Raw genomic sequence first — 110,654 nt, 5'->3', positions numbered from 1 at the left:
GCGAGGAAGCCGATACGGGTCGCCGTGGCGGAGGACATGCCGGAAGACATGGAGCGATCAGGGGCCGAGGAGGTCGATGAGCGCGGGAATCAGCGGCTCGTCGGCCGGCGGCATGGGAATGTCGCGCAGGCGGCCGGCCCGCAGCCATTGCAGCGCCTGATGCTCCTTCTTCTGGATCACGCCCTCCCAGCGGCGGCAGATCCAGAGCGGCATCAGGAGGTGGAAGGTCTCGTAGGGGTAGCTCGCGAAGGTGAGGGGGGCGAGGCAGGCCTCCTTCACCGTGATGCCGAGTTCCTCGTGAAGCTCACGGATCAGCGTCTCCTCCGGCCGCTCCCCCGCCTCCATCTTGCCGCCGGGAAACTCCCAGAGGCCCGCCAGCGCCTTGCCCTCCGGCCGCTGCGCCACCAGCACGCGGCCGTCACCATCCACGAGGGCGCAGGCGACGACGAGGGTGATCTTGAGGGGGGTGGTCATTCGGCATTCCACGAGACATCGAGAGAAGCGCGGACATCCACGGGCTTGATGCCCGCGGGCATTTCGGTCCGGATGCGAACAACGTCGTCGGACTGGGGGCCGCTGGCGATGGCGCTGCTTGAGCCCGCGAGCAGCGCAAACAGGTCGCGGCTGGGAATGGAAATGCGAACCATGCGACCAAGCTTCAGGCCCGCCATGGCCGCCAGCCCCTCGGCCTTCCGCCGGGCCGCGTCGAGGGCGGCGCGGCGTGCCAGTTCGGCGCCGGCGGCGGGATCGAGCACGCGATACTGTATGGGATTGACCGCACTCGCGCCGTTGGCGCGGGCCTGTTCCGCGAACTGGCCCGCCTTGGCGAGATCGGTGAAACGGACCTCCATTCTGGTCGTCGCAAAAAAGCCGGTCACAGTGGTGGGGGACGACGTGCCCTGCTCGGTCCGAACGTCGCCGGGAAGCGGATAAGTGGTCGGCCCCCTCCTCGGCGTGACGCGGACAGGCTCGGACTGAATATCCTTGTCCGCCACCCCGAGGCCCTTAAGGAGCGCACCGACCTGCGCAACGTCATGGGCGTTGCGCTCCGTCGCCACCGCTGACGTCTCTTCCGTGCCGGAGACCGTAATCACAACCGTCGCCTCATCCGGCGCGACGGAAACGATGGCAGCCCCGTTCACTTCGATCAGCACCGGCTCCCGCGCGGGCGGCTCGGCCATCGCCTTCCCGGCGCCGAGAGCGGCCAGAACCATCGCGAGGGCAACCGCCCTCACGAACGGTAATCCCCGTTGATCGCCACATATTCCTTGGTCAGGTCGCAGGTCAGCACCCGATCGGTGCCGCGCCCCAGGCCGAGGTCGACGGAGAGGTCGATCACCGCGTTCTTCATGTATTCGGAGACCGCCGCCTCGTCATAATCGGGATCGCGGGCGCCCTCGTTCGCGACGCGGATGTCGCCGAAGGAGATGGAGAGGAGGTCGCGGTCGGCGGGCTCGCCGGCCTTGCCCACCGCCATCACCACGCGGCCCCAGTTGGCATCCTCGCCGGCCACCGCCGTCTTCACCAGCGGCGAGTTGGCGATGGACATGGCGATGCGCCGCGCCGACTTGTTGGAGACGGCGCCCGTCACGGTGATGCGCACCAGCTTGCGGGCGCCCTCGCCGTCGCGGGCCACCTGCTCGGCGAGGTCGGCGAGCAGCTCGGTGAGCGCGCGCTTGAACGCCTTCAGCGCGGGATCGTCGATGTCCTTCACCGTCTTCGCGCCACGCTCCTTGGCGGCGCCGGTGGCGAACAGGAGGAGCGTGTCGGAGGTGGAGGTGTCGCCGTCGATGGTGACGGCGTTGAAGGTGGTCTTCACGCCCTTGGAGAGCAGCTTCTGCAGCACGTCGGCGGCAATCGGCGCGTCGGTGAAGACGAAGGACAGCATGGTCGCCATGTCCGGTGCGATCATGCCCGCGCCCTTGGCGATGCCGTTGATGGTCACCGGCACGTCGCCCAGCAGCACGGTGGCGGTGGCGAGCTTGGGGAAGGTGTCGGTGGTCATGATGGCACGCGCGGCATCAAGCCACGGCCAGTCCACCAACTGACCCGCCGCCTCGGTGAGAGCCGCCTCGAACTTGGTGGCGTCCAGCGGCTCGCCGATCACGCCGGTGGAGGCGAGCAACACTTCGGTGGGCTTGCAGCCGAAGGCCTTGGCGGCGAGGTCGGCGGTGAGGCTCGTCGCCTCCCGCCCCTTCATGCCGGTGAAGGCGTTGGCATTGCCGGAATTGACCACCAGCGCCCGCGCCTTGCCCTTCTTCAGTAGCTCGCGGCACCATTCCACCGGGGCGGAGGGGCAGAGCGAACGGGTGGTGACGCCGGCCACCGTGGTGCCGGGCTCGAACGCCATGGCGAGGACATCGGTGCGACCCTTGTAGCGGATGCCCGCCGCCACCGTGGTGAAGGTGACGCCCGGCACGGGCTTGAGCTCGGGCACGAACGTCGGTGCGAGGGGAGACACGGTGGTCGACATGGGCAGTCCCCGTTGATGGCGCGTCACCTGTGCCGCAGCTTAGGGCGATAGGCAAGGGAGACGAGAGCGGGGGAGATGCCGGAGAGCACCGCCACCGCGCGTCCTCCGGGTCCTTTAGCCGCCGATCTTCTTGCCCGCCGTCCAGCAGTCCTGCACGGCACCGATGGCCTGGCCGGCATCGGTCATGTCCCAGTCGAAGGTCTTGCCGGCGATCTTGAGCGAGACCTTGCCGCCCTGCCGCAGCGCATTGAGCACCTCGTCCGTGATGAAGACCCGCTCGCGGACCCCCGGCTGGCTGGCGACGAGCTCGACCGGCTGCGACGCCTTTCCGATGTCCAGCGATCCGGAGACCTTGCTGCCCGGCTTCAGGCTGAGGTCCGGAAAGGCGATGGCCCACTTGCCGTTGGGATAATAAAGCAGCCCGACAATGCCGCTGTTGGTCTTGGTGATGCCCCGGCACAGGAAGAACTTGCCGTCGTCCAGCACGGTCTCGACCTTCCACTGGCCGAACGCACGGAACTGGGTGTTCGTCTGCTTGCCGGCCTCGGCTGCCCCCGCGGCCACGACTGCCGCCGCAACGATGGCCATTCCCCAGAAACGCATGTCATTCCCCTGAGCATCTGCCCGCCGCACCGGACCGGCGCGCCGGAGCCTGGTCGATGGCCAGGCGCGTTGCAATTCATCCTCCAAATTTGCCCGTATCGTGTCGGGGCCGGACGTCGTCCACCGTCCTTCTGGCATCGAGCCCATCCAACCCTCAGGAGAGCGACATGCGCGTGATGGTCATCGTGAAGGCGACAGCCGACAGCGAAGCCGGGCTGATGCCCGCGCCCGAGCTGCTGGAGGCCATGGGCCATTTCAACGAGGAACTCGCCAAGGCCGGCATCATGCGGGACGGCGCCGGCCTCAAGCCGTCCGCGCAGGGCAAACGCATCGGTTTCGATGGCGCGTCCCGCATCGTCATGGACGGCCCCTTCGCCGAGACCAAGGAGCTGATCGCCGGCTACTGGCTGTGGGAGGTCAAGGACATGGAGGAGGCCGTCGCCTGGGTGAAGCGCTGCCCCAATCCCATGCCCGGCCCCAGCGAGATCGAGATCCGCCCGCTCTACGAGATGGAGGATTTCGGCGACGCCGTGACCGAGCAGTCCCTGGCGCCGCACGAGCGGGCGCGCGAAATCCTCGCCGGACGCGACGGGGCTCAATAGCCCCGCGTCGGGTCCACCCGGTTCAGCACTTCCTCGCCCGCCTCCACCCGCCGGATGTTTTCCGCGATCTGGGCGGCGGCGCTGGCGGGGATGGCGATGGAGGCGAGGTGCGGCGTCACCAGCACGTTGGCCATGCCCCAGAGCGGGCTTTCGGCCGGCAGCGGCTCCACCTCGAACACGTCCAGCGTCGCCTCGGAAATCTGGCCGGAGCGCAGCGCCGCGACCAGGGCGGCCTCATCCACGACCGGGCCGCGGGCGACGTTGATGAACTTTGCTCCCTTCGGCAGATGGGCCAGGCGCTCCGCATTCATGAGGTGGCGCGTCTCGCCGGTGAGCGGCAGCATGACCACGAGGATATCCGCCTGCGCGAGGAAGCCGGGCAGCGCATCGACCCCGTGGCAGGTCTTCACGCCCTCAAGCGGCTTGGGCGAACGGGACCAACCCCGCACGTCGAACCCGTGGCGGACCAGCTCCAGCGCGGCCGTGGAGCCGAGTTCGCCGAGCCCGAGCACGCCGACGCGGGTTTCTTCCGCGGTGCGCGGATGCACATAATGCCATCGCCCCTCGCGCTGCGCGCGCTCGAAGGTCGGGATGTCCCGGGCATGGCGCAGCACGCAGAACAGCACGAAGGAGGCCATCATCCGCGACATGTTGGGGTCGGACAGGCGGGTGATGGGAAGGTGCGGCAGGTCATCGCGGGCGACCAGCGCATCGACGCCGGCACCGAGATTGATCACCAGCTGGAGATTGGGAAAGCGCGCGAAGAAGCCCTGCGGCGGCTTCCAGACGAGGGCATAGCGGATGTCCGCCGCATCGCCGTCCACGGCGCCGCTCGCCACGTCGGCGATCCGCACATCAAGGGCAGGCATCGCCGCCTGCAGGGCGGCTTTCCACTCCACGGGATCATCGAACGCGCTGTAGAACACCATCGCCCCGCGCGAATCCCGTGCCGTCACGTGCCGCCTCCCCTTGCGCTCGGTCCCAGCCGTGTCGCGCCGATCACGCGTTCGTAACCCAGCGCGCCGATCCCTGCCACAACGCCGATGACGGTCTTCTGCGCAAGCGAAGGACGGCGGCGCGGGACCGCAGAGGCACCTAGGGTCGGCGCCGAGGGCCGACGACGAGGGGCGACGATGAGGATTGGATGACAGTCTAAAGATATTGAGCGGGACTGACGATTTGACCCGCTGTATCGGGGAACCGAAGCGCGGCCCGGGGCGTTTTCAAGCTGCACCTTGGAGTGGGGGGCCGCGGCGTTCTCAAGCTGCATCCTGGAATGGGCCAATGAAATGATACTTGGGGAAGCCCAGCCGATGGCGGAGCCGGTTTCTCTCACCGTGCTGTTGATCGAAGACGACGCGCTGGTCCGTATGGTCACGGCTTCCGAGCTTCGTTCCGCGGGATTGCTGGTCATCGAGGCCGCGTCGGCGGAGGAGGCGCATCAGGCTATTCTCGCCGGTCTGCACGTGGATGTGGTCTTTTCCGACGTGCATACCGAGGGCGCGCTGGACGGCTACCAGTTCGCGCTGCTGCTGAAGGCCGAGCGGCCGAACCTCCCGGTGATCCTGACCTCCGGCCAGTTCGACCGCACAGTTGCGGCCGTGGTCGCGCCGTTTCTGGCCAAGCCCTACCAGGTGGAAACCGTGCTGCAGATCATCCAGGCACAGCTCCAGGGGAAGGCAGGCTCATAAAATTCGGGATCGAGGAAAGGCGAGTGATGAACGATAACCGTCCGAACGAGCTTCCGCCCGTCGTTCTCGTGGTCGAAACCGAGATTCTCGTCCGCCACGTCATCGCGGAATATCTGCGCAATTGCGGCTACGAGGTGCTCGAAGCCGCGACCGGCGCCGAGGCCGAGATCATCCTCGAGGTCGAGGCGGAGCGGGTCGAGGTGGTGCTGGCGGATGCGTCCGCCACCGGCGACCGCGAGGGCTTCGCCCTCTCCCAGTGGCTGCGCGAGGCGCATCCTGAGATCGACGTGATACTGGCCGGCTCCACCGCCATGGCGGCCACCCACGCCACCAACCTCTGCGAGGACGGTCCGGGCGTCGACAAGCCCTACCAGCCCCAGCAGATCGTCAACCGCATCAAGTGGCTGAAGTCGCGCCGCGACTCGCGACGCTGACATCTCGGTGATGAAACGAAACGGGCGGCCGAAGGGCCGCCCGTTTGCGTTTGGGTCAGGTCGTCCTCACTCCGCCGGAGCGGGATGGGACGGGGGCGGCGCTTCGGCCGCACGGCGCTTGCCGAGGGACGCGATCCAGCGCGCGAAGACGTAGAACACCGGGGTGAAGACAAGGCCGAACAGCGTCACGCCGATCATGCCCGAGAACACCGCCGTGCCCAACGCCTGCCGCAGCTCGGCGCCGGCGCCGGTGGCCCACACCAGCGGCACCACGCCCAGAATGAAGGCCAGCGAGGTCATGATGATGGGACGCAGGCGCAGCCGCGCCGCCTCCACCGCCGCCTCGCGCCGGCCGTGTCCCTGGTCCTCGAGCTGCTTGGCGAATTCCACGATGAGGATCGCGTTCTTCGCCGCGAGGCCGATGAGCACGATGAAGCCCACCTGGGTCAGGATGTTGTTGTCCTGCCCCCTCAGGATCACGCCGATCAGCGCCGCGACAAGGCACATGGGCACGATGAGGATGACCGCCAGCGGCAATGTCAGGCTCTCGTACTGCGCCGCCAGCACCAGGAACACGAACACCACGCCGAGCGCGAAGGCGAAGATGGCGGTGTTGCCGGCGCGCTGCTGCTGGTAGGCCAGCGCCGTCCATTCATAGGAGAAGCCCTGCGGCAGCACCTTGGCGGCCAGATCCTGCATGATCTGGATGGCCTGGCCCTGCGAATAGCCAGGGGCCGGGGAGCCGTCGAGCTCGGCGGTGGGATAGAGGTTGTAGCGCGGCACACGGTAGGGGCCGGAAATGTCGCGCACGGTGGTGAAGGAGCCGAGCGGCACCGTCTGGCCGTTGGCCGAGCGCACCCGGATCGAGAGCACGTCCTTGGGGTCGAGGCGGAACGGCGCGTCGGCCTGCGCCTGCACCCGGAAGGTGCGGCCGAACAGGTTGAAATCGTTGACGTAGGACGAGCCGATATAGGTCTGCAGTGCCGAGAACACGTCGGCGACGTTGACCTGGAGCAGCTGCGCCTTCTGCCGGTCGATGTCGAGGAAGAGCTGGGGCGTCGAGGTCTCGAACAAGGAGTAGACCTGCATCAGCCCCGGCGTCTGCGCCGCCGCGCCCATCATGGCGTAGGTGGCGTTGCGCAGAGCGAGGAGGCCCGCGCCGGAGCGGTCCTCCAGCATCATGCGGAAGCCGCCGGCATTGCCGATGCCCTGCACGGGCGGCGGCTGCACCACGATCATCTGGGCTTCCTGGATGGACGCCACCTTGCCGAACAGCACCTTCTGGATGGCGGCCGCCGTCTGGTCGGGATGCCCCGCGCGCGAAGTGAACGGATCGAGGATCACGAACATGGCGCCGGCGTTCGGCGCATTGGTGAAGGTGGCGCCCGAGAAGCCGGCGATGTTGACGATGTGGCCGACGCCGGGCGTGCCCAGCACGAGGTTGCCGGCCCGCTTCATCACGTCTTCGGTGCGCTGCATGGAGGCGCCCGGCGGCAGCTGCGCGACGACGATGAGGTAGCCGCGATCCTGCTGCGGGATGAAGCCCTGCGGCGTGGTGGCGAACAGCCAGCCACCGAAGCCGACGATGCCGGCGTAGACGATGAGCACGAGGGCGACGAACCGCACGAGGCGGGCCGACATCCAGGCATAGCCGTTGCCGACCTTCTCGAAGCCCCGGTTGAACAGGCCGAAGAAGCCGACGATGGGCCGGGCGTACCACGCCGGCTTCTCGTGCTTCGACCGGTGCGGCTTCAAGAGCAGCGCGCACATGGCCGGCGAGAGGGTCAGCGAGACGAGGAGCGAGATCAGCGTCGAGCCCGCGATGGTGAGCGCGAACTGGCGGTAGAACTCGCCCGAGATGCCGGTGATGAAGGCGGTAGGAATGAACACCGACGACAGCACGAGGGAGATGGCGACCAGAGCCCCGCCCACCTCGTCCATGGTCTTGTACGCCGCATCACGCGGGGAGAGCCCCGCCTCGATGTTGCGCTCCACGTTCTCCACCACCACGATGGCGTCGTCCACCACGATGCCGATGGCCAGCACCAGTCCGAACAGCGACAGGTTGTTCAGCGAGAAGCCGAACAGCGCCATGACGAAGAAGGTGCCGATGAGCGAGATCGGGATGGCGAGGATGGGGATGATCGCCGCCCGCCACGTCTGCAGGAACAGGATCACCACCAGCACCACCAGCACGATGGCCTCGCCGATGGTGTGCACCACCGCATCGACCGACTGCTGGATGAACTCGGTCGGGTTGTAATAGATCGCGTACTTCAGGCCCGCCGGGAAGGTCTTGCCGATGCGGGCCATCTCCGCCACCACCGCGTTGCCAGTGGCAAGCGCGTTCGACCCCGGCCGCTGGAAGATGCCGAGGTTGATGGAGATGTCCTTGTCGAGGAACGAGGTGGACGCATAGTCCTGCGCCGCGATCTCGACCCGGCCCACATCCTTCAGCCGCACCAGCGCCTGGTCGGTCTGCTTGATGACGATGTCGGCGAAGGCCTGGGGATCGGACAGGCGGCCGAGAGTGCGCACCGCGATCTGGAACGCCCGCTGGTTGGGCACCGGCGGCTGGTTGAGGATGCCGGAGGCCACCTGCACGTTCTGCGCCTTCAACGCCGCCACGACATCCGTGGTGGTGAGGTTCAGCGCGGAGAGCCGGTCCGGATCGAGCCAGATCTGCATCGCATATTCGCGCGAGCCGAACACGGTGATGGAGCCGACGCCGTCGATGCGCGACAGCACGTCCTTCACCTCGATATTGGCGAAGTTCGAGATGAACAGCGGATCGCGCGAGCCGTCCGGCGAATAGAGGCTGACCACCAGCAGAAGGTCGGGCGAGGCCTTGGCCGTGACGACGCCCACCTGCTGCACCTCGGCCGGCAGGCGTGGGGCGGCGATGGCGACGCGGTTCTGCACCTGCACCTGAGCGATGTCGAGGTTGGTGCCGATGTCGAAGGTGACGGAGATGGAGAAGCGACCGTCCGCCGTCGAGTTCGACGACAGATAGATCATCTTCTCGACGCCGTTGATCTGCTGCTCGATGGGCGCGACCACCGTCTCGGCGACGATTTCCGCCGAGGCGCCGGGATACTGGCCCGTGACCGTGATCACGGGCGGAGCGATATCCGGATACTGGGCCACCGGCAGGCGCAGGTAGGAGACCGCGCCGAGGATGATGACCACCACCGACACCACCGAGGCGAAGATGGGACGGTCGATGAAGAAGTGGGAGAAGCGCATGAGGGCTTCTCCTTACTTGGCGGCGGCGTTGGCGGAACCGGCCGGCGCACCGGCAGCGGGCTGGGCCCCGGCGGCCTGCGGCGTCACCGTCACCCCGGGACGCACCCGCATGAGGCCGTTCACCACCACCTTGTCGTCCGGCGCTAGCCCCTCGCGGATCACCCGCATGTCGCCCTGCAGCGGACCCAGGGTGACAAACTTCTGGCTGACCTTGTTCTCCGGCCCGACCACATAGACGAACTTCTTCACCTGCTCGGTGCCGATGGCGACATCCGGCACCACCAGCGCCTGATAGGGGTCGGACGACTGGAGCCTGAGGCGCGCGAACATGCCGGGGCGGAACAGGCCGTCCTTGTTGTCGAACACCGCGCGGCCGCGGATGGTCCCGGTCTCGCGGTCGACGACGTTGTTGAGGAAGTCGAGCTTGCCCTTGTGGACGAAGTCCTTGTCGTCGATCAGCCGCAGCGTCACCGGCTCGCCCTTGAAGTCGGTGCCGCCCTGGCGGCGGGTCAGGCGCAGCAGCGAGGCCTCGTCGATGGTGAACTCGAAGCGGATCGGGTCGGTGGAGACGATCACGGCCAGAAGCGTGGGCGTGCCGCCCGTGCCGCCCGTGACGTAGTTGCCGACGGACACCCGGCGGTCGCCGATCTTGCCCGACACCGGCGCCTTCACCTCGGTGAAGCCGAGGTCGAGCTGGGCGGAGCGCACCTGCGCCTCCTGCGACTGCACGATGGCGGCGGCGGTGCGCTCGGCCTGGGTGCGCTGGTCGAAGGCCTGCTTGGAGATGGCGTTGGAGGTCTTGTCCTCCAACAGCGTGCGGGCGCGCTCGAGGTCCGCTTTGGTGAAGTCGAGATTGGCCTTGGCCTGGGCGAGATTGGCCTGGGCCTGATCCACCGCGATCTTGAACGGGCGCTGGTCGATGGTGAAGAGCACGTCGCCCTCCTTCACCATCTGGCCGTCGGTGAAGCCGATCTTGTCCAGATAGCCGGAGACGCGGGCGCGCACGTTCACTTCATCGATGGCGACGAAGCGGCCGACATATTCGTCGGTGTCGGTGACGTTCGCGGACATGGGGTTAGCCACCGTCACCTGGGGCGGCGGGGGGGCACCCTGCTGCTGGGCGGTGGGCTGGCCGCAGCCGGCGAGCGCCAGCGCGAGTGCGAGCACCGGAACGGCCGCAGCGACGGACACGGCGGGACGGGGCAGGGAAAGACGCGGGGCAGGCGACATGGGCATCCGGCTCCTGGACGGACGGGTGTCCGCGCTTGTTCATTTCGGAGAAGGTTCGGCACCTCCCGCAACCGATGAGCCGAGACCGGAAAATCGGCGGATCGATAGCACAGCGCGGGTGCGTTGCAAAAGAGACGATTTGTTGACCGTCCATTTGGAACGGCTCCAGCGGATCAGGCCTTTGGCGGCGCGGGCCTCCTGCGGCCGATGACGCCCGCGATGAATCCGCGCCCGAGCAGCAGCCACAGGCCGGCCAGATAGGCGGCGCCGCCGCCCGTCACCACCAGCGCCAGCATGATCTCCTCGCGCGCCCACAGGCCGGCCGGCAGCGCCGCCGCGGCCGCCGCCTGCGCCCCCACCAGCGCCGCGCCCACCACCACCAGCAGCGCTCCGAGCCGCACCAGATGGCCCCCGAGCGCCGCATCGCCCACCGGATAGCCCCGGCGGATGGCGAACAGCACCAGCAGTCCGACATTCAGCCAGCCGCCCACGGCGGTGGCGAAGGCGAGCCCCACCTGCGCGAGGCTGCCCATGAGCGCGAACTTGAGCGCCACGTTGAGCGCGACGGCGCTGAGGGACGCGATCATGGGCGTCTTGGTGTCGCCCCGTGCATGGAAGGGCGCGATGAAGGCGCGGACCACCACGAAGGCGAGAAGGCCGAAGCCGTAGGCCCGAAGCGTCGCGGCCGCATCCGCCGCATCGGCCACCGTGAAGGCGCCACGGGCGAACAGCGCCCGCATGGTCAGGTCCGGCACGAGAAGCGCGGCGGCCACGAAGGGAATGGCGAGTAGCGCCGCCAGTTCGATGGAGCGCGCCTGCGCGTGCGCGGCGCCCGCATCGTCCTTGGCGGCAAGGCGCCGGGACATTTCCGGCAGCAGCACGGTGCCGACCGCGATGCCGACCACGCCGATGGGCAGTTGGTTGATCCGGTCCGCGTAATAGAGCGCGGAGAGCGCGCCCACCGGCAGGAAGGTGGCGATGATGGTGTCGGCGAACAGCGCGATCTGCACCCCGGCGGAGCCGATGATGGCCGGCCCAAGCGCCTTGAGGAACTGCCGGGTGCCCGGATCGAGCTTCGGCCGGGCGAAGCGCAGCCCGATGCCGTGCCGCTCCGCATCCACCCCCACGACCAACAGCTGCGCCACGCCCGAGATGAGCACGCCCCAGGCCGCCGCATGGCCGGCCGTCGGGAACAGCGCCGCACCTAGCAGGGTGCTCACCATGCACACGTTCAGCAGGATGGGCGCGGCGGCCGCGACCGCGAAGCGGTCGGAGGCATTGAGCGCGCCCGTCACCAGCGTCGCGATGGAGATGAGCGCCAGATAGGGGAAGGTGATGCGGGTGAGCGTCACCGCGAGGTCGAAGCGTTGGCCATCCTCGGCGAGGCCCGGCGCCAGCAGCGAGACGAACTGCGGCGTGAAGCCCAGCGCCAGCGCCAGCAGCACCACATGCACCAGCGTCATGGCGGTGAGGATCTCGTCGGCGAACCCACGCGCCACCGGCACCCCGTCCTGCTCCCTGAGCCGGGCATAGGTCGGCACGAAGGCGGCGTTGAAGGCCCCTTCGGCGAAGATGGCGCGGAAATGGTTCGGCAGACGGAAGGCGATGAGGAAGGCGTCGGCCACCGGCCCGGCGCCGAGCACCGCCGCCATCACCACGTCGCGGATGAAGCCGGCGAGGCGCGAGAGCAGCGTCAGGCCGCCGACGGAGAGAATGTTGCGGAACATGGGGTGCGGGCGGCCGGCGGTCTGGCGAAGGGGTGGCCGGACCCTAATGGCCCGCGCGCGGCAAGGAAAGCCTCAGCCCGCCACGTTGCATCGCCCCCGGTCGGAAAGGTGAGCGGGTCGGAAAGCTCGGCCATGGTGAGGCTTGCCGCGATCTCCCGCAGGCCGGAGCCGGCCAAGCAGCAGCCCCCTACCCGCCGAGGCGGGCCTTCAGCTTGAACGGGGCCATGCCCTCGCGGGCGAGTTCATCGGCGCGTTCGTTCTCGGGGTGGCCGGCGTGGCCCTTCACCCAGTGCCAGCGGATCTCGTGCCGCTTGAGCGCCTCGTCCAGCCGCTCCCAGAGGTCCTGGTTTTTCACCGGCTTCTTGTCGGCGGTGCGCCAGCCATTGCGCTTCCAGCCGTGCATCCACTTGGTGACGCCGTTCCTCAGGTACTCGCTGTCGGTGTGGAGATCGACCGCGCACGGCTCCTTGAGTGCCTCAAGGGCGGAGATGGCGCCCATCAGCTCCATGCGGTTGTTGGTGGTCAGCCCTTCGCCGCCGCAGAGCGGCTTCTCGTGGGCGCCGAAGCGCAGCAGCGCGCCCCAGCCGCCGGGGCCGGGATTGCCGGAGCAGGCCCCATCGGTGAAGATCTCCACGGACTTCATGCGGCGAGACCGTAGTCCTGCGCCCGCTCCACCGCCTGGTGGAAGCGCAGCTTCTTCAGATATTCCAGCGGGTCCTTGGGCCGCACCAGCGCCCCTTCCGGCACATTCAGCCAGTCCACGAGGCGGGTCAAAAGGAAGCGCAGGGCGGCACCGCGGGCGAGGCGCGGCAGCGCCGCCTTCTCGGGCTCGGACAGAGGCCGCACGGCTTCATAGCCGGCAAGCAGCGCCCGCCCCTTGGTGACGTTGTAGGCCCCATCCGCCTCGAAGCACCAGGCATTCAGGCAGATGGCCACGTCATAGGCGAGGAAGTCCGTGCAGGCGAAATAGAAGTCGATGATCCCCGAGAGTGCGTCGTCGAGGAAGAAGGCGTTGTCCGGGAAGAGATCGGCATGGATCACGCCCGAAGGCAGGTCCTGCGGCCAGCCCGTCTCCAGCACGGCAAGCTCGGCCGCGACCGTGGCGGACAGTCCCGGCGCCACCGTGTCCGCCGCCGCGCCGGCCGCCTCGAACAGCGGCCGCCAGCCCGCTACGGACAGGGCATTCGCCCGCCTCAGCGGAAAATCAGCACCGGCCAGATGCAACTGGGCAAGGCCCCGTCCAAGCTCTGCGCAATGGTGGGCGGTGGGACGGCGCACCGAGACGCCCGGCAGGAACGTGACCATCGCCGCCGGCCGCCCCGCGACTTCCGCAAGGATCGCGCCGGAGCGCGCCGCCACCGGCTCCGGGCAGGAGAGCCCGCGCGCGGCGAGGTGCTGCATGAGGCCGACGAAAAACGGCAGATCCTCGCGCTTCACCCGCTTCTCGTAGAGGGTGAGGATGAAGCTTCCGGTGGTGGTCTGGACCAGGAAGTTGGAATTCTCCACCCCCTCGGCGATGCCGTGGAAGGAGGTCAGCGTGCCAATGTCGTAGCCGGAGAGGAAAGCCTCAAGCTCGGCCGGCGCCACATCCGTATAGACCGCCACGCTCTACTCCGCCGCCGCGTCGGGCCGCAGCACGCGCGGCAGGGGAAAAAAGACGTCTTCTTCCGAGGAGGTCACAGTCTCCACGTGCACGTCGTAGCGCGCCGCGAAAGCGTCGATGATCTCCTCCACCAGCACTTCCGGGGCCGACGCACCGGCGGTGACGCCGAGGCTGGAGAGGCCGGAGAATACGGACCAGTCGATGTCGGCCGCCCGCTGCACCAAAGCCGAGCGGGGGCATCCGGCCCGTTCCGCTGCCTCGCGCAGGCGCTGGGAATTGGAGGAATTGGGTGCGCCCACCACGATCAGCGCATCCACCTTCGGCGCGATGACCTTCACGGCCTCCTGCCGGTTGGTGGTGGCGTAGCAGATGTCTTCCTTGTGCGGCTCGGAAAGCTTCGGAAAGCGCCGGCGCAGGATGGCGACCATTTCCGCCGTGTCGTCCAGCGACAGGGTGGTCTGCGTCACATAAGCGAGATTTTCAGCGTCCGGCGGCGTCACCCGCTCGGCCTCCTCGGCCGTCTCGATCAGCGTAAACGCGCCGTCCGGCAGTTGGCCGATGGTGCCCACAACCTCCGGATGGCCCTTGTGGCCGATGAGCAGGATGTGACGGCCCCGCTTGAAGTGGACCTGCGCCTCGCGATGCACCTTGGTGACCAGCGGGCAGGTGGCGTCGATGGCGAAGAGGTTGCGGCCTGCGGCCTCCTCCGGCACCGACTTCGGCACGCCGTGTGCGGAGAAGATGACCGGCGCTGTGGTGTCCGGAACCTCGTCGAGCTCCTCCACGAAGATGGCGCCCTTTCGCTTCAGGTCTTCCACCACGTATTTGTTGTGCACGATCTCGTGCCGCACATAGACCGGCGCACCATAGAGCTTGAGCGCCTGCTCCACGGCATCGATGGCGCGGACCACGCCGGCGCAGAAGCCGCGCGGCGCCGCGAGAAGGACTTTCAGCGGCGGCCTTTCGGCGGGCGCGGCATCATGGTCGGGCACGATGGGAGTGTCGGACATGGCGCGAATTGGCGACCTCCTTTGGCCGGTGTCAAGCTTCGGCGGCGAATTCCTGGCCCGGCACGCCACGGCAATTGCAACTTCTGCCCCGTCGCCTTATGTTGGCGCTATCCCGGACACATGCGATGCATTCCGCGGTCCGCCCCGAAGCCGGGGTGGCCAGGCGAAGACGCATATGCCCGGCCCATTCTTTCCATGACCGGCGCGTCCCAGTCCGACGGGCCCGATAGACCAACAAGCCGAAGAGGCCGTCATGTCGAACGTACCTTTGATGCCCAAGGCCACCGCCGTCTGGCTCGTGGACAATACGGCGCTCTCCTTCGAGCAGATCGGCGACTTCTGCAAGCTCCACCCGCTTGAGGTGAAGGGCATCGCCGACGGCGAGGTGGCGCAGGGGATCAAGGGGCTCGATCCCATCTCCACCGGCCAGCTCTCCCGCGACGAGATCACCCTCGCGGAGAAGGACCACAACCGGCGGCTCCGCCTGCTCGACCCCAAGGTGCGCCTGCCCGAGCAGAAGAAGCGTCGCGGCCCGCGCTATACCCCGGTGTCGCGTCGCCACGACCGGCCCAACGCCATCCTCTGGCTGCTGCGCAACCATGCCGAGCTGAAGGACGCGCAGATCATCCGCCTGGTCGGCACGACCAAGGCGACCATCCAGTCCATCCGTGACCGGACCCACTGGAATTCGCCCCAGCTCTCCCCCATGGACCCGGTGACGCTCGGCCTGTGCAGCCAGATCGACCTCGACCTGGAAGTCCAGCGCGCCGCCAAGGACCGTCCGGCCACCGCCGGCCATGAGGATCGCGGCGCCACCCTGCTGCCCGCCGATGTGACCACCGGCCATGACGAGCATGAGGAAGAGCCGCGCAAGGGGCGCGAGAGCCTCGACCTCGAGACCGTGTTCGCCAAGCTCGGCGGCTCCAAGAAGAACGAGGCCGAGGACGACGAGGACTGATCCTCGCCCGAACACCTCTGTGCATACGAAAATGCCCCGGCCAAGGCCGGGGCATTTTTGTTTCAGTCCGGTCTGAGCGGCCTCAGTGGGCCATCAGCACCGGGACCGTCATGGTGTTGAGGATTTCCCGCGTGACGCCGCCGATGATCATCTCGCGCAGGCGGGAATGGTTGTAGCCGCCCATCACGACGAGGTCGGCGCCCTGGTCGGAGACCTCGTTCAGAATGGCCGAGGCCACGGATTCACCCGAGCCAACGGGCAACTTCCGCACGGTGGCGGTCAGGCCATGGCGCGACAGATGGCGGGCCACGTCCGCACCGGCGACGTCCTCGTCGTCGGGATGGGTGACCACACGGAAAATCTCCACCACCTTGGTGCGGTGCAGCAGGGGCAGGGCCTCGGCAAGGGCGCGCGCGGCCGGGCGGCTGCCGTCCCAGGCCACCACCGCCCGCTCGGCGGTGAAGGGCTTGGTCTGCACGTAGGGCACGACGAGCACGGCGCGGCCGGACTCCATCAGCACCGTCTCGGAGATCACCTCTTCCGGGCCGGGCCGGTCGGGATCGGGCTGGGCAACGACCGTGAGGTCATAAAGCCGCGCCAGTTCCGCGAAGCTGTTGGCGGCGACCCCAAGCGAGGCGGACAGGCTGCGCACCTCGTGCGACAGGCCCGCGGCCGCGGCGGCGGCGGAGAAGCGCGCAGCCGCCTTTTCGGCGGCGGCCTGGTTCTCCAGCACCTGGGCATCGATGAAGTCTGTCGGCAGAGCGCCCATGTAAAAGGGCGGCACGTCGATCTCATAGGCCACCGACAGGCCGGTGAGGTGCGCACCGAAGCTGGCGGCAAGGCTCGCCGCGTAGTCGCAGGCGACGTCCGTCTCGACCCCTTGGGCGAGATTGACCAGAATGTCGCGAATCATATGGGAAGGCCCCCGTTCGGCCGTTTGAACGACGCGACCTTACCCTAAACTCGCCCAAAGTCTCAGGTCTTGATGTGGCGCAATCGGCTCCGGTCTTCGGGGCCGCGTGAGCGCGGCAGGAAATGACCGGATCAGGCCCATGCACCCCAGAAATGACGACGCGGCCGCTTTGGGGGAAAGCGGCCGCGCCAATGGCACGATCACTTGGGGGGATGATCGCGCTGATGAGGAAACGCCGGCTTCGACCTGCGGTTCCCGCCCATCCGAAAAATTTTTGCGCAAATTCGCGCAGGCCCGGCTACATGCGGTTTCAATCCCCGGCGCGGGATCGATGGCAGTATCATGACACCAGATTTGAGCATCGTAATACCGCTCTACAATGAGGCGGCCGGCCTGCCGGAGTTCCACGATCGCGTCACGTCGATCGCAGCGGCAGAGGCCGAGCGGCGCGGGATGCGGATCGAGATCGTCTATGTGGACGACGGCAGCCGCGACGGCTCCGCCGCGATCGCCGCGTCCCTCCCGCATGAACGGGTGGACGTGCAGGTGGTGGCGCTGAGCCGCAACTATGGCAAGGAAGCCGCCCTCATGGCCGGTCACGACCATGCCCGGGGCGACGCGGTGATGTTCATGGACGGCGACGGCCAGCATCCGCCGGAGATGATCCCGACCTTCATCGGCCTGTGGCGGGATGAGGGCTGGGACGTAGCCTATGCGGTGAAGGCGGACCGCTCCGACGAGGCCGCGAGCCGGCGCACCTTCGTGCGCATCTTCTACAGGCTGCTGAATTTCGGCGCCGCCACGCCCATTCCCGAAGACGCGGCCGATTTCCGCATCCTGTCTCCGCGTGCCGCGGCGGCCTTGCGGCGGATGCCCGAGCGCAACCGCTTCTTCAAGGGACTGACCAGCTGGATCGGCTTCCGGCAGGTGGCCGTGCCCTATCGCCCGGCCGCCCGGGCGCATGGCTCGACCTCGTTCAATTTCCTGCGGCTGCTCGGCCTGTCCATGGAGGCTTTGACCTCCTTCTCCCCTGCCCCCCTCCGGCTCGCCGCCCTGTTCGGCGCGGCGCTGGCGGGCCTCGCCCTGTTTTACGGCGGCTGGATCGTGGTGGAGCGCCTGGTGTGGGGCATTCCCTTGCCCGGCTATCCGTCCATCGTCGTGGGCCTGATGGTGATCGGCGGCACGCAATTGCTGGTGATGGGGCTGATGGGCGAGTACATCGCCCGCATCCTGTCCGAGATCAAGGCGCGGCCGGTCTATTATGTGGCCGACCACGTCTTCAACCGCGCGCCCGAGGCGGGGCTGGAGCTGCCCGGGCATGGACAGGCGCAGGTGATTTCCCATCCGGCGGTGCTTGCCTCGCGGGGGGAGCCATGAAGCGCGTCATCCTCTGTGCCGACGACTACGCCATTTCCCCCGGAGTCTCCGAGGCCATCGCGGCGTTGATCGCCGACCGTCGGATCAACGCCACCTCGGTGATGACCGTGTTCGACGGCCTCGCCCCCGCCGCGCGGGCGCTCGACGATGCGGCGGCGGACACGGGCGCCAGCATCGGCCTGCATGTCACCCTCACCGGGGCCTTCGCGCCGTTGACCGCCGGCATGGCCGAGCCATCCGGCACCTTCGCCTCCCTGCCAAAGCTGCTGCTCTCGGCACTCTCGCGCCGGCTCGATGCCAAGGCGGTCGCGGCCGAGGTGGAGGCGCAGTTCGCCGCCTTCCACGACGCCTTTGGCCGCCCGCCGGACCATGTGGACGGCCACCAGCACGTCCATGTGCTGCCGGTGATCCGGACGGCGGTGATTGCCGCCACCGCCCGCCACGCCCCCCACGCCTTCCTGCGGGACGTGACGCCCGCGCGCGGCGCGCTCAACGGCCTCGACATCAAGGGCCGGCTGATTGGCGCCTTCTCCGCCGGCTTCGCCCGCGATGCGGCCCGCGCGGGGCTCGCCACCAACCGGGGCTTCGGCGGCGCCTACGATTTCTCCGGCGACCATGATTTCGCGACGCTGCTCGGCCATTTCCTCGCCGGCGTCCCGGACGGCGGGCTGGTGATGGTCCATCCCGGCCGGGTGGACGACCCGCTCGTCGCCCGCGATCCTCTCACCCACCAGCGGGAGGTGGAATACGGCGTGCTGCGCGGGCCGCAGTGGCGCGCCATCCTCGATGCCGCCGACGTGAGCCTCGCTCTGCCGGCTCTCGGCAACGCTGGAAAAGCCGCCGCCTGAAGCTCCCCCAAACGAAAAAGGCGCCCCCGAGGGCGCCTTTCCGAACCGTTCTCGTGGCGCGCGATCAGGCGAGCCCGACCTCGAACTTCGCCTCGGTCTTGGCCTTGATCTCGTCGAGGGTGACGCCCGGCGCCAGTTCCTTCAGCACCAGCGTGCCGCCACGCTTGGTGAACTCGAACACGGCGAGGTCGGTAATCACGAAGTCGGTCACATGCGTCCCGGTGAGGGGCAGCGTGCAGCGCGTGACCAGCTTGGGCGCGCCGGACTTCTCCACATGCTCCATGAGCACGATGACTTCCTTGGCGCCGGCCACGAGGTCCATGGCGCCGCCCATGCCCTTCACCATCTTGCCGGGCACCATCCAATTGGCGATGTCGCCCTGCTCGGACACCTGCATGGAGCCGAGGATGGAGAGGTCCATGTGTCCGCCGCGGATCATGGCGAACGAATCGGACGAGGAGAAATAAGAGGTGTCCGGCACCTCGGTCACGGTCTGCTTGCCGGCATTGATGAGATCGGGGTCCTCCTCGCCCTCATAGGGGAAGGGGCCGATGCCGAGCATGCCGTTCTCGCTCTGGAAGCTCACGGTCATGCCGGGCGGCAGCGCGTTGGCGACGAGGGTGGGGATGCCGATGCCGAGGTTCACGTAGAAGCCGTCGCGGATCTGCTGGGCGGCGCGGGCCGCCATCTGCTCACGGGTCCAGGCCATCACTTCACCTCTTCGCGCTTGCGGGTGGTCACCTTCTCGATGCGCTTCTCGGCGCCGACCTCGACCACGATGCGGTCCACATAGATGCCGGGGGTGTGGATGTTCTCGGGATCGAGCTCGCCGATCTCCACCAGTTCCTCCACCTCGACGACGGTGATCTTGCCGGCGGTGGCCATCATCGGATTGAAGTTCCGCGCGGTCTTCCGATAGATCAGGTTGCCTTCCTTGTCGGCCTTCCACGCCTTGATGATGGAGAGGTCGGCGACGAGGCCGGTCTCCAGCACGTAATGCTGGCCGTTGAACTCGCGGGTCGGCTTGCCCTCGGCGATGATCGTGCCGTAGCCGGTCTTGGTGTAGAAGCCGGCGATGCCGGCGCCGCCGGCGCGGATGCGCTCGGCCAGCGTGCCCTGCGGATTGAATTCCAGCTCCAGCTCGCCGCCGAGATAAAGCTTCTCGAACAGCTTGTTCTCACCCACGTAGGACGAGATCATCTTCTTGATCTGGCCGTTGGCGAGCAGGATGCCGAGGCCGAAATCGTCCACGCCGCAATTGTTGGACACCACGGTGAGGTGCTTGGGGCCGAGGTCGCGGATCGCCGCGATCAGGTTCTCGGCGATGCCGCACAGGCCGAAGCCGCCCGCCATGACCGTCATGCCGTCCGAAACGATGCCCTCCAGGGCACTCTTTGCGTCCGGATACACCTTGTGTCGCATCACTTCCTCCTGGGCGCTCCCTGGGGCGCTGGCATCGAGATGAACTTATTGGGACATGAGGCGAAGCGGAAGCGGGTCCGCAGCGCAATCAAAGCGAGGAGACGAGGTGGCCGCCATCGACCACCAGCGTCGTGCCCGTCACGTAGGCAGAGGCATCGGAACTGAGGAACAGGAGCGGGCCCTCCAGATCAGCCAGAGCGCCGAGCCGCCGGGTGGGGATGCGCCGCACCAGCGCCTGCCCCGCCTCGGTGGCGAAGAAGTCGCGGTTGAGGTCGGTCTCCACATAGCCCGGGCACAAGGCATTGGCGCGGATGGAATGGCGCGCCCAATCCAGCGCCATGGACTTGGTGAGCTGCACCAGCGCCGCCTTGGATGCCGCATAGGCCGCCACCTGCCCGGCGACACGCAGACCGAGGATGGAGGCGACATTGATGATGGAGCCGCCGCTCTTCGCCTCGGCCATGGCCCGCGCCGCCGCCTGGGCGACGAGGAAGGAGCCCTTGAGGTTGGTGTCGATGATGCGGCCGAAATCCTCGGCCGTCTCGTCCATGAGCGGCGTGGTGCCGGTGACGCCGGCATTGTTCACGAGGATGTCGAGGCCTCCGAAAGCCTTGACCGTGGCGGCGACGGCGGCGGGCGCCGAGGCGGGGTCGGTCACGTCCAGGGCGACGGCGATCGCCGTGCCGCCGGCGGCGTTGATTTCGTCGGCGAGGGCGGCGCAGGCCTCGGCACGGCGCGCGGCGAGCGCGACCTTCGCGCCCGAGGCCGCCAGCCGACCGGCGAAATACGCACCAAGACCGCCGGACGCTCCCGTCACCAACGCGGAGCGCCCGTCCAGCGAGACGCGGAAATCCATGAAGTTATTCCCGGTAACGTTTCTCTCACCTGCGCGGGGACCGTTTGCCGGTTCTTGAAAAGCGAGCGTCCGTTTTCATAGACGCGGCCGATGCCGCGGCGCAAGGGGGCCGGGGCGGAAGGGGGCCGGAGCGGAAGCGCTCAAGGCCGGACGGTGTGGCTGCCGGATCACGAACGCGACATATGCTTAAGATTGATCTTACCATTATCTACACTTAATGATTGCATAGCCGTTGGGACGCAACAGGGGGCACCCATGGCTTTCACCATCGACCAACGTCACCGGCTGATCGAGAACGGCCGGCTCGTCACGCGGATCATGTCGCCCGCGCAGAACACCGGCGGCGCCTTCGCACGCCAGCCGTCGATCCTCATCATGCACTTCACCTACGGGGCTTCGGCGAAATCCAGCGCCGAGTGGTTTCGCGACGGCCCGAAAAAGGTCTCGGCGCACGTCGTGGTTGATCGCGACGGCACAGTCATCCAGTGCGTGGATTTCGACACGGCCGCCAATCACGCCGGGGAATCCTCCTGGGGCGGGCTCACGTCCTTCAACAACAAGTCGTTCGGGATCGAGCTCGCCAACTGGGGCTATCTCAAGCGCAGCGGGGCGGGCTGGTCGTCCTATACGGGCGTGCCCATCCCCGAGCCGTTCATCGCCCCGCACAAGAATGGGAACCCCTACCTGCCCACGGACGCGCCAATCGGCTGGGAGCCCTATCCGCAGGCGCAGATCGCCACCGCCATGGGCATCGCGCGGGAGTTGGTGAAGACCTACAGGGTCGACACCATCCTCGGTCACGACGACATCGCCCGGGGTCGCAAATGGGATCCCGGCCCGGCGTTCGACATGGCGCGCTTCCGCAATCAGCTGCTGGGCGACCGTGCCGTGGATGGGCCGAACACCCTGACCGTGCGCTCGCCTTCCGGCCTCAATCTGCGCAACGGACCTGGCGTCGGCTCCGGTGTGCTGGAGTTGCTCGCCGACGGCACCGTCGTGGAGCCCGTGGAGCGAAGCGGCAATTGGGTGATGGTGAATGTGCTCGACGAAGCCGGCATCGCGCAGAAGACCGGCTGGGTCCACGGCGCCTTCCTCATGTGACCCCTACCCCCGCCAGCGGTCCGCGGCCGCGTCGTCGCTGGCCTTGGCCTCGACCCAGCCGGCGGGGCGGGCGGCGTCGGCCGGCTCCTCCTTCTTCCAGAAGGGGGCGCTGGTCTTCAGCCAGTCCATCAGGAATTCGGCCGCGGCGAAGGCGGCGGCGCGGTGGGACGAGGCGGTGGCGACGAACACGATGGGATCGCCCGGCTCCAGCCGCCCGTGGCGATGCACGACGATGGCCCCGGTGAGCGGCCAACGGCGGCGCGCCTCTTCCAGGTGGCGCTCGATCTCTTCCTCCGCCATGCCGGGATAATGCTCCAGCGTCAGGGCGGCGAGGCCCGTCCCGTCCGGGCCGGTATCGGCGCGGCAGAGGCCGGTGAAGGTGACGATGGCGCCAACATCCGTCCGGCCGGCCGCCAGCGCGGCGCTTTCCGCAACGGCGTCGAAGGGCTCACGCTGGATGCGGACGGCGAACATGGGCCTCAGCCCCCGGTCATGGGCGGGAAGAAGGCCACCTCCCGCGCGCCGGCGATGGCGGCGTCGGGCTTCACATGGCGGCGGTCGATGGCGGCGCGCACGATGGCGGGATTGTCGAAGGCGTGGGCATGGGCCTCGTCCCGCCCCGCTAGCCATCGGGCGAGGTCGGAAACGGTGGCAACCTCGGCCGGAGGCGCAACGTCTTCCTCGGCAAGCCCCACGCGTTCGCGCAGCCAGGCGAAGTAGAGCACCTTCACCGCTCGTCCTCCACCAGATGGCGGGCGCCGGCGCGGAAATAATCGTAGCCGGTGTAGAGCGTGAGCACGGCCGAGATCCACAGGAGTGTCAGACCCACCAGCGTCACCCCTGGCAGCACCGCCTCGCCCGCCGTGCCGGTGATGAGGACGCCCACCGCGACGAGCTGGAGCGTCGTCTTCCACTTGGCGAGGCGCGAGACCGGGACGGACACCCGAAGCTCGGCCAGGAACTCACGCAGGCCGGAGACCAGGATCTCCCGGCACAGGATCACGATGGCCGCCCAGAGCGACCAGCCCCGGATGGTGCCGTCGGACGCCAGCATCAACAGGCAGGTGGAGACGAGCAGCTTGTCGGCGATGGGATCGAGCATCCGCCCGATGGCGGATTGCTGCGACCAGGCGCGCGCCAGATAGCCGTCGAAGAAATCGGTGATGGCTGCCGCCACATAGATGAACAACGCGACCCAGCGCAGCCACACCCCGCCGGCGAGGATATCCGACCAGAACAAGCTGGCGGCCACCAGCGGCACCGCCACGCAGCGCGAATAGGTGAGGATGTTCGGCAGCGACAGGGCATGCCCGCGTGAACGCCGCTGGGTCGCGGGCGGGGCATCGGATCGTGTCGCTGCGTCGGACATGAGCACCACTTGAGAAAGCACGACGGCGATGGAGCGCATCGCGCCGGCCATCGTCCCTATTTAGGCCGGGCGGGCGGCCGGCGAAAGCCTCGATGGGATTTCATGATGAAGGTCGCTCGTGGAAATAATCGTACACCGCCTTGGCCGTACCGGCATTGATGCCCGCCACCTGTTCCAGATCGGCGAGCGAGGCGCGCTCGATGGCCTTGAGTGTGCCGAAGTGGCGCAGCAGCGCGCGCTTGCGGGTCGGACCCACCCCCGGAATGGCCTGAAGCCCGGCTTCCGTGATGTCCTTCTTGCGCCGCGCCCGGTGGGAGCCGATGGCGAAGCGGTGGGCCTCGTCGCGCAGCCGCTGGATATAATAAAGCACCGGATCGCGCGGCTCCATGCGGAACGGCGTGCGCCCGGGCAGGAAGAACTGCTCGCGCCCCGCCTCGCGGTCGAGCCCCTTGGCGATGCCCACCAATGGCACGTCGGTGATGCCCAGTTCCTCCAGAACCTTCCGCGCCGCATTGAGCTGGCCCAGGCCGCCGTCGATCAGCACGAGGTCCGGCCAGGGCGAGGCGCCGGTGGCGTCGGGCAGGGCGTCGGGCTCGTCTTCGCCCTCAGGCTCGACGGGCACCTCGGCAACGGCTGGGTCTTCACCCCTCACCCCGACCCTCTCCCGCAAGGGGAGAGGGGGCTCGAGCGGCTCTTCGACCACTGCGGTGGCCTCAATCGTTGCCGTATGGTCTTCGGTGTTCCCGCCCGTCACACCCGGAACGCCCTCTCCCCTCGCGGGAGAGGGCGGGGGTGAGGGGGATGCGGCTTCGGTGGCCGCAGCCATACCCTCCCGCGGCGCCTCCTTCAGCAGGCGGGCGAAGCGGCGGGTCAGCACCTCGCGCATCATGCCGAAATCGTCGCCCGGCACGAGATCGGCCGACTTGATGTTGAACTTGCGGTATTGCGCCTTCCGGAACCCTTCCGGCCCGGCCACGATCATGCCGCCCACCGCATTGGTGCCCATGATGTGGGAATTGTCGTAGACCTCGATGCGCTGCGGCGGCGCCTTGAGGCCGAAGGTGGCGGCGACGCCCTCCAGCAGCTTCGCCTGCGTGGCGCTCTCCGCCAGCGTGCGGGCCAGCGCCTCGCGGGCATTCTGCATCGCATGGTCCACCAGATCGCGCTTTTCCCCGCGCTGGGGGACGGCGATCTCGACCCGGTAGCCGGCCTTCTCGGACAAGGCCTCGGCCAGAAGCTCCTGCTCCTCCACCTTGTGCGACAGCAGGAGAAGGCGCGGACACGGCTTGTCCTCGTAGAATTGGGCGAGGAAGGCGCCCAGCACCTCGGCCTCGCTCAGGGAGCGGTCGGCGCGGGGATAATAGGCGCGGTTGCCCCAGTTCTGGCCGGTGCGGAAAAAGAACACCTCCACGCAGGTGGCGCCGCCCTGCTGGTGGCAGGCGAACACGTCGGCCTCCTCCACCCCGCGCGGATTGATGCCCTGCGAGCCCTGCACGGCCGAGAGCGCGGCGAGACGGTCGCGCAACCGGGCCGCGCGCTCGAACTCCAGTTCCTCGGCGGCCTGCTCCATCTCCTTCGCCAGCTCTTCCTTGATGGCGCGGGAGCGGCCGGAGAGGAAGGCGCGGGCCTCGCGCACCAGCTCGGCATAGTCCTGGTGGCTCACCTCGCCGGTGCAGGGACCGGAGCACCGCTTGATCTGGAAGAGAAGGCAGGGGCGCGTGCGGTTCTCGTAATAGCTGTCGGAGCAGGAGCGCAGCAGGAAGGCGCGTTCCAGCGCGTTGATGGTGCGGTCCACCGCCCAGACGCTGGCGAACGGCCCGTAATAGTCGCCGGGCCGGTTGCGCGCGCCGCGATGCTTGGCGATCTGCGGCGAGACGTGATCGGCCGTGATGAGGATGTAGGGGAAGGATTTGTCGTCCCGCAGCAGCACGTTGAAGCGCGGCTTCAACTGCTTGATGAGGTTGGCCTCCAGCAGCAGCGCCTCGGGTTCGGTGCGGGTGGAGACGAACTCCATTTGCGCCGTCGCGGCGATCATGCGGGCGATGCGGTTGGTGTGGCCCACCGGGCGCGTGTAGCTGAGCACGCGCTTCCTGATGCTCTTGGCCTTGCCCACATAGAGCACGGTGCCGTCCGCCGCGATCATGCGGTAGACGCCCGGGCCGCCGGGCGCGTGCTTCACCGCGCGGACGATGGCGGCGCGCCCCGTGGCAAGGCTCTCCTCGCCGGGGACGGCCTCTTCCGCCGCGTCGATCTCAAGAAGGACGGCCTCTTCCGTCTCTTCGGACGTCCCCTCCCCTGCTCCGGGCGGCAAGGCTTCGCCTGGCGCATCGCCATCGGGACGGGCAAGGGCAATCTCGGGCGGGTCGGAGGGTCGGCGGCGGATCATGGAAGGGTATGTAATGCGCCGGGCGCCCGGAGGGAACGGCACGGCCTCGCCGCCTCTCTTCATTCGCCGTCAACCATAGGAAAATTCGAACGCGGGCCGGGACGCGCGACAGCTCCGCACAAGGCCAAAAATCCACATTCAGCGCAATGTCATAGATGGTTACCCCGGCATCAACCATGTGCGCGAAGGAGAGCAACCGCAGAGAAAGGGGCAAGTTTCCCCTGCGAGGGTGCGCGAAACGCCGGGCGCGACCGGCCGGACCCTCGGAGGGATGATCATGCGTATCCGTCTGCTTGCTTCCGCCGCTGCAGTGGCGGGCCTCGCTCTCGCCTCACCAGCCGGGGCGGCCGACCTCGGCTATCCGGCGCCCTATGCGCAGCCCGTCGCCGCCTTCACGTGGACCGGCTTCTATCTTGGCGCCAATGCCGGCTACGGCTGGGGCTCTTCCTCCTTCAGCAGCCCCGGCGGCTTCCTGGGCGGCTTTCAGGCCGGCTACAATTTCCAGTTCGGCAGCCCCTTCGTGCTGGGCGTCGAGACCGATTTCGACTTCGCCGGCATGTCGGCCGGCGCCTACAGCCTGAACAATCTCGGCACTGTCCGGGCCCGCCTCGGCTATTCGTTCGACCGCGTGCTGGTCTACGGCACCGGTGGCTTCGCCTATGGCCAGGGCAGCGCGGATTTCTTCAGCCTGACCTCCTCCTCCACCCAGACCGGATGGACTTTAGGCCTCGGAGCGGAGGTAGGATTTGACCGGAATTGGTCCGCGAAGCTCGAATATCTTTATGTAGACTTGGGCAGCGCTACGTTTCCCACTGCAGTCGGTCCCGTTACTACTGGCTTTGACGCCAATATTCTTCGGGCTGGTGTGAATTATCGTTTCTAGCAGGGAACGTAACGTAAGGAAAAGAAATGCGGCAAAACATGGGAACCATCCCAAATCTGCCGCGTTTACGCGCCATTGTGTCGCGGAGATTAAGAAAAGTTAGGAAAAGGCCACATCTCTGCCCGGTTTGATTTTCCCGGTGTGGCCCGAACGCTACAGACGGCACCCAGCGGGGGCTGTAAGAAAGAACCACCCGACGGCGACCTCCTCCGGGAGGGGGCCGGCGAAACCACAAAGGTAGATACTCATGTTGAAGCGTGCACTTCTGGGCGCCACCGCCCTGGTTCTCCTCGCCGGCACCGCCTCCGCGGCCGACCTGGCCACCCGCTATCCGGTGAAGGCCGCCCCGATCCCCGTGCAGGTCTTCTCCTGGACCGGCTTCTATATCGGCGGCAACGTCGGCTGGGGCTGGGCTGACAACACCTACGACTACACCCCCTTCGCCTCCCCCACCTACAGCTACAACCCCGGCACCTCCAACGGTTTCACCGGCGGTCTGCAGATGGGCTACAACTACCAGTTCGTTAACAACGTCGTGCTCGGCGTCGAGACGGACTTCAACTGGGCCGACATCAACACCAGCGGCGTGCTCCTCGGCGGCCCGCTCGGCGGTGGCGTGATCGACCAGAAGGTCGACTACTTCGGCACCATCCGCGCCCGCCTCGGCTATGCGATGGACCGCTTCCTCCCGTACATCACCGGCGGCGTGGCCTATGCCAACACCAAGTACACCGACCCCTTCGGCTTCTCCGACAGCAACCTGAAGTGGGGCTGGACCGCCGGTGCTGGCCTCGAGTACGCCATCACCAACAACTGGACGGTCAAGGCCGAGTACCTGTACCTCGGCTTCGACAACAGCAAGACCAACTACTCCAACGGCGATCAGCTGTCCGTCGGCAGCAACATCCAGACCGCCCGCGTCGGTGTGAACTACAAGTTCTGATCCGAAGCACCCCCCTTGCAAACTGGCCCCCGGCATCGCCCGGGGGCCTTTTTGTTTGGGGGTGACGCCTTGAAGCGCCCCTGCGTTGCGGCTTCGGCTTCCGATGCGGCAGAGCGCCCGTCGCAAGAGGCGGCGCTCCGCCCTTGCCGGGGCGGACCGGTAACACGGGGATGCAATTCTTGAACGGTGCCGGAGGCCGGATTTGACCCGCCTCCTCGCCTTCTTAACTACGATCGTGCTAGAGCGCGCAATGGTTGAACGGCAGAAGAGGGCTGAAATGGCTCATCCGGCAGCGCCCGCTCAGGAGCGCGCCTCGAACCGTCCGGTACGCATCGGCGTCACCGGCATCGGCATCATGGGATCGAATCACGCCCGCGTTCTGGCCGAGCTTCCCGGCGCGGAACTGGTTGCCGTGGCGGATCCCGACCAGGCTCAGGCCCAGCGGGTCGCCAATTTTCTCGGCTGCCAGGCGGTGGGCGACCATCGCGACCTCCTCGCCCTCGGCCTCGACGCGGTTGTGGTGGCGGCCCCCACCCACCTGCATCATCCCATCGCCCTCGACGTGATCGCCGCCGGCTGCTCGGTGCTGGTGGAAAAGCCTGTCGCCTCCACCACCGAGGAAGGCCGCGAGATCGTGGCCGCCGCCCGCGACAAGGGCGTCACCCTCATGATCGGTCATGTGGAGCGGTTCAACCCGGCCGTGCGTGCCATCAAGGATGCCATCCGGGACGAGAACCTTCTGTCCATCGCCATCACCCGCGTCGGCCCGTTCCCGCCCCGCATGTCCAATGTGGGCGTGGTGATCGACCTCGCGGTGCACGACATCGACCTGATTCGCTGGTTCACCGGCTCGGACATCCTGGAAGTGCAGCCGCAGACCCGCGCCGCCATTGCCGAGCGCGAGGACATCGCCCTGCTCCAGTTCCGCACCGCCACCGGCGCGCTGGCGCACATCAACACCAACTGGCTGACGCCCTTCAAGGCGCGCACGGTGCACGTCGCCACCTCCAAGAAATACGTGATCGGCGACCTGCTCACCCGCCAGGTGACCGAGCATTTCGACTATCGCCCCGACGGCTCCTACTCCACCCGGCACCTGCCGGTGGCCTATGCCGAGCCACTGCGCGCCGAGCTTGAGAACTTCCTTTCCGCCGTGCGCACCGGCCGGCCGCCGGAAGTGACAGGCGAGGAGGGCGTGGCGAGCCTCGAGATCGCCATGTCGTGCCTGCCCGGTGCCGCCGCCTCAGCGCGGGGCTCCGCCACCAAGCGACGCGCGGTGGGCTGAGCCTGCCCTTGAACGTGCGGCCGCGCCGGCCCCAGGCCGGCGGGCGGGCGCGCGCCTGCGAAACGCCCGGCGACCGGGCCTTCTGAAACGGACCAGAGATGACCTCTCCCGCGTCGGGCGCCAGCGCCCCCATCGCCTTCATCGACCTCGCCGCCCAGCGCGCCCGCATTGGCCGCCGCGTGGACGACGCGGTGCAGGCGGTGCTCGCCTCCTGCCGCTTCATCAACGGCCCGGAAGTCACCGAGTTCGAGCAGAAGCTCGCCGCCTTCGCTGGCGCGAAATACGCTGTCTCCTGCTCCAGCGGGACGGATGCGCTGGCCCTGCTGCTCATGGCCTGGGGTGTGAAGGCGGGTGACGCCGTGTTCTGCCCGGCCTTCACCTTCTGCGCCACTGCCGAGGTGGTGCCGTGGGTGGGCGCCACGCCGGTGTTCGTGGACGTGAAGGAAGACACCTTCAACATGGACCCGGAGAGCCTGGAGCAGGCCATCCAGGTCGCCATCGAGCAGGGGCTGGAGCCGCGCGTGGTGATCCCGGTGGACCTGTTCGGCCAGCCGGCGGACTATGACGCGATCCTGCCGATCGCCGAGACGTATGGCCTCAAGGTTCTGTGCGACACCGCGCAGGGCTTCGGCGGCACCTGGAACAACCGGCGCACCGGCTCCATCGGCGACGCCACCGCCACCTCCTTCTTCCCCGCCAAGCCGCTCGGGGCTTACGGGGACGGCGGCGCCATCCTCACCGATGACCCGGATCTGGTGACCATCCTCAAGAGCCTGCGCGAGCACGGCCAGGGCGTGGACAAGTACCAGAACGTGCGCATCGGCATGACCGCCCGCCTCGATACGGTCCAGGCCGCCGTCCTGCTCGAAAAGCTCGCCATCTTCGAGGAGGAGATCGCCGCCCGCGAGAAGGTGGCGCGGCGCTACAATGAACTGCTCAAGGATGTGGCCGGCGTTCCGGTGGTCGATCCGCGGGCGACGTCGGTGTGGGCGCAGTACACCATCAAGCTCGCCCCCGGCGTGCGCGACGGCCTCGCCGAGAAGCTGAAGGCCGAGGGCGTGCCCACCGCCGTCTACTACCGTCTGCCCATGCACCTGCAGCCGGCCTATCGCCACTATCCCTCCGCCGGCGCCATCCTGCCGGTGTGCGAGGCGCTGGCGGAAGAGGTCATCTCCCTGCCCATGCACGCCTATCTGGACGAGGCGACGCAGGACCGCATCGTCGACGCGGTGAAGCGGGGGCTCAAGGGCTGAGAGGGCTCAGGGCGGCGGCGGAGAGCCAACTGCCGGCCCTTGGAGAAGCCGGAACACGTGGTTCGGCTCCGAAATCTTGAGGAATTGGAGCCTCTCATTTGGAGCCACGTTCAAAATTTTGTCGACGATAGTCTTCTTTCTCTGCGCGCCAGCGCTGAAACAGATAGTGCCCCGCGGATCCGAGCCCGATTGGTCGACAGAAGTGATCTGAGATCGATCAATCGCAGTGAGGCGTGGCCGGTCACCAACACCTATACACAAGAATAGAATGCGGCGATCTGTTACCGCATAAAATGTTCTCCCTGTGAGCCAAGCTTCATATAACAATCTCCCCCCGAACAAAGAGACCCACAGTCCGAACGATATAGATGAAAATTAACATCGGCCGATCTCTGGGGTCTAAGCCCACAAAATAAAATAAAATAACTGCAGAAAATGAATAAGCTAAAATATCATATACATCCCGGCCGCTGAAATTAAATCGCTCACCTGGCCGAGCAGCCCAGAGGATGCGCTCGCCGGGCAGCAGGTGGCCAGCGAACCTGAACCGAATCTCGCGCTCCATCGCACAGCCGCCTAGCGGTTAAAGAAGAAGTCCGCAATAAGAACGGCGGGCCGTCCGGCCCGCCGCGCCAAGCTCGTTGCTACCCCTGCTATGGTGACGCTGGAGAATGCTTCTCTCAGCAACCAGCGCAGGCAGCGATCCTCACCGGATACAACTTACGGGTCCTACTTCCCGCGCTTGAAGGTGTTCCAGGTCTTGGTGATGACCCGCTGCACCGGCGGCTCGTTGGTGGTGACGATGAAGAGGCGGTCGAAGACCTCCTTCGTCGGATAGATGGACGGGTTGTCCATGATCTCCTTGTCGATGAACTTCTGCGAGGCGAGGTTGCCGTTCGCGTAGGAGATGAAGTTGGTGTTCTTGGCCGCCACTTCGGGCTTCATCATGTAATTGATGAAAGCGAGGGCGTTATCGATGTTCTTGGCATCCTTCGGGATGGCGAAATTGTCGAACCACATGAGCGCGCCTTCCTTGGGCAGCACGTAGTCCACGTTCACCGGCTTCTTCTTCGTCTTCTTGGCCGCTTCCTGGGCGCGCGCCTTGGCCTGGTAGACGTCGCCCGACCAGCCGAGGGCGATACAGATGTCGCCACGGGCGAGGGCGTTGATGTAGCCCGAGCTGTCGAACTTCTTGATGAAGGGCCGGATGGTCATCAGCAGCTCGCCGGCCTTGGCGATGTCGTCCGGATTCTTGGAATTGGGATCAAGCCCCAGATACTTCATCGCGGTGGGGATGACCTCTTCCGGACCGTCCAGCACGTAGACGCCGCAATCCTTCAGCTTGGAGAGGATTTCCGGCTTGAAAATGATGTCCCAGGTGTTGAGCGGGATGTCGCCAAGGCGCTCCTTCACCTTGTCCACGTTGTAGCCGATGCCGGTGGTGCCCCACATGTAGTTGACCGCATGGGCGTTGCCGGGGTCGTACACGGCGAGGCGCTGCGACACCTCGGGCCAGGCATATTGCAGGTTGGGGAGCTTGGCCTTGTCGAGGGGGATGAACACGCCCGCCTTGATCTGCCGCTGCAGGAAGGAGCCCGACGGCACCACCACGTCGTAGCCGGTCTTGCCCGCGAGCAGCTTCGTCTCCAGCACCTCGTTGCTGTCGAAGACGTCGTAGCGGACCTTGATGCCGGTTTCCTTGGTGAAATCTTCCAGCACGGTCGGATCGATATAGTCCGACCAGTTGAAGACGTTCAGGACCTTGTCCTGAGCCGTCGCCACGCCGGTAAGGCCGAGCGTGGCCACGACGACTGCAGCTAGCGTTTGGCGAAGCATCCGCCGTTCTCCTCTTGCGCGGGGCGGGCTTATCCTGCCGTCCCCGGTGGTGGAAGGCTATTGCGTCGCGGCACACCGCTCAACAGGAAACGGGTGCGCCGCGGTGCTCACAGGTAAGTGTCGTATTCGAGGGGCAGGATCTGCCGGGTGAAGGCGGCCAATTCCTCCCGCTTCATCACGCCGTAGATGCGGCGATAGTCCTCGCCGAAGGCGCGGGCGATGAAGTCGGAGGCAAAAAAGCGCCGCACCGCCTCCTCCATGGAGGGCGAGAGCCGCTCTGCCTCATGCTCGTAGGCATTGCCCGAGAGCGGCGCCGGCGGCTCGATCTCCCGCTCCAGCCCCTCCAGCATGCCCGCGAGGATGCCGGCGAGCACGAGATGGGGATGGGCCTCCGCTCCGGCGATGCGATGCTCCAGCCGGCGGGCGGCGGGCGGCCCGTTGGGCACGCGCACGGCCACGGAGCGGTTGTCATAGCCCCAGCTGATGGACACCGGCGCGTAGGAGCCCGGCACGAGGCGGCGGTAGCCGTTGTAGCTCGGCACGAACAGAAGGGTGGAGTCCGCCATGGTCGCAAGAAGCCCGCCGGCGGCGTGCCGCAGCGCCCGGTCGCCCACCCCGTCCGGCCGCGCGAAGAGGTTGCCGCCGCCCGTTTCCATCAGGCTGACGTGGACATGCATGCCGTTGCCGGCGAAATCCACGAGGGGCTTGGCCATGAAGCTGGCGCGCAGGCCGTGGCGGCGGGCCACGCCGTCGATGAGCCGGCGCAGCAATATGGCGTCGTCCGCTGCCGCAAGGGCATCCACGCGGTGGTAGAGATTGACCTCGAACTGGCCGGGCGCGGCCTCGGAAATCACCGTGTCCGCCGGCAGCCCCTGCTGCTCGCAGGCGGCCCGCATGTCGTGCAGCACCGGGGCGAAGGCGTCGAGGTCGGACATGGAATACATGTTCTGCCGCGCCTGCCCGGTGACGGGAAACACCGGCTCCGGCGGCGCGCCCGGCACGTCGGACGGCTTCAGCAGGTAGAATTCCAGCTCGAAGGCGACGCAGGGGGCGAGGCCACGGGCGGTAAAACGGTCCACGATGCCGGCAAGCTGCTGGCGCGGATCGAGCTTCCACGGCGCGCCTTTGGCCGAGCCGTCCGGCTCGTGCATGGTGATGAGCACCTGCGCGGTGGGCCGCGGCGCCCAGGGCACCGGCTTGAGCGTGCCCGCCACCGGCCAGCACAGGCCGTCCTTGTCGCCGGTCTCCAGGTGGATCTCGGTCGCCTCCACCTCGCAGCCCCAGATATCGAGGCCGAAGATGGAGAGGGGAATGGCGACCCCGTCCTTCCAGATCTTGGTGATGGACCGCCCGGGGATCCATTTGCCGCGCAGCACCGCTGATGTATCGGGCAAAAGAACTTCCACCACCTCCGGCTCGCCGTAGGTGGACAGATAGGCCGCAACCTCGTCGGCAGACTCTGCTGCGGCAGAGGCCTCCTCGGGTCGACGGCCGGGGATTGTGACCGGCATGATACTCCGTCTTCAAAAAAGCGACGTTCAAGCCGCATCCAAGCGCGAAGGCGTGGAACCTTCAAGCGAGTCCGCACTTATCACCCCTGGAGTTGGCGCGCATTGACCCAAAAGAGGTTTCAATTTACCGCGCGGCCGGAGAGGCGGGACGAAATGGGAAAATGGGCGGTTCGCCCCCTCGGCGAGGCGGCCTCCGCGAGCGGGACAAAACCTGCCCGCGCGGCCACGTGCGGCCGGCTGACGTCTTTGCGCGCGTGCCCGTGTCCCAAGCCGGATCTTTCCCTGTCATGACGGCAACGCTCACACAGCCCGCGCCACGCGCCTGGCGGCATCAGTTCGCCACGCCCGGCCCGACGCTTCTCCTTCTGCTCGGCTTTGCGATCCTCGTCGCCATCAGCGCGTCTTCGATAACCCTCATCCACCGCGCGCGGTCGGATGCGGAGAGCGTCGCGCACACGCTTCAGGTGATGAATGCCGTATCCCAATTGCAGGTTCTCATCCGTCGCAGCGAAAGTTCGGAGCGCGGCTTTCTCATCACCGGTCGCGAGGGGTTCGCCCGCTTCTTTGAGCAGTCCAAGGCGCAGACCGGACCCACTCTTGAGCAGATCGCCGCCCTCACCGCCGACAATCCGGAACAGCAGCAGCGGGTGGCGGAAGCCCGCGACCTGATCGCCGAACGCCTCGCCTCCTATGAGCGATCCATGGCGCTGCGGACGGCGGGCGACCTGGACGGCGCCTTCGCGGACCTTCGCGCCGACCGCACCGAGGGCGCCATGACGCGCCTCGGCACGCTTCTCGTCGAGATGAAGCAGGTGGAGAACAAGCTGCTGGAGGAGCGCACCGGCGCCTCCCGCGACAGCACGGTCTGGCTCACCGCGGTCAGCCTCTCGGGCCTCGCCGTGGTGCTGGCCCTCGGCGCGCTTGCGCTGACACTCAATCGCCGTCAGATCAACGCGCTGCAGGCGGCTCATGGTGAACTCGAGGCCGCCAACCAGGACCTCGAGAAGCGCGTCGCCGAGCGCACCGCCGATCTCAAGGAAGCCAACGACGAAATCCAGAGCTTCGCTTACATCGTCAGTCATGATCTGCGCTCGCCCCTGGTCAACATCATGGGTTTCACCAGCGAGATCGAGGCCATGCGCGGCGACCTGTTCGATCGTCTCGCACAATTGAGAGCCCAGGCGGGGGACGCACCGGAGAGCGATGCGCAGCTCGCCGCCGATTTCGAGGAGGCGCTCGGCTTCATCAAGACGTCCATCAACCGCATGGACCGGCTCATTCACGCCATTCTCGCCTTGTCGCGCGAAGGCCGGAAGGAGTTCATGCCCGTGGACGTGGACATGGGCCAGCTTTTCGCCAACCTGCGTGACAGCATGACCCACCAGCTTCACGAGGCGGGCGGAGAGATCGCCATCAAGCGCCTGCCGGTGATCCAATCCGACCGGCTGGCGCTGGAGCAGATCTTCACCAACCTCCTCGATAACGCCTTCAAATACCGCCGGGACGACGTGCCGCTGCGCGTGGACGTGAGCGCCGTGGACACCCCCGGCTTCGTGACCTTCGTGATCGCGGACAACGGCCGGGGCATCGATCCCAAGGATCGCGGCCGGGTGTTCGAGCTGTTCCGCCGCTCGGGCCGGCAGGACCGCCCCGGCGAAGGCATCGGCCTTGCCCATGTGCGTGCGCTGGTGCGCCGCATGGGCGGACTCATCTCTCTCGATTCCAAGCTGGGTGAAGGCTCCACCTTCAAGGTGACGGTACCGCGCCGCCTGCCCACGGAGACCGGAATGAAAGACCATGGTTGAACACGTCACCATCATCATGATCGAGGACGACGAGGGTCACGCCCGACTCATCGAGAAGAACATCCGGCGCGCGGGCGTGAGCAACGAGATCATGGCCTTCAGGGACGGCACCAGCGCCGTCAATTTCCTGTTCGGCGCCGACGGCAGCGGCCGGGAAAGCAGCGGGCGCGCGCTTCTCGTGCTGCTCGATCTCAACCTGCCCGACATGACCGGCGTCGATATCCTCGCCCGTATCAAGCAGAACGAGCATCTCAAGCGCTCGCCCGTGGTGGTGCTCACCACCACCGACGACAAAGTGGAGATCCAGCGCTGCTATGATCTCGGCGCCAACGTGTATGTGACCAAGCCGGTCAATTACGAGAATTTCGCCAACGCGATCCGGCAGCTGGGCCTGTTCTTTTCCGTCATCCAGGTGCCGGAGACCGACTGATGGACTGCGCCGTGTCCGACCCCCTGGCATCCCAACCGGACGCGGCATCCGCCCCGCCCCCGCCGCTGCGCGTGCTCTATGTGGACGACGACCCCGCCCTCGGGCGGCTGGTGCAGCGCCAGCTTGGCCGCCTCGGCTTCGAGGTGGTCCCCGCCTTCTCCGGCGAGGACGGGCTGGCCCGCCTCGGCACCGAGCGGTTCGACGTGGTGGCGCTCGACCACTACATGCCGGGACAGGACGGCATGGTCACGCTGCGCGCCATCCGGGCGCTCGAAAACGCCCCGCCGGTGGTCTACGTCACCGGCGCGCAGGATGGCCGCCTCGCGGTGGCCGCCCTCAAGGCGGGTGCGGCCGATTATGTGGTGAAGGAGGTCCAGGCCGACTTCATCGAATTGCTGCGCGCCGCCTTCGTGCTGGCGGTGGAGCAGGTGCGCATGCGCCGCGCCCACGAGGCGGCGGAAGCCGAGATCCGCGCCGCCCGGGACCGGTTCGAGGCGCTGGCCGCCGAGCGGGCGCTGCTGCTGCGCGAGATGAACCATCGCGTGGGCAATTCGCTGCAGATCATCGTGTCGCTGCTCAACGTGCAGGCCGGCGCCACTGATGAGCCGCGGGTCAAGGAAGCGCTGAACTCGGCCCGCAACCGGGTGTCCGCGGTGGCGCAGGTTCATCGCCGCCTCTACACCTCCGACCAGATCGCCACCGTTGCGCTCGACCAATATATCGGCTCGCTGCTGGACGACTTGCAGGTGTCTGCGCACCGCGAGCACGGCGGCATCACCCTCGCCTATGATGCCGATCCCATCCACATCGACCCCGATCGCGGCGTTGCGCTGGGCATCATCGCCACCGAACTCGTCATCAACGCCATGAAATACGCCTATCCCGATGGCGAAGGGCCGGTGCGGGTGAAGCTGCGGCGGGTGGGCGACAGGCTCGACTTCACCGTGGAGGATGACGGCGCCGGCATCTCTTCGGAAAAGCCTGCGAACTCGACCGGCCTCGGCAACCGCATCGTCAGGGCCATGTCGATGAAGCTCGGCTGCGAGCCGATCTTCGACCCGCGCGAGCGCGGCACCTGCGTGCGCCTCACCTTCCGCCTCGCCGATCCCGGCAAGGCGTGAGGCGCTGGTCCTGACACCACCTTCCACCTGATCGCGCGGCCTTCAAGCGCCGCGGGGTTTGGTGTTGACTCTGCCTCCCGCGTTAAGGCGCCGTCATCCCCCGGCTCGTCCGGGGGATCCACTTCTGCGCCTGCCCGGATCGCCGGAGAATTGTCCCAGCCCGACCGTGGATCGCCCGCACGTGGCGGGCGATGACAGACCGAAGGAATCGCCGCTCGGGCTCGGATCAGATGCGCGGAACGATGATCAGGCGCTCCACCGGCTTGCCGCCGAGCAGATGCGAGGACACGATCTCGTCGATGTCCTCGGGGGTCTTCGGCGTGTACCAGATGCCCTGCGGATAGACGACCATGATCGGCCCCGCCTGGCAGAAGCTCAGGCAGCCGGAGGAGGTCATCGCGATATCGCGGCGGCCGGAGGCCTCCAGCTTCTTGCCGAGACGCTCCCACAAAGGCTGCGCGCCGTTGGCGCCGCAGGAACCGCGCGGGTGCATGGGCGGCCGCTGGGTGAAGCAGCAGAAGACGTGATGGGTGTAGACCTGCGGAATGTCGAGGACTTCGGCTTCGGCGGCTTCGGACATGACGGCTCGCGGCTCGGTGGCGTTCCTTCGAGCCATTCAAAATGCATGCCGACCTATTCCAAGCTTTGGAAAATCTCTTTGAGCCAACAGCTTAGGACACACAAAAGCGCTGGCGCCCCCGAAGGGCGCCGGCGCTTATCGCTGTGCTGGCGGGAATGCGACACGCGCCCGGATGGCTCGCGCCCCTCTTACGCCTCCGGAGGGATCATTTGCCCGCGAACAGGCTGTCGAGCTTGCCGCCGGAGGCGAAGTGTGTGGCCTGCACCTTCTCCCAGCCGCCGAACACGTCCTCGACCTTCACGAGGCGGATGGGCGGGAACTGGTCCTTGAACTCGGCGACCACCTTCGGGTCCACCACGCGGTGGAAGGCTTTCGCTGCAAGCGTCTGCCCGGCGGGGGAATACAGGAACTCGAGATAGGCCGTGGCCGAGGCGCGAGAGCCGCGCTTGTCGACCACCTTGTCCACGACCGCCACCGGGAACTCGGCCAAAAGGCTTACGGGCGGCACGACGGTGAGCAGCTTCCTGTCGGGATAGAGCCCCTCGATGGTGCGCGTCTCGGCCTCGAAGGTCACGAGCACGTCGCCGGTGTCACGCTCGACGAAGGTGGTGGTGGCGGCGCGGCCGCCGGTATCGAACACGGGCACGTTGGAGAGCAGCTTCTTCACGAAGGCGTCGGCCTTGGCGGCGTCACCCTTGTTCTGCTCCAGCGCGAACGCATAGGCCGCGAGGTAGGTGTAGCGCGCGTTGCCCGAGGTCTTGGGGTTCGGGAAGATGACCTTCACATCATCGCGGACGAGATCTGACCAGTCCTTGATGTTCTTCGGGTTGCCCGCGCGCACGAGGAAGGCCGGGAAGGAATAATAAGGCGAGGCGGAATTGGGGAACTTCTTCGCCCAGTCCTTCGCCACATAGCCGGCCCTGGCCAGGGTATCCACGTCGATCACCTGGTTGAAGGTGACCACATCCGCCTCCAGCCCCTCGATGACCGCGCGGGCCTGACGGGACGAGCCGGCGTGGCTCTGGTTCACCGTCAGCTCCTGGCCGGTCTTCGACTTCCAGAAGGGGATGAACTCCGCGTTGATGGCCGTGAACAGCTCGCGGGAGATGTCGTAGGAGACGTTCAGGAGCGTGTTCGGCCCCTGCTGGGCCAGGGACGGCGCGGCGCCGAACGGAGCCACGGCCGCGCCGGCGAGCGCGGTGGCGAGGAGGGCGCGGCGGGTGATCATGGAACTGGCTCCCGAATTTACATTTCACATATGGTGAAATATGATTTTCACATGCACCGTGTCTAACATGTGAAATCGGGACTGTGAACCTCCGCAAAGGCGATACGCCTGAGAAAGTGACGTTCGGGAAGAGCGCGGCCCGCGACAGCGCCGCGGGCCGCAGGATCGACCGGCGATCAGAGGTTCAGCATCGCCATGGCCGCCGCCGGATAGCGCGTTCCCGCGATCGCATCCGGCGCGAACAGCGCGTCCAGTGCGGCGATCTCGTCCGGCGAGAGGCGGATGCGGGTCGCCGCCACATTCTCCTCCAGATACTTCTGCCGCCGGGTGCCCGGAATGGGGACGATGTTGTCGTCCTTGCCAAGGATCCAGGCGAGGGCGATCTGGGCGCTGGTCACGCCCTTGCCCGCCGCGAAGTCCTTGAGCGCTTCCACCAGCGCGAGGTTCGTCTTGAGCGCCTCGCCGCTGAAGCGGGGGTTGCTCCGCCGGAAGTCATCGTCCGCCAGCGCGTCAGGGCTGCTCACCGCGCCGGTGAGGAAGGAGCGGCCGAGCGGGGAATAGGCGACGAAGGCGACGCCCAGCTCCCGGCAGGCCGCCAGCATCTCCTCTTCCGGCTCACGGCTCCACAGGGAATATTCGATCTGCACGGCGGTGATGGGATGCACCGCATGGGCCTTGCGGAGCGTCGCCACCGAGCATTCGGACAGGCCGAGGAAGCGCACCTTGCCCGCCTCCACCAGCCCCTTCATGGCGCCCACCGTCTCCTCGATGGGCGTGTTGGGGTCGACGCGGTGCTGGTAATAAAGGTCGATGGTGTCGATGCCGAGCCGTTCGAGGCTGGCATCGCAGGCGGAGCGCACATAGTCCGGCGTGCCGGAAACACCGAGGCGCTCGCCGTTGGGGCCGCGCACATTTCCGAACTTGGTGGCGAGGACGACGCTGTCACGCCGCCCCTTCAGGAAGCGGCCGAGCAGGCGCTCGTTGTGGCCGACGCCGTACATGTCGGCGGTGTCGAAGAAATTTATGCCGAGGTCGAGAGCGGCTGCTAGGGTCGCGAGCGACTGTTCGTCGTCGCTCGGACCATAGAATTCGGACATGCCCATGCAGCCGAGACCGATGGCGGACACGGACAGGCCCGAACGACCGAGGGAGCGTTGGTCCATGGGGGACCTCATATGAAGGGGAGTGTAGGGATGCACAGCCAAGCGGATCCGCGCTGGCCATGAATGTAAACTACACCGTATAGTGTACTTATGTCAAGTGACATCCCCTCCCCGCCCCGCGCCGCCGGAACCGCTCCGGCCGACGGCCGCCCCCCACGCGACCGCCGCACCACCGTGCCGCGCATCCGCGGAGCCGCGCGCCGTTTGTTTCTGGAGCGGGGCTACGAGGGCACCTCCATGGATGCCGTGGCGGCGGCGGCGCCCGTCTCCAAGCGCACGCTCTACCAGCACTTTCCGGGCAAGGCGGACCTGTTCGCGGCGGTGATCGACGACGCCTGGTCCCATTTCACCCGCGCGCCCATCCTGCCCGGCGACACAGGCGGCGACCCCCGCGCCGTTCTGCGCGCCTATGTCGGGCGCCTGACCGAGCATTGGGAACGGCCGGACGTCGTGCCATTGCTGCGGCTGGTCATTGCCGAGGCTCCCCGCTTTCCGGAATTGTCCCAGGCCTATTTCGCCGTTGGGAAGGAGCCGGCGCTGAAGGGGCTCGGGGCCTATTTCGCCGCGCTCGCCGCCGAGGGCCGCCTCGCCACGCCGGACCCGCAGCTCGCGGCGGCGCAATTCCTTGGCGCCATCAAGGAGCCGCTGTTCTGGCCGCGGGTGCTTGGCGTGCCGGTGGCCTTCGATGCCTCCGCCGCCGTGGAGCGGGCCATCGACGGGGTGCTGAAGGACCGGTGAAGGCAGGGCATTTCGCCCCTTCCCTTGCCCCTTGGGCGCCCCCCTGCTAAGAGCCGCGCCATCCGCGGGATGCTCGCGGCATTCCTCTTCCATGAACAGACAGGACGGTCCCCCATGGCGATCGAGCGCACCTTCTCGATCATCAAGCCCGACGCCACGCGTCGGAACCTCACCGGCGCCATCAATGCCGTCATCGAGAACGCGGGCCTCAAGATCGTGGCCCAGAAGCGCATCCGCATGACGCGCGAGGAGGCCGAAACCTTCTACGCCGTGCACAAGGAGCGCCCCTTCTTCGGCGAGCTCGTGGCCTTCATGATCTCCGGCCCCGTTGTGGTGCAGGTGCTCGAAGGCGAGAACGCGGTTGCCAAGTACCGCGAAGTGATGGGCGCCACCAACCCGGCGAACGCCGCCGAGGGCACCATCCGCAAGCTGTTCGCCGAGTCCATCGAGGCCAATTCGGCCCACGGCTCCGACAGCACCGACAATGCCAAGGTGGAGATCGCCCAGTTCTTCTCCGGCAATGAAATCGTCGGCTGAGCTGGTATTGGATTAGGATTCCGCGGCGCGCGATCGAATTGGTGCGCCGCGGCATCCGGTTTTTGTTGAGCCCGCCCCACGGGCAGAATACCGTAGCGTCAAAATCCAAAATACGGCGCACCAGACGCAGAATACAATCTCGCGGTGACGCCGACGCTCTTTTGGCCCGGGGTAGGGAACATGGCGCTCGATTCACCAGTGCTCTGGCTGGCGCTGCTTCAGATCATTTGGATCAACGTCCTCTTGTCAGGCGACAATGCGGTGGTCATCGCGCTCGCCTGCCGCTCGCTGCCGCAGAAGGTGCGCCGCACGGGCATCGTCCTCGGTGCCGGCGTGGCGGTGGGACTGCGCATCATCTTCACCGGCATCGTCGCGACGCTGCTGGCGCTGCCCTGGCTGAAGCTCGTGGGCTCGCTCGCGCTCATGTGGATCGCGGTGGACCTCGCCGGCCCCGAAGAGGCGGGCGAAGAGGCCATCCAGTCCAGCGACAACCTCTGGAAGGCCGTGGGCACGGTGGCCGTGGCGGACATCGTCATGAGCCTCGACAATGTGGTGGCCGTGGCCGCCATCGCCGACGGCGACTGGTTCCTGCTGATATTCGGCCTGGCCATTTCCATTCCCCTCATCATCGCCGGCTCCTCGCTGGTGATGGCGCTCATCAATCGCTTCCCGCTGCTGGTCTGGGCCGGGGCGGCGCTGCTGGGCTGGGTGGCGGGCGACATGCTGCTGGGCGATGTCGCCATCATCGAGCGGCTGGGCGAGGCAACCACCCACCACCTTCACCGCATCGTCTCGGCCGCCGGCGCCGTCCTCGTGGTGGCTGTGGCCCTTGGCCTGCGCTGGTACAAGGGTCGGCGCGCGCCCCACAACGACCTGCCGGCCTGAATTGATTTTGAGGGAAAGGGGTCGCACGAGGCCCCTTTTTTCTGTCTCCGGTTTGCCGTAACGGAAGTTCTACCGCGTCATTTATGCGACGCGACATCATAGCATCCGTGCCCGCCGAACCGCCCCGAACGATAGCCTTACCGCCTGCACCCAATGGAGTGGACGATGGATTTCACCGCGCCGACCTTCTGGGTCGCCCTTCTGCAGATCATCTGGATCGACCTGCTGCTGTCCGGCGACAATGCGGTGGTCATCGCGCTCGCCTGCCGCTCGCTGCCGCAGAAGCAGCGCAAGTGGGGCATCCTGCTCGGCGCCGGCGCGGCGGTCGGCCTGCGCATCCTGTTCGCGCTGGCGGTCTCCTACCTTCTCGGCGTGCCGTTCCTGAAGGTGGTCGGCGGCCTGCTCCTGTTCTGGATCGCCATCAAGCTGGTCACCGACAACGGCGGGGATTCCCACGAGGTCGCCGCATCGGACAGCCTGTGGAAGGCCGTGCGCACCATCGCCATCGCCGATGCGGTCATGAGCCTCGACAATGTGGTGGCCATCGCCGCCGCGGCGCGCGGCCACTGGGAATTGTTCGTGTTCGGCCTGCTGCTCACCATCCCGCTCATCATCTTCGGCTCGCAGCTGCTGCTGTCGCTGCTCACCCGCTTCCCCATCCTGATCTGGTTCGGCGCGGCGCTGCTCGGCTGGATCGCCGGTGAGATGCTGGTGGGCGACGTGATGGCGCTCAGCTACCTGCAGCAGATCAATCCGGCGCTGGTGAAGGTGGCCGAGGACGGACTGCACCCGGCGGCCCTGCCCCACTATGTGGCAAGCACCATCGGCGCGCTCTTCGTGCTGGGGCTCGGCTACATCCTGCGCAACCGCAGTCGCGACCGCGCCACCGAGGCCGGGCACGGCGCCTGAGCCTTCCCTAGATAAGGTCTGAAAAGGGGGCGACGCCGCGCGTCGCCCCCTTTATTGTCTCTCGGCCATGAACGTCCATGCCCCGAACGCCTCGCACACCGCCCACAGCCCGGTTGCGACTCACCCCTCCGTCTGTCCTCATGACTGCCCGTCCGTCTGCGCCCTGAAGGTGGACGTGATGGCGGACGGCCGCATCGGCCGCGTGCATGGCTCGAAGGACCAGCCCTATACCGCCGGCGTCATCTGCGCGAAGGTCGCCCGCTATGCCGAGCGGGCGAACCACCCGGACCGTCTCACCCATCCCCTGCTGCGCACCGGCCCCAAGGGGTCCGGCCAGTTCACCCGCATTTCGTGGGATGAGGCGCTGGACCGCGTGGCCGAGGGCCTCCTGAAGGCCGAGCGGGCGCATGGGGCAGAGTCCGTCTGGCCCTATTATTATGCCGGCACCATGGGCCTCGTGATGCGCGACGGCATCAACCGGCTGACCCATGTGAAGCGCTATTCGCGCTTCTTCTCTTCCATCTGCGTCAATCCCGCCTGGAGCGGCTACATGGCGGGCGCCGGCCGCATCTCCGGCGTGGACCCGCGCGAGATGGCCTCGTCCGGCCTCATTACCCTGTGGGGCACCAATGCGGTGTCCACGCAGGTCAATGTGATGACCCACGCCATCCATGCGCGGAAGAAGCACGGCGCGAAGATCGCGGTGGTGGATGTCTATCGCACGCCCACCATGGAGCAGGCGGACATCCCCCTGCTCATCCGCCCCGGCACGGACGGGGCGCTGGCCTGCGCGGTCATGCATGTGCTGTTCCGCGACGGCCTCGCCGATCGCACCTATATGGACACCTACGCCCGCGACGCCGCCGCGCTGGAAGCCCACCTTGCCACCCGCACTCCGGAATGGGCTTCGGCCATTTGCGGCCTGCCGGTCGCCGAGATCGAGGCCTACGCCCGCCTGGTGGGCATGACCCCCGCCTCCTACTTCCGCATCGGTTACGGCTTCTCCCGCAGCCGCAACGGCGCCCTGAACATGCATGCGGTGGCCTCCATCCCGGTGGTGGCCGGCAGTTGGCAGCATGAGGGCGGCGGCGCGCTGCATTCCATGTCCGGCACCTATGGCTGGCGCAAGAAGATGATCGAGGGGCTGGACCGGCTCGATCCCACCGTGCGCGCCCTCGACCAGTCCCGCATCGGCCCGATCCTGATGGGCGAGGAGGACGCGCTGGCCGGCGGCGGCAAGGTGGCGGCGCTCCTCATCCAGAACACCAATCCGGTGGCGGTGGCCCCCGAGCAGGAGAAGGTGAAGCGCGGCTTCGCGCGGGAGGACCTGTTCGTCGCGGTCCACGAGCAGTTCATGACCGACACCGCGAAAATGGCGGACATCGTGCTGCCCGCCACCATGTTCACCGAGCATGACGACCTCTATGGCGCGGGCGGGCATCCCCACATCCAGATCGGCACCAAGATCGTCGAGCCGCCGGGCGAGTGCCGCACCAACCACGACGTGATCTGTGCTTTGGCATCCCGCCTCGGCGCCGAGCATCCCGGCTTCGGCATGACCGCGCGCGAACTCATCGACTGGACCCTGCGCGAAAGCGGCCGCGGCCCGGTGGAGGCGCTGGAGGAGGCCCGCTTCATGGACGTGGCGCAGGATTTCCGCGCCGCCCACTTCCTCGACGGCTTCGCCCACCGCGACAAGCGCTTCCACTTCGCGGTGGACTGGGCCAACCTCTCCTTCCCCGCGCCGGGCAAGTTCGGTCCCGTCGCCGAGATGCCGGCTTTGCCGGACCATTGGGCGGTGATCGAGGAGGCGGATGCGGAGCATCCCTTCCGCCTCGTCACCGCGCCGGCGCGCAACTTCCTCAATTCTTCCTTCACCGAGACGCCCACCTCGCAGGAGAAGGAGGGCGCGCCCTCCCTGCTGGTCCATCCCGATGACGCGGCGACGCTGGGCGTGGCCGAGGACGATCTCGTGGCGGTGGAAAATCCGCGCGGGCGGGTGGAACTGCGCGTCCGCCTGTTCGACGGGCTGCGGCGCGGCGTCGTGGTCTCCGAGCAGATCCAGCCGTCCGGCGCCCATCGCAGCGGGCGCGGGATCAATACGCTGACGGGGGCTGACCCGGTGGCGCCGGTGGGTGGCGCGGCGTTTCACGACAACAAGGTGCGGGTGGTGAAGATCGGGGCGTGAGGCTCTCACGCCCGACGACCACATAGTGTCAGCGCAAAGGAGAGCGGGCACCCCGCTCGTGAACTACACCCCCGGCGAAACCAGCGGCGGGAGGCCGCCCATGGCGCCGGTGATCTCCACCCGTTCGTCGGCGACCTTCAGGCGGCCGGCGGCCAGAAGCTCCAGCCCCTTGGGATAGATCACATGCTCCTGCGCCAGCACGCGGGCGGCGAGGACGTCCGGCGTGTCGTCGGCCTCCACGCCCACTGCGGCCTGGAGGATGATCGGGCCCTCGTCCATCTCGGCGCGCACGAAATGCACGGTGCAGCCGTGCAGGCGCACGCCGGCCTCCAGCGCCCGCTCGTGGGTGTGGAGGCCCTTGAAGCTCGGCAGCAGCGAGGGGTGGACGTTGATCATCCGGTTGCGCCAGCGCTCCACCAGCCAGGGGGTGAGGAGACGCATGAAGCCGGCGAGGCAGACGATCTCGATGCCCTCGGCCTTGAGATGTGCGTCGAGGGCCGCGTCGAAGGCGAGGCGGTCGGCATAGCCCTTGTGCGAGAGCACAAGGGTGGGCACGCCATGGTCCTTGGCGAAGTCGAGGCCGGCGGCGTCCTCCCGGTTGGAGAGGACCAGCGCGATCTCGGCCGGGAAGTCCGGCGCCTCGGCCGCCTTCACCAGCGCCGCCATGTTGGAGCCGCGGCCGGAGATGAGGATCGCGGTGCGTTTCGGCGCCGCCTCGCTCATGACGCGAACCCGAAATCGGCGGCCCCGTCATAAACCACATGGGCCGCGCCGGTGCCCGGCTCGATGACGCCGAGGCGGATGACCGTCTCGCCCGCGGCGGCGAAGGCGTCGGCCACCTCTTCCTCGCGCTCCACGGGAACCACCACGGCCATGCCGACGCCGCAGTTGAAGGCGCGCAGCATCTCTTCCGGCGCCACCGCGCCCACGGACGCGAGCCAACGGAAGACCGGGGGAACGATGAGGTTGGAAAGGTCAATGCGGGCGATGGTGCCGGCCGGCAGCACGCGTGGCAGGTTCTCGGTGATGCCGCCGCCGGTGACGTGGGCGAGCGCCTTCACCGCCCCGGTCGAGCGGATGACGGAGAGCACGCTCTTCACATAGAGCCGGGTGGGGGTGAGGAGCGCGGTGCCGAGGTTCTGTCCCCTGTGGAAGGGCGCCTCGTCGGTCCAGGCGAGGCCGGAGCGCTCGACGATGCGGCGCACCAGCGAATAGCCGTTGGAATGCACGCCGTCCGAGGCGAGGCCGAGGATCACGTCACCCGGCCCCACGTCCTTCTTCGGCAAAAGCTCGGTGCGCTCGACGGCCCCGAGGGAGAAACCGGCGAGGTCATAATCGCCGTCGCGGTACATGCCCGGCATCTCGGCCGTCTCGCCGCCGATGAGGGCGCAGCCGGCCGCCTTGCAGGCCCGCGCGATGCCCGCGACGATATGGGCGCCCACCTCCGGCGCGAGGCGGCCTGTGGCGAAATAATCGAGGAACAGCAGCGGCTCGGCGCCCTGCACCACGAGATCGTTCACGCACATGGCCACAAGATCGATGCCGATGGTGTCATGGACGCCGGTATCGATGGCGATCTTGAGCTTGGTGCCCACGCCGTCGGTGGTCGCGATGAGGAGGGGATCGGCAAATCCCGCCGCCTTCAGGTCGAACACGCCGCCGAAGCCGCCGATGTCCGCATCGGCGCCGGGCCGGGCGGTGGCCTTCACCAGCGGCTTGATGAGATCGACGAGCCGGTTGCCCGCATCGATGTCCACGCCCGCGTCGCGGTAGGAAAGTCCGTCCTGAGCCATAGGATCCCCGTCTTTGGGCGGGGCTTAGCCGCGAACGCGGGTCAAAGCAAGGCAGAGCGCCGGTCTTCGCCGTCTTGCACAGCCGGACGGCAGGCCCGAACCATGGCGGCGACCTGCGCCACGTCGTCCCGGAACGGTAAAGTCCGCCGCCAGACGAGGCCGATGGTGCGCGACGGCGCGGGATGGGGAAAGCGCAGCAGCCGCACGCGCGGGATGCTCCCGCCTTCGGAGGCGACGAACATCTGCGGCAGCAGCGTCACGCCCTGCCCGTTGGCGACCAGCTGGGCCAGCGTCGACAGGCTGGAGGCGCCGAAGCGCCGCAGCTGGCGGGCATCCACCTTGCGGCAGACGTTCAGCGCCTGGTCGCGGAAGCAGTGGCCGTCCTCCAGGAGCAGGAGATCGGCGGCGAGGATGTCCTCGGGCACCGCGGTCTCGCCCGGGAAGTCCGGCGAAGCCTCGGGAACGGCGAGAAGAAACGGGTCGTCGAACAGCGCCATCGTCTCCAGCGCCGGATGCTCCACCGGCAAGGAGAGGATGACGAGGTCGAGATCGCCATGGGCGAGATCGTTCACCAGTTGCTCGGTCTGGCTCTCCCGCAGCGCGATCTCCACGCCGGGCCAGCGCCCCGCCATTTCCGGCAGCAGGCGGGGCAGAAGATAGGGCGCGATGGAGGGGATGACGCCGAGACGCATCCGCCCTTCCAGCAGCCGCCCCCGGTCGCGGATGGTGCGCTCCATGTCGGCGAGGGCCGCGAGCACGCCCCGGGCGCGGGAGGCGGCCTCCTCCCCCACCGGCGTCAGGCGCACCCCGCTCCGCCCCCGCTCCACGAGGCGCACGCCGAGGGCCTCCTCCATCTCGCGGATCTGCATGGAGAGGGCCGGCTGGGTCACGGCGCACTCCTCCGCCGCACGGCCGAAATGGCGGTGGCGAGCAAGGGCATCGAAGTAGCGAAGCTGACGGGTGGAGAGCACGCGATAAGTTTATCTTATCAAAAATTCAATGCAATCTGATTTGTCCTTATTCCAACTGACGGCCATGCTGCGCCCCGGTTGATCCGCAGCCGTCACGGCGCAGGTCCAAGCAGGGAGCCCTTCATGACGCGACCCACCCTCACCACCACGGCCGGCAATCCCATCGCCGACAACCAGAATTCCCTCACCGCCGGCCCGCGCGGCCCGGTGCTGATGCAGGATTACCAGCTCATCGAGAAGCTGGCGCACCAGAACCGCGAGCGCATTCCCGAGCGCGTGGTCCACGCCAAGGGCTGGGGCGCCCACGGCACCCTCACCATCACCGGCGACATCTCGAAATACACCAAGGCCAAGGCGCTCCAGCCCGGCGCGCAGACGCCCATGATCGCCCGCTTCTCCACGGTGGCCGGCGAACTCGGCGCGGCGGACGCCGAGCGCGACGTGCGCGGCTTCGCGCTGAAGTTCTACACACCCGAGGGCAACTGGGACCTCGTGGGCAACAACACGCCGGTGTTCTTCGTCCGCGACCCCTACAAGTTCCCGGACTTCATCCACACCCAGAAGCGCCACCCCAAGACCAACCTGCGCTCGCCCACCGCCATGTGGGACTTCTGGTCCCTCTCGCCGGAGAGCCTGCATCAGGTGACGATCCTGTTCTCCGACCGCGGCCTGCCCGTGGGCGTGCGCAACATGAACGGCTACGGCTCGCACACCTATTCCTTCCTCAACGAGGCCGGCGAGCGCTTCTGGGTGAAGTTCCACTTCAAGACCCTGCAGGGCCACAAGCACTGGACCAATGGCGAGGCCACCGAGGTGGTCGGCCGCACCCGCGAATCCACGCAGGAGGATCTGTTCAGCGCCATCGAGCGCGGCGAATTCCCCAAGTGGAAGGTGCAGGTGCAGGTGATGCCGGAGCTGGATGCGGAGAAGACCTCCTACAATCCCTTCGACCTCACCAAGGTGTGGCCGCACGGCGAGTATCCGCCCATCGACATCGGCGTGATGGAGCTGAACCGCAATCCGGAGAATTATTTCAACGAGATCGAGCAGGCGGCCTTCTCGCCGTCCAACATCGTGCCCGGCATTTCCTTCTCGCCGGACAAGATGCTGCAGGCCCGCATCTTCTCCTACGCCGACGCCCACCGCTATCGCCTGGGCACGCATTACGAGCACCTGCCGGTGAACGCCGCCAAGTGCCCGGTGCACCACTATCACAAGGACGGCGCCATGCGGTTCTTCCCGCAGATGACCGGGAACACCGACGCCTATTACGAGCCCAATTCGTTCAACGGCGCCGCCGAGGATGCCAAGTATGCCGAGCCGCCGCTGGCGATCTCCGGCGACGCGGAGCGCTACAGCCACCGCATCGGCAATGACGACTTCTCCCAGCCGCGCGCACTGTTCGAGCTGTTCGACGCCGGCCAGCGCCAGCGGCTCTTCAGCAACCTCGCGGCCGGCATGTACGGCATTCCGCAGGAGATCGCGGACCGGCAGATCGCGCTCTTCACCAAGGTCCACCCGGAGTATGGGGCGGGCGTGAAGGCGGCGCTGGAGCACGAGACCCGCGCCAAGGCGGCGGAAACGGCGCAGCAGCAGAAGAACCCGTCCGGCCCCGTCGCCGCCGAGTGAGGCATCCCGGAGCGGGGGTTTGCCGGGAGCCCTGACCCGGCAAACGGAAAGGGGGCGCGCCTTGCCGGCGCGCCCCCTTTTTATGCATCCAGATGGGGAGCTCAGTCCTCGAGCACCTTCAGCTTGAAGAGAAGGCCAGCGAGATAGGCGCCCACCAGCGGCACCACGATGAACAGCCACAGCTGGGAGATCGCCTTGCCGCCGGCGAACAGCGCCGGACCGATGGAGCGGGCCGGGTTCACCGACACGCCGGTGACGGGGATGAAGACGATGTGGATCATCACCAGCGACAGGCCGATGGCGAGGCCAGCCGCCTGTGTGATGCCCGCCTTGGAGGTGGAGCCGAGGATCACCACGAGGAAGATGAAGGTGCCCACCAGTTCGGCGAGGATCGCCGCGCCGAGACCATAACCGCCGATATAACCCTCGCCCCAGCCGTTCTGGCCGAGGCCGGCGGTGGCGACATCGAAGCCCGCGAGCTTGCCGGAGGCGATCATGAACAGGATGGCGGCGCCGGCGATGCCGCCGAGGATCTGCGCGATCCAGTATTTGGGCACTTCCGAGGTGGGGATGCGTCCCGCAGCCCAGACGCCGATGGTGACGGCGGGATTGATGTGGCAGCCGGACACATGGCCGATGCCGTAGGCCATGGAGGTCACGGCCAGGCCGAACGCAAAGGCGATGGCGAGCATCCCGATGGGCGCGGAGCCGTAGCCGGTGAGCACGGCCGAGCCGCAGCCGAAGAGAACAAGAACCGCGGTTCCGATGAACTCGGCGACATATTTGTTCATGCCAAGGTCTCCCCCCGCGCGCCACGGCCCGTCGCGACCGGGCACCGGCACGCATCCGTCTCAGGTTCGAGGGCCGAATTCACCGCCTGTCCGATCGCAACCGGCGGATCCGGCTCCAGCGCCCAAACGCGGCGCAGCTTCAGCCAACTCCTGCCCAAGGCGGAGATCAAGTCTGCAATCAGCAATAGGAAAAATGCTCCACCGCCTTTTTGGCGTGCGCAATCGCAATATTTTCCACCGCACTCGCGAAAAGATGAACGAAGGGTAAACCCGCCTGTCGGCACGGGTTCAGCCCCGGCGTCGTACAAGGCGAAGGAAATATCCTCCATTGAGGGGACGACCCGCCGCCGTCCGGCGTTCTAAGCCGGCGACGCGACGTCCTGCTCCGAGACCTGACCCATGAAGACCTCCTCCGTGATCGCGGCTGCCGCCACCACCTTCATCGCCATCGCCGCCTGGGGCGGCGGGGATCTGGTGCGCGCCTTCCCCGGCGATGCCCCGGCCATGGCGCATGCGGATGCGCCGGCGACCAAGGCCGCCTACCAGTGGCGCGACTACTGGGACCGCGACGGTACGTCAGCCGCGACGCGCGCCTGCCCGGCGCGCAAGAGCGTCAGCCTGTCCTGGGAGGGACCGCGCCTCTCCTGGCAGCGCAACTGCGACCGGGCGGGCTGATCGCCAGCTGCGCCATTCCATTGCGTCATGTTCAACGCGTCTTGAGCATGGCGCTGGCCTGTCACGCTGACGTTGGTCTGCGAACATGTTAGGTGTGCCCCGCCCCGGCGTTTCGGGGAGGGAGGCAGTTCATGAAGCGACTTTGGACCGGCGCCTCAGCTGCAGCGCTGGTTGCAGCGGCGATGCTGTGGCCCGCGACGGCCGACGCCCAGCAACCCCAGTCGACACCTCAGGCGCAGGCCCAGCCCGGGGCCACGCCCACCGCGCCGCCGACCTGGCCGCGCGTCTTCGATCTGCCCGACAACCAGGTGCTCCAGCTCTATCAGCCGCAGATCGACGTCTGGAACGGCGACACCATGTCCGGCCGCGCCGCCGTCGCCATCGGCGTCAAGACCGGCGCGCCCACCTACGGCATGGTGAAGTTCTCGACCCGCGTCGCCATCGACAAGCCGGCGGGCCTCGTCCATTTCGCCACCTTCACCATCGATAACGTGCAGGTGCCCACCGAGCCGGCCAAGGCGAGCGAGATCCGCTCGGCCCTGCAGACGCGCCTGCCGCCCGATGGCATGACCATCCCGCTCGACCAGCTCCAGGCGAGCTATGCGGTGAACCAGGAACTGGCCAAGGTTCAGGCCCAGCCGGTGGACAACACCCCGCCGCAAATCCTGTTCGCCACCACCACGACCGTGCTTGTTCCCGTCGCCGGCCAGCCGGTGCTGCGGCCGATCAAGGGCGTGAGCGGCTTCCAGCGGGTCATCAACACCCAGCCCCTGCTGCTGAAGGATGACGCCGGCACCTATCACCTGGAGGCCGCCGGCCACTGGTATGAGACGCCGGACCTCGGCGGCACCTGGATCGTCACGCCCCAGGTCTCCGACGCCCTCGCGGCGGCGGGCAAGGCGGCCATCGCCGAGATCCCGGCCGATCCGCTGCTCAGCAACGACAAGAAGCCGATCAACCCGGCCCCGGCCATCATCGCGGTCACCAAGCCCTCCGAGCTGATCCAGACCGACGGCCAGCCGCAGATGCTCCCGGTGGCGGGCACCAACCTGCTCACCATGAACAATGCCGACCACGCGGTGTTCATGGAGACCACCTCCAATTCCTATTATGTCCTCATCTCGGGCCGCTGGTTCAAGGCGCCGGACCTGAAGGGGCCGTGGGCCTTCGTGGCCAGCAACGCGCTGCCCAAGGACTTCTCCAAGATCTCTCCGAACGATCCCAAGGCCAACGTGCTGGTCTCGGTGGCGGGCACGCCGCAGGCCAAGGAAGCGGCCATCGCCGCGACCATTCCGCAGACGGCGACGGTGAAGCGGGATGTGCAGCTCAAGGTCGCCTATGAGGGCGCGCCGAAGTTCGAGCCCATCTCCGGCACCGCCCTCGCCTATGCCGTGAACACCGCGACGCCGGTCATCCGCCTCGCGCCCGACCGCTTCTACGCGGTGAACAACGGCGCGTGGTTCGTGGCGGTCGATCCCGCCGGCCCCTGGCGCGTCGCCGACGCGGTGCCGGACGTGATCTACACCATCCCGGTGTCCTCGCCCGTCCACTATGTCACCTACGTGCGCATCTACGGCGCCACGCCGGAGGCCGTGGTGGTGGGCTATACCCCGGGCTACATGGGCGTCGTGGTCGCTCCGGGCGGCACGGTGGTCTACGGCACCGGCTACAATTGCGTGGGCTACGTGGGCTTCACGGACTGGTATTCGTGCCCCGTCACCTACGGCGTCGGCGCCGGCTTCGCGCTGGGCCTCGACACCGGGTTCGCCTTCGGCTTCGCCGCCGGCTGGGGCTGGGGCACGGCGGTGTATCCCTATTGGGGGCCGTACTGGCATCCCTATGGTCCCTATGGACCTTACGGACCGTGGGGCGGCCACTGGGGCTACACCAACCTGAACCAGACCAACCTCTACGGCCGCTGGGGCGGCGCGGCCACGGTGAACCATGCGTGGGGCACCACCTGGAACGGCACCGACTGGTCGGGCCGCGACTGGCGCGGCACCACGGCGAACGGCACCAATTTCGCCGGCCGCTCGGGCGCCGCGTTCAATCCCTATTCCGGCAATTATGCCGCCGGCCGGGAGAACGCCCGCTACAACCCCACCACCGGCGCGCGTGGCGAAAGCCGCGCCGGTGTGGAGGGCAACGCCTATACGGGCAATGCCGCCGCCGGCCGTGAATCCGCCGGCGCCAATCCCACCACGGGCACCTATCACGCCTCCCAGACCGGCGTGACGGAGAAGAACGGCAACGTGAACGTCGACAGCCGCGGCGTCGCCGGCAACGCCAAGACCGGCAATGCGGTGGCGTGGGACAATGGCCACGTGGCGGTTGACCACGACGGCAATGTCTACCAGCACAACGACAATGGCAGCTGGAGCCAGCACACCACCTCCGGCTGGCAGAACACCAGCCGCGACACATCGAGCCTCGACCGCGAGGAACAGGCCCGCTCCTATGGCAATCAGCGGGTGTCGAGCTACGGCGGCGACGGCTTCGGCGGTGATGCCTATGGCCGCGGCGACAGCTTCGGCTCCGGCGGCTTCGACCGGGGCTTCGGCGGCTTCGGCGGCGGCGACCGCTTCGGCGGTGGCGGCGGTTGGGGTGGCGGCGGTCGCGGATTTGGTGGCGGATTTGGCGGCGGCTTCGGCCGGCGCTGATCTCATCCATCGCACTTGAACGAAAGGCCGGGCGCGCGCGCCCGGCCTTTTCTTTTGCGCGCCCGTTCAGGCCGCCCGGCGGGCCTCAAAGCGCTCACCCACCAGCAGAAGCTGCACCCGGCTCGGCGCGAACTCCTCCGGCACCGCGCACAGGCCGAGACGCACGCACAATTGGCCGAGACGCGGGTCAGCGGTGGCCATGGTGAAGGGAATGGCGAGCACATAGCCCGCCAGAACCGGCGCCGCCCACAGCGCCAGCACCGGCTGCACCGCCAGGAGCGCGATGAGCACCGCGAGACCGAACAGCGCCTGCGGCCAGAAGGCCAGCGCCGCATGGGCGAAGTCCACCCCGTGGCCATCGCGCGCCTGCGCCCGCCAAATAACCCTCTTCCCCCACGACGCCCGCACCCGGCCGAGCAGCAGCCGGAGCATCTCCAGCGTCACCGCCATGGCGGTGATGGCGCTGAGCAGGAAGGAGAACACCAGCTCCACGGCGACCGACGCCGCAAAGCGCAGCGCGCCGCCATAGCGGGCGACGCCGCCCGTGGTCAGCAGGACATCCGCGACGCCGGCGAGCTTGGGCAGGAGCGCCATCGCCATCATGCCCCCATACAGCGCCAGCGCGAGGCCGACCGGATAGGCCGGCCCCGCCTCCGCCGCCGCCAGAGGCAGGAGCGCCAGCAGCGCCGGATGGGCCGGCACCGTCACGAACATCAGGATGGCCCAGACCAGCTGGAAGCGGCTCATGGGCTGGAGGCTCGCCGCCAGACCCGGCACCGAGAGAAGGCGCAGATACTGGAGATTGCCGAGGCACCAGCGCAGGTCGCGCCCGACGAAATCGGTGGCGGCCGGCGGGTTCTCTTCATAGCTCTCGCTCTCCACCGGCAGCACGCGCACCTCATATCCGGCGCGGCGCATGAGCACCGCTTCCACCTGATCGTGCGAAAGCACGGGTCCGCCGAAGGGCGGGCCGCCGGGCAGCGCGGGCAGGTGGCAGGCATCGCGGAAGGGGGCGACGCGGATCACCGCATTGTGCCCCCAGAACGGGCCGCAATCCCCCGCCCACCAGCTCGCACCCAAAGTGTAGCTGCGCATGCCGTGGCGCATGCCGAACTGGAAGATGCGGCCGAACGCGCTCTGCGAGGGCAGGCCCACCACGAGGCTCTGCAGGATGCCGAGGCGCGGATAGGCCATCATCAGCCGCACCATGGAGAGGATGGTGTCCGCGCCCATCAGGCTGTCGGCGTCGAGCGGCAGCATGAAGTCGTAACGCTCGCCCGCGTCGACGCAGAAGGCGCGCACGTTGCCGGCCTTGAAGCCGGCATTGTCCGTTCGGCGGCGGTAGAAGATGCGGGCAGAGCCCTCCTGCGCCCGCCACGCCGCCACCAGCGCTTCCTCGGCGATTGCGATGTCGGGCCGCGAAGTGTCGCTGAGGACGTGGAAATCGAAGGCGGAGCCATGGCCGGTGAGGTCGAGGTCCGCCTTCACCGCCTTGAGCCGGTTGAGCGCGCGGGCGGGGTCCTCGTTACGCACGGTCAGGAGGATGGCGGTGCGGGAGGTGATCGGGCCTTCGGGCAGCGGCGGCGCGAGGAAAGGCGCTGCCGCCTCTATGCCCCTGCGCCGGCCGTGCAGGAGGTAGAGACCCACAGCCGCATTCCAGAAGCCGATGGCATTCCACGGTGTGATGGCGAGCGCGCAGACCAGCAGGAGGCCATCCACCAGAGAGAAACCGTCATGCGCGCCCAGCGCCACCATCCCGGCGAGGACGAGGGCCACCGTCGCCAAATTCGCGACCAGCATGAACAGACGGCGCCGCCGAAGCGTTGAGAGCGGCTGGATCAGCGCCGGCGTCAGCGTGGCCGAGGCGGGCGCGGGCTTTTCCGGAAGCGAGGACAGTGGACCGGACCTTGAAGACATGCATAGCTCCCTGGGTGCCGGCGGCCCGCGGCGATGAAACCCCAAGCCTATACGAGAGCCGAGACATGGCCGTTCAACCTGCGTCAACTTGCCACGGCTCCGTTTTCACCCGCGCCCTCTGGTACGTGGCGCCGGGGGCCTGCGAGCTGCGGCCGGGCGTGCTTCCGGCCATGGACGAAGGCACCGCGCAGGTCCGAACCCTCTACAGCGCGGTCAGCCGCGGCACGGAGCGTCTGGTGGCGGCGGGCCTCAACGATCCCGCCCATCGCGCGCGGATGCGCGCCCCGATGCAGGAGGGCGAATTCCCCTTTCCGGTGAAATACGGCTATTGCGCCGTTGGCGAGGTGGAGGCCGGCCCGCCCGAGCTGATCGGCCGCCGCGTCTTCTCCCTCGCGCCCCACCAGGAACGGTTCGTCGCGCTGAGCGAGATGCTGGCGCCGGTGCCGGATGCCGTGCCGGCGCGGCGCGCGACGCTCGCGGCCAACATGGAGACCGCCCTCAACGCGGTATGGGACGGCGGCGCCGGCCCCGGCGACCGCATCGTGGTGGTGGGCGCAGGGCTCGTCGGGCTTCTGGTCGCCTATCTCTGCGGCCGGCTGCCCGGCGCCGAGGTGACGGTGGTGGACACCGATCCCGCCCGCGCCGCCGTCGCCGCGACCTTCGGCGCGAGGTTTCTCCCCGCCGAGCCGGGCCCGGCCGATCTCGATGCCGATCTCGTCTTCCACACCTCGGGCTCCTCGGCCGGCCTCAACGTCTGCCTCGCCTGCTGCGGCGACGAAGGCCGGGTGATCGAAATGAGCTGGTACGGCGACCGCCCGGTGGACGTGGCGCTTGGCGGCGGCTTCCACCACAAACGCCTCGCCATCCTCTCCTCGCAGGTGGGCGCGGTGAGCCCCGCCCGCCGCCCGCGCTGGAGCCGCCGCCGTCGCCTCCTGAAGGCGCTGGACCTCCTCGCCGACGACCGGCTGGACGCGCTCATCACGCAGGAGGTCGCCTTCGATGATCTGCCGGCCCGGATGCCGCGTATCCTCGGCGCCGGTGCGGAAGGAATCGTCACCGTCGTGCGCTACGGCTGAGGCCGGACCACGGGACAGAAAGGACATTCAATGTACGCGGTAGAGGTGCGGGACCACATCATGATCGCCCACTCCTTCCGGGGCGACCTGTTCGGCCCGGCGCAGGCGCTGCACGGGGCGACCTTCGTCGTGGATGTGGCCTTCTATCGCGAGGACCTGACCGAGGAGGGCGTGGTGGTGGACATCGCCCGCGCCCATGACGCGCTGAAGGGCGTGCTCGGCCCGCTCAACTACAAGAACCTTGACGAGGTGCCCGCCTTCGCCGGCCGCAACACCACCACCGAGGTGCTGGCCCGCCACGTGTTCGACCACATGGCCGCCGCCGCCCGCTCCGGCGAACTCGGCGCCGGGGGCGACGGCATCGTGCGCATCCGCGTGTCGCTGCACGAATCCCACGTCGCCCGCGCCTGGTACGAGGCCGACATCGGCCCCGCAGCGTGAGCGGTTCCGCGCGGCCGGCGGTGGCGCTGGTCCATCCCGGCGACATTAATACGCCCAGCGGCGGCTATGCCTATGACCGGCGCATCCTCGCCGGCCTGAAGGCGCAGGGCTTCGCGGCGATGGCTCTCTCGCTGAAGGGCGGCTTCCCCTGTCCCTCGCAGGGCGAGATTGAGGCGGCGCTGGCCGCCCTCGCCGCGACGCCGGCCGGAACCGTGCTGCTGGCCGATGGCCTCGCCCTCGGCGCCTTGCCGGAGGAGGGATTGCGGCGGATCGGCCGGCCTTTGGTCGGGCTGGTGCACCACCCCCTCGCGCTGGAAACCGGCCTTTCCGAAGACGTGGCCGCCCGCCTGCTGGAGAGCGAGGCAGGCGCGCTCGCGGCCGCATCCGCCGTCATCGCCGTCAGTCCCGAAACGCGGCGGATGCTGGTGGAGCGCTATGGCGTGCCGCCGCAGAAGGTCACCCTTGCGCTGCCCGGCACCGCCCCGGCCGACCGCGTGCCGGCGGACGGCGATCCGCCGCGCCTCATCGCGGTGGGATCGCTGACGCCCCGCAAGGGCTATGGCGTGCTGCTCGACGCCCTCGACCAGCTCGCCGATCTCGACTGGACGCTGACCATCGTCGGCAGCCCGGAGTTCGAGCCTGAGACGGCCCTCGCGATCGCCGCGCGCGCGGCCGGCTTCGGCTCTCGCATCCAGCTCGCGGGCGCGCTCGATGCGGCGGCGCTGGATGCGGCCTATGCCACCGCCGACATCTTCGTCCATCCCTCCTTTTATGAGGGCTACGGCATGGTGCTGGCCGAGGCGCTGCGGCGCGGCCTGCCCGTGATCTGCACCACTGGCGGCGCGGCGGGCGAGACGGTCCCGGACGGGGCCGGCCTCAAGGTGCCGCCCGGCGATGCGGATGCCCTCGCCGGCGCGCTCCGTGCCCTTCTCACCGATCCCGCGTGGCGGCAGAAAATGGCCGATGCCGCCTTCGCCGCCGGAACTGCCCTGCCCGACTGGTCCGATACCGCAGCTGTCATCGGCCGGGTGCTGATGGAGGTCGCCCACCGATGACCGAGCTTGCGCCCCTCCCCGCCGCCACCTTCTCCGCCGACTGGCTCGCCCTGCGCGAGGTCGCCGACCATGCCGCCCGCTCGGCGGCGATCGAGGCGAAGCTGGCCGACCGACTGTCGTCCTTCGCCGAGCAGCGCATCGTCGATCTCGGCGCCGGCTCCGGCTCCAATCTGCGGGCGCTCGCGCCGAAGCTCGGTCCGCGCCAGCACTGGGTGCTGGTGGATCACGACGACGCATTGGCCGAGGCCGCCCGCGCCGCCTTCCGCGCCTTCGCGGACGGCTGGCGGGAGGATGGCGCAACGCTGGTGCTCGATCTCGCGGGCAAAGAGGTGACGGTGGAATTCGCCCTGCGCGACATCGCCGCCGATCCGGCCGCGCCGCTCGCCTTCCGGCCCCATCTCGTGACCGCCTCGGCCTTCTACGACCTCGTTTCGGCGGACTGGTGCCGCCGCTTCGCGGCAGCCTTCACTGGCAGCGGCGCGATGCTCCATGCGGCGCTGACCTGCGACGGAAAGGACGTGTGGTCTCCGCCGCATCCGGCGGACGACGCCATCGCGAACGCGTTCCGCATCCATCAGGGCACAGACAAGGGCTTCGGCCCCGCCGCCGGGGCGGAGGCCGGCGCGATCCTGGGCGCGGCGCTGGCGGCGGCCGGCTACGCCGTCGAGACGGCGGACAGCCCGTGGCGGCTCGATGCCGGAGACCGGCAGCTGATCGTCGAGCTCGCCAAGGGCACGGCGCAGGCGGCGGTGGACAGTGGCCGCGTGCCGGCCGAGGTCGCCGCCGACTGGCATCAGGCGCGGGCGATGGCGCACACCTGCGTCATCGGCCATGTGGACCTGCTGGCGGTGCCGCGCGGCTGAAACTCAGCTGCAGTTCGTGACCTGATTGGAGCAGATGCCGCGCCACCAGCCGCGCTTGCCATCCCGGCTCTTCGTCAGCGCCCAATTGGCGGAGCAGGCGTAAAGGCGCTCCAGCGTCCCGTCGATGGGCAGATTGCCGGAGGGATCGGCCGCATCATCGCCGGGCGGGATGTCCCGGGCATCGACGTTGGGCGCCTGATGCAGGCGCATCACCGGCATCTGCGTGTTGGCATAGGCGCCGCCGGCCTTGTCCGCCGGAATCCAGCCCGCGCCCCTGTAGGTCTTGGGGTAGGAGCGGGGCGGCGGATCGTCATAGGGCGCGCCGGGCGGGCTGGCATTGCGGATGCGGAACCAGCCGTCCTTGTAGCCGGTGATCTCGAACTCCACGTGCCAGCTGTCGTCCTCGCCCTGCCCGGACTCGGGTGTGTGGCGCGGTGGAGCGAGGGTGCCCACCACCTTCGCCGTCGCCGAAGGCGCGGCGCGCACGGGCAGGCCCTTGCGGCTCGTGTCCATGGACCACGCCCTGAGCCGGCAAGGCTCCACACCCGGCTCCGGCTTTTGCTTCGCGAGGCTTGCGAGAATTTCCGCCTGATCCTCGGCGAACGGGTCATCCCCCGCCGGATCCTGCGCCGTGCGGGGGCGCACTACGGCGGAGACGACGCGGCGGGCATCGCCCTCCGGCGCCAGCGTCACCTCCAGTACCTGCCCGGACGTGAAGGCGCTGCCCGGCGTCCTCGGATCATCCGCCCCGGCGGGAAAGACGGCGATCAGCGCCGTCTGCCCGAGTTCGCCCGTGCGCAGCACGCGGCCGGCGACCAGCGTCTTCGGCAGTTGCGCCGTGGCGGCGGCAAGCCACGCCGGGTCTTCCGCGCGCGCCTCGGCCGCCAGCAAAAGCACAACGAGGGTGAGGGCGGCGAGGCGCCTCATTGCGGGGCGATGATCTTCAGCGGCGTCGAGTAGGGCTCGACCCGCAGGCTGTCGTTGCTGAGGATGCTCACGCGCGCCACCGGCGCCTGCTCCAGCGCCCCGTCGGCGCCCTTGCGCACGGCGTAGCGCCAGAGCGTCACCTCGCCCTTCGCCTTGAGTGCCCGGCCGATGGCGGTGACATCGCTGCCGCCGATCGCCGCCGCGTCCTGCGGCGAGAGGCCGACGACGATCTCGTCCTTCACCGTGACGATCTTGAACAGCGGCGTCGTCTCCGCCGCCGAGGCCGATCCGGCGAGAGCCAGAAGGCTGCCGGCAACCAGCGACAGGGAGAACAGGCGGCGGGTGGGAGGGGTCATTGCGGCGATCCTCGGGACGGCGCACGGCGGCGCTCAAGACCGAGATTCCCCGAGGTTGCACGGATTTTCAACCGCCGCGTGCCGAATGGCAGCGAGGCGGCAGATAGCTACCGCCAAAGCCCGTCCAGCCTCACTCCAACCCGGCAATGGCCCGTGCGAAATCGCGCGCTGCGAAAGGCTGGAGGTCATCCTGCCCCTCGCCCACCCCGATCAGATGGATGGGCAGTTTGTGCTTCGCCGCGATGGCCACGAGGATGCCGCCCCGCGCCGTGCCGTCGAGCTTGGTCATGACGAGGCCGGTGACGCCGGCGGTGCGGGCAAACGCTTCCACCTGCGAGAGCGCGTTCTGGCCCACGGTGGCGTCGAGCACGAGGAGCACCGCGTGGGGCGCGGTGGGCTCCTGCTTCTTGATGACCCGCACCACCTTTTCCAGCTCCGCCATCAGCTCGGCGCGGTTCTGCAGGCGGCCGGCGGTGTCGATCATGAGGATGTCGGCGTTCTGGGCGCGCGCCTCGGTGATGGCATCGTGGGCGACGCCCGCCGCATCCGCCCCCTGCTCGCGGGCGATGACGGTGGCGCCGGTGCGCTCGCCCCACACCTTCAGCTGCTCGATGGCGGCGGCGCGGAAGGTGTCGCCGGCGGCGAGCACCACCTTGCGGCCCTCCGCCCGCCACTGGGCGGCGAGCTTGCCGATGGTGGTGGTCTTGCCGGAACCGTTGACGCCCACCATCAGCAGGATGAAGGGCTTGTGCGCCCTGTCCACCACCAGCGGCACGGCCACAGGGGCGAGGATGCGCTCGACCTCGGCCGCAATCAGGCTTTTGACCTCCTCGGCCGAGATCATCTTGTCGTGCCGGCCGCGCCCCACCTCCTCGACGATGCGCATGGAGGTCTCGACGCCGAGGTCGGCGCGGATCAGCACTTCCTCCAGTTCCTCAAGCGTCGCCGCATCGAGCTTGCGCTTGGACACGAGATCGGTGATGCCCTGCCCGAGGCTGGACGCGGTGCGCGCGAGGCCGGAGGCGAGCCGGCTCCAGAAGCCCTTGCGCGGCTCCGGGACCGGCGCAACGGCGACGGGTTCGGGCGGCGGCGGGGGAAGCTCCGGCGCCGGAGCTTCGGGCACCACGACCGGAGCGGGCTCAGGCGCGGCGGTCTCGACCGGCTCGGGGTCCGTATTCGGCTCCGGCGCGAAGGCAACAGGCGGCTCGGGTTCGACGGGCTCGGGCGCAGGTGCTTCCAAAGTCTCGGGCGCAACCAGCTCGGGCGCGACCGGTTCGGGCGGCGCGGCAGGCTCCGCCGCCGCGCTCTCCACCGGGGTCGTTAGCGGCCTCTCTGGCGCGACCAGCGGGGGCGCGGTGTCCGCCGCAGCGGGGACAGGCGCATCCGGAGGCGTCACCGGCGTCTCAGCCGCCGGCTCGCCGGTCAGCCATCCCCAGAAGCCGCGCTTCTTCTTGTCGTTTCCGCCGTCCTGCTGGCTCATGCCGAAGATCCCTGAAAATGCGTCACGCCGCGATGAGCCGCGCGCCGTCGTGCCCTGCGATCCTGAGATCGGCGAGGCTGCCGCGCACCGCCGCGCCGGAGAGGCGCACCGGGGTGAAATGTTCGGTGTGTCCGCGCCCGCCGGCTTCCACCAGCACCGTGCGGCGGCGGCCGATTTCCGCCGACAGATGCCGGCGCAGCAGGCCCGCCCCGGTCTCCCGGAGGCGCGCCGCCCGCTCGGCAACCAGCGCCGGGGGAAGCTGCGGCATGCGGGCCGCCGCCGTGCCCGGCCGGGCGGAATAGGGGAAGGCGTGGAGGAAGGCGAGGCCCGCCTCCTCCGCGAAGTCACGCGTGGCGCGCGCCTGCGCCTCGGTCTCGGTCGGAAAGCCGGCAATGATGTCCGCGCCCAGCACCACGTCAGGCCGCGCCTGCCGCAGCGCGGCGATGAAGGCGAGCGCCTCGGCCCGGCTGTGGCGGCGCTTCATGCGCTTCAGGATGAGGTCGTCGCCGGACTGGAGGGAGAGGTGCAGATGCGGCATCAGCCGCTCTTCCTCGGCGAGGGCACGCATCAGTTCCGCATCCGCCTCCACCGCGTCGATGGAGGAGAGACGCAGCCGCTTCAGCTCCGGCACACGCGCGAGCACCGCCCGCACCAGCCGCCCGAGGGTCGGCGCGCCCGGAAGGTCGGCACCATAGGCGGTGAGATCAACGCCGGTCAGCACCACCTCGCCATGGCCGCTTTCAACGAGCCGCGCCACCTGCGCCACCACCGCGCCCATGGGCACGCTGCGCGAGGGGCCGCGGCCGAACGGGATGATGCAGAAGGTGCAGCGATGATCGCAGCCGTTCTGCACCTCCACGAAGGCGCGGGTGTGCCCCTCGAAGCGGTCGGCGAGATGGGGTGTCGCCGCGCGCACGGCGGCGATGTCCTGCACCCGCACCTTCTGCTCGGCGCCAATGCCGAAATCAAAGTCTCGGCGGGCGTGGGCCCAGCTCGCGGCGGAAATCTTCTCGGCATTGCCGAGCACGAGGTCCACCTCCTCCATGGCGGCGAAGGTGGCGGGCTCGGTCTGGGCGGCGCATCCGGTGACCACCACGCGGAGCGCGGGATCGCGGCGGCGGGCGCGGCGGATGGCCTGGCGCGCCTGCCGCACGGCTTCCGCCGTCACAGCGCAGGTATTCACGATGAAGGCACGCTCCAGCCCGGCAGCCGTGGCGGCGCGGGCGATGCCGTCGCCTTCCAGCGCGTTCAGGCGGCAGCCGAAATTGACCACCTCGACGCCCGCTGCATCCGCCATCAGGCGGCCTCATCCAGCATGGCGGGTGTGAGGGTGCCGGCGAATTCGTGCTCCACCGGCCCGGTCATCAGAACGTGGCCATCGCTCTCGCGCCATTCGATCTCCAGCGGCCCACCCGGCAGCGTCACCGTGACGGCGCGGCCCGTGCGGCCCGTGCGGACGGCGGCGACACCGGTGGCGCAGGCGGCGGTGCCGCAGGCCTGCGTGCGACCGGCGCCGCGTTCCCAAACATGGAGCAGGATGCGGTCCGGCGCGGTGAGGCTTGCGAACGAGATGTTGGCGCGCTCCGGAAAGAGCGGATGGTGCTCCAGCGCGGCGCCGAGGCCTTCCACGTCCATGGCGTCGGCATCATCGACGAAGAAGATGGCGTGCGGATTGCCCATGCTCACCATCACCGCCGGCCCCAGGCTCTCGAAGCCGGGCACGAGGACCGACGCCGTGTCGCCCACATCCTGCGCCAGCGGGATGTCCTGCCAGCCGAGGCGGGGGGCGCCCATGTCCACCTTCACCTGACCGTCCAGCCGCACGGTGCAATCGAGCAGCCCTGCCTCGCTCTCGAACAGCACATGGGGCGTGCCGGTGCGCTCGGCCTCCAGCGCGGCGATGCAGCGGGTGCCGTTGCCGCAGGCGGCGGAGAGGGAGCCGTCATTGTTGAGGATGCGGACGAAGGCGGCGGTGTCCGCGCGGCGCGGCGGATAGAGCACCATGGCCTGGTCGAACGGCAGCACCGAGGGCCGCGCCAGCGCCCGCGCGGCGGCGGGCGGCACCTCCACCGGATCGGTGCGCAGGTCGAGGACGAGGATCTCGTTGCCGAGACCGTTCATCTTCACAAAGGGGCGGTGGCTGAGCGGGTTCACGGGCGTCCGGGCTGGTCCTGAAGGATCTTTGCCTTATATGGCGTCGTTCCGTCCATCACACCACCCCCGCGCCGCCCGCAAGGCGCCGCAATCGCGCCGAACTGCGGCAGGAGAACATGCTAGACAGAGTGCGTCGCGGCCCTTCGGCCCGCGGGAGGATGGACGATGACGGGCGTTTGGGGGACGAGGCTCGGGCGGGCGGCGGCGGTTTTCGGGCTGATGATGGCGCTGGTGGCGCCCGCGGCCGCGCAGGCGCCGCAAAAGTCACAGGACTCGCTGACGCCTCCGCCGGTGGTGGACCCGAAGACGGTGGAGACGACCCCCGTCACGCCCGCTCCCGCCACCTTCTCGGCGGACGAGGTGACGCTGACGCCCGTGCCGGTGCTCACGATTTCCGGCTCGTCGTCCTGGGAAGACGCCTATGACAAATTGGTGGAGGCCGTCCGCAAGGCGGATGGCGAGGTGAAGCGGCTGGGCCTAGTGCGGGCCGGCGACGTGTTCGTCATGTACAATACCAGCGACGACCGCGGCTTCGACTATGAGGTGCAGATGCCGTTCTCCGGCACCACCACCCAGAAGCCGGCCGAGCCGATGAAGCTCGGCGGCTCCTTCGCCGGCAAGGTCTTGCGGTTCGTGCATACCGGCTCTTTCGGCGACATGGACAATACCTACGAGCAGATCGCCAATTATCTCGACGAGAAGAACGTCGAGCAGAACGACCTCTACATCGAGCGCTATCGGACAGACCTTCTGACCGCCTCGCCCGAGGCGCTGGAGATCGAGATCCTCGTCCCCCTGCCCTGAGCAGGCCCTGAAAAAATAGAGAAACATCAAGGACACGGCGGCGTCGACCAGTCTAGCCTGAGGTCAGAACGCCGCCATAAGGAGGGCCGCATGGGTGGCATATCCATAAGAAACTGCGTCAAGGGGAGGACGGGAAACCTGTCGCGCATCGCCGTCGCGGCGGTGTTCGGCTGGTCCACCATCTACCCGGCTCTCGCCCAGACCCCGCCGCCTGCGCCGCAGGGCCAACCCGCGCCGCAGGGCGACCAAGGCTATCCTCAGGGCCAGCCGCTGCCGCAGGCGCCTCAGGGGCAGCAAGGCCCGCAGGGGCAATCCCTGCCGCCGCCCCAGCCGGGCGATCGGGTCCAGCCCGCCTATTCCCTGTCTGAGCTCGAATACCTGCTCGGGCCGGTGGCGCTCTATCCGGACCCGCTGCTCGCCATCCTGTTCCCGGCGACGCTGTTCCCGGAACAGCTGGTGGAGGCCTACAACTGGATCGTCGCCAATCCCAATCCGGTGCAGGAACGCAACTTCACCGCGGTGGATGCCTTCAACTGGGATTCCTCGGTGAAGGCGCTGGTGCGCTTTCCGGAGGTGATCACCCTGCTCCATGAGCACATGGAGTGGTCGGAATCCCTCGGCCTCGCCTTCTCGACCCAGCCGCAGGATGTGTCCAACACCATCCAGTTACTGCGTGCCAAGGCGCAGGCGGTCGGCAATCTGCAGTCCACGCCGCAGCAGGTGGTGACGACGCAGGACGCGCCCGCGAGCAGCGGCAGCGGCGGCCCCGCGCGCACCATCTATATCCAGCCGGCCGATCCCGAGCGCATCTATGTGCCGGCCTATGACAGCTCGGAGGTCTTCACCACCTTCGCCACCGGCGCCCTGGCGTTCGGCGCCGGCGTGCTCGTCGGCTCCTACTGGAACAACAACTGGGGCTGGAACAACCGGCCGTGGAACTCTGTGTGGGTGGTGCCGCCGCGCTGGGTGCGCCCGCCCTATTGGGGTCCCGGCTGGGGTGGCCGCCCGCCCGTCTGGGGACCGGGACCGTGGGTGCCCGGCCGTCCCGGCGTTCGGCCCCCGCCGCGTCCCGGCTGGCCGGGTGGTCCCGGTCGTCCGGGTTGGCCCGGCGGTCCCGGGTGGCCGGGTGGACCGGGTGGACCTGGCGGTCCGGGACGTCCCGGCTGGCCGGGCGGCCCCGGCTACCCCGGTGGTCCCGGTGGTCCCGGTGGTCCCGGTGGTCCCGGTGGTCCTGGAGGTCCTGGAGGGCCCGGCCGTCCCGGCTGGCCCGGTGGACCGGGTGGACCCGGTGGACCCGGTGGACCCGGCCGTCCCGGAATGCCCGGATATCCGGGGGGACCGGCCGTCGGTCCCGGCCGTCCCGGAATGCCTCTCGTTCCCGGTGCCCCCGGCCGTCCGGGTTATCCCGGTGGTCCGGGTCGTCCCGGCACGCCCGGCTATCCCGGTGGACCCGGCGTCGGTCCCGGTCGTCCCGGAATGCCCGTTGTTCCCGGTGCGCCCGGCCGGCCCGGATATCCCGGTGGTCCGGGCATGGGACCGGGTCGCCCCGGCTATCCCGGCACGCCCGGCGTCGGCCCCGGCCGGCCCGGTCGCCCCGGCGTGCCCGGCAACGTCCCCGGCCAGCCCGGCGCGGGTCCCGGCCGTCCCGGATATCCCGGCACCCCCGGCGTCGGCCCCGGTCGCCCCGGCCGGCCCGGCCAGCCCGGTGTTCCGGGGGCAGGTCCGAACCGTCCCGGTTATCCCGGCGCCGGCCCCGGCCGGCCCGGCGGACCTGGCCGGCCCGGATATCCGAATGCCGGTCCCAACCGGCCCGGTTATCCGAACGCGGGTCCCAACCGGCCCAACCGGCCCGCGGTCCAGCCGAACCGGCCGGCCAATCGGCCCGCCAACGTGCGGCCGCAGAACCGGCCGCAGCAGGTGCGACCGCAGCAAAGGCCCCAGCAGCGGCCGCAACAGATGCGTCCGCAGCAGCAGCGCCCGCAGCAGATGAGGCCGCAGCAACGCCCCCAGCAGATGCGGCCGCAGCAGATGCGACAGCAGCCGAGGGCCATGCCGCAGCAACGGGCGGCGCCGCAGAACCGGCCTCGGCCCGGCCAGCGCTGAGGCCCGACAGACCCATCCGCCCGGCTTCGGCCGGGCGGTTTGTTTCCGAACCGCCGAAGGCCCTGCAGAGCCCTTTCCTTCGGGGCGCGAATCTCCTTCACTGCACGGGCTGGGCCTGCGGTAGCGCCGCGGTCGCTCGTGAGACCGGCACTATCCCGCCGGCCATCGCGGAGGGTTCAATGCCGCGACTGTTCACCGCCATCGAGATCCCCCCGGAGGTCGGGCTCGACCTGTCCATGCTGCGGGGCGGTCTGTCCGGCGCCCGCTGGATCGATTCCGAGAACTATCACGTCACCCTGCGCTTCATCGGCGACGTGGACGACGCCACTGGCCGCGACATCATGCTGATGCTGGGGCAGGTGCGACGACCCGCCTTCGACATCGCGCTGGACGGGCTGGACCAGTTCGGCGGTCACAAGCCGCGCGCGGTGTTCGCGGCGGTGAAGGCCAATGCGGCGCTGATGGAGCTGCAGGCCGAGCAGGAGCGCATCATGCAGCGGCTCGGCCTCGGCGCGGAGCGCAACTACAAGCCCCACGTCACCCTCGCCCGGCTGCGCGACGCATCCTCGCGGCAGGTGGCGGACTATCTGGCTGCGCGCGGCTCCTTCCGCACCCCGGCGTTCCGCGTGCCGCGCTTCGTGCTGTTCTCCTCGCGGGATTCGGTGGGCGGCGGACCCTATCTCGTGGAAGCGGCCTACCCGCTCCTGTAGGGCGCCCGGCCTCTTGCGGCGCTCAGCGGGGTCCCCATCTCATGGTGCATGACTACGCACACGCTGAACCCCGACGAATTCGACCGCCTCTCCGGCGCCGAGCGCGACAAGGCCGCGCAAGATGAGGCCAGCGTGCGCAAGGGCTTCTGGCGGAAGTTGCGCGGCGCCGCCCGCCACGTCCCCTTCGCCGAAGACGCGGTGGCGAGCTATTATGCTGCGTTCGACCGCCAGACGCCGCTGCGGGTGCGCGCGACCCTGCTCGGTGCCCTCGCCTATTTCGTCCTGCCCTTCGACCTGACGCCGGACCTCCTGCCGCTGATCGGGTTCGGAGACGATGCGGCGGTGCTCATGGGCGCGCTCAAGCTGCTGTCGGGCCATGTGAAGCCCGAGCATTATGAAGCGGCCAAGGCCGCCTTCGACCCCGACCATCAGGCGACCGGGGAGGACGGCCGCCCGGCCTGAGGTTCAGTCGGCGACGGTGAGCACCACCTTGCCCTTCACCCGACGCCCGGAAATCTCGCCGAGGGCCTCGGCGCAGTGTTCCAGCGGGAAGGTCTTGTCCACGTGGGCCGAGATGCGGCCGTCCCGCGCGTAGCCCATCAGCTCTGCCACCGCGTCGCGCAGCCAGCCGGGATTGGCCCGGGCATGGGAGCCGAAGGCGACGCCGCGCGCATCGCAATTCTTCACCAGCAGCAGGTTGAGCGGGATCTTCGGGATCTCGCCGGCGGCGAAGCCCACCACCAGGAAGCGGCCGAGCGGGCCGAGCGCCCGCAGTGCCTGCTCCGCCATGTCGCCGCCCACCGGATCGTAGACCAGATCAAGACCCGTCCCGCCACCGAACGCCTTCAGCGCGGCCTTGAGGTCACCGGAGGCATAGTCGAAACCTTCGTCCGCTCCGTGATCCAGCGCGAAGCGCACCTTCTCCGGCGAGGAGGCGCAGGCGATGATCCGCGCGCCGAGCACCCGGCCCAGCTCCACCGCCGCGAGCCCCACCCCGCCCGAGGCACCGAGCACGGCGAGCCGCTCGCCCGCCTTCAGCTCGCCGCGGTCGCGCAGCGCATAGAGCGCCGTGCCGTAGGTGACGATGAGGCCGGCCGCCTTCACGAGGTCGAGGTCGTCCGGAACCTTGGCCAGGAACTGGGCCGGAGCCGCGACATACCCGCGCGCCGCGCCGTGGGTCTGGTAGCCGCACACGCGCTCGCCGACCGCAAAGCCGGTGACGCCCTCGCCCAGCGCGGCGACATGGCCAGCATATTCGGCGCCGGGGGAGAAGGGCAGCTCGGGCTTCACCTGGTAGAGATCGCGGATGATGAGCGTGTCGAAGAAATTGAGGCCGATGGCCGCGACCTTCACCAGCACCTCGCCGGGACCGGGCGAAGGCACGGGCAGATCGCGGATCTCAAGGGTCTCGGGGGCGCCATGGCGCGCGCACACCACCGCTTTCATGAGGTCTCCTTCTTCACTGGAACGACAGGAACGGATTACCAAAAATTAACCCAACAGGGCGGAAGCACGGGGTAAACACGCCCTTCCGCGACGGCACCGGCGCCATCAAGAACCCACGCCTTGCGCCACGCACGGCGGCCGGACAGTCTCGCGAAGTCCCACGGCGCAACGAATCGGGCGATTTCACCCATCCTGCGCATTGAGCGGAGCCGAGCCTTTGGTTTAGGAAAACGCAAGACGACCCCGCCATTTTTTTGACCGCCTGCGTCGCTACCCGACAGCCGGCGGCCAAGCACGATGTCCGATTGCCTTACGGGGCCCCAGCGATTTAGGAGAAGCCATGACGCTTCCTCGTGTCCATCCTGCTCTCCTGGGCATGTTCCTCGCCTGTGCCGCAGCCGCCCCGGCCGCCGCGCAGGGCCAGCCTCAGTCGAAGGCGGTGGCGCAGTTCGGCGACTGGAGCGTCTACGTCTCCACCTCCAGTCCCAAGGTCTGCTACGCCATCTCCCAGCCGAAGACTCGCGCGCCCGAAGGGCTGAAGCGCGATCCGGCCTATTTCTTCATCTCCACGCGCCCCGGCGAGAACGTGAAGAACGAGGTGACCGTCACCGTCGGCTTCCCGCTGAAGGAGGGTTCGGATGCGACCCTCACGGTCGGCAACGCGACGCTCCAGCTCTACACGAAGGATCAGGGCGCCTGGGTGCGCAACGTGGCCGACGAGTCCAAGCTGGTGGACGCCATGAAGCGCGGCAAGGACCTCACCGTCGCCTCGACCTCGCTGCGCGGCAACGTGACCACCGACAAATACTCGCTGGTCGGCCTGGCGCAGGCGCTCGACCGGGTGGCGCAGGAATGCAAGTGAGCGCGATCAAGTGAGCGCGATCGAAGTCGTGCTTTGAAGGTGCTGAAGGGACGGGCCCGGCCCGTCCCGGCAATCACCGCCCGGGCAGATCCAGCACGCCGTTGGGGCTGAATCGATCAATGATGGCCGGCAGATGCTTGGCGAGAAGCTCGGGCAGCATCTCCGGCTGGAGGCCGAGCCCGTTGGCGATGGCGGTGAGGGGCTCGGCGCCGAGCGCGTTGACGATCTCGTCCGCGCTCACCGGCACGTTGGGGCCGCTGGAAAGCCAGCTGTCCACCTCATGGGCGAGGCCAGCCTCCTGCAATTGCGCCAGCACGCCCTCGATGCTGCCATAGGGCGTCTTCGCCAGCGCGCCATCGAGGATGCCGGGCAGGGCCGAGGCCATGGGGCCGCTGAGCAGCGTGTCGATGAGGGCGCCGGCGCCCTCGGGGCCGGCACGGCCGAGCATGTTGGAGAGCATGCTGCCCGCCATCTGGTCGAACAGGCCCATCCCCGTCTCCTCCCGCTGCTGCGCTGCACGATGCGGCGCGCCGTGGGTTGGTGTACCGGATCACCCTCGCGGTGTCGATCTGGCGTGGATCGGTCACGAACGCCTGATCGCCTGCGGCTCCGCGCCGCTGGGACGGCGTGTGGCCTATGCACGAGGATCGTCAGCCGCTAACGGCTCGCAGGTGATGATTTCACTCCCTCTGTTCACGGCCCTCGCCCTCATGACCGCCGTCGCGGCCCTCGCCGTGCTGTGGCCGCTGTCGCGCGCCCGCACCTTGAAGGCGACGCGGGAAGCGGACCTTGCGGTCTATCGCGACCAGCTGGCCGAGATCGCCCGCGACGCGAAATCCGGCCGCCTGCCCGCCGCCGAGGCGGAAGCCGCGCGCATCGAGGTGGCCCGCCGCATGCTCGCCGCCGATGCGGCGGCCGACGCTGCGTCCGCCGATCCCGCCGTGGCCGGCCGGCGCCGGCGCGCGGCGGCCATTTTCGCGCTCCTCTTCGTGCCGGTCTGCGCGGCGGCGCTCTATGCCGTGATGGGCTCGCCAAGCCTTCCCGGCGCGCCGCTGGCCGAGCGGATGGCCGCGGCGCCCGATCGCAGCGACGTGGCGATCCTCGTCCGGCGCGTGGAGGAACACCTCCAGAAAAATCCCAATGACGGGCAGGGCTACGAGATCCTCGCCCCCATCTATCTGCGCCTCGGGCGGCCGGAGGATTCCGCCCGCGCCTATGGCGAAGCCATCCGCATCCTGGGCCCCAGCGCCGAGCGCCTGTCCGCAAGGGGCGACGCGCTGGTGGTGGCGGCGGACGGCCTCGTCACCGCCGATGCCGCCAAGGCCTTCGCCGCCGCCCTCGCGCTGAACCCGAACGAGCCGCGCGCCGCCTATTTCCTCGGCCTCGCCGCCGAGCAGGATGGCCGCGCGCAGGATGCCGCGCGGATCTGGGGCGATCTCCTCGCCAGGACGCCGGCCTCTGCCCTTTATCGTCCCATGGTGGCGGAGGCGCTCGCCCGCGTCGGCGGCACGGTGCCGCCCGCGGCTCCTTCCCCTGCGACACCCGGTCCCAATGCCGCCGATGTCAATGCGGCCGCCCAAATGTCGCCGCAGGACCGGAACGCCATGGTGCGCGGCATGGTGGAGCGCCTCGCCGCCCGGCTCGACCAGGAGCCGAACGACATCGACGGCTGGGAACGGCTGATCCGCGCCTATGGCGTGCTCGGCGACAAGGACAAGGCGGATGCCGCGCTCAAGACCGCGCGCGCCGCCTTCAAGGACGATCCGGCGGCCCTCGCCCGTCTCGACGCGGCGGAGAAGGCCCTGCCGACAGGAGGAAAAGGATGACGCGGAAGCAGCGCAGGCTGGTCCTCATCGGCGCCGGGCTCGGCGTGCTCGCGCTCGCCGCCGGCCTCATCCTCTCGGCGCTCAACGACACCATCGTTTTCTTCCGCACGCCCACCGAAGTGGCACAGAAGCAGGTGACGCCGGGCGCGCGCCTGCGGCTCGGCGGGCTGGTGGAGACCGGCAGCGTCGTCAAGGCCGGCACGCTCACCACCTTCTCCATTACCGACGGCAATGCCACGGTGAAGGTGGCCTACCAGGGCATCCTGCCGGACCTGTTCCGCGAGGGTCAGGGCGTGGTGGCCGAAGGCGCGCTCCAGCCGGACGGCGCGTTCAAGGCCGACAGCGTGCTCGCCAAGCACGACGAAAAATACATGCCCCGCGAGGTCGCCGACGCCCTCAAGCAGCAGGGCCACTGGAAGGACGGCGCGCCCGCGCCCGGCGCCGCCTCGCCCTCAACCCGCCAGCCGGGGAGCTGAGGCATGATCGCCGAGATCGGACAATACGCCCTCGCCCTCGCCTTCGCGCTGGCCCTGGCTCAGGTGATCCTGCCGGCCTGGGGCGCGGAGCGGCGCGACGCGGTGCTGATGGGTTCCGCCGGGCCGATCACCCTCGCCGTGTTCGGCTTCGTCGCCTTTGCCTTCGGCGCTTTGGTGCAGCTCTACGTCACCTCCGACTTCACGGTGGTGAACGTGGTGGAGAACTCCCACTCCCAGATGCCGCTCGTCTACCGCGTGACCTCCACCTGGGGGAACCACGAAGGCTCCATGCTGCTGTGGGTCTTCGTGCTCGCCCTCTTCGGGGCGCTGGTGGCGGTGTTCGGCTCGAACCTGCCGGACCGGCTCAGGGCGCTGGTGCTGTCGGTGCAGGGGGCGGTGGCGGCCGCCTTCCTCTCCTTCATCCTGTTCACGTCCAACCCGTTCGCCCGCATCGTGCCGGCCCCTGCGGAAGGGCGCAGCCTCAATCCCATCCTCCAGGATCCCGGCCTCGCCATCCACCCGCCCCTGCTCTACCTCGGCTATGTGGGGCTCTCCATCTCCTTCTCCTTCGCCATCGCGGCGCTGATCGAGGGGCGGATCGACGCCGCCTGGGCGCGCTGGGTGCGTCCGTGGACGCTGGCGGCCTGGGTGTTCCTCACGCTGGGCATCGCGGTGGGCTCCTACTGGGCCTATTACGAGCTGGGCTGGGGTGGCTGGTGGTTCTGGGACCCGGTGGAGAACGCCTCGCTCATGCCCTGGCTCGCCGCCACCGCGCTGCTGCACTCCGCCGTGGTGATGGAGAAGCGCGACGCCCTGAAGGTGTGGACCATCCTCCTCGCCATCCTCGCCTTCTCCCTGTCGCTGGTGGGCACCTTCCTGGTGCGCTCGGGCGTGCTGACCTCGGTCCATGCCTTCGCCACCGATCCGGCGCGGGGCGTGTTCATCCTCGGCATCCTCACCTTCTTCATCGCCGGAGGGCTGGCGCTGTTCGCCTTCCGCGCCTCCGAGCTGAAGCAGGGCGGCCTGTTCGCGCCGATCTCGCGGGAGGGGGCGCTGGTGTTCAACAACCTGTTCCTCACCGCCGCCACCGCCGCGGTGCTGGTGGGCACGCTCTATCCGCTGGCGCTGGAAGCCTTCACAGGCGCGAAGATCACGGTCGGCCCACCCTATTTCAACCTTGTCTTCGGCGGGCTGATGCTGCCCCTCGTCTTCGCCATGCCGTTCGGCCCGCTGCTCGCCTGGAAGCGCGGCGACATCCTCGGCGCCGCGCAGCGGCTGATGCTCGCCGCCGGCCTCGCCATCGTCGCGGTGGTGGTGACGGCGGCCGCGACCACCGGCGGCCCGGTGCTGGCGCCGCTGGCGGTGGGCCTTGCCGCCTTCATCATGCTGGGCGCCCTGACCGACCTCGCCGAGCGCGCCGGCCTCGGCCGCGTGGGGGCGAAGGTGGCGCTTGCCCGGCTCGCCGGCGTGCCGCGCTCGGCCTATGGCACGGCCATCGCCCACTTCGGCGTGGGCGTCTGCCTGCTCGGCATCGTCTGCGAGACGTCGTGGAGCCTTGAGAAGATCGCCGCGGTGAAGCTCGGCGATACCATCACCATCGGCTCGCGCACCCTGACCCTGGACCGGCTGGAAAGCCGGACCGGGCCAAACTTCCGCGCCCGCACGGCGGTGTTCTCCATCCGCGACGGCGGGGTCTCCGAGGGCAATATCGAGGCCTCGCGCCGCACCTTCGCCGCGCGGCAGATGGCGACCACCGAGGCGGGCCTGCGCACCTTCGGCTTCAGCCAGCTCTATGTGAGCATGGCCGAGGAAAGCCCGGACGGCCACGTCTCCGTCCGAGCAACCTTCAAGCCGTTCGTGACGCTGATCTGGCTCGGCGCGCTGGTGATGGCGCTGGGTGGCGGCCTCTCCCTCGCCGACCGGCGCCTCAGGGTGGGCGCGCCCCGCCCGGCGGCGAAGAAGCAGCGGCATTCCGTGGCGCCGGCGGAGTGAGCGCCATGGCACCGAACCTGCGCGCGCTCCTCGCCGCTCTCCTCATCCTCCTCACCCTCGGCGCCCCGGCCTTCGCCGTGCAGCCGGACGAGGTGCTGGGCGATCCGGCACTGGAGAGCCGGGCGCGGACGCTCTCGGCGGAGCTGCGCTGCATGGTCTGCCAGAACCAGTCCATCGACGATTCCGACGCACCGCTGGCGAAGGACCTGCGCCTCATCGTGCGCGAGCGGCTGAAGGCCGGCGACAGCGACAGCCAGGTGCTGGACTTCATGGTGGCCCGCTACGGCGAGTTCGTGCTGCTCCGCCCGCGCATGTCCTGGCGCAATGCGCTCCTTTGGGGCGCGCCGATCCTCGTGCTGGTGCTGGGCGCCCTCGGCGCCGTCCTCGCTTTGCGTCGCCGCAGCGCCGCCCCCCCGGCACCGCGGCTCTCGGCAGCCGAGGAGGCCCGGCTGAAGGCGCTGCTCGCCGAGGGCGACGGGGCCGGCTCGACCAAGCCCTGAGGCAGACGCGGGGCGGCTCCCGCATTCTTCCCGTGGAAACGCGGCCCGCGAGGGATTATGTGTGGCGGATGATGCCCACGCTCGAAACCATGCCTGAAGCCACGCCCGCGCCTGAAACCGCCCTGCCGCCCATCGCGTCCGAGGCCGCGCCCGCACGCGCCTCCCTCATCGGCCTCGACCGGGACAAGCTGGGCGACGCGCTCGATGCCATCGGCGTGAAGGGCTCGGACCGGCGCATGCGCGTCAACCAGCTCTGGCACTGGATCTACCTGCGCGGCGCCCAGGACTTCTCGGAGATGACCAACGTCTCCAAGCACCTGCGCGCGCGGCTGGAGGAGGCCTACACGCTGGCCCGTCCCGAGATCGTGGCGGAGCAGGTCTCGCAGGACGGCACCCGCAAATGGCTGCTGCGCTTCCCCGCCGATCACCCGGGCGAGCGGCCCCACGACATCGAGACGGTCTACATCCCCGAAAGCGACCGCGGCACGCTGTGCGTGTCCTCGCAGGTGGGCTGCACCCTCAACTGCTCCTTCTGCCACACCGGCACCCAGCGCCTGGTGCGCAACCTCACCGCCGCCGAGATCGTGGCGCAGGTGATGGTGGCCCGCGACCGGCTCGGCGATTATCCCGGCCGCGACCGCGCGGTGGGTCCGGGCCTGCCCACCGAGGGCGACCGACTGGTCACCAACATCGTCTTCATGGGCATGGGCGAGCCGCTCTATGCCTATGACAGCGTGAAGGAAGCCATCGAGACCCTCTCGGACGGCGACGGCCTCGGCCTTGGCAAGAGGCGCATCACCGTCTCCACCTCCGGCGTGGTGCCGGAGATCGAGCGCCTGGGCTCGGAAGTCGGCCCCATGCTCGCCATCTCGCTGCACGCCGTGCGCGACGATCTGCGCGACGTGCTGGTGCCCATCAACAAGAAGTATCCCATCAAGGAGCTGATGGAGGCCTGCCGCACCTATCCGGCCGCCTCCAACGCCAAGCGCATTACCTTCGAATACGTCATGCTGAAGGGCGTGAACGACTCGCCCGCCGACGCGCGCGCATTGGTGAAGCTGCTCGAAGGCGTGCCAGCCAAGATCAACCTCATTCCGTTCAACCCGTGGCCCGGAACGCAGTACGAGTGCTCGGACTGGGAAACCATCGAGCGCTTCTCGGACATCGTGTTCCGCGCCGGCTACGCGAGCCCGGTGCGCACGCCGCGCGGGCGCGACATCCTCGCCGCCTGCGGCCAGCTCAAGAGCGAGAGCGAGAAGCTCTCCGCCCGCGAGCGCCTCGCCTATCGCGCCATGATGGCCCAGGCGGAGGAGTAGTCCCCGCCCCTTCGGAGACGCTGCCATGCTCGACCATGTGGGGATTTCGGTGCACGACGTGGCGCGCTCCCGCGCCTTCTATCTCGCGGCGCTGGCCCCGCTCGGCTACGGCATCCTGATGGAGGTGAGCCCGCCGGGCGGCCATACCTATATCGGCTTCGGCGTGGTCGGCTCCGGCAAGCCGGACTTCTGGATCGGCGATGCGCCGGTCGCCACCGGGCACCTGCATCTCGCCTTCGCCGCGACGGACCGGGCGGCGGTGGATGCCTTCTACGCCGCCGCCCTTGCCGCGGGCGCGCGGGACAATGGCGCGCCGGGCCTGCGCCCGCATTACCATCCCGATTATTACGGGGCGTTCGTGTTCGATCCGGACGGGCTCAACGTGGAGGCCGTCTGCCACCTGCCCGAGGCTGCCTGAGCCCATGGACAACCTCGTCCGCCTGCTGCTGCGCTTCGTTCTCGTGCCGCTCGGCTATTTCGCCTCGGTCATCGCGGGGGCGTGCGTGATCCTCATCGGGGAGTGGCGCATCGGCTCGCTGTTCACCGCCGCCGATCCCGGCGACCGGGCGCTGGGCTTCATCGTGGCCATCGTCACCACAGTGGTGGTGCTGTTCATGCTGCTGATGCTCATGTGGCTGGTGGCGGCCGTGGGCATCCTGTTCTCGGAGGCCTTCGCCATCCGCTCGTGGATGTTCCACGCGGCCAATGGCGTGGTCTCGGCCTGGATCGGTGCCCAGCTCTTCGCGCCGTCCGACGGCTCGGCTCTCGTGGCGAGCGATCCCTTCTATGTGGTGGCGGCCGGCCTTGCGGGCGGCCTCGCCTACTGGCTGGTGGCGGGCTCCACGGCGGGCTTCTTCAAGCCCATCCTGCGCTCCCCCGCCGAGCGGGCCGGCGCGCTGCCGCCGCCTCCGCAGCAGCCGCGGCTTCCTCCCCCCTCGCCTGAGTCGCCATCCCGATGAGCCCAGCCGCGGACGAACCCGGTGCGCCGCGGCGCGTGGTTCGTCTGGTGCTGGCTTATCTCGCGTCCGTCCTCGTCACGGTGAGCCTTCTGCCGCTTGTGGGCGCCGCCATGGATCGGATCGCGCCCGCGCCCGGCGCTCCCGAAGGGCTGGCGCTTTATTATGGTGTTGCGATCGCCTCCGCCGGCTTCGCCTATCTGCTCGCCGCCGTCTGCGGGCTCCCGCCGGCGCTGGTGTGGATCGCCGTTTCGGAACGCAAACGCCTGCGTCACCCGCTGGCCCATGGGGCGGCCGGCGCGATCTGGGCCGCGGCCGGCTGGCTGGGCTTCTCCCTCGTCACCGATTCCCTCGGCGACCCGCTGCTGGTCCGGGTGACGGCCGACCTCCTCATCGCCGGTGTCGGCGGGGGTCTGGCCTACTGGGCCGTTGCCGGGCGCAGCGCGGGCGGCGACACGCCCCTCCGCTGAAAGCACCCACGACGAAAAACCGCGGACGTTGCCGTCCGCGGTTCAAAACGTCTCGGAAAACCGAAAGCTCAGGCCGCGGCAGCGGCGGCGACGGCCTTGGCGATCTGGCGCTTGAGGTCGAGGGCGACGGGAGACAGCTCCTCGTCGCGCGCCTTGACGAGGAAAGCGTCGAGGCCACCGCGATGGTCCACGCTCTTCAGCGCGTTGGCGCTGATGCGCAGGCGCACGGAACGCTTCAGCGTCTCGCTCTCCAGCGTCACGTTGCACAGGTTCGGCAGGAACCGGCGCTTGGTCTTGCGGTTCGAGTGGCTCACGAGGTTGCCGCTCTGAACCCCCTTGCCGGTCAGGTCACACCGCCGGGACATGGCGAAAGTCCTTTTTTCTTCGTATGGCGCGGGGAACGCGTCGGGGCCAGCAGACCCGCGTGCACTCACCCGCTCTATCGGGAAGCGGCTCGTATAGGGTGAGAGGGGAAGCCAGTCAAGGTGCGGGGCATATCCTCCCCCTGCGAAGCTTGGTATGGAAGCGCGCCACGGCGAAGCTGGGGAACATGGCAGCATCGGCCGCGTGGCGTGGAATTGGGGGATTTCATGAAATTCGGTGGATGGCTGTTCGCCGCCGCGCTGTCGATGGCGGGGCTCTTCTGCGCGGGCGAGGCGAGCGCTCAGACAAGGTTCATCGTCAACCAGCTGTCCGGCAAGTGCATCGACGTGTCCGGCGCACCCGGCGTCAAGAATGGCGCGCCGCTGATCCTTTATACCTGCGAGTTCGGCGCGCTGAACCCCAACGGGACGCCCACCGACCAGATGTGGGAAGTCCTGCCGCAGGGCTTCATCCGCAACGCCCTCTCCGGCAAGTGCATCGACGTGCCCGGCGCCCCCGGCATCAAGGCCGGAACGGCGCTGATCCTTTATGATTGCGAGATGTCGGGGCGGAACCCCAACGGCTCGACCACCGACCAGCAGTGGCAGTTCACGAAGGAAGGGCTGATCCGCCACAAGTTGTCCGGCCTCTGTCTCGATGTGCGCGGGGGCCCCGCCACCGCCAACGGCGCGCCGCTCCAGCTTGCGACGTGCGAGGTGGCCGGAGGGCCGTCCGACCAGTATTGGCGCCTGAAGTAGCGCCGTCCTCACCCCGGCATCAGCACCGCGCGCCCCTTCTGTGCCGCCTCGGCGATAAAGTCGGCGGCGACGCGGATGCGGGCGAGGTCGCGGGTGTCGGCGTGGGTGAGAAGCCAGAAGGTGCGCGTCAGGCCCACCTCCTGGGGCAGGATGGGGACCAGCGCGTCCGGCCCCGCGCCCGCGAACAGGTCGGCCATGAAGCACGGGAGCACGCACACGCCGGCCCCCGCGCGGGTCGCCGTCATCTGGGCGACGAGGCTGGAGCTTTTCAGGCGGACCCTGAGGTCCTTGGCCACGAGCGGCACATAGTCCAGCTCCGGCGCGTAGATCAGATCATCCACATAGCCGATGAAGCGGTGACGCTGGAGAGCGGCGCGGCTCTCGATGGCGCCGTGTTTCTCCAGATAGGCGCGGGCCGCATAGAGGCCGAGCCGGTAGTCCGTGAGCTTGCGCGCATGCAGCCGCCCCTCCTTCGGCCGCGACAGCGAGATGGCGATGTCCGCCTCGCGCTTGGACAGGGAAAACAGGCGGGGCATGGCGAGGAGCTGGATGTCCAGCCCCGGATGAAGATCCGACAGCGCACCGATGCGCGGGGCGAGGAAGAAGGTGCCGAATCCGTCCGGCGCGCCGATCCGCACCGTGCCCGAGACGCCGAGGTCCGCGCCGGCGATCTCCCCCTGGGCGGAGAGGGCCAATGTCTCCATGCCCTCGGCGGCGGCGAGCAGGCGATCCCCGGCCGCGGTGAGCGCATAGCCGTGGGGATGCCGGTCGAACAGCTTGGCCCCCAGCGCCGCTTCCAGCGCGGCGATGCGCCGGCTCACCGTGGAATGCTCCACCTTCAGCCGCGCCGCCGCCACGGTCAGCCGCCCGGCGCGCGCCACCGCGAGGAAGAAGGTGAGGTCGGACCACTCGAAATCGCTACCGGGCATGGCTCTCGGGACTGTGAAAGGGCGCACATCAACGGTGCGGAGATTGCCGTAGCTGTGCACAAAAAGATAGGGCAGTGTGCCGGCCAACGAACGCTGCCGGGAAGCGGCGGCCCTCGTCTGGAAACGCATTTCCCAAGAAGGAACCGCATCATGCGCGAGATCGGCCATTTCATCGGCGGCAAGCAGGTGCCCGGCACGTCCGGCCGCTTCGCCGACGTCTACCAGCCCATGACGGGCGAGGTGATCGCCCACGTGGCCCTCGCCTCGACCGACGAGCTGAATGCCGCCGTCGCCAACGCCAAGGCCGCGCAGCCCGCCTGGGCCGCCACCAATCCGCAGCGCCGCGCCCGCGTGCTCATGAAGTTCCTGGAGCTGGTGCACCGCGACTACGACCTGCTGGCCGACCTGCTCGCCCGCGAGCATGGCAAGACCGTTCCCGATGCCCGCGGCGACATCCAGCGCGGCCTCGAGGTGATCGAGTTCGCCATCGGCATCCCCCACCTCATGAAGGGCGACTTCTCCGACAGCGCCGGCCCGGGCATCGACATCTATTCCATGCGCCAGGCGCTTGGCGTCGTGGCCGGCATCACGCCGTTCAACTTCCCGGCCATGATCCCCATGTGGAAGTTCGGCCCCGCCATCGCCTGCGGCAACGCCTTCATCCTCAAGCCGTCCGAGCGCGATCCCGGCGTGCCCATGCACCTCGCCGAGCTGATGCTCGAGGCGGGCCTGCCCCCCGGCATCCTCAATGTGGTGAACGGTGACAAGGAAGCGGTGGACGGTCTTCTCGACCATCCCGACGTCCACGCCATCGGCTTCGTCGGCTCGTCCAGCATCGCCCAGTACATCTATGCCCGGGGCGCGGCCAACGGGAAGCGCATCCAGGGCTTCGGCGGCGCCAAGAACCACATGATCATCATGCCCGACGCGGACATGGACCAGGCCGTGGACGCCCTCATCGGCGCCGGCTACGGCTCCGCCGGCGAGCGCTGCATGGCCATCTCGGTCGCGGTGCCGGTGGGCGAGGACGCGGCCGAGCGGCTGCTGGAGAAGCTGGTCCCCCGCGTCGAGAACCTCAAGATCGGCCCCTCCACCGACGGCTCGGCCGATTTCGGTCCGCTCGTCACCCGCGAGGCGCTGGAGCGCGTGCGCGGCTATGTGGACCTCGGCGTCCAGGAGGGCGCGAAGCTGCTGGTGGACGGCCGCGGCTTCAAGATGCAGGGCTATGAGAACGGCTTCTACATGGGCGGCTGCCTGTTCGACCATGTGACCGCCGACATGCGCATCTACAAGGAAGAGATCTTCGGCCCCGTCCTCTCCGTGGTGCGCGCGCCGGACTACAAGGAGGCCCTGCGGCTTCCCACCGAGCACGAATACGGCAACGGCGTCGCCATCTTCACCCGCGACGGCGATGCGGCGCGCGACTTCGCCTCCAAGGTGAATGTGGGCATGGTGGGCATCAACGTGCCGATCCCGGTGCCGCTCGCCTACCATACCTTCGGCGGCTGGAAGCGCTCCGGCTTCGGTGACCTGAACCAGCACGGCCCGGACGGCGTGCGCTTCTACACCAAGACCAAGACCGTCACCTCCCGTTGGCCCTCGGGCATCAAGGACGGCGCGGACTTCGTGATACCCACCATGGGCTGAGGCTGCGCCTCTCCTTGCGGCCCTCATTTCGTGCTATCATTTTTGATAGCACGAAATGAGTAAAGGAGGGCGCCATGGCCCAGGTGCTGATCCGCAACATTCCCGACGAGACCCTCAACGTCTACCGGGAGCGGGCGAAGCGGAACGGGATCTCGCTGGAGCAGGAAATCCGCAACCTCCTTGAGAAGAACCGGCCCTATACGCCGGCGGAGCGGGTGGCAGTGTCCGAGTATTTTCTGGCCAGAACCAAGCCTTCCCCTGCTCTGTCCCTCAATGAAATCCGCGAAGGTCTTGAATGAGCCGCTTTGTGGTCGATGCGAGCATCGCCCTGAAATGGTTCTTCGACGAAGGCGATCGCGCTGAGGCTCGCGCCCTCCTCATATCCGGTGCGAGCCTTCTGGCGCCGACGCTCGTTCAGTCGGAAGTCGCCAATGCCCTTTGGAAGAAAAAGCGCGCAGGGGCCATGACGGTAGAAGACGCCATCCACATCAACGCGCAGCTGCCGCCATTCTTCCAGCGGCTGTTTCCGGTCGAGCCTCTGCTTCCACCCGCGATCGAGCTGTCCTTCCGGCTTGACCATCCTATCTATGATTGCGTCTACCTCAGTCTCGCGCGCGAAATGGACTGTCCATTCCTGACCGCCGACGAACGCCTCGCGCGCAAGACGGCCGGCCAGACGGACCTTCCCCCGATCCTCCCCCTCTCCGACTGGCGCTCCTGACATGTTCACGCTCTCCGAGGACCAGATCGCCATCCGCGACATGGCGCGCGATTTCGCCAATGAGCAGATCGCGCCCTACGCCGTGGAATGGGACGAGAAGAAGCATTTCCCCGTCGAGCAGTTGCGCGCCGCCGCGGCGCTCGGCATGGGTGGCATCTATGTGAAGGAGGATGTGGGCGGCTCGGGCCTCACCCGCCTCGATGCGGCGCTCATCTTCGAGCAGCTCGCCACCGGCTGCCCCGGCACCTCGGCCTATCTCTCCATCCACAACATGTCGACCTGGATGATCGACCGTTTCGGCGACGACACCCAGCGCAGGAAGTGGGTGCCGCGCCTCGCCAGCATGGAGCATTTCGCCTCCTACTGCCTCACCGAGCCCGGCGCGGGATCGGACGCGGCGGCGCTGAAGACCAAGGCGGTGCGCAACGGCGACCATTACATCGTCGATGGCCAGAAGCAGTTCATCTCCGGTGCCGGCTCCTCCGACATCTATGTGGTGATGGTGCGCACCGGCGGCGACGGGCCGAAGGGCATCTCCACTCTCGTCATCGAAGCGGGCGCGCCGGGCCTGTCCTTCGGCGCCAACGAGCGCAAGATGGGCTGGAACGTGCAGCCCACCCGCACCGTCACCTTCGAGGGCGTCAAGGTGCCGGTGGAGAACCGGCTGGGCGAGGAGGGCGAGGGCTTCAGGATCGCCATGGCCGGGCTCGACGGCGGCCGGCTGAACATCGGCGCCTGCTCGCTGGGCGGGGCGCAGGCGGCGCTGGAGAAGGCGCTGTCCTACATGCGCGAGCGCAAGGCCTTCGGAAAGCGCCTTGATGAGTTCCAGGCGCTGCAGTTCCGCCTCGCCGACATGGCGACCGAGCTGGAGGCCGCGCGCACCTTCCTCTGGCGCGCAGCCGCCGCTCTGGATGCCAAGGCGCCGGATGCCACCCAGCTCTGCGCCATGGCCAAGCGCATCGCCACCGATCGCGGCTTCGAGGTGGCCAACGACGCGCTGCAGATGCACGGGGGCTACGGCTATCTCGCCGACTACGGCATCGAGAAGATCGTGCGCGACCTCAGGGTCCACCAGATCCTCGAAGGCACCAACGAGATCATGCGCCTCATCGTCGCCCGCGCGCTGATAGCGCAGGGGAACTAGCGAAAACCTCCCTCTCCCCTTGCGGGAGAGGGACGGGGTGAGGGGTATGTCTGCGCCGTCCCGCAGCCAGTTATGCGGATACGGCCGGCCCCTCACCCCCGGCCCCTCTCCCGCAAGGGGAGAGGGGAGCATCCGGCAGGGAGGAAACCATCATGGCCACCATCGCATTCATCGGCCTCGGAAACATGGGCGGGCCCATGGCCGCCAATCTCGTGAAGGCGGGGCACACCGTCACCGGCTTCGACCTCGTGCCCGCCGCGCTGGAGGCGGCGAAGGTGAAGGGCATCGCCATCGCCGACAGCGCCAAGGCGGCGGTGGCGGCCGCCGATGCGGTCGTCACCATGCTGCCCTCCGGCAAGCATGTGGTGGGCGCGACCACCGGCGCGGACGGTCTGTTCGCGGCGGCGAAGCCCGGCACGCTGTTCATCGATTCGTCCACCATCGACGTCGCCTCCGCCCGCGCCTTCCACGAGGCCGCCAAGGCGGCGGGTCACGCGAGCGTGGATGCGCCGGTCTCCGGCGGCGTCGGCGGGGCGGAAGCGGGCACGCTCACCTTCATGGTCGGCGGCACGGACGAGGCGTTCGCGGCGGCAAAGCCCATCCTGGAGCTGATGGGCAAGAAGATCGTCCATTGCGGCGGCGCCGGCGCGGGACAGGCGGCGAAGATCTGCAACAACATGATCCTCGGCATTTCGATGATCGCCGCCTCGGAAGCCTTCGTGCTGGCGGAAAAGCTCGGCCTCTCGCACCAGGCGCTGTTCGATGTCGCCTCCACCTCCTCGGGCCAGTGCTGGTCCATCAACGCCTATTGCCCGGTGCCTGGCCCCGTGCCCACCAGCCCCGCCAATCGCGGCTACCAGCCGGGCTTTGCGGCGGCTTTGATGCTCAAGGATCTCAAGCTCTCCCAGGAAGCCGCCGAGACGGCCGGCGCCGCCACCGCGCTCGGCGCGGCCGCGACCGCGCTCTACACCGCCTTCGCGGCGGAGGGGAACGAGGGCAAGGACTTCTCCGGCATCATCGAGTGGATCCGCACGCGGGCGGACGAGACCTGATCCCGGAGCGCTCCGAAGCCCGGACGTGAAAAAGGCCCGCCGCAGGATGCGCGCGGGCCTTTCTCATTGGGCCGGAGGCTCAGCGGGCCGGCAGCAGCGGCGGCCCGTAGGCGTTCGGCTCCCGCTGGGAGGGCTGCACCCACCAGAACAGGAGCACGAAGAAGCCGAACGGGATGAACAGGATCAGGAACCACCAGCCGCTCCGCCCAACGTCATGCAGCCGCCGCACCGCAACCGCCAGCGAGGGCAGGATGAGGGCGAGGTGGACAGCCGCCGAAAGCCAGTTGGGTCCGGCGAAGAAATACAGCGCGTCGAACTGGCCACCGCTGACCTGCGTCGCGGTGATGGACCCCGCGAGCAGCATGGTGCCGATGACAAAGGCCGCGACTTCCACCAGCAGCGTGAACACCCAGAACCACCAGAACTCGCTGCGCGGCGCCCGGCCCTGAAAGCCGGCATATTGGCTGAGGCAGCTGCGGACAGCTTCGGTGAATGTCATTGGCCCCTCCTCGCGCGCCGTGACCCCGTGGCTGCGCCGGGGTACCTATAGCGGAAGCGTTCGGGCGCGGCCAACCGGCGCGCCAAGCCAATGCCGCGGAGCGCCGACGCCATGGGACTGACCCTCGCCCTTCTCGCCACCCTGGTCAGCCTTGCAGTGGCGGTGGTGGTCGCCCGCAGGTTCAAGGCGGCGCGCGAGCGGGCTATCGCGCGCGTTGCCTCCGGCAGCGAGATCGCGCCGCTGGCCGGCGGCGCGGTGGAATATGCCGACCGCGGTGTCGGCCCGGTGCTGCTCACCATCCACGGCGCGGGCGGCGGCTTCGACCATGGCCTGTTCTTCGCCGACGAACTGATGGGCGGCGGCTTCCGCCTCATCTCGCCCTCGCGCTTCGGCTATCTGCGCACCGGCACGCCTGCCGCAGCGGTGGATGCGCCGGACGGGGGCGTCGCCGCGCAGGCGGATGCCCACGCGGCGCTGCTCGACCATCTCGGCCTCGACAAGGTCATCGTGATGGGGCTTTCGGCCGGCGCGCGATCGGCGGCGGCGCTGGCCATCCGCCACCCCGACAAGGTGCGCGCGCTGGTGCTGCTGGTGCCGGCGCTCGACGCCCCGCACAGCCCGGTGGCCACCGACCCCACCGGCGGAAGCCGGCTCGCCTTCGCCATCGTGAAGGCCGGGGGCGATTTCTTCTGGTGGCTCATCGGCGCGCTTGGCCCGAATATGGTGATCCGTTTCGTCGGCGTGCGGCCGGCGTTGCTCGATCAGGCGGGAGCGCAGGAGCGAGAGCGGGTGCTGAAGATCGCCGCCGCCATCGCGCCGGTGTCGGAGCGCGCCGCCGGCATCCGGCTCGACAGCGCCTGCCCGCATCCGGTGCTGCCGCTGGAGCGCATCACGGCGCCGACCCTCATCGTTTCCGCCCGGGACGACCTGTTCAACACCCTGCCGGCGGCGGAGGTGGCGGCGGCGCGCATCCCCGGCGCCCGGCTCATCGCCTATGATACCGGCGGACACCTGCTCGTGGGGCGGGCCGCGCAGACGCGCGCGGCGGTGCGCGCATTTCTCGATGAAGTCGCGCCGTGAAGAGGATGGGAAGGCGGGGGATGGATGGTAGCAGCGGGTGGATTTGAACCACCGACCTCCGGGTTATGAATCCGGCGCTCTCACCGACTGAGCTACGCTGCCACAACACACATCCGACGCAAGTTGCGTCGGGAGACGCGCATATAGAGGCGGGGCCACGCGGGTGTCAAGAATCCCCGCGCGCCCTGTGAACAGAAGGCTTGCGGCCGAAAGGCTCAGGCCGCCTTCTTCTTGATACGGACCATCTTGAAGAAGCCCACCGGGAAGACGGGAGCGATGCTCACCACTTCCATGTCGGGATACTTGGCCGCCCAGTTCCGAAGGCGGCTCGCCTTGAAAGCGATGCTCCAGCCGATCTTCTTCACCAGCGGGGCGAGGGCTGCCTCCACATGCATGGTCGCGCCCTCGTCCGCGCCGAGCTTGGAGGCGACGACGATCTCGCCGCCGGGGCGCAGCACGCGGTACATCTCGTCCAGCGCACCTTCCGGATCGGGCACCAGCGTGATGACGAAGGGCACGGTCACGGCGTCGAAGCTGTGGTCGGCGAAGCCGAGCTTGCAGGCGTCCATGGCGCAGAGCAGGCCCACCTGCTTCAGTCCGCGCTCGACCTTTTTCTCCACCGCCTTCTGCAGCATGTGGAAGGAGAGGTCGATGCCGGTGACGCGGCAGTGCGCGGGGTAATAGGGCAGCACCAGCCCGGTGCCGACGCCCACTTCCAGAATGTCGGGGCCGCACGCGGCGGCGGCGGAGGAGGTCTTGCGCTGCGCGTCCGCCAGCAGCTTCACATAGACCTTGTCATAGATGGGCGCCCATTTGGCATAGGCCTTCTTCTGGCCTTCGAGATCGTACTGAACCGCCATTCCGTCTCTCCCGCCCCAAGTCCCGAGGGCAACCCGCGCCTCAGGCGACCTCTGCGACCGCCTTCGCCACCCGCTCCGCCTTCACGATGGTGCCGCCACCGAGAAGGCGGGCACCGGCGCCGGGGGCATCGTAGAGCACGCAGGCCTGCCCCGGCGCAACGCCTTCCTCGCCGAGCGCGAGATGCACCGCCGGGGCGCCGTCCGCCGTCCGACCCAGGCGCGCCGGTACCGGGGAACGGGTGGACCGCACCTTCACATAGACCTCGGTCTCGGCATCGAGCGCCGCGTCGAAGGGGAGGTCGCCCAGCCAATTCACATCGGCCATCGAAATGGCCCGCACCGCCAATGCCTCGCGCGGGCCGACGCGCACCTCGCGACGGCTCGCGTCGATGGAGATCACATAGAGCGGCTCGGGCGTGGCGATGCCGAGGCCCTTGCGCTGGCCGATGGTGTAATGGAGCACGCCCTTGTGGCGGCCGAGCACCCGGCCGTCCAGATGCACGATGTCGCCGGCCTCGCCGGCCTCGGGCCGCAGGCGCTGGACCACCTCGGCATAATCGCCGCCCGGCACAAAGCAGATGTCCTGGCTGTCCGGCTTCTCGGCGACCGGAAGTCCGAATTCGGCGGCCAGCGCCCGAACATCCGCCTTCTGCATCTCGCCGAGGGGAAAGCGCAGCTTGTCGAGCTGGGCGGCCGTGGTGGCGTAAAGGAAATAGGACTGGTCCCGCGCCTCTTCCGCCGCGCGGAACAGGCCGCGCCCGCCCCCCGGCAGGGCGCGGCTCGCCACATAATGGCCGGTCGCGAGATAGCGCGCGCCCAACTCCTCTGCGGTGGCGAGCAGGTCGCGGAACTTGACGGTGCGGTTGCAGTCCACGCAGGGGATAGGCGTGACGCCGGCCGCGTAGCTCGCGGCGAAGCGGTCGATCACCTCCTCGCGGAAGCGGCTTTCATAATCGAGCACGTAGTGCGGGATGCCGAGCGTGCGGGCGACCTCGCTGGCGTCGTAGATGTCCTGTCCCGCGCAGCAGGAGCCGGCGCGATGCGCCGCCTCGCCGTGGTCGTAGAGCTGGAGGGTGACGCCCACCACGTCATAGCCCGCGCGGGCGAGCAGCGCCGCGACCACGGACGAATCCACCCCGCCCGACATGGCCACGACGACGCGGGTCGCCGCCCGCTCGGCACGGGTCGCATCGGAAGCATCGAGATGGAGGTCGTCGGTCATCTTGGATCGCGGGGCCGGAAGGGAGCGCGGCAGAACGTATGCCGCACCGTCGCCTCATGCAAACGATTGGCATCTGAGCCATGCGAGCGCGGCGAAAAAACGGCCTTCCCGCCCGCGCCGCGACGCCCCGTCACCCCCGCGCCACCCGGCGGGCCGGCTCCTCGTCCTCCACCGGCCCCTCGAACACCGAGACGAGGGCGCGGCGGATGGTGGATTGGCGGGCGGCGCCGGTGATCTTCGCGCCCATCAGGTCGGTGACGTAGAACACGTCCACCGCTCGCTCGCCGAAGGTGGCGACATGGGCCGAGGCGATGTTCAAATTGAGCCGGGACAGCGTGTTTGTGAGCGCGAACAGCAGGCCCGGACGGTCGAGGCCGGAGACCTCCATGACCGTGTGCCGGTTGGACCAGGAGTTGTTCACCGTCACCTCGGGCTCCACCGTGAAGGTGCGGCGGCCCTTGGGCAGCTTCTTGGCCATGACTTCCGGCAGGCGCACCTCGCCGGTCAGCGCCTGCTCCACCGCCTCGCGGATGCGGTTGGCGCGGCGCAGCTCGTCCTCGTCATGGTCGAAGGCGCGGCGGATGGCGATGGTATCGAGCGCCAGCCCGTCCGTGGTGGTGGAAATCTGTGCGTCCACGATGTTGGCACCCGCCGCGGCGCAAGCGCCGGCGATGATGGACAAGAGCTTGGGATGGTCCGGCGCCAGCACGGTGAGCGTGGTGATGCCGCGGCCCGGCTCCAGCGACGCGTGGGTGGCGATGGAGCAGCCCGCCGTCTCCGCCTCGTCCACGAAGCGGGCATGCCGCAGCTTGGTCTCGAGGTCCACGCGCAGCCAGTAGGGCGGATAATGGCGCGCCACGTAGGTCGCCACCTTCTCGTCGTCCCAGTCGGAGAGGGCCGAGCGGAACTGGGACTGGGCGGCGGTGACGCGCTTGCCCCGGTCCACCTCGGAGAAGCCGCCGGTGAGCACCGGCTCGGTCTCGTAATAGAGCGTGCGCAGGAGCTGCGCCTTCCAGCCGTTCCAGGTGCCCGGCCCCACCGCCTTGATGTCGGCGGTGGTGAGGATGGTGAGCAGCTTCATCCGCTCGAGGTTCTGCACCACGGCGGCGAAATTCTCGATGGTCTTGCGATCGGAGAGGTCGCGGGACTGGGCGACCGTGGACATGACGAGGTGCTGCTCCACCAGCCAGGCCACCGTCTCGGTCTCGACCGGGGAGAGGCCGAAGCGCGGGCAGAGCTTGCGGGCGATGCGGGCGCCCGCCACCGAATGATCCTCCGGCCGGCCCTTGGCGATATCGTGGAGCAGGAGCGCCACATAGAGCAGGTTGCGGTTCTTCACCGTGCCCATCAGCTCGTTGGCGAGCCCGTTGTCCGGGTTCACCTTGCGCTCGATCTCCGACAGGATGCCGATGCAGCGCAGCAGGTGCTCGTCCACCGTGTAGTGGTGGTACATGTTGAACTGCATCATGGCGACGACCTTGCCGAACTCCGGCAGGAACCGCCCCAGCACGCCCACCTCGTTCATCCGCCTGAGCACCGTCTCGGGCGCGTCCTTCGAGGTGACGATCTCCAGGAACAGGCGGTTCGCCTCCGGATTCTCGCGCACGCTCGCATCGATGAGGCCGAGGGAACGGGCGGCGAGCTGGCTGGCGTCGGGATGCAGCGCGAGGTTGCGCTTGTCGGCCACGTGGAAGATGCGGATGAGGTTCACCGGGTCGCGGTTGAATGCCTCGGGGTCCGCCACATTGAGGCGGTCATGATCCAGGATGAAATCCGGCGTGTCCTTCAGCGTGATGCGCCGCGAGCCGGCGCGGAAACGCTCCACCATGCCCTTGAGGCCCGGCACCGGCTTCTCGTGGCGCTCTTCCAGCGCGGCGGAGAGGATGGCGGTGAGATCGCCCACATCCTTCGCCACGAGGAAATAGTGCTTCATGAAGCGTTCCACGTCCTTCTGGCCGGGATGCTCCGTATAGCCGAGGCGCAGCGCCATCTCCCGCTGCAGGTCGAAGGACAGGCGGTCCTCGGCGCGACCGGTGAGGAAATGCAGGTGGCAGCGCACCGACCAGAGGAAGTCCTCGCACCTCTTGAAGAGGCGCGCTTCCTCCCTCGTGAACACGCCCTTGGCGACCAATTGGCTCGCGGTCTGCACCCGGTAGACGTATTTGGCGATCCAGAAGAGGGTGTGGAGGTCGCGAAGGCCGCCCTTGCTCTCCTTGACATTCGGTTCGACGAGATAGCGCGACTGGCCGGAGCGGCGAAGGCGGTCCTCCCGCTCGGCCATCTTGGCGGCGACGAATTCGGCGCCGGTGCCCTCGACCACTTCCTTGTCGAAGCGCGTCTCCAGATCTTCGAACAGCGCCTTGTCGCCAACGAGGTAGCGGGCTTCGAGGATGGAGGTGCGGATGGTGAAGTCGGCCCGCGCTTGGCGCAGGCATTCCTCCACCGAGCGGGTGGCATGGCCCACCTTCAGGCCGAGATCCCACAGAATGTAGAGCATGGCCTCGGCGACGCTCTCGCCCCAGGCCGTCTGCTTGTAGGGCAGCACGAACAGGATGTCGGTGTCGGAGCCCGGCGCCATCATGCCCCGGCCGTACCCGCCCACCGCCGCCACGGCCATGCGCTCGGAGCGGGAGGGGTTGTCCACCGGGTAGAGGAAGGTGGTGGCCACCTCATAGGCACTGGTGATGATTGCGTCCTGAAGCGCGGAAAGGCGCATGGCGCAGCAGCGGCCGCAGCCATCTTCCAGAAGCAGGCGCTCGGCTTCCGCGCGGCCCTCCTGCATGCCCTTCTTGAGCCGGGCGACGACTGCATTGCGCAGATCGAGGTCGCGCCCCTTGTGAGCGGAAGCGATTTCCCTGATCTCGGCCTTGAGGGCCTGGCCTTCGAAGGGTTCGCCGATGACGCGGTTGACCTTGGAGGAACGGACGGTGGGCATTGCTCGGCGATCTGGAGGCACGAAGGACAGGAGCCTGTATCTGTACCGCAATCGGCGCCCGGCCGCGAGCGTCGTTGAGGGCTGCCCCTCGAAACCGCCGGTGCGAAACCTATATGTCGGTCATGGACCACATGCCGGCCGGACAGCACCCTACGAGAGGTGCCCTGACATTCCGTAACGTCATGCGCGGCGTCGCGGCGCTGGTGATTGCCCTTGCGCCCGCCGGAGCCTTGGCCGGGACGGGAATCGGCACGCCCATCGTCGGGGGAGCGGCGGTGATCCCGCCGATCCAGCGGCCGGCGGCCCGTCCCGTGGTACGGCCCGCGCCGGTCGTCCCGCGCGCGCCCACCGTGGTGACGCCGCGCCCGAAGCTGCCGGCGCCGAAGCCGGTGGTGCCGGCGGACCCCACCCCCCTCATCCAGTCGCCGCCTTTCCGCGCCAACACGCCCATCGGCGCCCAGCCGGGCTCCGGCGCACCGCTCGGCGTGCTGCCGGGCGGACTCGCGACGCCCCTCGTCGGCCCAGCCCCGGCGCCGAACACCTGCTGGTTCTACACGACGCCGGCGAAGACCGTGGGCTACTGGAGCAGGTGCCCCTGAGGGCGGAGTTCACATCCGGTTCTCGATCACCACGAACCAATTGGCGGATTTGTCCGCGAGCTGCCCGCGAGCATTGAGCTTGACCTGACGGCGTGTCACCGACTGGCTGACGTTGCCGCCAATACTGTAGGCATAGCTGTCGTCGACCTCGACGACGATGTCCGTATGGCTCTCGTAGTAGCCGATCCGCCGGGCGGTATCGAAACTCACTTTGGTATCGCCGCGCCAATAGCCGATCAGGTCACCGACCTTGAGCTGATAATCGCCCAGCCGGTGCGCCACGATGGGCGCCGTGGACCTGCCCTCGTCGGCGTTGCGGATGGCGGCGTTGATGTAAGTGGCGTGGGCTGCGGCATAGGGAAAGCGATCCTTCGCCCCAGCCTCGTGGAAGCAGAAGGAGACGAACGCCGCAGACCATGGATAGCCGCGGTCCTTGCCGGTGAGGTTTCGATAGGCGCCGCCGAGGAAGCGCCAATAGTCGCCGACACGCTGCCACGCGCCGTCCTGATACTCCTTCTTCCCGTCCTTGACGGTGCCGTCGAGGTTGATCTGCCCGCCGCCGAAAAACGTCCATTCCGCCAATGCCACCTGCACCAGCGCGGGAATGATGGTCGCCATCTTTGCCTCCTAAAATTGTTTATAATCATAAATACAATTCTAAATTGTATTTCCGTCAACACGTCGGCTTCCTTAACGCCACTTTCAGTCTGAGCGCGTTATGTCGCCCTGGTTCATTTCCGCCCAATTTGTGTGGTCGGAAACGGGGGACCGGAGCAGACTACGGAAGCAGCAGATGGCAGTGCGTGGACGGGGGGACGGCATGAGGCGCGAGCCGCTCATGGAGCGGCCCGAATCCCTGTTCGACATCCGCCTCGATCCCCGCGACCGTTCCGCCGCCCCGCCGCCCGAGCCGCCGGCTCCTTCCCGCAAGCCGACCCCGCGCCCCAAGGCCAAGGCTGAGCCCGACGTGCGTTCCGCCCCCGCCCCGCGCCGTGGCCGCTCCGATCCGCCGCCCCGCCCGCCCCGTCGCGGTGGCGGACGCGTCCTGTTCCGGCTGGTGAAGTGGGGCCTCATCCTGGGCGTGTGGGCGCTGCTCGCCCTCGCGGGCGTCATCGCCTACGAGGCGTCGAAGCTGCCGCCCATGCAGACGCTGATGATCCCCAAGCGTCCGCCCACCGTCACCGTCCAGGGAGCCAACGGCAAGACCATCGCCACCCGGGGCGACATGGGCGGAGTCGCCGTGCCCATCGGCGAGCTGCCGCCCTACCTGCCCAAGGCCTTCGTCGCCATCGAGGACCAGCGCTTCTACAGCCACTTCGGTCTCGATCCGGAGGGCCTCGCGCGCGCCCTCGTCACCAACCTCACCTCCCGCCGCCTGCGGCAGGGCGGCTCGACGCTGACGCAGCAGCTCGCCAAGAACCTGTTTCTCACCCAGGAGCGCACGGCATCCCGCAAGATGCAGGAGCTGGTGCTGGCCCTGTGGCTGGAGCACAAGTTCACCAAGGACCAGTTGCTCGACCTCTACCTGAACCGTGTCTATTTCGGCGCCGGTGCCTATGGCGTCGAGGCGGCGTCGCAGCGCTATTTCGGCAAGTCGGCCCGGCAGGTGACGGTCGCCGAGGCGGCCATGCTGGCCGGTCTCGTCAATTCCCCCTCCCGCCTTGCGCCGACGCGCAATCTCAAAGGCGCGCAGGCCCGCGCCAATCTCGTGCTCGCCGCCATGCGCGACCAGAAGATGATCACCGCCGACGTGGCGAGCGCCGCACAGGCGCGCCCGGCGCAGCTCGCCCGCGCCGGCATGCCCGATTCGTCCGGCTATGTGGCCGACTGGGTGATGGACCAGCTTGATTCCGTCCTCGGCGACGGCGAGCTGCCCGGCGACGTGGTGGTGCGCACCACCATCGATCCCGCGCTGCAGAAGGCAGGCGAGGCGGCGCTGGAGGATACGCTGGCGAAATCCGGTGCCAAATACGGCGTCGGGCAGGGCGCGGTGGTGGTGCTCGATCCGGATGGTGGGGTGAAGGCGCTCATCGGCGGGCGCTCCTATGCCGATAGCCAGTACAACCGCGCGGTCACCGCCCGCCGGCAGCCCGGCTCGGCCTTCAAGCCCTTCATCTACCTCACCGCCGTCGAGCACGGCCTGACGCCGGAGAGCGTGCGCGACGACGCGCCCATCCAGCTCAAGGGATGGCGGCCCGAGAACTCCACCCGCGAATATCGCGGACCGGTGACGCTCACCACAGCGCTCGCGTTGTCGCTCAACACCGTGTCCGTGCGCCTCGCTCTGGAGTTCGGCCCCAAGGCCGTGGTGCAGACCGCGCACCGCATGGGCATCAGTTCCAATCTCGATCCCAACCCGTCCATCGCGCTGGGCACATCCGAAGTGTCGGTCCTGGAGCTGGCGGGCGCCTACACCCCGTTCGCCAACGGCGGCCTCGGCGTCATGCCGCACGTCATCGACAGCGTGATCGGGCCGGACGGCAAGCCGCTCTACGAACGCAACATCACCGGCATGGGCCGCGTTGTCGCCTCCGAATATGTGGCGATGATGAACCACATGATGACCCAGACACTGGCCGCCGGTACCGCCCGCCGCGCCGATCTTCCGGGCTGGGAGGCCGCCGGCAAGACCGGCACCTCGCAGGACTACCGCGACGCCTGGTTCGTCGGATACACGGCGAAGTACGTCACGGCGGTGTGGCTCGGCAACGACGATTCTTCGCCCACCAAGAAGGCCTCCGGCGCCAATCTTCCGGTGGAGGTCTGGAGCCGCGTCATGAAGGCGGCGCACCAGGGCGTGCCGGTGGCGGAGCTGCCCGGCGGCCTCAGATCCTACGGCTTCGGCGGTAACGGCTATGGCCAGCCCGGCGGCAGCTACCTGCCGCCCGCCGACCTGCCGGACGACCGGCCGGCCGCAGTGGTTGGCCAGATGCCGCCGCGCCCGCCCCAGCAGGAACCGCCCATGACGCTTGACCGCTGGTTCGCGGAGACTTTCCTCGGACAGGGCCGGCGCTGATCGCCAGCGCCGCTCCATTCCCCGACGTGAGCATTACGACCAAAGGCGAGGACACTGCACCCCTCACCCGAAAGTATTAGGCACCCCTCCCGCCCGACACGATCGTTTCCCGCCCGGAAAATCCTCGCGCAAGCGACGTAATCAGCGGTCGAAATCGGTGGCAAGTATTTGCAGATCATCGATTCTCGCGCGCTTCCTGCAAGCCCGCGACGCGCTGCACAATACATTCGGCGTATGGCCGAAAGTACGGGGTTTCCTCAACTAGCGCGCGGCCTCGGCTCTGGTACAGAGTGCGAGATGACAAGGCCGGCTGAGGCCAGGTCGATCACGAAGATAACAACCGGGGCCCACGGGTACCGCGGGCTTTCAGGGAGGGCGGGACCCATGGACACTTCCGTGGCCGCACGCATTGCGGCCGATCCCAATTACCAGGCGCTAAAGTCGCGCCGTTCGCGCTTCGGGTGGATTCTCACCCTGGCGATGCTGGTCGTCTACTACGGCTTCATCCTGCTCATCGCCTTCCGCAAGGATGTGCTGGCCGCGCGCATCGGCGACGGCGTGATGACCTGGGGCATTCCGATCGGCTTCGGCGTGATCGTGTTCACCATCCTCATCACCGCCGTCTACGTCCGCCGCGCCAATGGCGAGTTCGACGAACTCTCCGAGAAGATCAAGCAGGAGGCGCTCAAGTGACCGCGACGCTCCAGACCTCTCTTGCCGGCCGCGCGCTCGCCATCGCCGCCGCCGCCGCGCTCGTCCTCGCCCCCACGCTGGCGCTCGCCGCGGGCGGCGATCTTGGCGCGGCCGAGAAGCAGTCCACCAACTGGACCGCGATCACCATGTTCGCCGTGTTCGTGATGGGCACGCTCTACATCACCAAATGGGCCGCGGCGAAGACCAAGTCGGCCGCCGACTTCTACACCGCGGGCGGCGGCATCACCGGCTTCCAGAACGGCCTCGCCATCGCCGGCGACTACATGTCGGCCGCCTCCTTCCTCGGCATCTCCGCCGCGGTGATGACCTCCGGCTATGACGGCCTCATCTATTCCATCGGCTTCCTCGTGGGCTGGCCGATCCTGACCTTCCTGATGGCCGAGCGCCTCCGGAACCTCGGCAAGTTCACCTTCGCCGACGTCGCCGCCTTCCGCTTCGCCCAGACCCCGGTGCGCGTGTTCGCCGCCTCCGGCACGCTGGTGGTGGTCGCCTTCTACCTCATCGCCCAGATGGTGGGCGCCGGCCAGCTCATCAAGCTGTTGTTCGGCCTCGATTACTGGATCGCGGTGGTGATCGTCGGCGCGCTGATGATGGTCTACGTGCTGTTCGGCGGCATGACCGCCACCACCTGGGTGCAGATCATCAAGGCCTGCCTGCTGCTCGGCGGCGCCACCTTCATGGCCGTGATGGTGCTCTGGCGCTTCGGCTTCTCGCCGGAGAAGATGTTCGCCGCGGCGGTCGAGATCAAGACCAACCTCGCAGCCGCCAAGCCCGGCACCACGCCCCAGGCCGCGGCCGCCGCCGGCCAGGCCATCATGGGCCCGGGCACCTTCATCAAGGACCCGATCTCGGCCATCTCCTTCGGCATGGCGCTGATGTTCGGCACCGCCGGCCTGCCGCACATCCTGATGCGCTTCTTCACGGTGCCCAGCGCGAAGGAAGCCCGCAAGTCCGTGATGTGGGCGACCGGGTGGATCGGCTACTTCTACCTGCTCACCTTCATCATCGGCTTCGGCGCCATCACCTTCGTGCTGACCAACCCGGCGTTCCTCGACGCCAAGGGCGCGCTCGTGGGCGGCAACAACATGGCCGCCGTGCATCTGGCCTCGGCCGTGGGCGGCAACGTGTTCCTCGGCTTCATCTCGGCGGTGGCGTTCGCGACCATCCTCGCGGTGGTGGCCGGCCTCACGCTCTCGGGCGCCTCGGCGGTGTCCCATGACCTCTATTCGACGGTCATCAAGAAGGGCAAGGCGGACAGCGCCTCCGAGCTGAAGGTCTCGCGCATCACCACGCTGTGCCTCGGCATCCTCGCGGTGCTGCTCGGCATCGCCTTCGAGAAGCAGAACATCGCCTTCATGGTGTCGCTGGCCTTCGCGGTTGCCGCCTCGGCCAACTTCCCGGTGCTGTTCATGTCGGTTCTGTGGAAGGACTGCACCACCAAGGGCGCGGTGATCGGCGGCTTCCTGGGACTCCTGTCCTCGGTGCTTCTGACCGTGCTGTCGCCCTCGGTCTGGGAGGCCACCCTCGGCAACCCGGCCGGCTCCGCGCCGTTCCCCTACACCTCGCCGGCGCTGTTCTCCATGACCCTCGGCTTCGTCGGCATCTGGCTGTTCTCCATCCTGGACAACAGCCAGCGGGCGAAGATCGACCGGGCCGGCTATCCGGCGCAGGAAGTGCGCTCCGAGACCGGCATCGGCGCGGCGGAAGCTTCCGGGCACTGACCCCGTGCTAGGCTGAAACCATGCCACGGCCGGACGACATGACCGGCCCCCCGAACGGGGACCGCCGGGACGACGATCTCCGGGCCTACACGGCCCGGGGAGCGGTGCCCCACGGTCCCGAGGACGCCCCCGCAGCGTCCGGCCCGCCCGCCCCCGGGCGGGCCTCGCCGTCTGAGCGGGACCGGCGCGAGCTGGTCTCCCTCATGACCTCGCGGGTGCGGGACGTCTATCTGCGCAAGCCTTTCTTCGTGGACGGGGCGACCGACCTCGTCACCCTCTGCCGCGACCTCTCCGCCCGCCGCCTCAGCGAGGCCGTGGTGCGCGATGGCGGCCGCATCGGCATCTTCACCACCACCGACCTGCGCGACGCGCTCACCCGCGACACGCCCCCCTCAGCCCTCACGGTGCGCGAGGTCGCGACCTTCGAGCCCTGGTGCATCGCCCCCGACGCGGAGCTGTTCGAGGCGCTCATCCTGATGCTCCGCCACCGCATCCACCGTCTGCTCGTGCGCGAGGGCGGCGGGCGGGCGACGGGAGCGGATGGCATCGTCGGCGTGCTTGGCCAGCTGGACCTGATGGCCTTCGTCGCCAACCATTCCCACCTGATCGCCCTTGAGGCCGCCCACGCGTCGAGCCTCGACGAGCTGAAGGCCGCCGCGCGGCAGATCGACAGCATGGTGGCGGTGCTCAGCGCCGACGGGGTGCGGGTGGAGGTGATCGCCGCGCTGGTGGGCGAGCTGAACGCCCAGATCTTCCGCCGGCTGTGGGAGCTTCTGGCGCCGGAGGACTTGCGCGCCAATTCCTGCCTCGTGGTGATGGGCAGCGAGGGGCGCGGCGAGCAGATCATCAAGACCGACCAGGACAACGGCCTGATCCTCGCCGACGGCTTCGTTTTCGAGGGGCTCGATGACATCACCGCGCGCTTTACCGCGGCGCTGATCGATTTCGGCTATCCCCCCTGCCCCGGCGGCGTCATGCTCAGCCGGCCCACCTGGTGCCAGCCGCTCTCCGCTTTCAAGGAGACGCTGAAGGACTGGATCCACGGCGGCGTGCAGGATGGCCCCATGAATCTCGCCATCTTCCTCGATGCCGTGGCGGTGGCGGGCGACGCCTCCCTGCTCGCGGCGGCGCGGGCGCATGTGGACTTCCTGATGATGGGCGACCACGGCTATTTCGCCCGCTTCGCCCAGGCGGTGGAGCGCTTCGGCGACGGCGGAAGCTGGTGGAGCCGCCTGCCCGGCCTCTCAGGTCGCGGCGCGGCGGAGGTGGATCTGAAGAAGCTCGGCATCTTCCCGCTCGTCCACGGCGTGCGGGCGCTGGCGCTGGAGTATCGCATCACCGCGCTTGGTACTGCCGACCGGCTTGCCGCGCTGGTGGCGGAAGGGCACATGGAGGAGGGCTTCGCCCGCGATCTCGCCGATGCGCTGCGTCTGTTCATGGGCATGAAGCTCGCCAGCAACCTCCGGCAGATCGCCGGCGGCCGCCCGCCCAGCAACGCGCTCCGCCTCGCCGATCTCGGCACGCTGGACCGGCAGGCGCTGAAGGAGGCCCTCGCCATCGTGCGCGGCTTCAAGCAATGGCTCTCCCGCCACTACCGGTTCGACGCCTTATGAGCCCCCGGAGCGCCGAGCCGCCGGGAGGGCGCGGGCCGGACCGCCAGGTGCTGATCGCGCTGGCGGCATTGGGAATGCTCGCCTTCAATTTTCCGCTGCTGGCGGTGTGGGATAGCGAGGCGACCGTCTTCGGCCTGCCGTTGCTGCCGGTGGCGCTGTTCGCCATCTGGGGGGCGCTGATCGCAGCCCTGGCCGTCGCCAGCGAACGCCGGGGGCATGGCGCGGCTGGACCCTTCCTCCCCGCCGAACCGGACGAGCCCTGAGGCGGCGCGATGGCACCCGCTTCCTTCCCCGCTCTCTCACCCGCCCTGGTCATCGGCGCCGCCGCGCTCTATCTCGCGGCCCTGTTCGCCATCGCCGCCTTCGCCGACCGGCGCGCGCGGGAGGGCCGCTCGCTGATTGGCAATGCGTGGGTCTATGGCCTGTCGCTGGCGGTCTATTGCACCGCCTGGACCTATTTCGGCAGCGTCGGCCGGGCGGCGACCACGGGCGTGTGGTTCCTGCCCATCTATCTCGGCCCCACGCTGGTGATGCTGGTGGCCTGGGTGGTGGTGCGCAAGATGATCCGCATCGCCCAGACCTACCGCATCACCTCCATCGCCGATTTTATCGCCTCCCGCTATGGCAAAAGCCCGCTGGTGGCGGCGGTGGTGACGCTGATTACGGTGGTCGGCATCGTCCCTTACATCGCGCTGCAGTTGAAGGCCGTCTCGGCCGGCTACACGGTGCTAACCGCCACAGGCGCACAGGCGCCGGCGCCGAGCTGGTGGCAGGACGGGACGCTGCTGGTGGCGCTCGCCCTCGCGCTGTTCACCATATTGTTCGGCACCCGCCACCTGGACAGCGCCGAGCGCCACGAGGGCATGGTGGCGGCGGTGGCGGCAGAATCCCTCGTCAAGCTCGTGGCCTTCCTCGCGGTCGGCGCGTTCGTCACCTACGGCCTGTTCGGCGGCTTCGCGGACGTGTGGGCGCGCGCCTCGGCGCTGCCGGGGGTAAAGGGGCTGCTCACGCTTTCCGGCGCGGGCAATTTCGCCTGGGCCCAATGGTTCAGCCTCACTTTGCTCTCCGGCCTGTCCGTGCTGCTGCTGCCCCGCCAGTTCCAGATGATGGTGGTGGAGTGCGTGGATGAGCGGCACCTCAAGCGCGCCGCCTGGGTCTTCCCGGCCTATCTCCTCGCCATCAACATCTTCGTCCTGCCCCTCGCCCTCGGCGGGCTCGTGCTGCTCGGCAAGGGCGCGGACCCGGAGACCTTCGTCCTCACCCTGCCGCTTGCGCACGGGGCCGGCGGACTGGCGCTCATCGCCTATGTGGGCGGGCTCTCGGCGGCGACGGGGATGCTGATCGTCGAGACCATCGCCGTCTCCACCATGGTCTGCAACGACCTGGTGATGCCGGCGCTGCTGCGCCTCAAGCTCATCCGCGCGGACGGGGGCGACCTCACCCGCCTGCTGCTCAACATCCGCCGCGCCGCCATCCTCGGCGTGCTGCTGCTGGGCTATCTCTATTTCGTGGTGGCGGGGGAGGCCTATGCGCTGGTCTCCATCGGCCTCATCAGCTTCGCGGCGGTGGCGCAGTTCTCCCCGGCGCTGCTCGGCGGCATGTACTGGCGCGGCGCCACGCGCCTCGGCGCGCTGGGCGGGCTCCTCGGCGGATTCGCGGTGTGGGCCTATACGCTGATGCTCCCCTCGGTGGCGAAATCCGGCTGGATGGACGGCGCCTTCCTCACCCACGGTCCGTTCGGCATCGCTGCTTTGGCGCCCGAACGGCTGTTCGGCCTGTCCGGCCTCGACAATCTCTCCCACGCCTTGTTCTGGAGCCTGCTCGTCAACGGCGTGCTCTATGTGGGGCTCTCGCTCTGGCGCGCGCCGTCCGGGCGGGAGGCGAGCCAGGCGCTGCTGTTCGTGGATGTGTTCGCCCGCGGCCGCAGCGCCGCCGATCCCGTCTTCTGGCGCGGACGGGCACGGCGCGCCGACCTGGAAGCCCTCGCCCGCCGCCTGCTCGGCGCGGAGGCCGCCCGCCAGATCTTCGAGGCGCACGCCCGCGATAGCGGCACCGGAGACGTGACCGACCTCACCGCCGACGCCCGCCTCGTCGACATCGTGGAACGCCGCATCGCCGGCGCCGTCGGCTCCGCCTCGGCCCGCGTGCTGGTCGCGGCGGTGGCGGACGAGGAGCCGCTCGATGCCGGCGACGTGATGGACATCCTCAACGAGGCGTCCCAATTGCGCGTCTATGCCCGTGCGCTGGAGGAAAAATCCCGCTCGCTGGAGATCGCCTCCGCCGAGCTTTCCGCCGCCAATGCCCAGTTGCGCACGCTCGACGAGCTGAAAGACGACTTCATGTCGTCCGTGACCCACGAATTGCGCACCCCGCTCACGGCCATCCGCGCCTTGTCCGAGCTGATGCTGGACACGCCGGACATGGAGGAGGCGCAGCGGCAGGATTTCCTGCGCATCATCGTTGCCGAGAGCGAGCGGCTGGGCCGGCTGGTCAACCAGGTGCTGGACATGGCCAAGATCGAATCGGGCCATGCCGAGTGGCACAGCACCGACGTCGACTTGCGTACCCTCGTCGCCGACGCGGTGAAGGCAACGGCGGAACTCGCCCGCGCCAAGGGCGCGGAGATCGTGCTCACCGCGCCCGATACCGTGCCGGCCATCAAGGCCGATCCCGATCGCCTCACCCAGGTGATGCTGAACCTCATCTCCAACGCCGCGAAATTCGTGCCCGCGCAAGGCGGACGCATCGACGTGCGGCTCATCGCCGATGCCGATGGGCTGGAGGTGCAGGTGGAGGACAACGGCCCCGGCGTACCGCCCGCCGATCGGGACACCATCTTCGAGAAGTTCCGCCAGGGCGGCGACGCCCTGAACCGCCCGCCCGGCACCGGGCTCGGGCTTCCGATCAGCCGCCGGATCGTGGATCATTTCGGCGGCAAGATCTGGCTGGATCAACGGGAGGGGAAAGGCGCATGCTTCGCCTTCCGGCTGCCGCTCCGGCGAGACGGGGCGAACGCCCCGAAACAAACAAATTCGGCAGAAGCCGAAGAGACCACATGAGGAGGAAACGCCATGGACAGGGAGATCGCAGTGGAGACGGGACCGACGCCCGCGCCCTGCCCTCAGGGGGCCAAGGTGCTCATTGCCGATGACGAGCCGAACATCGTCGTCTCGCTGGAATTCATGATGAAGCGCGAGGGCTTCGCCGTGCTGGTGGCGCGCGACGGGCGCGAGGCGCTGGAGACGATCCGCCGCGAGCATCCCCGCCTCGTGCTGCTGGACGCCACCATGCCCGGCATGAGCGGCTTCGACGTGTGCGAGGCGGTGCGGGCGGATGCCGAGGTGCGCTCCACCCGCATCGTCATGCTCACCGCCAAGGGCCGCGAGACCGACATGGCCCGCGGCGTGGGGGCGGGGGCGGATGCCTATGTCACCAAGCCCTTCTCCACCCGCGAGCTGATGCAGAAGGTGAAGGACATGCTGGCCGAGCCGCCCGCCGGGAGCCTGCCCGCATGAGATTGCCGCGGGGGACGGGTGCCGTTCTGGCCATGCTGCTGCCGGGGCTCGCCCTCGCTGTGTGGCTGGGGCTGGGCGCCGTCTTCCTGCTGATGGCGCTGGACGGCGCGGCACGCTCCACGCTTCTGGGCGCCCTCGCCCCGGTGGCCGACAGCCACGGCATGGTTCTGGTGCTGTGGTGGGTGCTGTTTTCCGCCGCCTCCGGCCTGCTCGCACGGCGGTTCTACACGGCCCATGTGGAGGGACCCGGGCGCCTCGCCGATGCGGCGCGGGTGCTGGCGGGCGACCCCTCAGCTCCTCCGGTTCCCGCCACCGGCCCGGCGGGGCTGAATGCCTTGGGCGAGGTGGTGAACGATCTCGCCGCCCAGCGCCGCGCGCTTCAGGACGACATGGCCCGACTCGTCGCCGAGGCGAGCCGCGACGTCGCCTTCCAGCGCGACCAGCTCGCCGCCTTGATGGCGGAACTGGAGCAGTCCGTGGTGGTGCTGAACCTCGAAGGCCGCATCCTCCTCTACAACGCCCGGGCTCGCACCCTCTTCCGCCGCCTGTTCCGCACGCCGGGAACGGGCGAAAGCGTGAGCGCCGATCCCATCGGCCTCGGCCGCTCCATCCACACCGTCATCGACCGCGCGCTGATCGACCATGCCCGCGAGCGCGTTGAGCGGCTGATGGGGCGGGGCGAGGCGCGGCCCTCCGCCCGTTTCGTCACCACCACGCCGCTCGGCCATCTGGTGCGGGTGCTCCTCGCCCCCGTGCGGGCCGAGGCCGGGGGCGCGGTGACGGGCCAGCAGATCACCGGTTTCGTGCTTCTGCTCGACGACATCACCGACGAGTACGAGGCCCGCGCCCGGCAGGACCGCACCCTCATCGACCTCTCCGAATCCGCCCGCGCCTCGCTCGCCGCCATGCAGGCGGCGCTCGACATGCTGGACTATCCCGACCTCGACGCACCCGACCGCGAGCGTTTTCAGGCCGTGGTGCGCGACGAGGTGACGGGCCTCGGTACGCGCCTGTCGCTCGCCGCGGAATCCACCAGCTTCACGGGCGCCCGCTGGCCCCTTCAGGACATGCTGGGCGCCGACCTTGCCGCCGCCGCCGCCCGCCGCATCGCCGCCGACACCGGCCACCCGGTGACGACGGACGACTTGGATGCGGACATTTGGCTGAGCGTGGACAGTTTCGCCCTCATCAGCGCACTCGCCTTCCTCGCGGCCCGAGTGGCCGAGGCGGAGGGCGGAGCCGATCCGGGCTTCGCGCTGCGCCTCGCGCGGGCCGGCGGGCGGGTGCATCTCGACCTCGCCTTCGCCGATGCCCATGCAGCGGCGGGCGGCGCCGGCTGGCAGAGCGCGCCCATAGGCGGCGCCGCGCAGCTTTCCGTGCGCGATGTGGTGGAGCGCCATGGCGGAGAACTCTGGCTGGAACGCCCGCGCACCGGCATCGGCGCCTGTTTCCGCCTCCTGCTGCCGGCCGCCTCCGAGGGCCGTGCCGAAACGACCGCCCCGGCGGAAAGCCGGCCTGCCTTCTTCGATTTCGATCTGTTCGCCGCCAGCGCCGGCAGCCATGCCAGCGACGAGCGCCTTCTGAGCGAGCTCGCCTATACGGTGTTCGATACCGAGACTACGGGCCTCGACCCGGCGGGCGGGGACGAGATCATCCAGATCGGCGCCACCCGCATCGTCAACGGCCGCATCCTCGGGAGCGAATGCTTCGACCAATTGGTGGACCCCGGCCGCACCATCCCGGAGGCGGGCATCGCGGTGCACGGCATCCGGCCGGAGATGGTGCGCGGCAAGCCCCGCATCGGCGCAGTTCTGCCGGCCTTCCATGCCTTCGCGGCGGAGACGGTGCTGGTGGGCCACAACGTCGCCTTCGACATGCGCTTCCTCGCTCTGAAAGAGGAAGCGAGCGGCGTCGCCTTCGACCAGCCGGTGCTGGACACCTTGCTCCTCGCCGGCCTTGCCCATCCGGGCGAGGAGAGCCACAGCATGGAGGCCATCGCCGGCCGCCTCGGCGTCACCGTCGCCGGCCGCCATACGGCGCTGGGCGATGCGCTGGTGACGGCGGAAATCTTCCTGAAACTGCTGCCATTGCTGCGCGCGCGCGGCATCCGCACGCTGGGCGAGGCGCGGGCGGCGGCGGCGACATCCTATTATGCGAAGCTGAAATATTGAGGGTAAACTGGTTTCAAGGGACGGTCATCGCTCGGCTCGTCCGGGCGATCCACCTTCCGGCCAGAGGTACGCCCGGAGGTCCCAGGACCGGACGAGCGGCAAAGTGGATGCCCCGGACGAGCCGGGGCATGACGGCGGTTGTTCCACTTCTCACCCCGCCTCTTCCAGCAGCCCGACCAGCGCCTCCGGCGCCAGCACCATGGCGTCGTGGCCGGTGGCGATCTCGCGCCATGACCATCCCGGCTGCGCTCGCGCCCAGTCTCGGGCCGGCTGGAGCGGCAGATAGAGCGGATCGGTGCAGGAAATGTAGGTGCACGCCCGCCCGTTGCCGACCGGATGCGCGAGCGCCAGCGGGCTTTCGTAGGAACCGACCGGATGGGGCGTGAGGCGGCGGCGCACCCAGCCCGCGCGGGGATGGTCGGCAGGAATGCCGAAGGCGGTCACATCGGGCACCGGCATGGCGAGGCCCCCCGTCTCCGCCACCTTGTGGCGCCGCTCTTCCACCACTTGCGCCGGCAAAACACCGAAGGCGCTCTCGCCGTTCTGGAGGATTGTGGCATCGAGATAGACGAGGGCGCGGATGCGCTCCGGCATCAGGTCTGCCACGCCGCTGATGACCGCCCCGCCATGGCTGTGGCCGACGAGGACGATGTCCTCAAGCTCCTCCGCCTCCATCACGCCCATCATGTCGGCGACGAAGGTTGAAAGGCTGATGTCGCGGCTCAGGTGATGGCGCCGTTCGCCGAGGCCAGTCAGGGTCGGCGCGAACACGCGATGGCCGCGCGCCCGCAGGAGGGCCGCCACGTCGCGCCAGCACCAGCCGCCATGCCATGCGCCATGGACGAGGACGTAGGTCTTGGGTGTCAGGGGGTCCGCAGCGTCGGGCATGGGCGCGCCTCCGTGATCTTGCGGCGAGTGAAGCAGCCTTCCCCACGCCCCGCAATCCGGATGGTTTGCACCTGCCGCCCCTGTCCCTTAAGCCTGCGGAACCGACGAGAAAGGGCGCGATGATGGCGGACGAGACCACCACCCTGAAGGACTTCGCCCTCGCCCTCTATGGCCGGGAGGGCGTGCCGCCCGCCTGCCTCGCCTTGCAGGAAAGCGCCGGCATCGACGTCAACATCCTCCTCTTCGCCGCCTGGCGCGGGGCGGTGCTGCGGCGCGAGGTGGGGGCCGCCGACATCGCCGCCGCGCGGGCGCGCGTGGCGGAGTGGCACACGGACGTGGTGAAGGCCCTGCGCGCCGTGCGCCGCCGCCTCAAGAGTGGCCCTGCCCCGGCGCCGGACGCGCGCACCACGAAACTGCGCGCGCAGGTGCAGGCCGCCGAAATCGCTGCCGAGATCATCGAGCTGGAGGAACTTGGCGCCCTCTCCGCGGGAGCGCCTGAGCCCGCCGGTGCCGATGGCGCCGCCCTCGCCTTTGCCGCCATGGCGCAGGTGGTGTCGTCGTTCGCCCGCCGGCCGCCCACGCCGGAGGAAGAGGCTGCCGTTCGCGCCATCGCGGCCGCGATCTGAGCCTCAGCGCGCCCGGAGCACCTTGCCGGGGTTCATGAGGCATTGCGGGTCAATCGCCGCCTTCACGGCACGCATCAGGTCCAGCTCGACCGCGGATTTGTAGTGCTCGGCTTCCGCGACGCGCAGCTGGCCGAGGCCGTGCTCCGCGCTGATGGAGCCGCCGAAATCAGCCACCACGTCATGGACAATGCGGTTGATCTCGCCGGCGCGCGCCCGGCGCTGCTCCTCGGTCCAGTCGGCCGGCATCACCGGATTGTAGTGGAGATTGCCGTCGCCCACATGGCCGAAGGTGAAGGGCAGGATGCCGGGAAAGCGCGTGGCGAGCGCCGCGTCGGCCCGTTCGACGAAGGCGGGGATGGCGGAGACGGGCACGCTGATGTCGTGCTTCACGCCCTTGCCGGCATGGGCCTGCGCTTCCGCCTGCGCCTCGCGCAGCGCCCAGAGATTGCGCCGCTGCGCGCCGGATGCGGCGATGACGGCATCGAGGATCAGGCCATCCTCGAGTCCCTCGCCAAGCAGCGTCTCCAGACCTGCGGCGAGGCTTTCGCCGCCCTCCTGCGCGCTCGCTTCGATGAGCAGAACCCACGGATACGCCTCAACGAAAGGAGAAACGAGGCCCGGTACGGCGGCGATGGCGTGGGTGAGGCTCGGCGCGCGCATCAGCTCGAAGGCGGAGAGGCTGTCGCCGAGCCGCGCCTTCGCCTGCCCTAGCAGCGCGATGGCCGCCGCCGGATCGGGGATGGCGGCGAAGGCAGTCGCGATGGCGCGGGGGCGCGGGAACAGGCGCAGCACCGCCGCGGTGATGATGCCGAGCGTGCCTTCCGAGCCGATGAAGAGCTGCTTCAAATCGTAGCCCGCATTGTCCTTGCGGAGGCCGCGCAGGCCGTCCCAGATGCGCCCGTCCGGCAGCACCACTTCCAGCCCGAGGGCGAGCGCGCGCATGTTGCCATAGCGCAGAACCTGCGTGCCGCCGGCATTGGTGGCGAGATTGCCGCCGATGCGGCAGGAGCCTTCCGAGGCGAGGGTGAGCGGGAACAGCCGGTCCACCCGCTCCGCCTCCGCCTGCACCTCGGCCAGGGTCACGCCGGCCTCCACGGTGAGGGTGTCGTTGGCCACGTCCACCGCCCGCACCTTGCGCATGCGATCGACGCTGAGGATGACGGCGGCGCCCGATCCGTCCGGCTGGGCGCCGCCGGCAAGGCCGGTATTGCCCGCCTGCGGCACGATGGGAATACGCGCCTCGGCGCACAGGCGCACGACCTCCGCCACCTCCAGCGCGGAGGCCGGGCGCAGCACGAGGGCCGCCGCGCCCCGGAAGGTCGCGCCGACGGACGTGCGGAAGGGCTCGGTGTCGGCGGGGCTTTCCAGCACGCCCGCCGGGCCGACCGCCTGCCGGAGGCGATCGAGGACGGCGGCGTCGGGATGGGCCGTCACGGCCGGAACACGAAGGCTTGTTCGTGGCGACGCTCCACGCCCTTGAGCGAAGGGAGGTCGCGCACGCCGAGCTGGCCCATGGCGACCTGCACTTCCTCGGTGAGCATCTCCGCCACATAGTCCGCGCCGCCGTCGCCGATGCCGGCGAGGCCGATGAGGAAGGCGCGGCCGCAGAAGGTGCCCGCCGCCCCCAACGCCAGCGCGCGGGCCACATCGAGGCCGGAGCGGATGCCGCTGTCATAGAGGATGGTCGCCCGGTTCCCGACAGAGGCGGCAATGGCCGGCAGCACGTCGATGGCTGCGGGCGCGGCATCGAGCTGGCGGCCGCCATGGTTGGAGACGAGGATGCCGTCCACGCCGATGGAGATCGCCATCTCCGCATCGGCGGGATGCAGGATGCCCTTCATCACCAGCGCCCGCGGCCAGGCATCGCGCAGGCGCTTCACGGCCTCCCACGAAAAGGTGCCCTTGATCTCGCTCTGCACGAAGCCGGCGGTCCTGGGCAGCGTCGCGGGCGCTTCCACATAGGGTGCCATGTTGGCGAATTGCGGCGTGCCCGCCTTCGCCAGCGCGAGCGCCCATGGCAGGGCCAGGGCCACGTCGCGCACGGTGCGGACCGTGGTGCGGAAGGGGACGACGAGGCCGTTGTTCAGATCACGCGGGCGCTTGGAGCGCACGGGGGCGTCGAGGGTCGCGACGAGGGCGCGGGCGCCCGCAGCCTCGGCCCGGCGCACCAGATCGATCGTGACGAGATGATCGCGGCCCGGCAGACCATAGAGCTGGAACCAGGTGCAGTCACCGGCGAGCGCCGCCACCTCCTCGATGGAGGCGCTGGCGAGGGTGCCGACCACATAGGGAATGCGCGCCTTCGCCGCCGCCTTGGCGAGGAGCTTTGTGGCGCCGGGCCAGACCAGGCCGTCCACGCCCACCGGCGAGATGCCGATGGGCGCGCTGTAGCGGGTGCCGAAGAGATCGACGCCGCAATCCACCGGGCCGGGCGCGCCATAGTGCGGCACCAGCTTCACGGCGTCCAGCGCAGCGCGGTTCTCGGTGATGCCCACATCGGCGCCGGTTCCGCCTTCGAGGAAATCCCAGGCGAAGCGGGGGATGCGGCGGCGGGCGGCGCGTTCCAGATAGTCCAGCGTCGGCATCCGCTGCTTCAGCCGCGCGGCGGCGCTGGTGCCGGAGCCGGCGCCCCAGGCGGCCGCAGGCGGTGAAGCTGCGGCCGGCGAGGCGGCGGCGGGTGGAACGGTCCCGGCGCTCTCGCCACGTTCTCTTGCCACGTTTGCCATGGCGTTTCCTCGTCTTGTCTCGTTAGCGCTGTGGTTAAGCGCGGGGGGCCATCACTGCAAATAATTACGGGTTATCGGCCAGATCAGCGCGACTGATCTTGCCCCGTCCGCGCCGCCGCGCGGGCGGCACCGGCGCCGCCGCGCGCACGAAGGTGGCGGCGGAGGTGGCGGCATCCACCAGATCCTGCCGGATCACCTCCACCACCGCATGGGCCGCCGCCGAGATGGCCCGGCGCGGGTGGTGCACCACGGCGATGGACCGCGTGAGCGGGGCGGCGAAGCGATGCCCGCGCACCCGTCCGGCCGCAAGCATCTGATGCAAGGCGATGGTGGGCAGCACGGTGGCGAGGTCCGTCGTCGCCACCACCTCGCAGATGGCGGAGAGCGTGTCGATCTCGATGCGCGGCTTCAGCTCGATGCCGGCCTCCGCCGCCTGCGCCTCAAGGATCGCCCGCAGGCCGTGGCGCTTGGACGGCAGCACCAGATCGAGCCCGCCAAGATCGGCAAAGCCGAGGCCTTCCGGCACATTGATGGGGGAATCGGTGCGCGTGGCGAACACCATCTCTTCGTCGAGAATGTGCTGGGACGCGAGCCCCCTTTTCTGCCGTGGAACATTGATGATGGCGAGGTCGAGCTGGCCGGTCGTCACCCAGTCCATCATGGTCTCGGTGTAGCCCTCGCAGGCGGAGAATTCCACGTCCGGGTAACGCGCGGCGACCGTGGCCGAAGAGTTTGCCAGCGTGCTCTGCGCCACCGAGGTGATGAGCCCCACCACCACCCGGCCGGACACCCGCCCGTCGAGCCGGGCCATCTCCTGCATGGCGTGCTCCACGTCCCGCACAATGGGCGAGATGAGCCGCGCCAGCGCCTCCCCCGCCGGCGTGGTGGAAACGCCGTGGGCGGTGCGGTCAAAGAGCTTCTTGCCGAACTCCGCCTCGAGCTTGGCGATCTGCATGCTGAGCGCCGGCTGCACGATGTTGAGCTGGCGGGCCGCCCGGGTGACGTTGCCGGTCTCCGCGAGGCACAGGAAATACTGCATCTGCCTGAGATCCATCGCGGATTGTCCTTCGCGGCCACGCCTGAAATCAGTCGTAATGATGGCGCCGATAATCATTCATTATTTGCAGTGATTACGACCTTTGTCTATGACTCGATCACCGGCTCATGGAGCCGTCGCCCAGAAGGCCGAAACGGCCCGTGGCGGGGAGGGATCGTCGGCAAGGCCGGGCGCATGGCGCCCGAATGATGCGCCTTGCCTTTCCCCACATCTCCCGTCCGGCCTCGGCCACACGTGCGGCAGCACGCGGAGGAGATGCCATGCAGGATCACAAGCGTCTCGTCGTCGGCATCTCCGGCGCCTCCGGCGTGATCTATGGCGTGCGGATGCTGGAGCTTCTGCGCGCGGCCGGCATCGAGACGCACCTCGTCATGTCCCGCACCGCCGAGATCACGCTCGCCCACGAGACCGACCGCAAGGTGGCGGACGTGAAGGCCCTCGCCAGCGTCTGCCATTCCAACGACGACATGGCGGCCGCCATCTCCTCCGGCTCGTTCCGCACCATGGGCATGGTGGTCGCGCCCTGCTCCATGCGCTCCATGTCGGAGATCGCGTCCGGCGTCACTTCGAGCCTGCTCAGCCGCGCCGCCGACGTGGTGCTGAAGGAGCGCCGCCGCCTGGTGCTGATGGCGCGCGAGACGCCGCTGCACACCGGCCACCTGCGCACCATGACTGAGGTGTCCGAGATGGGCGCCATCATCTCCCCGCCCATGCCGGCCTTCTATTCGCGCCCCGCCAACCTCGAAGAAATGATCGATCACACGGTGGGCCGGGTGCTCGATCTGTTCGACATCGAGGTGGGCGCCGTGCGCCGCTGGGGCGAGGAGAGTGGCCCGCGCCGCCGCAAGGCCCCGCTGCGCCAGATCACGCCCGCCAGCTGACCTCCCGAATATCCCGACCAGCGGAACCTGAAAACATGTTGGAACCCCGCCCCCGTCCCACCGCCCAGACCCCGCCGGATTTGCGCACCTGGCTCGCCGACCTCGCCGCGCATGGCCGTCTGGCGGTCGCGCGGGAAAACCTGCCGCTGGCCGACAATCTCGCCGCCGTGGCGAAGCGCACCGAGCGCGACAAGGCCGTGCTCTTCCCTCATCCGGTGGGCGTGGACGGCAAGGCTCACGACATGCCGGTGGTGGTGAACCTCTTCACCCAGCGCGCATGGGTGGCCGATTCCCTCGGCGTCAGCGAGGACCAACTGCTGCCCCACTTCCTCGCCGCCGCCGCGAAGCCGACGCCATGCGTGGAAGTCACCTCCGCCCCGGTGCAGGAGGTGGTGCACACCGAGGTCAATCTCCTCGCCCAGCTTCCCATTCCCTCGCACAACGAGCTGGACAGCGGCCCCTACATCACCGCCGGCTTGCTGATTGCGCGCAACCCCGTCACCGGGGTGCAGAACGTCTCCATC

Annotated in this window: 106 protein-coding genes and 1 tRNA gene (2 of these 107 cut by a window edge); 58 read left to right on the top strand and 49 right to left on the bottom strand. The window is 68.6% G+C overall.

What is annotated here, in order from left to right; all coding sequences use genetic code 11:
- The 5 genes from yddG to J2126_RS14820 all read right to left on the bottom strand — a co-directional run.
- Positions 1-38 carry the beginning of an aromatic amino acid exporter YddG gene (gene yddG / locus J2126_RS14840; protein WP_209490196.1) on the bottom strand. Its footprint begins 817 nt before the window's first position, so the window shows 38 of its 855 coding nt (coding positions 1-38); its start codon is at positions 36-38; the stop codon falls past the left edge of the window.
- A 19-nt stretch (positions 39-57) separates the two neighbouring features.
- On the bottom strand, positions 58-474 hold the full coding sequence (locus J2126_RS14835) for a (deoxy)nucleoside triphosphate pyrophosphohydrolase (RefSeq protein WP_209487688.1): 417 nt from the start codon (positions 472-474) through the stop codon (positions 58-60).
- Positions 471-1,235, bottom strand: coding sequence for an SIMPL domain-containing protein (locus J2126_RS14830; protein ID WP_209487687.1), 765 nt, complete (start codon positions 1,233-1,235; stop codon positions 471-473). The genes J2126_RS14835 and J2126_RS14830 overlap by 4 nt, the downstream gene beginning before the upstream one ends.
- A complete protein-coding gene (gene argJ / locus J2126_RS14825; RefSeq protein ID WP_209487686.1) occupies positions 1,232-2,473 on the bottom strand; it encodes a bifunctional glutamate N-acetyltransferase/amino-acid acetyltransferase ArgJ in 1,242 nt (413 codons plus the stop codon). The genes J2126_RS14830 and argJ overlap by 4 nt, the downstream gene beginning before the upstream one ends.
- A 114-nt stretch (positions 2,474-2,587) precedes the next feature.
- A complete protein-coding gene (locus J2126_RS14820) occupies positions 2,588-3,076 on the bottom strand; it encodes a hypothetical protein (RefSeq protein ID WP_209487685.1) in 489 nt (162 codons plus the stop codon).
- A gap of 167 nt (positions 3,077-3,243) precedes the next feature.
- Between J2126_RS14820 and J2126_RS14815 the strand changes: the two genes are divergently transcribed.
- Positions 3,244-3,678 carry a YciI family protein gene (locus J2126_RS14815; RefSeq protein WP_209487684.1) on the top strand — a complete coding sequence of 145 codons (435 nt, stop codon included), beginning with the start codon at positions 3,244-3,246 and terminating at the stop codon, positions 3,676-3,678.
- On the opposite strand, the gene J2126_RS14810 is transcribed toward J2126_RS14815, so the two are convergent.
- A complete protein-coding gene (locus tag J2126_RS14810) occupies positions 3,672-4,607 on the bottom strand; it encodes a 2-hydroxyacid dehydrogenase (RefSeq protein WP_209490195.1) in 936 nt (311 codons plus the stop codon). The two genes, J2126_RS14815 and J2126_RS14810, sit on opposite strands and share 7 nt — an antisense overlap.
- A gap of 384 nt (positions 4,608-4,991) precedes the next feature.
- Between J2126_RS14810 and J2126_RS14805 the strand changes: the two genes are divergently transcribed.
- Together J2126_RS14805 and J2126_RS14800 are read left to right on the top strand one after the other, a co-directional pair.
- A complete protein-coding gene (locus J2126_RS14805) occupies positions 4,992-5,369 on the top strand; it encodes a response regulator (protein WP_209487683.1) in 378 nt (125 codons plus the stop codon).
- Positions 5,370-5,395: 26 nt separating this feature from the next.
- Positions 5,396-5,803 (top strand): response regulator, encoded by a 408-nt coding sequence (locus J2126_RS14800; protein ID WP_209487682.1) that lies wholly within the window; start codon positions 5,396-5,398, stop codon positions 5,801-5,803.
- Between the two features lie 66 nt (positions 5,804-5,869).
- On the opposite strand, the gene J2126_RS14795 is transcribed toward J2126_RS14800, so the two are convergent.
- The 6 genes from J2126_RS14795 to ispH form a co-directional block, all read right to left on the bottom strand.
- Positions 5,870-9,049 carry an efflux RND transporter permease subunit gene (locus J2126_RS14795; protein WP_209487681.1) on the bottom strand — a complete coding sequence of 1,060 codons (3,180 nt, stop codon included), beginning with the start codon at positions 9,047-9,049 and terminating at the stop codon, positions 5,870-5,872.
- Positions 9,050-9,061: 12 nt separating this feature from the next.
- Complete coding sequence (locus tag J2126_RS14790; RefSeq protein ID WP_209487680.1) at positions 9,062-10,279, bottom strand: efflux RND transporter periplasmic adaptor subunit; 1,218 nt, start codon at positions 10,277-10,279, stop codon at positions 9,062-9,064.
- 173 nt (positions 10,280-10,452) lie between these two features.
- Positions 10,453-12,006 (bottom strand): murein biosynthesis integral membrane protein MurJ, encoded by a 1,554-nt coding sequence (murJ, locus tag J2126_RS14785; protein WP_209487679.1) that lies wholly within the window; start codon positions 12,004-12,006, stop codon positions 10,453-10,455.
- Between the two features lie 187 nt (positions 12,007-12,193).
- Positions 12,194-12,649 carry a ribonuclease HI gene (rnhA, locus tag J2126_RS14780; protein WP_209487678.1) on the bottom strand — a complete coding sequence of 152 codons (456 nt, stop codon included), beginning with the start codon at positions 12,647-12,649 and terminating at the stop codon, positions 12,194-12,196.
- The gene (gene thrB / locus J2126_RS14775) at positions 12,646-13,611 is read right to left on the bottom strand and encodes a homoserine kinase (protein WP_209487677.1); all 966 of its coding nucleotides are present in this window, start codon (positions 13,609-13,611) and stop codon (positions 12,646-12,648) included. The genes rnhA and thrB overlap by 4 nt, the downstream gene beginning before the upstream one ends.
- Positions 13,612-13,614: 3 nt before the next feature.
- The gene (gene ispH, locus J2126_RS14770; RefSeq protein WP_209487676.1) at positions 13,615-14,619 is read right to left on the bottom strand and encodes a 4-hydroxy-3-methylbut-2-enyl diphosphate reductase; all 1,005 of its coding nucleotides are present in this window, start codon (positions 14,617-14,619) and stop codon (positions 13,615-13,617) included.
- Positions 14,620-14,872: 253 nt separating this feature from the next.
- On the opposite strand from ispH, the gene J2126_RS14765 reads away from it, so the two are divergent.
- Positions 14,873-15,577, top strand: coding sequence for a DUF1013 domain-containing protein (locus J2126_RS14765; RefSeq protein ID WP_209487675.1), 705 nt, complete (start codon positions 14,873-14,875; stop codon positions 15,575-15,577).
- Positions 15,578-15,659: 82 nt separating this feature from the next.
- On the opposite strand, the gene J2126_RS14760 is transcribed toward J2126_RS14765, so the two are convergent.
- A complete protein-coding gene (locus J2126_RS14760) occupies positions 15,660-16,490 on the bottom strand; it encodes a universal stress protein (RefSeq protein WP_209487674.1) in 831 nt (276 codons plus the stop codon).
- A 342-nt stretch (positions 16,491-16,832) separates the two neighbouring features.
- Between J2126_RS14760 and J2126_RS14755 the strand changes: the two genes are divergently transcribed.
- Both J2126_RS14755 and J2126_RS14750 read left to right on the top strand, forming a co-directional pair.
- The gene (locus tag J2126_RS14755; RefSeq protein WP_209487673.1) at positions 16,833-17,867 is read left to right on the top strand and encodes a glycosyltransferase family 2 protein; all 1,035 of its coding nucleotides are present in this window, start codon (positions 16,833-16,835) and stop codon (positions 17,865-17,867) included.
- Positions 17,864-18,715 (top strand): ChbG/HpnK family deacetylase, encoded by an 852-nt coding sequence (locus J2126_RS14750; RefSeq protein WP_209487672.1) that lies wholly within the window; start codon positions 17,864-17,866, stop codon positions 18,713-18,715. The genes J2126_RS14755 and J2126_RS14750 overlap by 4 nt, the downstream gene beginning before the upstream one ends.
- Positions 18,716-18,779: 64 nt before the next feature.
- Here J2126_RS14750 and J2126_RS14745 read toward each other — a convergent pair whose 3' ends face one another.
- The 3 genes from J2126_RS14745 to J2126_RS14735 form a co-directional block, all read right to left on the bottom strand.
- Entirely contained in the window at positions 18,780-19,424 is a 645-nt protein-coding gene (locus J2126_RS14745; protein WP_209487671.1) for a CoA transferase subunit B, read from the bottom strand.
- Positions 19,424-20,137 carry a CoA transferase subunit A gene (locus J2126_RS14740; protein ID WP_209487670.1) on the bottom strand — a complete coding sequence of 238 codons (714 nt, stop codon included), beginning with the start codon at positions 20,135-20,137 and terminating at the stop codon, positions 19,424-19,426. The genes J2126_RS14745 and J2126_RS14740 overlap by 1 nt, the downstream gene beginning before the upstream one ends.
- An 88-nt stretch (positions 20,138-20,225) precedes the next feature.
- Positions 20,226-20,993 (bottom strand): glucose 1-dehydrogenase, encoded by a 768-nt coding sequence (locus J2126_RS14735; protein WP_209487669.1) that lies wholly within the window; start codon positions 20,991-20,993, stop codon positions 20,226-20,228.
- Positions 20,994-21,248: 255 nt separating this feature from the next.
- Between J2126_RS14735 and J2126_RS14730 the strand changes: the two genes are divergently transcribed.
- Positions 21,249-22,094: an N-acetylmuramoyl-L-alanine amidase gene (locus tag J2126_RS14730; protein ID WP_209487668.1), complete on the top strand. Its 846-nt coding sequence runs from the start codon at positions 21,249-21,251 to the stop codon at positions 22,092-22,094.
- A 3-nt stretch (positions 22,095-22,097) separates the two neighbouring features.
- On the opposite strand, the gene J2126_RS14725 is transcribed toward J2126_RS14730, so the two are convergent.
- From J2126_RS14725 to uvrC, 4 genes are all read right to left on the bottom strand, one after another.
- On the bottom strand, positions 22,098-22,568 hold the full coding sequence (locus tag J2126_RS14725; protein ID WP_209487667.1) for a molybdenum cofactor biosynthesis protein MoaE: 471 nt from the start codon (positions 22,566-22,568) through the stop codon (positions 22,098-22,100).
- Positions 22,569-22,573: 5 nt separating this feature from the next.
- Positions 22,574-22,825, bottom strand: a complete 252-nt coding sequence (gene moaD / locus J2126_RS14720) for a molybdopterin converting factor subunit 1 (RefSeq protein ID WP_209487666.1) — start codon at positions 22,823-22,825, stop codon at positions 22,574-22,576.
- Positions 22,822-23,463 carry a CDP-diacylglycerol--glycerol-3-phosphate 3-phosphatidyltransferase gene (gene pgsA / locus J2126_RS14715; protein WP_209490193.1) on the bottom strand — a complete coding sequence of 214 codons (642 nt, stop codon included), beginning with the start codon at positions 23,461-23,463 and terminating at the stop codon, positions 22,822-22,824. Before pgsA ends, moaD begins: the two co-directional genes overlap by 4 nt.
- A 100-nt stretch (positions 23,464-23,563) precedes the next feature.
- A complete protein-coding gene (gene uvrC / locus J2126_RS14710; RefSeq protein ID WP_209487665.1) occupies positions 23,564-25,849 on the bottom strand; it encodes an excinuclease ABC subunit UvrC in 2,286 nt (761 codons plus the stop codon).
- Positions 25,850-26,126: 277 nt separating this feature from the next.
- Here uvrC and J2126_RS14705 point away from each other — a divergent pair, with 277 nt between their 5' ends.
- From J2126_RS14705 to J2126_RS14690, 4 genes are all read left to right on the top strand, one after another.
- Positions 26,127-26,732 (top strand): outer membrane protein, encoded by a 606-nt coding sequence (locus J2126_RS14705; RefSeq protein ID WP_209487664.1) that lies wholly within the window; start codon positions 26,127-26,129, stop codon positions 26,730-26,732.
- Positions 26,733-26,979: 247 nt separating this feature from the next.
- On the top strand, positions 26,980-27,675 hold the full coding sequence (locus J2126_RS14700; protein WP_209487663.1) for an outer membrane protein: 696 nt from the start codon (positions 26,980-26,982) through the stop codon (positions 27,673-27,675).
- Positions 27,676-27,952: 277 nt separating this feature from the next.
- Entirely contained in the window at positions 27,953-28,960 is a 1,008-nt protein-coding gene (locus J2126_RS14695) for a Gfo/Idh/MocA family protein (protein ID WP_209487662.1), read from the top strand.
- A gap of 98 nt (positions 28,961-29,058) precedes the next feature.
- Entirely contained in the window at positions 29,059-30,213 is a 1,155-nt protein-coding gene (locus J2126_RS14690) for a DegT/DnrJ/EryC1/StrS family aminotransferase (protein ID WP_209487661.1), read from the top strand.
- A 729-nt stretch (positions 30,214-30,942) separates the two neighbouring features.
- Here the strand turns inward: J2126_RS14690 and J2126_RS14685 are convergent.
- Both J2126_RS14685 and J2126_RS14680 read right to left on the bottom strand, forming a co-directional pair.
- Positions 30,943-32,049: a polyamine ABC transporter substrate-binding protein gene (locus J2126_RS14685; RefSeq protein ID WP_209487660.1), complete on the bottom strand. Its 1,107-nt coding sequence runs from the start codon at positions 32,047-32,049 to the stop codon at positions 30,943-30,945.
- A 107-nt stretch (positions 32,050-32,156) separates the two neighbouring features.
- Complete coding sequence (locus J2126_RS14680) at positions 32,157-33,560, bottom strand: glutamine synthetase family protein (protein ID WP_209487659.1); 1,404 nt, start codon at positions 33,558-33,560, stop codon at positions 32,157-32,159.
- Between the two features lie 287 nt (positions 33,561-33,847).
- Between J2126_RS14680 and J2126_RS14675 the strand changes: the two genes are divergently transcribed.
- From J2126_RS14675 to J2126_RS14665, 3 genes are read left to right on the top strand one after another with little or no spacing between them, the layout of a single operon-like run.
- On the top strand, positions 33,848-35,365 hold the full coding sequence (locus J2126_RS14675) for a sensor histidine kinase (RefSeq protein ID WP_209487658.1): 1,518 nt from the start codon (positions 33,848-33,850) through the stop codon (positions 35,363-35,365).
- The gene (locus tag J2126_RS14670; RefSeq protein WP_209487657.1) at positions 35,358-35,795 is read left to right on the top strand and encodes a response regulator; all 438 of its coding nucleotides are present in this window, start codon (positions 35,358-35,360) and stop codon (positions 35,793-35,795) included. Before J2126_RS14675 ends, J2126_RS14670 begins: the two co-directional genes overlap by 8 nt.
- Complete coding sequence (locus tag J2126_RS14665) at positions 35,795-36,916, top strand: histidine kinase dimerization/phosphoacceptor domain -containing protein (RefSeq protein ID WP_209487656.1); 1,122 nt, start codon at positions 35,795-35,797, stop codon at positions 36,914-36,916. Before J2126_RS14670 ends, J2126_RS14665 begins: the two co-directional genes overlap by 1 nt.
- Positions 36,917-37,142: 226 nt before the next feature.
- On the opposite strand, the gene J2126_RS14660 is transcribed toward J2126_RS14665, so the two are convergent.
- From J2126_RS14660 to J2126_RS14650, 3 genes are all read right to left on the bottom strand, one after another.
- Positions 37,143-37,496, bottom strand: coding sequence for a (2Fe-2S) ferredoxin domain-containing protein (locus J2126_RS14660; protein WP_209487655.1), 354 nt, complete (start codon positions 37,494-37,496; stop codon positions 37,143-37,145).
- A 205-nt stretch (positions 37,497-37,701) separates the two neighbouring features.
- A complete protein-coding gene (locus J2126_RS14655) occupies positions 37,702-38,724 on the bottom strand; it encodes a sulfate ABC transporter substrate-binding protein (RefSeq protein WP_209487654.1) in 1,023 nt (340 codons plus the stop codon).
- A 176-nt stretch (positions 38,725-38,900) separates the two neighbouring features.
- Positions 38,901-39,887, bottom strand: a complete 987-nt coding sequence (locus tag J2126_RS14650; protein WP_209487653.1) for an aldo/keto reductase — start codon at positions 39,885-39,887, stop codon at positions 38,901-38,903.
- A gap of 90 nt (positions 39,888-39,977) precedes the next feature.
- On the opposite strand from J2126_RS14650, the gene J2126_RS14645 reads away from it, so the two are divergent.
- The 5 genes from J2126_RS14645 (at position 39,978) to J2126_RS14625 (ending at position 45,144) form a co-directional block, all read left to right on the top strand.
- Positions 39,978-40,625, top strand: a complete 648-nt coding sequence (locus J2126_RS14645) for a TetR/AcrR family transcriptional regulator (protein WP_209487652.1) — start codon at positions 39,978-39,980, stop codon at positions 40,623-40,625.
- A 114-nt stretch (positions 40,626-40,739) separates the two neighbouring features.
- Complete coding sequence (gene ndk / locus J2126_RS14640; protein WP_209487651.1) at positions 40,740-41,162, top strand: nucleoside-diphosphate kinase; 423 nt, start codon at positions 40,740-40,742, stop codon at positions 41,160-41,162.
- Positions 41,163-41,342: 180 nt separating this feature from the next.
- A complete protein-coding gene (locus tag J2126_RS14635) occupies positions 41,343-42,047 on the top strand; it encodes a TerC family protein (RefSeq protein ID WP_209487650.1) in 705 nt (234 codons plus the stop codon).
- Positions 42,048-42,212: 165 nt separating this feature from the next.
- Complete coding sequence (locus J2126_RS14630; protein WP_209487649.1) at positions 42,213-42,956, top strand: TerC family protein; 744 nt, start codon at positions 42,213-42,215, stop codon at positions 42,954-42,956.
- A 67-nt stretch (positions 42,957-43,023) separates the two neighbouring features.
- Complete coding sequence (locus J2126_RS14625; protein WP_209487648.1) at positions 43,024-45,144, top strand: molybdopterin-containing oxidoreductase family protein; 2,121 nt, start codon at positions 43,024-43,026, stop codon at positions 45,142-45,144.
- Positions 45,145-45,207: 63 nt separating this feature from the next.
- Here the strand turns inward: J2126_RS14625 and purN are convergent, their stop codons facing one another.
- From purN to J2126_RS14610, 3 genes are read right to left on the bottom strand one after another with little or no spacing between them, the layout of a single operon-like run.
- A complete protein-coding gene (gene purN / locus J2126_RS14620) occupies positions 45,208-45,867 on the bottom strand; it encodes a phosphoribosylglycinamide formyltransferase (protein ID WP_209487647.1) in 660 nt (219 codons plus the stop codon).
- Entirely contained in the window at positions 45,864-46,937 is a 1,074-nt protein-coding gene (gene purM / locus J2126_RS14615) for a phosphoribosylformylglycinamidine cyclo-ligase (protein ID WP_209487646.1), read from the bottom strand. The genes purN and purM overlap by 4 nt, the downstream gene beginning before the upstream one ends.
- Positions 46,938-46,978: 41 nt before the next feature.
- A complete protein-coding gene (locus J2126_RS14610) occupies positions 46,979-47,908 on the bottom strand; it encodes a LysR substrate-binding domain-containing protein (RefSeq protein ID WP_209487645.1) in 930 nt (309 codons plus the stop codon).
- 123 nt (positions 47,909-48,031) lie between these two features.
- On the opposite strand from J2126_RS14610, the gene J2126_RS14605 reads away from it, so the two are divergent.
- Positions 48,032-49,537, top strand: a complete 1,506-nt coding sequence (locus J2126_RS14605; protein WP_209487644.1) for a catalase — start codon at positions 48,032-48,034, stop codon at positions 49,535-49,537.
- 101 nt (positions 49,538-49,638) lie between these two features.
- Here the strand turns inward: J2126_RS14605 and aqpZ are convergent, their stop codons facing one another.
- The gene (gene aqpZ / locus J2126_RS14600) at positions 49,639-50,328 is read right to left on the bottom strand and encodes an aquaporin Z (RefSeq protein ID WP_209487643.1); all 690 of its coding nucleotides are present in this window, start codon (positions 50,326-50,328) and stop codon (positions 49,639-49,641) included.
- Positions 50,329-50,727: 399 nt separating this feature from the next.
- On the opposite strand from aqpZ, the gene J2126_RS14595 reads away from it, so the two are divergent.
- Both J2126_RS14595 and J2126_RS14590 read left to right on the top strand, forming a co-directional pair.
- On the top strand, positions 50,728-51,003 hold the full coding sequence (locus J2126_RS14595) for a hypothetical protein (protein WP_209487642.1): 276 nt from the start codon (positions 50,728-50,730) through the stop codon (positions 51,001-51,003).
- A 131-nt stretch (positions 51,004-51,134) separates the two neighbouring features.
- Complete coding sequence (locus J2126_RS14590; protein WP_209487641.1) at positions 51,135-53,663, top strand: carbohydrate-binding family V/XII; 2,529 nt, start codon at positions 51,135-51,137, stop codon at positions 53,661-53,663.
- 66 nt (positions 53,664-53,729) lie between these two features.
- Here the strand turns inward: J2126_RS14590 and mdoH are convergent, their stop codons facing one another.
- On the bottom strand, positions 53,730-55,580 hold the full coding sequence (gene mdoH, locus J2126_RS14585; protein WP_209487640.1) for a glucans biosynthesis glucosyltransferase MdoH: 1,851 nt from the start codon (positions 55,578-55,580) through the stop codon (positions 53,730-53,732).
- 65 nt (positions 55,581-55,645) lie between these two features.
- Here mdoH and J2126_RS14580 point away from each other — a divergent pair, with 65 nt between their 5' ends.
- Genes J2126_RS14580 through J2126_RS14565 form a run of 4 tightly spaced genes read left to right on the top strand, consistent with a single transcriptional unit; the run spans position 55,646 to position 59,015 of the window.
- Complete coding sequence (locus J2126_RS14580; protein WP_209487639.1) at positions 55,646-56,656, top strand: zinc-dependent alcohol dehydrogenase; 1,011 nt, start codon at positions 55,646-55,648, stop codon at positions 56,654-56,656.
- A gap of 30 nt (positions 56,657-56,686) precedes the next feature.
- Entirely contained in the window at positions 56,687-57,097 is a 411-nt protein-coding gene (locus J2126_RS14575; RefSeq protein WP_209487638.1) for a 6-pyruvoyl trahydropterin synthase family protein, read from the top strand.
- Positions 57,094-58,152, top strand: a complete 1,059-nt coding sequence (locus J2126_RS14570) for a glycosyltransferase family 4 protein (RefSeq protein ID WP_348634308.1) — start codon at positions 57,094-57,096, stop codon at positions 58,150-58,152. Before J2126_RS14575 ends, J2126_RS14570 begins: the two co-directional genes overlap by 4 nt.
- On the top strand, positions 58,149-59,015 hold the full coding sequence (locus J2126_RS14565; protein WP_209487637.1) for an SAM-dependent methyltransferase: 867 nt from the start codon (positions 58,149-58,151) through the stop codon (positions 59,013-59,015). Before J2126_RS14570 ends, J2126_RS14565 begins: the two co-directional genes overlap by 4 nt.
- Before the next feature lie 3 nt (positions 59,016-59,018).
- Here J2126_RS14565 and J2126_RS14560 read toward each other — a convergent pair whose 3' ends face one another.
- From J2126_RS14560 to dapF, 5 genes are all read right to left on the bottom strand, one after another.
- Entirely contained in the window at positions 59,019-59,942 is a 924-nt protein-coding gene (locus tag J2126_RS14560) for an SH3 domain-containing protein (RefSeq protein WP_209487636.1), read from the bottom strand.
- Entirely contained in the window at positions 59,939-60,298 is a 360-nt protein-coding gene (locus tag J2126_RS14555; protein ID WP_245327338.1) for a hypothetical protein, read from the bottom strand. Before J2126_RS14555 ends, J2126_RS14560 begins: the two co-directional genes overlap by 4 nt.
- Before the next feature lie 130 nt (positions 60,299-60,428).
- The gene (gene ftsY, locus J2126_RS14550; RefSeq protein WP_209487635.1) at positions 60,429-61,778 is read right to left on the bottom strand and encodes a signal recognition particle-docking protein FtsY; all 1,350 of its coding nucleotides are present in this window, start codon (positions 61,776-61,778) and stop codon (positions 60,429-60,431) included.
- 22 nt (positions 61,779-61,800) lie between these two features.
- The gene (gene mtaB, locus J2126_RS14545; RefSeq protein ID WP_209487634.1) at positions 61,801-63,075 is read right to left on the bottom strand and encodes a tRNA (N(6)-L-threonylcarbamoyladenosine(37)-C(2))-methylthiotransferase MtaB; all 1,275 of its coding nucleotides are present in this window, start codon (positions 63,073-63,075) and stop codon (positions 61,801-61,803) included.
- The gene (gene dapF, locus J2126_RS14540; RefSeq protein WP_209487633.1) at positions 63,075-63,932 is read right to left on the bottom strand and encodes a diaminopimelate epimerase; all 858 of its coding nucleotides are present in this window, start codon (positions 63,930-63,932) and stop codon (positions 63,075-63,077) included. Before dapF ends, mtaB begins: the two co-directional genes overlap by 1 nt.
- 165 nt (positions 63,933-64,097) lie before the next feature.
- Here dapF and J2126_RS14535 point away from each other — a divergent pair, with 165 nt between their 5' ends.
- The 4 genes from J2126_RS14535 to J2126_RS14520 all read left to right on the top strand — a co-directional run bounded on the left by J2126_RS14535 (position 64,098) and on the right by J2126_RS14520 (position 68,011).
- Positions 64,098-64,736 (top strand): GyrI-like domain-containing protein, encoded by a 639-nt coding sequence (locus J2126_RS14535; RefSeq protein WP_209487632.1) that lies wholly within the window; start codon positions 64,098-64,100, stop codon positions 64,734-64,736.
- A gap of 90 nt (positions 64,737-64,826) precedes the next feature.
- The gene (locus J2126_RS25630; protein WP_209487631.1) at positions 64,827-66,839 is read left to right on the top strand and encodes a DUF3300 domain-containing protein; all 2,013 of its coding nucleotides are present in this window, start codon (positions 64,827-64,829) and stop codon (positions 66,837-66,839) included.
- 179 nt (positions 66,840-67,018) lie between these two features.
- On the top strand, positions 67,019-67,549 hold the full coding sequence (thpR, locus tag J2126_RS14525) for an RNA 2',3'-cyclic phosphodiesterase (RefSeq protein ID WP_209487630.1): 531 nt from the start codon (positions 67,019-67,021) through the stop codon (positions 67,547-67,549).
- Between the two features lie 48 nt (positions 67,550-67,597).
- The gene (locus J2126_RS14520) at positions 67,598-68,011 is read left to right on the top strand and encodes a YkvA family protein (RefSeq protein ID WP_209487629.1); all 414 of its coding nucleotides are present in this window, start codon (positions 67,598-67,600) and stop codon (positions 68,009-68,011) included.
- Positions 68,012-68,014: 3 nt separating this feature from the next.
- Here the strand turns inward: J2126_RS14520 and J2126_RS14515 are convergent, their stop codons facing one another.
- Positions 68,015-68,995 carry an NADPH:quinone oxidoreductase family protein gene (locus J2126_RS14515; protein ID WP_209487628.1) on the bottom strand — a complete coding sequence of 327 codons (981 nt, stop codon included), beginning with the start codon at positions 68,993-68,995 and terminating at the stop codon, positions 68,015-68,017.
- Positions 68,996-69,335: 340 nt separating this feature from the next.
- Here J2126_RS14515 and J2126_RS14510 point away from each other — a divergent pair, with 340 nt between their 5' ends.
- The gene (locus J2126_RS14510; protein WP_209487627.1) at positions 69,336-69,857 is read left to right on the top strand and encodes an invasion associated locus B family protein; all 522 of its coding nucleotides are present in this window, start codon (positions 69,336-69,338) and stop codon (positions 69,855-69,857) included.
- Positions 69,858-69,930: 73 nt separating this feature from the next.
- On the opposite strand, the gene J2126_RS14505 is transcribed toward J2126_RS14510, so the two are convergent.
- Positions 69,931-70,347: a YidB family protein gene (locus J2126_RS14505; protein WP_209487626.1), complete on the bottom strand. Its 417-nt coding sequence runs from the start codon at positions 70,345-70,347 to the stop codon at positions 69,931-69,933.
- Between the two features lie 184 nt (positions 70,348-70,531).
- Between J2126_RS14505 and ccmI the strand changes: the two genes are divergently transcribed.
- From ccmI to J2126_RS14465, 8 genes are all read left to right on the top strand, one after another.
- Positions 70,532-71,683 carry a c-type cytochrome biogenesis protein CcmI gene (gene ccmI, locus J2126_RS14500; RefSeq protein WP_245327337.1) on the top strand — a complete coding sequence of 384 codons (1,152 nt, stop codon included), beginning with the start codon at positions 70,532-70,534 and terminating at the stop codon, positions 71,681-71,683.
- Positions 71,680-72,159 (top strand): cytochrome c maturation protein CcmE, encoded by a 480-nt coding sequence (ccmE, locus tag J2126_RS14495; RefSeq protein ID WP_209487624.1) that lies wholly within the window; start codon positions 71,680-71,682, stop codon positions 72,157-72,159. The genes ccmI and ccmE overlap by 4 nt, the downstream gene beginning before the upstream one ends.
- Before the next feature lie 3 nt (positions 72,160-72,162).
- Positions 72,163-74,151: a heme lyase CcmF/NrfE family subunit gene (locus J2126_RS14490; protein ID WP_209487623.1), complete on the top strand. Its 1,989-nt coding sequence runs from the start codon at positions 72,163-72,165 to the stop codon at positions 74,149-74,151.
- Positions 74,152-74,156: 5 nt separating this feature from the next.
- Positions 74,157-74,651, top strand: a complete 495-nt coding sequence (locus J2126_RS14485) for a cytochrome c-type biogenesis protein (RefSeq protein WP_209487622.1) — start codon at positions 74,157-74,159, stop codon at positions 74,649-74,651.
- 68 nt (positions 74,652-74,719) lie between these two features.
- Positions 74,720-75,967, top strand: coding sequence for a 23S rRNA (adenine(2503)-C(2))-methyltransferase RlmN (rlmN, locus tag J2126_RS14480; protein WP_394101536.1), 1,248 nt, complete (start codon positions 74,720-74,722; stop codon positions 75,965-75,967).
- Between the two features lie 25 nt (positions 75,968-75,992).
- Complete coding sequence (locus J2126_RS14475) at positions 75,993-76,385, top strand: VOC family protein (RefSeq protein ID WP_209487621.1); 393 nt, start codon at positions 75,993-75,995, stop codon at positions 76,383-76,385.
- A gap of 4 nt (positions 76,386-76,389) precedes the next feature.
- A complete protein-coding gene (locus tag J2126_RS14470) occupies positions 76,390-76,926 on the top strand; it encodes a hypothetical protein (RefSeq protein WP_209487620.1) in 537 nt (178 codons plus the stop codon).
- Positions 76,923-77,393 carry a hypothetical protein gene (locus tag J2126_RS14465; protein ID WP_209487619.1) on the top strand — a complete coding sequence of 157 codons (471 nt, stop codon included), beginning with the start codon at positions 76,923-76,925 and terminating at the stop codon, positions 77,391-77,393. The genes J2126_RS14470 and J2126_RS14465 overlap by 4 nt, the downstream gene beginning before the upstream one ends.
- Positions 77,394-77,461: 68 nt before the next feature.
- Here the strand turns inward: J2126_RS14465 and rpmB are convergent, their stop codons facing one another.
- Positions 77,462-77,758, bottom strand: a complete 297-nt coding sequence (rpmB, locus tag J2126_RS14460) for a 50S ribosomal protein L28 (protein WP_209487618.1) — start codon at positions 77,756-77,758, stop codon at positions 77,462-77,464.
- Positions 77,759-77,983: 225 nt separating this feature from the next.
- Between rpmB and J2126_RS14455 the strand changes: the two genes are divergently transcribed.
- Positions 77,984-78,514: an RICIN domain-containing protein gene (locus tag J2126_RS14455; protein WP_209487617.1), complete on the top strand. Its 531-nt coding sequence runs from the start codon at positions 77,984-77,986 to the stop codon at positions 78,512-78,514.
- 8 nt (positions 78,515-78,522) lie between these two features.
- Here the strand turns inward: J2126_RS14455 and J2126_RS14450 are convergent, their stop codons facing one another.
- Positions 78,523-79,443 (bottom strand): LysR family transcriptional regulator, encoded by a 921-nt coding sequence (locus J2126_RS14450; protein WP_209487616.1) that lies wholly within the window; start codon positions 79,441-79,443, stop codon positions 78,523-78,525.
- Positions 79,444-79,593: 150 nt separating this feature from the next.
- Here J2126_RS14450 and J2126_RS14445 point away from each other — a divergent pair, with 150 nt between their 5' ends.
- The 5 genes from J2126_RS14445 to mmsB all read left to right on the top strand — a co-directional run bounded on the left by J2126_RS14445 (position 79,594) and on the right by mmsB (position 84,007).
- Entirely contained in the window at positions 79,594-81,090 is a 1,497-nt protein-coding gene (locus J2126_RS14445) for a CoA-acylating methylmalonate-semialdehyde dehydrogenase (RefSeq protein ID WP_209487615.1), read from the top strand.
- 74 nt (positions 81,091-81,164) lie between these two features.
- Positions 81,165-81,389, top strand: coding sequence for a FitA-like ribbon-helix-helix domain-containing protein (locus J2126_RS14440; protein WP_209487614.1), 225 nt, complete (start codon positions 81,165-81,167; stop codon positions 81,387-81,389).
- The gene (locus J2126_RS14435) at positions 81,386-81,811 is read left to right on the top strand and encodes a type II toxin-antitoxin system VapC family toxin (RefSeq protein WP_209487613.1); all 426 of its coding nucleotides are present in this window, start codon (positions 81,386-81,388) and stop codon (positions 81,809-81,811) included. The genes J2126_RS14440 and J2126_RS14435 overlap by 4 nt, the downstream gene beginning before the upstream one ends.
- Position 81,812: 1 nt before the next feature.
- A complete protein-coding gene (locus J2126_RS14430) occupies positions 81,813-82,955 on the top strand; it encodes an isobutyryl-CoA dehydrogenase (RefSeq protein WP_209487612.1) in 1,143 nt (380 codons plus the stop codon).
- A gap of 152 nt (positions 82,956-83,107) precedes the next feature.
- Entirely contained in the window at positions 83,108-84,007 is a 900-nt protein-coding gene (mmsB, locus tag J2126_RS14425) for a 3-hydroxyisobutyrate dehydrogenase (RefSeq protein WP_209487611.1), read from the top strand.
- 79 nt (positions 84,008-84,086) lie between these two features.
- On the opposite strand, the gene J2126_RS14420 is transcribed toward mmsB, so the two are convergent.
- The gene (locus tag J2126_RS14420) at positions 84,087-84,506 is read right to left on the bottom strand and encodes a DUF805 domain-containing protein (RefSeq protein ID WP_209487610.1); all 420 of its coding nucleotides are present in this window, start codon (positions 84,504-84,506) and stop codon (positions 84,087-84,089) included.
- A gap of 111 nt (positions 84,507-84,617) precedes the next feature.
- Between J2126_RS14420 and J2126_RS14415 the strand changes: the two genes are divergently transcribed.
- Positions 84,618-85,586, top strand: coding sequence for an alpha/beta fold hydrolase (locus tag J2126_RS14415; protein ID WP_209487609.1), 969 nt, complete (start codon positions 84,618-84,620; stop codon positions 85,584-85,586).
- Positions 85,587-85,611: 25 nt separating this feature from the next.
- Here the strand turns inward: J2126_RS14415 and J2126_RS14410 are convergent.
- From J2126_RS14410 to J2126_RS14395, 4 genes are all read right to left on the bottom strand, one after another.
- A tRNA-Met gene (locus tag J2126_RS14410) sits at positions 85,612-85,688 on the bottom strand.
- A 113-nt stretch (positions 85,689-85,801) separates the two neighbouring features.
- Positions 85,802-86,446 carry a class I SAM-dependent methyltransferase gene (locus J2126_RS14405; RefSeq protein WP_209487608.1) on the bottom strand — a complete coding sequence of 215 codons (645 nt, stop codon included), beginning with the start codon at positions 86,444-86,446 and terminating at the stop codon, positions 85,802-85,804.
- Between the two features lie 40 nt (positions 86,447-86,486).
- Positions 86,487-87,668, bottom strand: a complete 1,182-nt coding sequence (gene mnmA, locus J2126_RS14400; RefSeq protein WP_209487607.1) for a tRNA 2-thiouridine(34) synthase MnmA — start codon at positions 87,666-87,668, stop codon at positions 86,487-86,489.
- Between the two features lie 130 nt (positions 87,669-87,798).
- The gene (locus J2126_RS14395) at positions 87,799-90,603 is read right to left on the bottom strand and encodes a [protein-PII] uridylyltransferase (RefSeq protein ID WP_209487606.1); all 2,805 of its coding nucleotides are present in this window, start codon (positions 90,601-90,603) and stop codon (positions 87,799-87,801) included.
- Positions 90,604-90,716: 113 nt separating this feature from the next.
- On the opposite strand from J2126_RS14395, the gene J2126_RS14390 reads away from it, so the two are divergent.
- Positions 90,717-91,202, top strand: coding sequence for a hypothetical protein (locus J2126_RS14390; protein WP_209487605.1), 486 nt, complete (start codon positions 90,717-90,719; stop codon positions 91,200-91,202).
- Positions 91,203-91,211: 9 nt separating this feature from the next.
- On the opposite strand, the gene J2126_RS14385 is transcribed toward J2126_RS14390, so the two are convergent.
- A complete protein-coding gene (locus tag J2126_RS14385; RefSeq protein ID WP_209487604.1) occupies positions 91,212-91,820 on the bottom strand; it encodes a DUF2272 domain-containing protein in 609 nt (202 codons plus the stop codon).
- 202 nt (positions 91,821-92,022) lie between these two features.
- Between J2126_RS14385 and J2126_RS14380 the strand changes: the two genes are divergently transcribed.
- The 8 genes from J2126_RS14380 to J2126_RS14345 all read left to right on the top strand — a co-directional run bounded on the left by J2126_RS14380 (position 92,023) and on the right by J2126_RS14345 (position 103,952).
- Positions 92,023-94,218, top strand: a complete 2,196-nt coding sequence (locus J2126_RS14380; RefSeq protein WP_245327336.1) for a transglycosylase domain-containing protein — start codon at positions 92,023-92,025, stop codon at positions 94,216-94,218.
- A 384-nt stretch (positions 94,219-94,602) separates the two neighbouring features.
- Positions 94,603-94,911, top strand: coding sequence for a DUF485 domain-containing protein (locus tag J2126_RS14375; protein WP_209487602.1), 309 nt, complete (start codon positions 94,603-94,605; stop codon positions 94,909-94,911).
- The gene (locus tag J2126_RS14370; RefSeq protein WP_394113391.1) at positions 94,908-96,653 is read left to right on the top strand and encodes a cation acetate symporter; all 1,746 of its coding nucleotides are present in this window, start codon (positions 94,908-94,910) and stop codon (positions 96,651-96,653) included. Before J2126_RS14375 ends, J2126_RS14370 begins: the two co-directional genes overlap by 4 nt.
- A 38-nt stretch (positions 96,654-96,691) precedes the next feature.
- Complete coding sequence (locus J2126_RS14365; RefSeq protein WP_245327335.1) at positions 96,692-98,266, top strand: DUF294 nucleotidyltransferase-like domain-containing protein; 1,575 nt, start codon at positions 96,692-96,694, stop codon at positions 98,264-98,266.
- Positions 98,263-98,529 (top strand): hypothetical protein, encoded by a 267-nt coding sequence (locus J2126_RS14360; protein WP_209487600.1) that lies wholly within the window; start codon positions 98,263-98,265, stop codon positions 98,527-98,529. Before J2126_RS14365 ends, J2126_RS14360 begins: the two co-directional genes overlap by 4 nt.
- A 9-nt stretch (positions 98,530-98,538) precedes the next feature.
- Positions 98,539-101,325: an ATP-binding protein gene (locus J2126_RS14355; RefSeq protein ID WP_209487599.1), complete on the top strand. Its 2,787-nt coding sequence runs from the start codon at positions 98,539-98,541 to the stop codon at positions 101,323-101,325.
- Positions 101,326-101,337: 12 nt separating this feature from the next.
- Positions 101,338-101,781 (top strand): response regulator transcription factor, encoded by a 444-nt coding sequence (locus tag J2126_RS14350; protein WP_168462217.1) that lies wholly within the window; start codon positions 101,338-101,340, stop codon positions 101,779-101,781.
- Complete coding sequence (locus J2126_RS14345) at positions 101,778-103,952, top strand: 3'-5' exonuclease (protein ID WP_209487598.1); 2,175 nt, start codon at positions 101,778-101,780, stop codon at positions 103,950-103,952. Before J2126_RS14350 ends, J2126_RS14345 begins: the two co-directional genes overlap by 4 nt.
- Before the next feature lie 150 nt (positions 103,953-104,102).
- Here the strand turns inward: J2126_RS14345 and J2126_RS14340 are convergent, their stop codons facing one another.
- Entirely contained in the window at positions 104,103-104,840 is a 738-nt protein-coding gene (locus J2126_RS14340; protein ID WP_209487597.1) for an alpha/beta fold hydrolase, read from the bottom strand.
- Positions 104,841-104,959: 119 nt separating this feature from the next.
- Between J2126_RS14340 and J2126_RS14335 the strand changes: the two genes are divergently transcribed.
- Positions 104,960-105,466 (top strand): TIGR02444 family protein, encoded by a 507-nt coding sequence (locus tag J2126_RS14335; protein ID WP_209487596.1) that lies wholly within the window; start codon positions 104,960-104,962, stop codon positions 105,464-105,466.
- Positions 105,467-105,469: 3 nt separating this feature from the next.
- Here the strand turns inward: J2126_RS14335 and J2126_RS14330 are convergent, their stop codons facing one another.
- From J2126_RS14330 to J2126_RS14320, 3 genes are all read right to left on the bottom strand, one after another.
- On the bottom strand, positions 105,470-106,900 hold the full coding sequence (locus tag J2126_RS14330; protein WP_209487595.1) for an FAD-binding oxidoreductase: 1,431 nt from the start codon (positions 106,898-106,900) through the stop codon (positions 105,470-105,472).
- Positions 106,897-108,192 (bottom strand): alpha-hydroxy acid oxidase, encoded by a 1,296-nt coding sequence (locus J2126_RS14325; protein ID WP_209487594.1) that lies wholly within the window; start codon positions 108,190-108,192, stop codon positions 106,897-106,899. The genes J2126_RS14330 and J2126_RS14325 overlap by 4 nt, the downstream gene beginning before the upstream one ends.
- A 64-nt stretch (positions 108,193-108,256) precedes the next feature.
- A complete protein-coding gene (locus tag J2126_RS14320) occupies positions 108,257-109,246 on the bottom strand; it encodes a LysR family transcriptional regulator (RefSeq protein ID WP_209487593.1) in 990 nt (329 codons plus the stop codon).
- Between the two features lie 263 nt (positions 109,247-109,509).
- Here J2126_RS14320 and J2126_RS14315 point away from each other — a divergent pair, with 263 nt between their 5' ends.
- Positions 109,510-110,130 (top strand): UbiX family flavin prenyltransferase, encoded by a 621-nt coding sequence (locus J2126_RS14315; protein WP_209487592.1) that lies wholly within the window; start codon positions 109,510-109,512, stop codon positions 110,128-110,130.
- 35 nt (positions 110,131-110,165) lie between these two features.
- Positions 110,166-110,654, top strand: partial view of a UbiD family decarboxylase gene (locus J2126_RS14310; RefSeq protein ID WP_209487591.1) — the beginning only. 945 nt of this gene lie beyond the right edge of the window; 489 of the gene's 1,434 nt are visible here — the first part of the coding sequence; the start codon lies at positions 110,166-110,168; its stop codon lies beyond the right edge, outside the window.

Source organism: Xanthobacter flavus (assembly GCF_017875275.1).
In the GTDB taxonomy this organism is placed as follows: Bacteria; Pseudomonadota; Alphaproteobacteria; order Rhizobiales; family Xanthobacteraceae; genus Xanthobacter; species Xanthobacter flavus_A.
This window is presented reverse-complemented; position numbering and strand designations above follow the sequence as displayed.

What these genes read in the sequence shown, in the direction of transcription:
- J2126_RS14475 (WP_209487621.1), top strand. Translation starts at nt 75,993, where the DNA reads ATGCTCGACCATGTGGGGATTTCGGTGCACGACGTGGCGCGCTCCCGC.
- aqpZ (WP_209487643.1), bottom strand. Translation starts at nt 50,328, where the DNA reads ATGAACAAATATGTCGCCGAGTTCATCGGAACCGCGGTTCTTGTTCTC.
- murJ (WP_209487679.1), bottom strand. Translation starts at nt 12,006, where the DNA reads ATGTTCCGCAACATTCTCTCCGTCGGCGGCCTGACGCTGCTCTCGCGC.
- J2126_RS14420 (WP_209487610.1), bottom strand. Translation starts at nt 84,506, where the DNA reads ATGACATTCACCGAAGCTGTCCGCAGCTGCCTCAGCCAATATGCCGGC.
- J2126_RS14455 (WP_209487617.1), top strand. Translation starts at nt 77,984, where the DNA reads ATGAAATTCGGTGGATGGCTGTTCGCCGCCGCGCTGTCGATGGCGGGG.
- J2126_RS14505 (WP_209487626.1), bottom strand. Translation starts at nt 70,347, where the DNA reads ATGGGCCTGTTCGACCAGATGGCGGGCAGCATGCTCTCCAACATGCTC.
- J2126_RS14655 (WP_209487654.1), bottom strand. Translation starts at nt 38,724, where the DNA reads ATGATCACCCGCCGCGCCCTCCTCGCCACCGCGCTCGCCGGCGCGGCC.
- J2126_RS14740 (WP_209487670.1), bottom strand. Translation starts at nt 20,137, where the DNA reads ATGCGACACAAGGTGTATCCGGACGCAAAGAGTGCCCTGGAGGGCATC.
- J2126_RS14660 (WP_209487655.1), bottom strand. Translation starts at nt 37,496, where the DNA reads ATGTCCGAAGCCGCCGAAGCCGAAGTCCTCGACATTCCGCAGGTCTAC.
- J2126_RS14390 (WP_209487605.1), top strand. Translation starts at nt 90,717, where the DNA reads ATGTCGGTCATGGACCACATGCCGGCCGGACAGCACCCTACGAGAGGT.
- J2126_RS14705 (WP_209487664.1), top strand. Translation starts at nt 26,127, where the DNA reads ATGCGTATCCGTCTGCTTGCTTCCGCCGCTGCAGTGGCGGGCCTCGCT.
- J2126_RS14675 (WP_209487658.1), top strand. Translation starts at nt 33,848, where the DNA reads ATGACGGCAACGCTCACACAGCCCGCGCCACGCGCCTGGCGGCATCAG.
- J2126_RS14630 (WP_209487649.1), top strand. Translation starts at nt 42,213, where the DNA reads ATGGATTTCACCGCGCCGACCTTCTGGGTCGCCCTTCTGCAGATCATC.
- mdoH (WP_209487640.1), bottom strand. Translation starts at nt 55,580, where the DNA reads ATGTCTTCAAGGTCCGGTCCACTGTCCTCGCTTCCGGAAAAGCCCGCG.
- J2126_RS14735 (WP_209487669.1), bottom strand. Translation starts at nt 20,993, where the DNA reads ATGGATTTCCGCGTCTCGCTGGACGGGCGCTCCGCGTTGGTGACGGGA.
- J2126_RS14325 (WP_209487594.1), bottom strand. Translation starts at nt 108,192, where the DNA reads ATGGCAAACGTGGCAAGAGAACGTGGCGAGAGCGCCGGGACCGTTCCA.
- J2126_RS14590 (WP_209487641.1), top strand. Translation starts at nt 51,135, where the DNA reads ATGAAGCGACTTTGGACCGGCGCCTCAGCTGCAGCGCTGGTTGCAGCG.
- J2126_RS14680 (WP_209487659.1), bottom strand. Translation starts at nt 33,560, where the DNA reads ATGCCGGTCACAATCCCCGGCCGTCGACCCGAGGAGGCCTCTGCCGCA.
- J2126_RS14465 (WP_209487619.1), top strand. Translation starts at nt 76,923, where the DNA reads ATGAGCCCAGCCGCGGACGAACCCGGTGCGCCGCGGCGCGTGGTTCGT.
- J2126_RS14625 (WP_209487648.1), top strand. Translation starts at nt 43,024, where the DNA reads ATGAACGTCCATGCCCCGAACGCCTCGCACACCGCCCACAGCCCGGTT.
- J2126_RS14595 (WP_209487642.1), top strand. Translation starts at nt 50,728, where the DNA reads ATGAAGACCTCCTCCGTGATCGCGGCTGCCGCCACCACCTTCATCGCC.
- ispH (WP_209487676.1), bottom strand. Translation starts at nt 14,619, where the DNA reads ATGTCCGACACTCCCATCGTGCCCGACCATGATGCCGCGCCCGCCGAA.
- J2126_RS14405 (WP_209487608.1), bottom strand. Translation starts at nt 86,446, where the DNA reads ATGGCGGTTCAGTACGATCTCGAAGGCCAGAAGAAGGCCTATGCCAAA.
- ccmE (WP_209487624.1), top strand. Translation starts at nt 71,680, where the DNA reads ATGACGCGGAAGCAGCGCAGGCTGGTCCTCATCGGCGCCGGGCTCGGC.
- J2126_RS14335 (WP_209487596.1), top strand. Translation starts at nt 104,960, where the DNA reads ATGATGGCGGACGAGACCACCACCCTGAAGGACTTCGCCCTCGCCCTC.
- argJ (WP_209487686.1), bottom strand. Translation starts at nt 2,473, where the DNA reads ATGTCGACCACCGTGTCTCCCCTCGCACCGACGTTCGTGCCCGAGCTC.
- J2126_RS14385 (WP_209487604.1), bottom strand. Translation starts at nt 91,820, where the DNA reads ATGGCGACCATCATTCCCGCGCTGGTGCAGGTGGCATTGGCGGAATGG.
- J2126_RS14535 (WP_209487632.1), top strand. Translation starts at nt 64,098, where the DNA reads ATGACGGGCGTTTGGGGGACGAGGCTCGGGCGGGCGGCGGCGGTTTTC.
- J2126_RS14635 (WP_209487650.1), top strand. Translation starts at nt 41,343, where the DNA reads ATGGCGCTCGATTCACCAGTGCTCTGGCTGGCGCTGCTTCAGATCATT.
- J2126_RS14810 (WP_209490195.1), bottom strand. Translation starts at nt 4,607, where the DNA reads ATGGTGTTCTACAGCGCGTTCGATGATCCCGTGGAGTGGAAAGCCGCC.
- J2126_RS14445 (WP_209487615.1), top strand. Translation starts at nt 79,594, where the DNA reads ATGCGCGAGATCGGCCATTTCATCGGCGGCAAGCAGGTGCCCGGCACG.
- J2126_RS14645 (WP_209487652.1), top strand. Translation starts at nt 39,978, where the DNA reads ATGTCAAGTGACATCCCCTCCCCGCCCCGCGCCGCCGGAACCGCTCCG.
- mmsB (WP_209487611.1), top strand. Translation starts at nt 83,108, where the DNA reads ATGGCCACCATCGCATTCATCGGCCTCGGAAACATGGGCGGGCCCATG.
- J2126_RS14360 (WP_209487600.1), top strand. Translation starts at nt 98,263, where the DNA reads ATGAGCCCCCGGAGCGCCGAGCCGCCGGGAGGGCGCGGGCCGGACCGC.
- J2126_RS14750 (WP_209487672.1), top strand. Translation starts at nt 17,864, where the DNA reads ATGAAGCGCGTCATCCTCTGTGCCGACGACTACGCCATTTCCCCCGGA.
- J2126_RS14685 (WP_209487660.1), bottom strand. Translation starts at nt 32,049, where the DNA reads ATGCTTCGCCAAACGCTAGCTGCAGTCGTCGTGGCCACGCTCGGCCTT.
- J2126_RS14510 (WP_209487627.1), top strand. Translation starts at nt 69,336, where the DNA reads ATGACGCTTCCTCGTGTCCATCCTGCTCTCCTGGGCATGTTCCTCGCC.
- J2126_RS14670 (WP_209487657.1), top strand. Translation starts at nt 35,358, where the DNA reads ATGGTTGAACACGTCACCATCATCATGATCGAGGACGACGAGGGTCAC.
- thpR (WP_209487630.1), top strand. Translation starts at nt 67,019, where the DNA reads ATGCCGCGACTGTTCACCGCCATCGAGATCCCCCCGGAGGTCGGGCTC.
- J2126_RS14695 (WP_209487662.1), top strand. Translation starts at nt 27,953, where the DNA reads ATGGCTCATCCGGCAGCGCCCGCTCAGGAGCGCGCCTCGAACCGTCCG.
- rlmN (WP_394101536.1), top strand. Translation starts at nt 74,720, where the DNA reads ATGATGCCCACGCTCGAAACCATGCCTGAAGCCACGCCCGCGCCTGAA.
- J2126_RS14765 (WP_209487675.1), top strand. Translation starts at nt 14,873, where the DNA reads ATGTCGAACGTACCTTTGATGCCCAAGGCCACCGCCGTCTGGCTCGTG.
- J2126_RS14395 (WP_209487606.1), bottom strand. Translation starts at nt 90,603, where the DNA reads ATGCCCACCGTCCGTTCCTCCAAGGTCAACCGCGTCATCGGCGAACCC.
- J2126_RS14515 (WP_209487628.1), bottom strand. Translation starts at nt 68,995, where the DNA reads ATGAAAGCGGTGGTGTGCGCGCGCCATGGCGCCCCCGAGACCCTTGAG.
- J2126_RS14365 (WP_245327335.1), top strand. Translation starts at nt 96,692, where the DNA reads ATGACCGGCCCCCCGAACGGGGACCGCCGGGACGACGATCTCCGGGCC.
- J2126_RS14315 (WP_209487592.1), top strand. Translation starts at nt 109,510, where the DNA reads ATGCAGGATCACAAGCGTCTCGTCGTCGGCATCTCCGGCGCCTCCGGC.
- J2126_RS14435 (WP_209487613.1), top strand. Translation starts at nt 81,386, where the DNA reads ATGAGCCGCTTTGTGGTCGATGCGAGCATCGCCCTGAAATGGTTCTTC.
- rpmB (WP_209487618.1), bottom strand. Translation starts at nt 77,758, where the DNA reads ATGTCCCGGCGGTGTGACCTGACCGGCAAGGGGGTTCAGAGCGGCAAC.
- J2126_RS14725 (WP_209487667.1), bottom strand. Translation starts at nt 22,568, where the DNA reads ATGTTCGCCGTCCGCATCCAGCGTGAGCCCTTCGACGCCGTTGCGGAA.
- J2126_RS14565 (WP_209487637.1), top strand. Translation starts at nt 58,149, where the DNA reads ATGACCGAGCTTGCGCCCCTCCCCGCCGCCACCTTCTCCGCCGACTGG.
- J2126_RS14790 (WP_209487680.1), bottom strand. Translation starts at nt 10,279, where the DNA reads ATGTCGCCTGCCCCGCGTCTTTCCCTGCCCCGTCCCGCCGTGTCCGTC.
- J2126_RS14555 (WP_245327338.1), bottom strand. Translation starts at nt 60,298, where the DNA reads ATGACCCCTCCCACCCGCCGCCTGTTCTCCCTGTCGCTGGTTGCCGGC.
- J2126_RS14380 (WP_245327336.1), top strand. Translation starts at nt 92,023, where the DNA reads ATGAGGCGCGAGCCGCTCATGGAGCGGCCCGAATCCCTGTTCGACATC.
- J2126_RS14340 (WP_209487597.1), bottom strand. Translation starts at nt 104,840, where the DNA reads ATGCCCGACGCTGCGGACCCCCTGACACCCAAGACCTACGTCCTCGTC.
- J2126_RS14575 (WP_209487638.1), top strand. Translation starts at nt 56,687, where the DNA reads ATGTACGCGGTAGAGGTGCGGGACCACATCATGATCGCCCACTCCTTC.
- purM (WP_209487646.1), bottom strand. Translation starts at nt 46,937, where the DNA reads ATGGCTCAGGACGGACTTTCCTACCGCGACGCGGGCGTGGACATCGAT.
- J2126_RS14815 (WP_209487684.1), top strand. Translation starts at nt 3,244, where the DNA reads ATGCGCGTGATGGTCATCGTGAAGGCGACAGCCGACAGCGAAGCCGGG.
- J2126_RS14800 (WP_209487682.1), top strand. Translation starts at nt 5,396, where the DNA reads ATGAACGATAACCGTCCGAACGAGCTTCCGCCCGTCGTTCTCGTGGTC.
- pgsA (WP_209490193.1), bottom strand. Translation starts at nt 23,463, where the DNA reads ATGTCCGACGCAGCGACACGATCCGATGCCCCGCCCGCGACCCAGCGG.
- J2126_RS14700 (WP_209487663.1), top strand. Translation starts at nt 26,980, where the DNA reads ATGTTGAAGCGTGCACTTCTGGGCGCCACCGCCCTGGTTCTCCTCGCC.
- J2126_RS14650 (WP_209487653.1), bottom strand. Translation starts at nt 39,887, where the DNA reads ATGGACCAACGCTCCCTCGGTCGTTCGGGCCTGTCCGTGTCCGCCATC.
- J2126_RS14730 (WP_209487668.1), top strand. Translation starts at nt 21,249, where the DNA reads ATGGCTTTCACCATCGACCAACGTCACCGGCTGATCGAGAACGGCCGG.
- J2126_RS14375 (WP_209487602.1), top strand. Translation starts at nt 94,603, where the DNA reads ATGGACACTTCCGTGGCCGCACGCATTGCGGCCGATCCCAATTACCAG.
- J2126_RS14520 (WP_209487629.1), top strand. Translation starts at nt 67,598, where the DNA reads ATGACTACGCACACGCTGAACCCCGACGAATTCGACCGCCTCTCCGGC.
- J2126_RS14665 (WP_209487656.1), top strand. Translation starts at nt 35,795, where the DNA reads ATGGACTGCGCCGTGTCCGACCCCCTGGCATCCCAACCGGACGCGGCA.
- J2126_RS25630 (WP_209487631.1), top strand. Translation starts at nt 64,827, where the DNA reads ATGGGTGGCATATCCATAAGAAACTGCGTCAAGGGGAGGACGGGAAAC.
- mtaB (WP_209487634.1), bottom strand. Translation starts at nt 63,075, where the DNA reads ATGGCGGATGCAGCGGGCGTCGAGGTGGTCAATTTCGGCTGCCGCCTG.
- J2126_RS14355 (WP_209487599.1), top strand. Translation starts at nt 98,539, where the DNA reads ATGGCACCCGCTTCCTTCCCCGCTCTCTCACCCGCCCTGGTCATCGGC.
- J2126_RS14345 (WP_209487598.1), top strand. Translation starts at nt 101,778, where the DNA reads ATGAGATTGCCGCGGGGGACGGGTGCCGTTCTGGCCATGCTGCTGCCG.
- J2126_RS14415 (WP_209487609.1), top strand. Translation starts at nt 84,618, where the DNA reads ATGGGACTGACCCTCGCCCTTCTCGCCACCCTGGTCAGCCTTGCAGTG.
- mnmA (WP_209487607.1), bottom strand. Translation starts at nt 87,668, where the DNA reads ATGACCGACGACCTCCATCTCGATGCTTCCGATGCGACCCGTGCCGAG.
- J2126_RS14470 (WP_209487620.1), top strand. Translation starts at nt 76,390, where the DNA reads ATGGACAACCTCGTCCGCCTGCTGCTGCGCTTCGTTCTCGTGCCGCTC.
- J2126_RS14605 (WP_209487644.1), top strand. Translation starts at nt 48,032, where the DNA reads ATGACGCGACCCACCCTCACCACCACGGCCGGCAATCCCATCGCCGAC.
- J2126_RS14805 (WP_209487683.1), top strand. Translation starts at nt 4,992, where the DNA reads ATGGCGGAGCCGGTTTCTCTCACCGTGCTGTTGATCGAAGACGACGCG.
- J2126_RS14745 (WP_209487671.1), bottom strand. Translation starts at nt 19,424, where the DNA reads ATGGCCTGGACCCGTGAGCAGATGGCGGCCCGCGCCGCCCAGCAGATC.
- uvrC (WP_209487665.1), bottom strand. Translation starts at nt 25,849, where the DNA reads ATGATCCGCCGCCGACCCTCCGACCCGCCCGAGATTGCCCTTGCCCGT.
- J2126_RS14690 (WP_209487661.1), top strand. Translation starts at nt 29,059, where the DNA reads ATGACCTCTCCCGCGTCGGGCGCCAGCGCCCCCATCGCCTTCATCGAC.
- J2126_RS14560 (WP_209487636.1), bottom strand. Translation starts at nt 59,942, where the DNA reads ATGAGGCGCCTCGCCGCCCTCACCCTCGTTGTGCTTTTGCTGGCGGCC.
- J2126_RS14350 (WP_168462217.1), top strand. Translation starts at nt 101,338, where the DNA reads ATGGACAGGGAGATCGCAGTGGAGACGGGACCGACGCCCGCGCCCTGC.
- J2126_RS14795 (WP_209487681.1), bottom strand. Translation starts at nt 9,049, where the DNA reads ATGCGCTTCTCCCACTTCTTCATCGACCGTCCCATCTTCGCCTCGGTG.
- J2126_RS14485 (WP_209487622.1), top strand. Translation starts at nt 74,157, where the DNA reads ATGGCACCGAACCTGCGCGCGCTCCTCGCCGCTCTCCTCATCCTCCTC.
- J2126_RS14320 (WP_209487593.1), bottom strand. Translation starts at nt 109,246, where the DNA reads ATGGATCTCAGGCAGATGCAGTATTTCCTGTGCCTCGCGGAGACCGGC.
- ccmI (WP_245327337.1), top strand. Translation starts at nt 70,532, where the DNA reads ATGATTTCACTCCCTCTGTTCACGGCCCTCGCCCTCATGACCGCCGTC.
- ftsY (WP_209487635.1), bottom strand. Translation starts at nt 61,778, where the DNA reads ATGAGCCAGCAGGACGGCGGAAACGACAAGAAGAAGCGCGGCTTCTGG.
- ndk (WP_209487651.1), top strand. Translation starts at nt 40,740, where the DNA reads ATGGCGATCGAGCGCACCTTCTCGATCATCAAGCCCGACGCCACGCGT.
- J2126_RS14755 (WP_209487673.1), top strand. Translation starts at nt 16,833, where the DNA reads ATGACACCAGATTTGAGCATCGTAATACCGCTCTACAATGAGGCGGCC.
- J2126_RS14440 (WP_209487614.1), top strand. Translation starts at nt 81,165, where the DNA reads ATGGCCCAGGTGCTGATCCGCAACATTCCCGACGAGACCCTCAACGTC.
- J2126_RS14490 (WP_209487623.1), top strand. Translation starts at nt 72,163, where the DNA reads ATGATCGCCGAGATCGGACAATACGCCCTCGCCCTCGCCTTCGCGCTG.
- rnhA (WP_209487678.1), bottom strand. Translation starts at nt 12,649, where the DNA reads ATGAAGTCCGTGGAGATCTTCACCGATGGGGCCTGCTCCGGCAATCCC.
- purN (WP_209487647.1), bottom strand. Translation starts at nt 45,867, where the DNA reads ATGAGCGAGGCGGCGCCGAAACGCACCGCGATCCTCATCTCCGGCCGC.
- J2126_RS14835 (WP_209487688.1), bottom strand. Translation starts at nt 474, where the DNA reads ATGACCACCCCCCTCAAGATCACCCTCGTCGTCGCCTGCGCCCTCGTG.
- J2126_RS14430 (WP_209487612.1), top strand. Translation starts at nt 81,813, where the DNA reads ATGTTCACGCTCTCCGAGGACCAGATCGCCATCCGCGACATGGCGCGC.
- J2126_RS14450 (WP_209487616.1), bottom strand. Translation starts at nt 79,443, where the DNA reads ATGCCCGGTAGCGATTTCGAGTGGTCCGACCTCACCTTCTTCCTCGCG.
- J2126_RS14820 (WP_209487685.1), bottom strand. Translation starts at nt 3,076, where the DNA reads ATGCGTTTCTGGGGAATGGCCATCGTTGCGGCGGCAGTCGTGGCCGCG.
- J2126_RS14760 (WP_209487674.1), bottom strand. Translation starts at nt 16,490, where the DNA reads ATGATTCGCGACATTCTGGTCAATCTCGCCCAAGGGGTCGAGACGGAC.
- J2126_RS14580 (WP_209487639.1), top strand. Translation starts at nt 55,646, where the DNA reads ATGGCCGTTCAACCTGCGTCAACTTGCCACGGCTCCGTTTTCACCCGC.